This window comes from Paenibacillus taiwanensis DSM 18679 (assembly GCF_000425125.1).
Taxonomy (GTDB): Bacteria; Bacillota; Bacilli; order Paenibacillales; family Paenibacillaceae; genus Paenibacillus_B; species Paenibacillus_B taiwanensis.
Genome location: NZ_KE384306.1, coordinates 549,076 through 664,418, shown reverse-complemented (window position 1 = coordinate 664,418; position 115,343 = coordinate 549,076). Strand labels below are relative to the sequence as shown.

Annotated in this window: 108 protein-coding genes, 1 pseudogene, 2 CRISPR repeat arrays and 1 riboswitch (1 of these 112 running past the window's edge); of the genes and pseudogenes, 16 read left to right on the top strand and 93 right to left on the bottom strand. The window is 45.6% G+C overall.

All coding sequences use genetic code 11. The features are described 5' to 3' along the window. Positions 1–148 precede the first annotated feature (148 nt). Entirely contained in the window at positions 149–1,588 is a 1,440-nt protein-coding gene (locus tag H509_RS0111910) for a hypothetical protein (protein WP_028545287.1), read from the top strand. Positions 1,589–1,659: 71 nt separating this feature from the next. Here H509_RS0111910 and H509_RS0111905 read toward each other — a convergent pair whose 3' ends face one another. The 6 genes from H509_RS0111905 to H509_RS25040 all read right to left on the bottom strand — a co-directional run bounded on the left by H509_RS0111905 (position 1,660) and on the right by H509_RS25040 (position 9,274). Then, on the bottom strand, positions 1,660–2,508 hold the full coding sequence (locus H509_RS0111905; protein ID WP_028545286.1) for a sugar phosphate isomerase/epimerase family protein: 849 nt from the start codon (positions 2,506–2,508) through the stop codon (positions 1,660–1,662). 57 nt (positions 2,509–2,565) lie between these two features. Beyond that, entirely contained in the window at positions 2,566–3,612 is a 1,047-nt protein-coding gene (locus H509_RS25050; RefSeq protein ID WP_281169730.1) for a DUF6005 family protein, read from the bottom strand. Further along, the gene (locus H509_RS0111895) at positions 3,609–3,908 is read right to left on the bottom strand and encodes a phosphopantetheine-binding protein (protein WP_028545285.1); all 300 of its coding nucleotides are present in this window, start codon (positions 3,906–3,908) and stop codon (positions 3,609–3,611) included. Before H509_RS0111895 ends, H509_RS25050 begins: the two co-directional genes overlap by 4 nt. After that, the gene (locus H509_RS0111890; RefSeq protein ID WP_028545284.1) at positions 3,905–5,158 is read right to left on the bottom strand and encodes an AMP-binding protein; all 1,254 of its coding nucleotides are present in this window, start codon (positions 5,156–5,158) and stop codon (positions 3,905–3,907) included. Before H509_RS0111890 ends, H509_RS0111895 begins: the two co-directional genes overlap by 4 nt. 23 nt (positions 5,159–5,181) lie before the next feature. After that, entirely contained in the window at positions 5,182–7,137 is a 1,956-nt protein-coding gene (locus H509_RS25045; protein WP_051286984.1) for an IucA/IucC family protein, read from the bottom strand. Positions 7,138–7,276: 139 nt separating this feature from the next. Then, entirely contained in the window at positions 7,277–9,274 is a 1,998-nt protein-coding gene (locus H509_RS25040; protein ID WP_051286982.1) for an IucA/IucC family protein, read from the bottom strand. A 271-nt stretch (positions 9,275–9,545) separates the two neighbouring features. Here H509_RS25040 and H509_RS0111875 point away from each other — a divergent pair, with 271 nt between their 5' ends. The 3 genes from H509_RS0111875 (at position 9,546) to H509_RS0111865 (ending at position 12,798) form a co-directional block, all read left to right on the top strand. Continuing rightward, entirely contained in the window at positions 9,546–10,556 is a 1,011-nt protein-coding gene (locus H509_RS0111875) for a FecCD family ABC transporter permease (RefSeq protein ID WP_245596030.1), read from the top strand. Continuing rightward, positions 10,549–11,595 (top strand): FecCD family ABC transporter permease, encoded by a 1,047-nt coding sequence (locus tag H509_RS0111870; RefSeq protein WP_028545282.1) that lies wholly within the window; start codon positions 10,549–10,551, stop codon positions 11,593–11,595. The genes H509_RS0111875 and H509_RS0111870 overlap by 8 nt, the downstream gene beginning before the upstream one ends. A 204-nt stretch (positions 11,596–11,799) precedes the next feature. Further along, the gene (locus tag H509_RS0111865) at positions 11,800–12,798 is read left to right on the top strand and encodes an ABC transporter substrate-binding protein (RefSeq protein WP_028545281.1); all 999 of its coding nucleotides are present in this window, start codon (positions 11,800–11,802) and stop codon (positions 12,796–12,798) included. A 101-nt stretch (positions 12,799–12,899) separates the two neighbouring features. Here the strand turns inward: H509_RS0111865 and solA are convergent, their stop codons facing one another. The 5 genes from solA to H509_RS25035 form a co-directional block, all read right to left on the bottom strand. Further along, complete coding sequence (solA, locus tag H509_RS0111860; RefSeq protein ID WP_028545280.1) at positions 12,900–14,078, bottom strand: N-methyl-L-tryptophan oxidase; 1,179 nt, start codon at positions 14,076–14,078, stop codon at positions 12,900–12,902. 125 nt (positions 14,079–14,203) lie between these two features. Continuing rightward, entirely contained in the window at positions 14,204–15,388 is a 1,185-nt protein-coding gene (locus tag H509_RS0111855; protein ID WP_051286980.1) for an amidohydrolase, read from the bottom strand. 61 nt (positions 15,389–15,449) lie between these two features. Beyond that, the gene (locus H509_RS0111850; protein ID WP_028545278.1) at positions 15,450–16,202 is read right to left on the bottom strand and encodes an amino acid ABC transporter ATP-binding protein; all 753 of its coding nucleotides are present in this window, start codon (positions 16,200–16,202) and stop codon (positions 15,450–15,452) included. A 34-nt stretch (positions 16,203–16,236) separates the two neighbouring features. After that, positions 16,237–17,583 (bottom strand): LLM class flavin-dependent oxidoreductase, encoded by a 1,347-nt coding sequence (locus tag H509_RS0111845; RefSeq protein ID WP_028545277.1) that lies wholly within the window; start codon positions 17,581–17,583, stop codon positions 16,237–16,239. 124 nt (positions 17,584–17,707) lie between these two features. Next, entirely contained in the window at positions 17,708–18,637 is a 930-nt protein-coding gene (locus tag H509_RS25035) for a LysR family transcriptional regulator (RefSeq protein WP_051286978.1), read from the bottom strand. Between the two features lie 364 nt (positions 18,638–19,001). On the opposite strand from H509_RS25035, the gene H509_RS0111835 reads away from it, so the two are divergent. Beyond that, positions 19,002–19,634 carry a nitroreductase family protein gene (locus H509_RS0111835; protein ID WP_028545276.1) on the top strand — a complete coding sequence of 211 codons (633 nt, stop codon included), beginning with the start codon at positions 19,002–19,004 and terminating at the stop codon, positions 19,632–19,634. 111 nt (positions 19,635–19,745) lie between these two features. On the opposite strand, the gene H509_RS26760 is transcribed toward H509_RS0111835, so the two are convergent. Further along, on the bottom strand, positions 19,746–20,174 hold the full coding sequence (locus tag H509_RS26760; protein ID WP_051286976.1) for a YuzC family spore coat inner layer protein: 429 nt from the start codon (positions 20,172–20,174) through the stop codon (positions 19,746–19,748). Between the two features lie 247 nt (positions 20,175–20,421). On the opposite strand from H509_RS26760, the gene H509_RS0111825 reads away from it, so the two are divergent. After that, on the top strand, positions 20,422–20,994 hold the full coding sequence (locus H509_RS0111825) for a thymidine kinase (protein WP_028545275.1): 573 nt from the start codon (positions 20,422–20,424) through the stop codon (positions 20,992–20,994). 68 nt (positions 20,995–21,062) lie between these two features. After that, positions 21,063–21,425 (top strand): VOC family protein, encoded by a 363-nt coding sequence (locus tag H509_RS0111820; RefSeq protein ID WP_028545274.1) that lies wholly within the window; start codon positions 21,063–21,065, stop codon positions 21,423–21,425. Between the two features lie 134 nt (positions 21,426–21,559). On the opposite strand, the gene H509_RS0111815 is transcribed toward H509_RS0111820, so the two are convergent. The 8 genes from H509_RS0111815 to H509_RS0111780 form a co-directional block, all read right to left on the bottom strand. Further along, positions 21,560–22,054 (bottom strand): DUF3939 domain-containing protein, encoded by a 495-nt coding sequence (locus tag H509_RS0111815; protein ID WP_028545273.1) that lies wholly within the window; start codon positions 22,052–22,054, stop codon positions 21,560–21,562. 320 nt (positions 22,055–22,374) lie between these two features. Further along, positions 22,375–24,741 carry a 5-methyltetrahydropteroyltriglutamate--homocysteine S-methyltransferase gene (gene metE, locus H509_RS0111810; RefSeq protein ID WP_028545272.1) on the bottom strand — a complete coding sequence of 789 codons (2,367 nt, stop codon included), beginning with the start codon at positions 24,739–24,741 and terminating at the stop codon, positions 22,375–22,377. 391 nt (positions 24,742–25,132) lie between these two features. Further along, a riboswitch (cobalamin riboswitch) is annotated at positions 25,133–25,322 on the bottom strand. A 232-nt stretch (positions 25,323–25,554) separates the two neighbouring features. After that, entirely contained in the window at positions 25,555–25,806 is a 252-nt protein-coding gene (locus H509_RS0111805; protein ID WP_028545271.1) for a YolD-like family protein, read from the bottom strand. A 55-nt stretch (positions 25,807–25,861) separates the two neighbouring features. Beyond that, entirely contained in the window at positions 25,862–26,206 is a 345-nt protein-coding gene (locus tag H509_RS25025; RefSeq protein ID WP_051286974.1) for a macro domain-containing protein, read from the bottom strand. Positions 26,207–26,389: 183 nt separating this feature from the next. Then, on the bottom strand, positions 26,390–26,671 hold the full coding sequence (locus tag H509_RS0111795) for a HesB/YadR/YfhF family protein (RefSeq protein WP_028545270.1): 282 nt from the start codon (positions 26,669–26,671) through the stop codon (positions 26,390–26,392). Positions 26,672–26,868: 197 nt separating this feature from the next. Continuing rightward, positions 26,869–29,271 (bottom strand): heavy metal translocating P-type ATPase, encoded by a 2,403-nt coding sequence (locus H509_RS0111790; protein WP_028545269.1) that lies wholly within the window; start codon positions 29,269–29,271, stop codon positions 26,869–26,871. A gap of 188 nt (positions 29,272–29,459) precedes the next feature. Further along, the gene (locus H509_RS0111785) at positions 29,460–29,660 is read right to left on the bottom strand and encodes a cation transporter (protein WP_028545268.1); all 201 of its coding nucleotides are present in this window, start codon (positions 29,658–29,660) and stop codon (positions 29,460–29,462) included. A 27-nt stretch (positions 29,661–29,687) separates the two neighbouring features. Continuing rightward, positions 29,688–29,972, bottom strand: coding sequence for a metal-sensitive transcriptional regulator (locus tag H509_RS0111780; protein WP_245596062.1), 285 nt, complete (start codon positions 29,970–29,972; stop codon positions 29,688–29,690). 300 nt (positions 29,973–30,272) lie between these two features. Between H509_RS0111780 and H509_RS0111775 the strand changes: the two genes are divergently transcribed. Next, on the top strand, positions 30,273–31,232 hold the full coding sequence (locus H509_RS0111775) for an L-lactate dehydrogenase (RefSeq protein ID WP_028545266.1): 960 nt from the start codon (positions 30,273–30,275) through the stop codon (positions 31,230–31,232). A gap of 178 nt (positions 31,233–31,410) precedes the next feature. Here the strand turns inward: H509_RS0111775 and H509_RS25020 are convergent, their stop codons facing one another. The 11 genes from H509_RS25020 to H509_RS0111735 form a co-directional block, all read right to left on the bottom strand. Further along, positions 31,411–32,175, bottom strand: a complete 765-nt coding sequence (locus H509_RS25020; RefSeq protein WP_051286972.1) for a thioesterase II family protein — start codon at positions 32,173–32,175, stop codon at positions 31,411–31,413. After that, positions 32,172–33,119, bottom strand: a complete 948-nt coding sequence (locus H509_RS26755; RefSeq protein WP_028545265.1) for a 4'-phosphopantetheinyl transferase family protein — start codon at positions 33,117–33,119, stop codon at positions 32,172–32,174. The genes H509_RS25020 and H509_RS26755 overlap by 4 nt, the downstream gene beginning before the upstream one ends. Before the next feature lie 190 nt (positions 33,120–33,309). After that, the gene (locus H509_RS0111760) at positions 33,310–33,597 is read right to left on the bottom strand and encodes a hypothetical protein (protein ID WP_157277635.1); all 288 of its coding nucleotides are present in this window, start codon (positions 33,595–33,597) and stop codon (positions 33,310–33,312) included. Continuing rightward, entirely contained in the window at positions 33,555–34,892 is a 1,338-nt protein-coding gene (gene fabD / locus H509_RS0111755) for an ACP S-malonyltransferase (protein ID WP_028545263.1), read from the bottom strand. Before fabD ends, H509_RS0111760 begins: the two co-directional genes overlap by 43 nt. 29 nt (positions 34,893–34,921) lie before the next feature. Beyond that, positions 34,922–35,065, bottom strand: coding sequence for a hypothetical protein (locus tag H509_RS28185; protein ID WP_211234330.1), 144 nt, complete (start codon positions 35,063–35,065; stop codon positions 34,922–34,924). Positions 35,066–35,177: 112 nt separating this feature from the next. After that, positions 35,178–35,396: an AMP-binding protein gene (locus tag H509_RS28765; protein ID WP_157277709.1), complete on the bottom strand. Its 219-nt coding sequence runs from the start codon at positions 35,394–35,396 to the stop codon at positions 35,178–35,180. Between the two features lie 87 nt (positions 35,397–35,483). Next, entirely contained in the window at positions 35,484–35,708 is a 225-nt protein-coding gene (locus tag H509_RS28760; protein WP_157277632.1) for a condensation domain-containing protein, read from the bottom strand. A gap of 86 nt (positions 35,709–35,794) precedes the next feature. After that, a complete protein-coding gene (locus H509_RS28580) occupies positions 35,795–36,025 on the bottom strand; it encodes a condensation domain-containing protein (protein ID WP_028545262.1) in 231 nt (76 codons plus the stop codon). Beyond that, positions 36,019–36,357, bottom strand: coding sequence for a hypothetical protein (locus tag H509_RS27645; protein WP_157277628.1), 339 nt, complete (start codon positions 36,355–36,357; stop codon positions 36,019–36,021). Before H509_RS27645 ends, H509_RS28580 begins: the two co-directional genes overlap by 7 nt. Positions 36,358–36,858: 501 nt before the next feature. Further along, complete coding sequence (locus H509_RS27640) at positions 36,859–37,059, bottom strand: hypothetical protein (protein WP_211234329.1); 201 nt, start codon at positions 37,057–37,059, stop codon at positions 36,859–36,861. Positions 37,060–37,198: 139 nt separating this feature from the next. Next, complete coding sequence (locus H509_RS0111735; protein WP_028545260.1) at positions 37,199–37,483, bottom strand: hypothetical protein; 285 nt, start codon at positions 37,481–37,483, stop codon at positions 37,199–37,201. A gap of 319 nt (positions 37,484–37,802) precedes the next feature. Here H509_RS0111735 and H509_RS0111730 point away from each other — a divergent pair, with 319 nt between their 5' ends. After that, positions 37,803–39,074, top strand: coding sequence for a hypothetical protein (locus H509_RS0111730; RefSeq protein WP_028545259.1), 1,272 nt, complete (start codon positions 37,803–37,805; stop codon positions 39,072–39,074). Between the two features lie 88 nt (positions 39,075–39,162). On the opposite strand, the gene H509_RS25010 is transcribed toward H509_RS0111730, so the two are convergent. The 5 genes from H509_RS25010 to H509_RS0111705 all read right to left on the bottom strand — a co-directional run bounded on the left by H509_RS25010 (position 39,163) and on the right by H509_RS0111705 (position 42,578). Then, the gene (locus H509_RS25010) at positions 39,163–39,342 is read right to left on the bottom strand and encodes a hypothetical protein (RefSeq protein WP_036696975.1); all 180 of its coding nucleotides are present in this window, start codon (positions 39,340–39,342) and stop codon (positions 39,163–39,165) included. Positions 39,343–39,357: 15 nt separating this feature from the next. Then, entirely contained in the window at positions 39,358–40,008 is a 651-nt protein-coding gene (locus H509_RS0111720) for a hypothetical protein (protein ID WP_028545258.1), read from the bottom strand. Between the two features lie 366 nt (positions 40,009–40,374). Continuing rightward, positions 40,375–40,833: a hypothetical protein gene (locus tag H509_RS0111715; protein ID WP_028545257.1), complete on the bottom strand. Its 459-nt coding sequence runs from the start codon at positions 40,831–40,833 to the stop codon at positions 40,375–40,377. Positions 40,834–40,994: 161 nt separating this feature from the next. Next, entirely contained in the window at positions 40,995–41,480 is a 486-nt protein-coding gene (locus H509_RS0111710; RefSeq protein WP_028545256.1) for a hypothetical protein, read from the bottom strand. 24 nt (positions 41,481–41,504) lie between these two features. Then, positions 41,505–42,578 (bottom strand): hypothetical protein, encoded by a 1,074-nt coding sequence (locus H509_RS0111705; RefSeq protein ID WP_028545255.1) that lies wholly within the window; start codon positions 42,576–42,578, stop codon positions 41,505–41,507. Between the two features lie 240 nt (positions 42,579–42,818). Between H509_RS0111705 and H509_RS0111700 the strand changes: the two genes are divergently transcribed. After that, entirely contained in the window at positions 42,819–43,328 is a 510-nt protein-coding gene (locus tag H509_RS0111700) for a hypothetical protein (RefSeq protein WP_028545254.1), read from the top strand. Positions 43,329–43,407: 79 nt separating this feature from the next. Here H509_RS0111700 and H509_RS28755 read toward each other — a convergent pair whose 3' ends face one another. Next, positions 43,408–43,542 carry a Spo0E family sporulation regulatory protein-aspartic acid phosphatase gene (locus H509_RS28755; protein ID WP_169450897.1) on the bottom strand — a complete coding sequence of 45 codons (135 nt, stop codon included), beginning with the start codon at positions 43,540–43,542 and terminating at the stop codon, positions 43,408–43,410. Between the two features lie 106 nt (positions 43,543–43,648). Between H509_RS28755 and H509_RS0111690 the strand changes: the two genes are divergently transcribed. The 3 genes from H509_RS0111690 to H509_RS0111680 all read left to right on the top strand — a co-directional run bounded on the left by H509_RS0111690 (position 43,649) and on the right by H509_RS0111680 (position 45,150). Then, entirely contained in the window at positions 43,649–43,915 is a 267-nt protein-coding gene (locus H509_RS0111690) for a hypothetical protein (protein ID WP_028545253.1), read from the top strand. A 329-nt stretch (positions 43,916–44,244) separates the two neighbouring features. Continuing rightward, positions 44,245–44,715: a hypothetical protein gene (locus tag H509_RS25005; RefSeq protein WP_051286970.1), complete on the top strand. Its 471-nt coding sequence runs from the start codon at positions 44,245–44,247 to the stop codon at positions 44,713–44,715. 105 nt (positions 44,716–44,820) lie between these two features. Next, positions 44,821–45,150 carry a DUF3139 domain-containing protein gene (locus H509_RS0111680; RefSeq protein ID WP_028545251.1) on the top strand — a complete coding sequence of 110 codons (330 nt, stop codon included), beginning with the start codon at positions 44,821–44,823 and terminating at the stop codon, positions 45,148–45,150. 579 nt (positions 45,151–45,729) lie between these two features. On the opposite strand, the pseudogene H509_RS25000 reads toward H509_RS0111680, so the two are convergent. The 17 genes and pseudogenes from H509_RS25000 to H509_RS0111595 all read right to left on the bottom strand — a co-directional run. Continuing rightward, positions 45,730–45,915: pseudogene (locus H509_RS25000) on the bottom strand (IS200/IS605 family transposase); the annotation flags it as partial. Positions 45,916–45,980: 65 nt separating this feature from the next. Next, a CRISPR array of direct repeats spans positions 45,981–46,690; the repeat unit is 32 nt; unit sequence GTTTCTATCCACGCACTCGTATAGAGTGCGAC. A 189-nt stretch (positions 46,691–46,879) separates the two neighbouring features. Further along, positions 46,880–47,785 carry a DUF6602 domain-containing protein gene (locus H509_RS0111670; protein ID WP_036696971.1) on the bottom strand — a complete coding sequence of 302 codons (906 nt, stop codon included), beginning with the start codon at positions 47,783–47,785 and terminating at the stop codon, positions 46,880–46,882. Beyond that, complete coding sequence (gene cmr6, locus H509_RS24995; RefSeq protein ID WP_051286968.1) at positions 47,782–48,660, bottom strand: type III-B CRISPR module RAMP protein Cmr6; 879 nt, start codon at positions 48,658–48,660, stop codon at positions 47,782–47,784. The genes H509_RS0111670 and cmr6 overlap by 4 nt, the downstream gene beginning before the upstream one ends. Beyond that, positions 48,657–49,040: a type III-B CRISPR module-associated protein Cmr5 gene (gene cmr5, locus H509_RS0111660; protein ID WP_028545249.1), complete on the bottom strand. Its 384-nt coding sequence runs from the start codon at positions 49,038–49,040 to the stop codon at positions 48,657–48,659. The genes cmr6 and cmr5 overlap by 4 nt, the downstream gene beginning before the upstream one ends. Beyond that, entirely contained in the window at positions 49,040–49,987 is a 948-nt protein-coding gene (gene cmr4, locus H509_RS0111655) for a type III-B CRISPR module RAMP protein Cmr4 (RefSeq protein WP_036696969.1), read from the bottom strand. The genes cmr5 and cmr4 overlap by 1 nt, the downstream gene beginning before the upstream one ends. A 35-nt stretch (positions 49,988–50,022) precedes the next feature. After that, complete coding sequence (gene cmr3 / locus H509_RS0111650) at positions 50,023–51,387, bottom strand: type III-B CRISPR module-associated protein Cmr3 (protein WP_028545247.1); 1,365 nt, start codon at positions 51,385–51,387, stop codon at positions 50,023–50,025. After that, positions 51,365–53,182, bottom strand: a complete 1,818-nt coding sequence (gene cas10, locus H509_RS0111645) for a type III-B CRISPR-associated protein Cas10/Cmr2 (protein ID WP_028545246.1) — start codon at positions 53,180–53,182, stop codon at positions 51,365–51,367. Before cas10 ends, cmr3 begins: the two co-directional genes overlap by 23 nt. Beyond that, the gene (gene cmr1 / locus H509_RS0111640) at positions 53,182–54,771 is read right to left on the bottom strand and encodes a type III-B CRISPR module RAMP protein Cmr1 (protein WP_028545245.1); all 1,590 of its coding nucleotides are present in this window, start codon (positions 54,769–54,771) and stop codon (positions 53,182–53,184) included. The genes cas10 and cmr1 overlap by 1 nt, the downstream gene beginning before the upstream one ends. Before the next feature lie 426 nt (positions 54,772–55,197). Beyond that, a CRISPR array of direct repeats spans positions 55,198–55,633; the repeat unit is 32 nt; unit sequence GTTTCTATCCACGCACTCGTATAGAGTGCGAC. Between the two features lie 491 nt (positions 55,634–56,124). Further along, a complete protein-coding gene (locus tag H509_RS24990; RefSeq protein WP_051286967.1) occupies positions 56,125–57,114 on the bottom strand; it encodes a serine/threonine protein kinase in 990 nt (329 codons plus the stop codon). A gap of 146 nt (positions 57,115–57,260) precedes the next feature. Beyond that, entirely contained in the window at positions 57,261–58,766 is a 1,506-nt protein-coding gene (locus tag H509_RS24985; RefSeq protein ID WP_211234328.1) for a nicotinate phosphoribosyltransferase, read from the bottom strand. Between the two features lie 44 nt (positions 58,767–58,810). Further along, entirely contained in the window at positions 58,811–59,365 is a 555-nt protein-coding gene (locus H509_RS0111625) for a cysteine hydrolase family protein (RefSeq protein ID WP_028545244.1), read from the bottom strand. Between the two features lie 110 nt (positions 59,366–59,475). Continuing rightward, positions 59,476–59,979 (bottom strand): PaaI family thioesterase, encoded by a 504-nt coding sequence (locus tag H509_RS0111620; protein WP_245596029.1) that lies wholly within the window; start codon positions 59,977–59,979, stop codon positions 59,476–59,478. 90 nt (positions 59,980–60,069) lie between these two features. Then, the gene (locus tag H509_RS0111615) at positions 60,070–61,776 is read right to left on the bottom strand and encodes a long-chain-fatty-acid--CoA ligase (protein ID WP_028545242.1); all 1,707 of its coding nucleotides are present in this window, start codon (positions 61,774–61,776) and stop codon (positions 60,070–60,072) included. 75 nt (positions 61,777–61,851) lie between these two features. Continuing rightward, positions 61,852–63,651, bottom strand: coding sequence for an acyl-CoA dehydrogenase family protein (locus tag H509_RS0111610; protein ID WP_028545241.1), 1,800 nt, complete (start codon positions 63,649–63,651; stop codon positions 61,852–61,854). Between the two features lies 1 nt (position 63,652). Then, a complete protein-coding gene (locus H509_RS0111605) occupies positions 63,653–64,903 on the bottom strand; it encodes an acetyl-CoA C-acyltransferase (protein WP_051286964.1) in 1,251 nt (416 codons plus the stop codon). An 18-nt stretch (positions 64,904–64,921) separates the two neighbouring features. Continuing rightward, entirely contained in the window at positions 64,922–67,324 is a 2,403-nt protein-coding gene (locus H509_RS0111600; RefSeq protein ID WP_036696965.1) for a 3-hydroxyacyl-CoA dehydrogenase/enoyl-CoA hydratase family protein, read from the bottom strand. Positions 67,325–67,572: 248 nt separating this feature from the next. Further along, the gene (locus H509_RS0111595) at positions 67,573–69,816 is read right to left on the bottom strand and encodes a (Fe-S)-binding protein (protein ID WP_028545238.1); all 2,244 of its coding nucleotides are present in this window, start codon (positions 69,814–69,816) and stop codon (positions 67,573–67,575) included. A 229-nt stretch (positions 69,817–70,045) separates the two neighbouring features. Between H509_RS0111595 and H509_RS0111590 the strand changes: the two genes are divergently transcribed. Together H509_RS0111590 and H509_RS0111585 are read left to right on the top strand one after the other, a co-directional pair. Further along, positions 70,046–70,861, top strand: coding sequence for an electron transfer flavoprotein subunit beta/FixA family protein (locus tag H509_RS0111590; protein WP_051286962.1), 816 nt, complete (start codon positions 70,046–70,048; stop codon positions 70,859–70,861). A 25-nt stretch (positions 70,862–70,886) separates the two neighbouring features. Next, entirely contained in the window at positions 70,887–71,885 is a 999-nt protein-coding gene (locus H509_RS0111585) for an electron transfer flavoprotein subunit alpha/FixB family protein (protein ID WP_028545236.1), read from the top strand. A 107-nt stretch (positions 71,886–71,992) separates the two neighbouring features. Here H509_RS0111585 and H509_RS0111580 read toward each other — a convergent pair whose 3' ends face one another. The 36 genes from H509_RS0111580 to pnp all read right to left on the bottom strand — a co-directional run bounded on the left by H509_RS0111580 (position 71,993) and on the right by pnp (position 112,709). Then, a complete protein-coding gene (locus H509_RS0111580) occupies positions 71,993–72,409 on the bottom strand; it encodes a YlbF/YmcA family competence regulator (RefSeq protein WP_051287118.1) in 417 nt (138 codons plus the stop codon). A gap of 149 nt (positions 72,410–72,558) precedes the next feature. Beyond that, the gene (miaB, locus tag H509_RS0111575) at positions 72,559–74,112 is read right to left on the bottom strand and encodes a tRNA (N6-isopentenyl adenosine(37)-C2)-methylthiotransferase MiaB (protein WP_028545234.1); all 1,554 of its coding nucleotides are present in this window, start codon (positions 74,110–74,112) and stop codon (positions 72,559–72,561) included. A gap of 559 nt (positions 74,113–74,671) precedes the next feature. Next, positions 74,672–75,241 carry a phosphate propanoyltransferase gene (gene pduL / locus H509_RS0111570; protein ID WP_028545233.1) on the bottom strand — a complete coding sequence of 190 codons (570 nt, stop codon included), beginning with the start codon at positions 75,239–75,241 and terminating at the stop codon, positions 74,672–74,674. Between the two features lie 112 nt (positions 75,242–75,353). Next, positions 75,354–76,220, bottom strand: a complete 867-nt coding sequence (locus H509_RS0111565) for a 2-oxoacid:ferredoxin oxidoreductase subunit beta (protein ID WP_028545232.1) — start codon at positions 76,218–76,220, stop codon at positions 75,354–75,356. 1 nt (position 76,221) lies between these two features. Next, entirely contained in the window at positions 76,222–77,955 is a 1,734-nt protein-coding gene (locus tag H509_RS0111560; RefSeq protein WP_028545231.1) for a 2-oxoacid:acceptor oxidoreductase subunit alpha, read from the bottom strand. Positions 77,956–78,161: 206 nt separating this feature from the next. After that, complete coding sequence (locus H509_RS0111555; RefSeq protein WP_028545230.1) at positions 78,162–79,121, bottom strand: dipeptidase; 960 nt, start codon at positions 79,119–79,121, stop codon at positions 78,162–78,164. A 288-nt stretch (positions 79,122–79,409) separates the two neighbouring features. Beyond that, entirely contained in the window at positions 79,410–79,670 is a 261-nt protein-coding gene (locus H509_RS0111550) for a stage V sporulation protein S (protein WP_006286829.1), read from the bottom strand. 294 nt (positions 79,671–79,964) lie between these two features. Further along, positions 79,965–80,759, bottom strand: a complete 795-nt coding sequence (locus tag H509_RS0111545) for a TIGR00282 family metallophosphoesterase (RefSeq protein WP_028545229.1) — start codon at positions 80,757–80,759, stop codon at positions 79,965–79,967. 72 nt (positions 80,760–80,831) lie between these two features. Continuing rightward, positions 80,832–82,376 carry a ribonuclease Y gene (rny, locus tag H509_RS0111540; RefSeq protein ID WP_028545228.1) on the bottom strand — a complete coding sequence of 515 codons (1,545 nt, stop codon included), beginning with the start codon at positions 82,374–82,376 and terminating at the stop codon, positions 80,832–80,834. Between the two features lie 292 nt (positions 82,377–82,668). Further along, complete coding sequence (locus H509_RS0111535; RefSeq protein WP_028545227.1) at positions 82,669–83,343, bottom strand: regulatory protein RecX; 675 nt, start codon at positions 83,341–83,343, stop codon at positions 82,669–82,671. Between the two features lie 108 nt (positions 83,344–83,451). Beyond that, a complete protein-coding gene (recA, locus tag H509_RS0111530; protein ID WP_028545226.1) occupies positions 83,452–84,507 on the bottom strand; it encodes a recombinase RecA in 1,056 nt (351 codons plus the stop codon). A 410-nt stretch (positions 84,508–84,917) separates the two neighbouring features. After that, positions 84,918–86,174, bottom strand: coding sequence for a competence/damage-inducible protein A (locus H509_RS0111520; protein WP_028545225.1), 1,257 nt, complete (start codon positions 86,172–86,174; stop codon positions 84,918–84,920). 79 nt (positions 86,175–86,253) lie between these two features. Continuing rightward, entirely contained in the window at positions 86,254–86,832 is a 579-nt protein-coding gene (pgsA, locus tag H509_RS0111515) for a CDP-diacylglycerol--glycerol-3-phosphate 3-phosphatidyltransferase (RefSeq protein ID WP_028545224.1), read from the bottom strand. Continuing rightward, positions 86,829–88,157: a 30S ribosomal protein S12 methylthiotransferase RimO gene (rimO, locus tag H509_RS0111510; RefSeq protein ID WP_028545223.1), complete on the bottom strand. Its 1,329-nt coding sequence runs from the start codon at positions 88,155–88,157 to the stop codon at positions 86,829–86,831. The genes pgsA and rimO overlap by 4 nt, the downstream gene beginning before the upstream one ends. Positions 88,158–88,337: 180 nt before the next feature. Continuing rightward, a complete protein-coding gene (locus tag H509_RS0111505; protein ID WP_028545222.1) occupies positions 88,338–88,826 on the bottom strand; it encodes a YajQ family cyclic di-GMP-binding protein in 489 nt (162 codons plus the stop codon). Positions 88,827–88,959: 133 nt separating this feature from the next. Continuing rightward, positions 88,960–89,124: a hypothetical protein gene (locus H509_RS27985; RefSeq protein ID WP_211234327.1), complete on the bottom strand. Its 165-nt coding sequence runs from the start codon at positions 89,122–89,124 to the stop codon at positions 88,960–88,962. Between the two features lie 128 nt (positions 89,125–89,252). Beyond that, entirely contained in the window at positions 89,253–90,167 is a 915-nt protein-coding gene (locus H509_RS0111495; RefSeq protein WP_028545221.1) for a helix-turn-helix domain-containing protein, read from the bottom strand. Positions 90,168–90,221: 54 nt separating this feature from the next. Continuing rightward, entirely contained in the window at positions 90,222–90,986 is a 765-nt protein-coding gene (locus H509_RS0111490) for a DUF3388 domain-containing protein (RefSeq protein WP_028545220.1), read from the bottom strand. 226 nt (positions 90,987–91,212) lie between these two features. Further along, the gene (locus H509_RS0111485; RefSeq protein ID WP_028545219.1) at positions 91,213–91,467 is read right to left on the bottom strand and encodes a DUF3243 domain-containing protein; all 255 of its coding nucleotides are present in this window, start codon (positions 91,465–91,467) and stop codon (positions 91,213–91,215) included. A gap of 123 nt (positions 91,468–91,590) precedes the next feature. Then, the gene (gene ymfI / locus H509_RS0111480) at positions 91,591–92,337 is read right to left on the bottom strand and encodes an elongation factor P 5-aminopentanone reductase (RefSeq protein WP_028545218.1); all 747 of its coding nucleotides are present in this window, start codon (positions 92,335–92,337) and stop codon (positions 91,591–91,593) included. A gap of 98 nt (positions 92,338–92,435) precedes the next feature. Next, on the bottom strand, positions 92,436–93,716 hold the full coding sequence (yfmH, locus tag H509_RS0111475) for an EF-P 5-aminopentanol modification-associated protein YfmH (RefSeq protein ID WP_028545217.1): 1,281 nt from the start codon (positions 93,714–93,716) through the stop codon (positions 92,436–92,438). Positions 93,717–93,718: 2 nt separating this feature from the next. Continuing rightward, positions 93,719–95,008, bottom strand: coding sequence for an EF-P 5-aminopentanol modification-associated protein YfmF (gene yfmF, locus H509_RS0111470; RefSeq protein ID WP_028545216.1), 1,290 nt, complete (start codon positions 95,006–95,008; stop codon positions 93,719–93,721). A gap of 184 nt (positions 95,009–95,192) precedes the next feature. Continuing rightward, positions 95,193–95,951, bottom strand: a complete 759-nt coding sequence (sleB, locus tag H509_RS0111465; RefSeq protein ID WP_028545215.1) for a spore cortex-lytic enzyme — start codon at positions 95,949–95,951, stop codon at positions 95,193–95,195. 86 nt (positions 95,952–96,037) lie between these two features. Continuing rightward, positions 96,038–98,827 (bottom strand): FtsK/SpoIIIE family DNA translocase, encoded by a 2,790-nt coding sequence (locus H509_RS0111460; RefSeq protein ID WP_028545214.1) that lies wholly within the window; start codon positions 98,825–98,827, stop codon positions 96,038–96,040. Positions 98,828–99,014: 187 nt separating this feature from the next. Next, the gene (locus tag H509_RS0111455) at positions 99,015–99,230 is read right to left on the bottom strand and encodes a YlzJ-like family protein (RefSeq protein WP_028545213.1); all 216 of its coding nucleotides are present in this window, start codon (positions 99,228–99,230) and stop codon (positions 99,015–99,017) included. Then, a complete protein-coding gene (locus tag H509_RS24980; protein ID WP_157277705.1) occupies positions 99,227–100,078 on the bottom strand; it encodes a ClpP family protease in 852 nt (283 codons plus the stop codon). Before H509_RS24980 ends, H509_RS0111455 begins: the two co-directional genes overlap by 4 nt. A gap of 283 nt (positions 100,079–100,361) precedes the next feature. Continuing rightward, positions 100,362–102,038, bottom strand: coding sequence for a ribonuclease J (locus tag H509_RS0111445; RefSeq protein WP_028545212.1), 1,677 nt, complete (start codon positions 102,036–102,038; stop codon positions 100,362–100,364). A gap of 420 nt (positions 102,039–102,458) precedes the next feature. Further along, complete coding sequence (gene dapA / locus H509_RS0111440) at positions 102,459–103,352, bottom strand: 4-hydroxy-tetrahydrodipicolinate synthase (RefSeq protein ID WP_028545211.1); 894 nt, start codon at positions 103,350–103,352, stop codon at positions 102,459–102,461. 64 nt (positions 103,353–103,416) lie between these two features. Then, positions 103,417–104,634 carry an aspartate kinase gene (dapG, locus tag H509_RS0111435; protein ID WP_028545210.1) on the bottom strand — a complete coding sequence of 406 codons (1,218 nt, stop codon included), beginning with the start codon at positions 104,632–104,634 and terminating at the stop codon, positions 103,417–103,419. Between the two features lie 71 nt (positions 104,635–104,705). Continuing rightward, positions 104,706–105,749, bottom strand: coding sequence for an aspartate-semialdehyde dehydrogenase (locus H509_RS0111430; RefSeq protein WP_028545209.1), 1,044 nt, complete (start codon positions 105,747–105,749; stop codon positions 104,706–104,708). 78 nt (positions 105,750–105,827) lie between these two features. Next, entirely contained in the window at positions 105,828–106,430 is a 603-nt protein-coding gene (locus H509_RS0111425; RefSeq protein ID WP_028545208.1) for a dipicolinate synthase subunit B, read from the bottom strand. Next, a complete protein-coding gene (dpsA, locus tag H509_RS0111420) occupies positions 106,427–107,326 on the bottom strand; it encodes a dipicolinate synthase subunit DpsA (RefSeq protein WP_028545207.1) in 900 nt (299 codons plus the stop codon). Before dpsA ends, H509_RS0111425 begins: the two co-directional genes overlap by 4 nt. A gap of 233 nt (positions 107,327–107,559) precedes the next feature. Next, positions 107,560–108,018: a dUTP diphosphatase gene (dut, locus tag H509_RS0111415; RefSeq protein ID WP_036696949.1), complete on the bottom strand. Its 459-nt coding sequence runs from the start codon at positions 108,016–108,018 to the stop codon at positions 107,560–107,562. Continuing rightward, on the bottom strand, positions 107,987–109,261 hold the full coding sequence (locus tag H509_RS0111410; RefSeq protein ID WP_028545205.1) for a M16 family metallopeptidase: 1,275 nt from the start codon (positions 109,259–109,261) through the stop codon (positions 107,987–107,989). Before H509_RS0111410 ends, dut begins: the two co-directional genes overlap by 32 nt. A gap of 54 nt (positions 109,262–109,315) precedes the next feature. Then, positions 109,316–110,320, bottom strand: coding sequence for a polysaccharide deacetylase family protein (locus H509_RS0111405; protein ID WP_036696946.1), 1,005 nt, complete (start codon positions 110,318–110,320; stop codon positions 109,316–109,318). A gap of 181 nt (positions 110,321–110,501) precedes the next feature. Beyond that, entirely contained in the window at positions 110,502–112,709 is a 2,208-nt protein-coding gene (pnp, locus tag H509_RS24975; RefSeq protein WP_051286960.1) for a polyribonucleotide nucleotidyltransferase, read from the bottom strand. Positions 112,710–112,857: 148 nt separating this feature from the next. Here pnp and H509_RS28575 point away from each other — a divergent pair, with 148 nt between their 5' ends. Then, positions 112,858–112,980 carry a hypothetical protein gene (locus H509_RS28575; protein ID WP_281169727.1) on the top strand — a complete coding sequence of 41 codons (123 nt, stop codon included), beginning with the start codon at positions 112,858–112,860 and terminating at the stop codon, positions 112,978–112,980. Here the strand turns inward: H509_RS28575 and rpsO are convergent. The 3 genes from rpsO to truB all read right to left on the bottom strand — a co-directional run. Beyond that, positions 112,977–113,246 (bottom strand): 30S ribosomal protein S15, encoded by a 270-nt coding sequence (gene rpsO, locus H509_RS0111390; RefSeq protein WP_028545203.1) that lies wholly within the window; start codon positions 113,244–113,246, stop codon positions 112,977–112,979. The genes H509_RS28575 and rpsO overlap by 4 nt on opposite strands. A gap of 143 nt (positions 113,247–113,389) precedes the next feature. After that, positions 113,390–114,337 carry a bifunctional riboflavin kinase/FAD synthetase gene (locus tag H509_RS0111385; protein WP_028545202.1) on the bottom strand — a complete coding sequence of 316 codons (948 nt, stop codon included), beginning with the start codon at positions 114,335–114,337 and terminating at the stop codon, positions 113,390–113,392. Between the two features lie 113 nt (positions 114,338–114,450). Beyond that, on the bottom strand, positions 114,451–115,343 hold the 3' portion of the coding sequence (gene truB / locus H509_RS0111380; RefSeq protein ID WP_028545201.1) for a tRNA pseudouridine(55) synthase TruB. Its footprint extends 31 nt past the window's final position; the window shows 893 of its 924 coding nt (coding positions 32–924); the start codon falls outside the window, past its right edge — the gene reads right to left on this strand; the stop codon is at positions 114,451–114,453.

Here is a 115,343-nt window from a genome sequence, read left to right as displayed (position 1 = left end):
TCTATGAATCTCGTTACAACCATTATATCACCATTTGGAAAATGTTATCCTATTTTCATGTTGATCACTGGAGCCCTCTGTTATTTATATCTGTCTTTGGTTTAAAATATATAATATGCAATTCAGCACAACACTTGGAGGCCAGTCTATGCAGCCAATACCGCTTAAAGAGAAAACAGCCAGCACGGTCTTGCATCAGTTTATATTTCCGTTTTCGATTCGGAAAGCGGCATACGCCGAGATGAAGCACGATTTGCAGCTAAAGGGCTTTTGTCCGTTCCGACTAACCAATACAGAGCTAGAACATGAATATTACGGTACTCACTATCACGTTTCCCACCGAGAAATGGAGCATATGTTTTTACCGTTTACAAATCAATTTTTGTTTCCGCTCAAGGCAGATGAATCGCTAAGCTTTCAACGTTACTCCAAGAAGATCGATTTGGATTGTGAATTTTATATGCCGAATACGATTATTCCGTTTCGAATTCACTCCGTTGACGTTATTTTGTGCCCTTATGAGATCGGAATGTTAACCATTCGAACCGAACTGGAACAGGACGTCTCTTACAGTCAAGGACTTGAATTTGCTAAACGCTTTCGCACACTGGAAAATTTGGAACCAGAAGATGAGGTCACTTATGTAAAGACCAAACATGCCGTTCACAAGGAAATCGTTTCTTTTTGCAATGACGAGCTTTTTCCTGGTCTATTTGACTGGATGGATCAAGAAGAGAATGATGATAATGTATTTGCCAACCTGCCCTTTTTTATAAATGAACGCATGTTTACGATCGCGCTTTATGGGCTTGATGCAGATGAAACGGTAACAAATGCCGACTTGTTCCGTGCCGTGCGGCTGAATGGCCTTGATTCAAGAGGGCAGCCTTATATTGGCTCTAGCAACGCAGATTATATTGCAAATTATGTGCATCAGCGCGTATATGATCGCTGGGCCCCCAGCACTTATCACATTGCAGACGAACATGTATTAAGCTGTGTCACTAACGAAACCAACGCCGTCATTCAATCCTTGGCAAGTAAAATGTTCGGCAGCTACTATTATGCATTTTTACTTAACCTGTTCCACAAGATTGTACTTTTAAAGTTATCGAATCACTACGGGAGACTGCGGCTAGACCGCAATCGAGAGCGCGTAGAAGATCTGATCCGCGGGATCACGCTGTTCTCTTCTCGCTTCTACTATCGTGAGATGGTAGCCGAGTCCCAACTTCACGATATTTTTCATTTGCTGCGGCGCCTGCATGGCAACGATGAGCTGCTCAAAGATGTAAAGCTGACACTGTCTGCGTTGTATGACTATCAGTCCAACGCCACCAGTAAGCGTTCTGATTACATTTTGACGGTGCTGACCATATTTACGGTTATTAGCGGCATATATGGCATGAACCAAGTGATAGAGGACTTAAAGGCTCCCATTGACTGGACAAAAGCAATGCATTATTCCTGGTTTGAATACTTGGCACTTGCCGTTACCTTTACGGGTATAAGTGTCAGTATCGTGCTTGCGATCACAACACTGGCCAGTATAAGCAAAGAGTATTTCCGACGCAAAAAGAGGCAGTAACCTGTATGAGTTACTGCCTCTTTGACTTCTCCTTCTCCAGAATCGTATCTTCCTGAAGAAGGAGCTAGATGTTAAGTAGGAAGGCAGGGATAGGCGTGGAGCTGATGACGTGCCCAAGTTAAATCTTCTGATAACACTTTATAAGGGGAATCACCGAACCACTCTAATGAAGCAAAATGATCCGCATGTTGAATTTCCTTTAATATGTAGTCATAGCGGATCTCTCCATTCCGCAGTGCAACCATGCCTTCGCGATTGCCGCTCGAAGCGTATACATTGTGCGGGTCAAATATTCGAAGCTGGCTGCGGGAATGAATATTTTTGAGATGATAGTGTCTCGTCCACGGCTTTAAGGCTCGATCGGCTACAACGGGATCGGTTCCCGCCTCCCAAATATGAAGAAAGTCTAAGTTAACACCTATTCCTTCATGATTAACTTCCTCCATCAGCTCAATCGTAGAGGATAACGTATCCGCGAGCGTATTCGGATGTGTCTCCACTAATAAACCCTTGCCGTATCTGCCGCACTCATCGGCCAGCAGTCGAAGTTGGGAAGCCATTCTCTTGCGCTCCTCTCGCTCAACAGACGCACTTGGCAGCTGTCCCGCAAACGTGCGAATATAAGGCGCTCCAAACAAATGAGCCGCTTCAAGCAGCTTAAAGCAGCGCGTTACTGTGGATGCTTTAAGCATTGGACCGTTAATATCCAAATAATCGCTAATTAACGGAATGTCAAGATGATGTAAGCGCAAATACGCAATAATTTCGGAGACGTGCTCTTTTCCCTGTTCCAGCTCATTAAGGGCATGTACGCCCCATAGTTCAATTCCATTTGCTTCCTGTTGATGAGCAAAACGTGCGATATCAGACAACCCCACCAGATGGTGACGGAACGATATCGTGCATACGGACAGCTTCATGTAAATTCCACCTCTAGTTTCTCGTTGATCCGATCGTATCTCGCTTGGATAGCCGATTTAGGTTTGTACCTTTGGCCTGTCAGAGATGTTCACATTGATGTCAAACATGTCATTTGAACCCCCAAAGGGCAGCAATCTGCGTTCCGCATCCAAAGTCGTTTCTTTCCAAAGCTCATACTGCATCACAAGTTCTTTTTTAATCGCAAGCTCCATGTGGTCGATTAGATCACAAGTTTGCAGCACAGAGGACAGCAGCTTCGTATGCCCGGACATGGACATTTTTATTGCCAAATATTGAATTTTATTTAAACCTCTTACGATATCTTCCACCCGATCTGTCCAATACTCAAACCTTTCCTCTGAATAATAAAGCCGATCTTTAAAATACATAAACGCATATTCGTAGCTATACTTGCGAATAGCAATCACTTTCATCTGCTTCACGGCAGGTGTCAGCATCGATAACGTAAAGCCATTCTTCTCCTCTGCCATCGACACAATCAGATGACGCAGGGTCGATGTCAATTCATTGTAGGAAGAATGACAATGCGCTTCGAATATGGCTTCCACCTCCTTCGCTGATGGGGCTCGCAATTGCGAAGCATCGACTACAAATCCACCACCTAACGGATTTTGTTCCACCGCTTGAAGGACCCGCTCCTTTTTCATAACCCCTTCCCAACGGAAATCCGGATCAAGTACAAACCATTCATCTTCCGCTTCAGCTTGTTCTACCATTAAATAATGAGGGAAAGGACTTTGATTAAACTTGTTCTCACGTTCAGGCAGCAACGACATATCCAGTTGGACGATAATGTGCTGATGATCTTGCTTGTTTGCAACAAGACCTAGAAGTTCAGCCACATTGTCCTGCTTCAATTTTGCTGGATCGTACCATTTGACTACTTTTGTACCAAATAGCTTCTCGTACCAGCTCATGTAATGAGAGTAATCATCGCCCTCCGAATAATAAGTGATCTCACCACGTTCTGTTTGCTCAAAGTTCGCATCCCAGACGCCAAAATAAAAGGGACGATAATCGATCATACTGCGACGTTTTACAATTTCACATAAGCAGCTAACAATACAATGTACTTTAATCATACTTTATCCCCCATACCAGACTGTGCATGAGCCTGAAGCGGATCTTTTCGTTCCAATGTAGCGATAAAATCTACAAGTCTTTCCACTGTCGTAAAGGTACTCGGTTCAATATCCTCGTCTGGAACTTCATATCCCAGCTCCAGCTCAATGTATACTAGTAACTGGATCAGTGTAACAGAATCGATTCGTAGGTCCTCTTGGAGATGCATCTTCTCCTCCAGCCCTTCGATATGGTGCAAGTTTAGCTTGGTGCGCATCACTTCCAGCAATTGTTGTTTGCATTGATCACGATTCATTTGAATGTGACCTCCTTTTCCAATTGTGTGCGGCTTATTTTGCCGGTGGGAGACTTAGCAATATGGTTCACACAGTTAATGTGCGCTGGCACTTGATACGCAGGAAGCTGCTTGAGGCACCACTCCCGAATCATATCCGGTGTGAGCTGTGGTTTTGCTACAACATGGCACAAAACTTGTTCTCCCATCACAGGGTGTATACCGCGAAATACGACAGCTTCCTCCACACCAAACATTTTCAGAACAACTTGCTCAACTTCTAATGGGAATACTTTAAGCCCTGATACATTAATGACATCATCCATGCGGGAAACGTATCGTAATCGCCCTACTGTTGTCATATAACCAAGATCCGCCGTATGAATAGTCGTTTCGGACTGCTTAACCACAATCTCGTCAGGATGCTCGCTATCTGTTCCGGCACTAACTTGATGACGGTTAAGCGCAAAGCCCAGATCCAAATGGGAGTCCATCTGACTGCTGATGCTAATACATCCTGCCTCCGAGCAACCATACTGCTGCATCATAAATGCAGTTCGCTGCCTCAACTCGTCGAATACACCCGAGGGAATCGGCATTCCCGAAGTCATTAGACGATGGAACAACGCCCGCTTTCCTGTCATCTCATCCAACATACGCAGCTGCGCTGGTACCCCATATACGATATGAGCTGGCAGTTGCCGCATCACACTTAGCGTTAATTTGGGGTTCGCAGCAGTGACAATGATAGGCTCTGCACCTCTTTTAAAAGCTGCCAGCACGCCACACAGCAGACCGTAGGAATGTGTAATCGCGGCGAGTACGATAGGCACCTCCGCCTTATCCAATTGAATAGCTTCATTATAAGAACTTATTTCGTGATCTATGCTCTCCCAAGTTCGTTCGATCAGTTTCGGTTCTCCCGTAGTGCCAGAACTGAATTGCAGCAGCGAAGGAACGTGACGGACTACAGCAGCATCACCCGCTTGTATCCGTTGGAACTGTTGGATCTCATCATAGATTACGATGTGGCAGCCGGCCTTTTCCGCCAGTCTCATAACAGTAGGTAATGGCGTATCTGCTCTCATGAGCATGACAGACGCCCCGCGTTCCTTCAAATACAACACAAGCGCTATCGTATCCAACACCGATTGTATGCAAATCGCATAACTGAATCCGGAAGGATGTTGAAGATAATCAATGGATTGGTACGTTTTGATACGCTCATCATACGTCTTTTTATTCACATACTCTCGATTGATGCTAAACATAACCGTTCCTCCTGCACGTGTAATTACTGAGATTTCATCTTAAACGTGTACGCCGCATGTAACGGGTTCGGTACATGATGAAGCAGCCACTCACTGCCATTGACCAATCTCCGATAAGCCAGCTTTTCGACAGCGCATACTGCTCGATAAAGATCATAAGTTTGAAACTTCTCCTCACACATTTTGTCCCGCTGACGGTGGCATTCAAGTACATCAACAACGATCCGCCAGAACTCCATTTCCGTAATAAAATTAGCATGATGCAGCTTTATAGCCAGTTCGCTCAGATTAAATACAAACAAACAGTCATGTGTTAAGGCGGTCAAATGGTTGACGTCGCTCATTTCATAATGTTCATCATGTGCACAAGTTTGATAAATGGGGTGTAGACTTGCGAAATTTGGACAATATGCTGGCTCTGCCAAGTGAGCATGTACAAACTCGACTCCTTCATGGAAGTCCTTGAGGGCAACACGAACAGGACGCCCCTCACGATGAATCATAATCATGTTCTGACCGTGAGCTTCAAGCGCGATGCCATGCTGTACCAGTAAATGAATCACAGGAAGTATACACGTTTCTACTAACTGTTTGAGCCACGCTGCTGCACCATAAGTGTCTAGCCAGCGCTGTATATACAATTGCCCATCCAGATCTACTGCAAATAAAGCATGAAAAGGTACAGCTTGCTCGCCGTCTTCTAGTTTATCCATGAGACTCTCACGCCAAATACTGCCTGTCTTATAAGCTATCGAATCGTTTCCGGTTGTAGTAGTATAGGCACTTTGAGGCCAATCACAGTAGCATCCAGCATACTCTTGCAGGATGATAACGTTCGCTTCCTCACCTAAATATGAATCCCTCTCTACAATTCCGTGAAGCCACGCAGATATAGCTGGTGCGCTTGCAATCGAATGTGGTGTAATGGAACGAATTGAGGAGGTATTAGTCATATGAAGAGACAATTTAATATAAGGGCGCTTTGTATCTGAGTAATTGGTTAGCGTACGCAAAGATTGTTGCGGTCGATAGCACGTGCCCGTCGTCCCCAGAACAACAACCGCTTGCTGGGCGATAAGAGGTTCAGCCTCTAGGCCTAGCTGGTTATGCCACTGCCAAGGATGGATAGGAACAAATACATACGCTTCCTCTGACTGTCCGGCCGCCCGCAGCTTGTGGGTCAGAATATTCCATTCCTGCTGTCCGATCGCAGTTTGCCACGTCTGTTTATACGAAAGCCCAGCCGACGTTGTAATGTGGACATATTCTATACGCACAGCAAGCCAAGTAAGCGCAACGCTCGGGCTAAACTCAGGGCTGTAAGCCCTATGATCGTGCTCATCCCAGCCCATACGGGATTTGTAGCACGGATGATACAAATGGCCTTCCATTAATGCACTTTCCAGCTCTTCATAACTTTTTCCGGCTAACGTAATACCCTTTTCGATACGCAGTTGCTGACACATGCTGTCATTGATTACGGTTTGCTGCATCTCGTCAATAAATCGGCGTATCAACTGCCCTTCCACCTGGTGATGAGCTAACAATTCGAGCACGCACTGCTTGATATCCAACACTTCTGACTCGACACCATCCTGAACCCGAATAACAGACCCATGAATCAGACTATAACGACCATAAGACATCATCCTGCTCCCCAAGCAACGATATGTAATGTCTGAGGCCTCACAGCTTGTATATTCGCCTGTGTGTTGGTCTGTACGTTTGCTTGTACACTCATCCGTTTCCTGCCTTGCGTTTGCAGCATTCCCTTTTAAAATAAATAACGTGTTATGATCCGGTCGTTCCATAGTTAGAGGCTGCACCTCGACTTGAAACATCCCTTCATATAGTCCTGCTTCTATAAACTGACGAATAACTCTTCGTCGAACGGTGTTTAACACGTCTTGATTCCCTTCATATGTCGTAAAAGGTCGTTGTTGAAGAAAGGGGCTGACTGCTTGATTTGGAGCTCGCATGCTTGTCCTCCTGAACAGTGTTTACACGCAATGACTGATCGGTTATAAACTTTACAAACACGTGCAGTGATTCACTTCGATGTTCCTGTAAGTCGTGTCCACTTTTCATCATTTGGCTAAGTTACACGTTATGATTCGTTTATGGCGCAGCTGATAACGACTCTTCCGCAGGCAGGTGGGCGGTTTGCGCTGTGAGAATGTCACCGTCTTGAGTATGCTCAAGGATCGCGAGCGGGTTGTGAATACGTATGTAAACGGATGGGGTTTCATCAATACCCTCCAGTTCATCAATGTCATAGAAGCGAGTCATCAGGTTCGCTTTGCAAGGAATGGTGTCCTCTTCCAACAATCTTTTCACAATATTTGGCCTCTCGTCGCCAGCAGGCACATAAGCTGTCAGCTCTTCTCGCAACACACGAAGGAGCTCAGGCTCAGCTGCCAAATGATCACGCCCGAAACTGTTAATCAAACCAAAAATGTGGTTAACGATGACATAATACTGGAATCTATCCTCTACCAGTTGATCCGAGTACCAGTTGCGGCTTTTCTCGCCCAACTCGGGAACAAGCTGCTGTAGCTTCCTTTTCCGCGATTCAACGTAATAGAAGCCTTGATTATCCCGATAATAATATTGTGTTGGATATCCATTCTGGATTCTGACTAAACTGTTTTGCTGGTGCGCTTCTAATGCAATCCCATGCTCGACATACAACCAAATCATCGGCCTCAGCGAAATGTTTAAATAACGCACAAACCAGTCCAGACTCACCTCTCTTACCGAACGACACTCTTCTTCTGCTAAACGATGCATAATCCGTGATAGTCGGGATTGCTGATTTGGGAGAGGCTCTTGTACAAGAGAAGCTAGCACCGTTACTTGCTCCGCACCCAGTCCACTAAAAGGGTTCTCCCTTATAACAACTTCAAATCCAGTTTCTCCACATACTTCCACATGTAACTGCTGTGCCTCATCACCAGAACTAGAGCAATTACTGCGGCCCTCTCCAGCTATAGCTTCTTCGAGCCGCGAACTATGACCAGCTTTATGCTGCTGCACATCCTTGGGCTTTAATGTAATAGAAGCGGGATCACTGATCATACAAAATTGTGGAAAATGAGTTTTTAGTGAGGCTCCAATCTCCGTATTCATTAGTTGATTCATCTCTACACCACTAGGTAATTCTTTCACTTTGTTAATACGCATGGAATTAGTTACTTTTACTGGAAATGATAACTTAAACATATAAGCACTATCAGGGTGGTATACCGTTCTCAATGATGAGGTGGCATAATAATGAGGTCCAAGCGGTCCCAAATAAGCGAGCTGCCCGCTGTGGATACGTTCGATTACGTCCTGCTGCTGCATGAGCCAATCGGCTTGCAAAGGATGCACTGGAAGCAGACACTTGGCAGTATCCAACTCCGGCAACTCAGCAAAGCTAGATTCAGCGGCTGCATGGCCTACTAAGCAGTTACGAATCAATTCAGATGCCGATGATGTCGGCAATGAAGATTGATCAACAATGAACTCTTGAGGTGCTGCAAAATAATGAAGTTGAAATTTTCCTCCTAATTCAGGGGAGTAGAGGGGTAATTGCCTATCCGTAATACCTTGACGGCTCTTTGGTGTAGGATGGGCACAATGGCCAAACAGCAAAGACTGCTCCGCATCAATAAAACTAAACCTCTCGCCGTAAAGAAGCTCTGTATCCGAAGTCCTTTCCTCGATAAAACGTTGCATGCACCTGCAACTTTCAATCATACGTAGCATAAGCTCGTCATAGCTGCCTTTCCTGCCGTAAGTCATCGTCAGTTCCTTCACTAATAGCGCTGTGAGCGTCACATAATCAGCTTCCATATAGTGTGACTGCTGCGTAAATCGATAGACAGCTGGAAAATGAAAGCTATGCATCCCTGTTAATGACCGATAGCGAACAGGTATATAACAAGCAGCCCCATGAATCGGTAAATAGCACCTATAAAACGTTGTAGATGACAACAGCACTCCCATATCGTGATAGAACTTCAGCAGGCTGCGGTCTCCATCAACCCAAGTGCCCTCACCCGTCTCACGAATATAGCAGTTCAACAGGCTCTGCATCGACATGTGCTCGGCAACTGATTTCGCATTTACCATAGTATTTGCTCCTTTTGCATCATGCATTAAGCGTCGACGCTAATCCACTAAATTATTGTGAGAACAATTCTCACTATCGCTCGTGCTCATTTTAAGTGATAACAATTATCATTTCAAGCATTAAATGAAGATCTTGAAAAAAAACTTATAATTTAAAACAAATTCACGATTGATTCTCATTTTCATTGACAATAGAGTCGCAATTATTTACAATTCTTCTGTTTACTACGAATTGCCTCATACATAGAAACATACGAAAGGAGCTTCTTACGTGGTAAGTCTGATCCAGAAAAGCAGCCTTAAGCTACTACTCCTCGGATTCGGAATCGTTGCACTTCTCTCTAGTATGCTGGCTAGCATGTTGCTAGGCATACATATATTTGATGTTCATACGTTATGGCTTTCGATCACTCAATTTAATGGATCACAAGAGCACTTAGTGCTGCGGGGCGTCCGCATTCCTGCCGCATGCATAGCGGCAGTAGTTGGTGCTAACCTTGCGATTGCCGGCGCGTTAATGCAAACGTTAACCAAAAATCCGTTGGCTTCTCCGTCTGTATTTGGCATCAATGCCGGAGCGGTCATGTTTATCGTGTTAAGTCTGTCTGTATTTAAAGTGGACCTGCCCTTTGAGCAGATGATTTATATTGCCTTTGCAGGGGCTGCCATTACTGCCGTTATGGTGATTACACTTGGCTCGGCAGGAAAAGAAGGTTTTATGCCCGTAAAGTTAACACTTGCCGGAGCGGCTATCGCGGCTTTTGCCTCCTCTGTCACATCTGGACTTATGCTGCTTAACAACGATTCCTTAACGGAGGCTTTATTTTGGTTAGTAGGTGCAGTTTATGGCCGTGAAATGAGCGAGCTGCTTACCGTGCTGCCTTACATGTTGGTAGGATGGATTATCGTCGCTTTTATGTTCCGTCCGCTAAATGTTATGGCGATCGGTGACGATGTCGCCAAGGGTCTAGGTCAACGTACTATGCTGACCAAGATAGCCATTATGGTCGTCGTTATTTTGTTGGCTGGAAGCTCGGTTGCTCTCGCTGGACCGATTGCGTTTATCGGCATCATTGTCCCTCATATTTGCCGCTATTTAATAGGCAATGACCACAAATGGCTAATCCCATTTTGTGCGGTAGCAGGCGCGCTTCTCCTCGTGTCAGCCGATACCGCAGCCAGATTTCTACTTATGCCAAAGGAAGTACCTGTTGGCGTGACTACTGCTTTGCTTGGCGTGCCTTTCTTGATTGTAATCGCCAGAAGGAGAACGTATGAATAAGCAAATCACTGTTCGAAGCACAAAGTCTGTATTTTCAACACAGCTATCTTCAAAGGGAATTCGTGTTATCGCTTTGCTCATGATGCTCGTAGCTATAACCTCAGTAGTTAGCATTTCGATTGGCAGTATGCAAATACCGCTTCGTGATGTCATCGCTGTCCTTTTTGGAGCTCACCATGATATGTATTCCATCATCATTTTGGACTTGCGATTGCCGCGGACGCTGCTTGCGATTATGATCGGTGCTGCATTAGCCGTATCAGGCACCCTGCTTCAAGGTGTCATCCGCAATCCACTGGCTTCACCGGAATTAACCGGAGTGACTGGTGGTGCCTCCGTAGCCGCCGTCGCATTTATGACGCTGGGCAGCGGTCAATGGAGCATCCATTGGATTCCCTTAATTGCTATTATCGGCGGCATGATCATTGCAATGCTGAACTATATATGTGCCTGGAAAGGCGGCGTATCGCCTTATCGCCTCGTCCTTATCGGCATCGGGTTCTCGACCGCAATGTCTGCATTAACGACGTTTTTGCTAATTAGCGGTCCGGCCTTCCTTGCCTCACAGGTACTAGGCTGGATGACAGGTACGATTTATGGCTTGTCAATGGATTACGTCTGGGTCATACTCCCTTGGTTTTGTATCTTTATGCCCTTATCTTTATTGCTTGCACGGGTACTCAATGTGCATTTGCTAGGAGATTCTGTAGCATGTGGTGTGGGTAATACGGTTCAGCGCCACCGCCTATTGTTATTGTTTATTAGTGTGGCCCTATCAGGAGCTGCTGTTGGTGTGGCAGGAGGGATATCATTTATCGGCTTAATGGCGCCCCATATTGCACGAAAGCTTGTTGGTCCGCTGCATGGCGTACTTATTCCAGTTTCTGCGCTCATTGGTGCCTTGCTGCTGCTAGTCGCCGACATGGCAGGTCGAACCGTATTCTCGCCTACTGAAATTCCGGCGGGTGTATTTACGGCAGCGATTGGCGCACCCTTTTTCCTGCTATTGCTGTATAAAGGACGCAGTTCCACAGCCTAACTATGTCTATCACGTTGGCTTAATTTAGCACTAAAACAATTATATGTTATTAATTAGATATTAACCCTCTTTTAGAAAATTATTGTTGACATACTTGTACGGTTTGTTTCACAATAGAAATAGAAATTGATAATCATTATCATTATAAAAAATATGCGTGTAGGAACATAAACGCATAACAGACCGAAGGGAGATTAACTAAATATGATTCGTCAAAAAGGGTCTCGTTTGTCCGTAACACTCGTTATCTGTACGATTTTTGCTTTACTCGTGTCCGGTTGCGGCAGTAAAGCTGCAACTAGCGAAACAACTGCTTCACAAGGAACATCTACCGAAACACCAGCAGCAACTGCTGATGCCGTACGCGAAGTAAAGCATGCTATGGGTACTGCTAAGATCAAAGGCACTCCTGAGCGGGTCGTGGTTCTAACCAACGAGAGCACTGAAGTAGCACTTGAGCTAGGAGTGAAGCCAGTTGGTGCCGTGAAATCCGGAGTTGGTGACACTTGGTTCCCCCACATCAAAGCTGAAATGGACGGCGTCACAGAGCTTGGTGAAGAGACTGAACCTAACATGGAACTGATCGTTAGCTTGAAGCCTGACCTTATTATCGGCAACAAAGTTCGTCACGAAAAAATTTACTCTCAATTAGATAAAATTGCACCTACCGTTATGTCGGAAGATTTGGCGGGACAATGGAAAGTGAACTTAGCGTTGTACGCAGACGCGTTAAACAAAAAAGCAGAGGGCGATCAAGCAATCGCTAACTATGATAAGCATGTAGCTGAAGTGAAGGACAAAGCAGGCTCCAAGCTCAGCACTAAAGTTTCTGTTGTTCGCTTTACCCCTAAAGCCGTTCGGATTTATCAGAAAGATACATTCTCCGGCGTCATTTTAAAGGATCTTGGATTCGCAAGACCAGCTTCCCAAGATAAAGATAACTTTATGGAGGTTGTTACCAAAGAACAAATGTCTTTGATTGATGGTGACATTATGTTCTACTTTAACGCCGATTATGATGAAAGCAAAGCTGGCACTAAAATGCAAGAGGAATGGATGAATGATCCTCTTTACAAAACACTCGAAGTTGCCAAAAATAATAAAGCGTTCAAAGTGGATGAAATAATCTGGAACCTGTCTGGCAGCATCAAATCTGCTAACTTGTTGCTTGATGAACTCGCTGGCTACGCAGACAAAATGTAACAAACAAACCATCTTGGTGTCATCGCTACATGACGTCAAGATGGTTTTTCTGTTTCCATTCCGTTTGCTGAGAGATGATATTGGAAACCCATATTACATCTTTATAATTGTACGTTATCCACATAATCGTTTTGTTCATGCTCCTGAAATCTGGCTAATTGGAACTGATCAAGCTTCCAGTCTGTATGTCCCTGTTCCACCAGATCTGCCAACGTCTCGCCCACTACACTAGCAAATTTAAATCCATGACCAGAAAATCCGCCTGCTAACCATACCTGCTCATAAGCTGGATGCCGATCTATAATAAAATGTTCATCAGGAGTGCGTTCATACTTGCACACAGTTCCTTTTAGCAGCCTTCCTGCTGCCCTCGGCATATAGGTTTCTAACAATTGACGTATATCCCGCTCATCTTGTGAATGCTCGCCAAATGGCGCTAAAGGAGCATTCGCCTGCCAAGGCGTCCCACCATCATGCCTGCCCATTTTAAGACCCGCACCGTTAATGTCAGGCACACTATAATATTCGCCTGAAGCAGTACGCATGGTGAAGCCTGGGAAGTAATCACTTCCGTAAAGGTAGTTATCGACTTCAAACCAGCCAATGACTTTGCGTACGGGTTGAATGGGCAGCTTCACAAACGGCTCCAGCATCTGATACCACGCACCAGTCGCGATTACGATTTGATCCGCATGAAACCGACCGTTACTCGTTGTCACCGTCACCCCCTGTGCCCGCGCTTTCCCTGCTTGAATATGTTCCACTTTCGTGTAAGGCAGGAGCAGCGCTCCAGCTTCAAGTGCAAGTTGGCGGTAAGCACGAATGCAAGCTTCACTAAACAATACGCCTGCTGTTGGCTCGTATAATCCGCTCATTGTGTCGGAAGCACATATACCTGGCCACCTTCGACTTATAGCCTCAGCCTGAATGACTTCATAGGGTATATGATGCTGCTGGGCACGCTGCGCTTTCTCCACTAACGCAGCCTCTTCTGCTACAGACAAATGGAGCACACCGCATCGAAGCAGCAGCTGCTCCCCTGTTAAAGCTTCAAGCTCCTGCCACAACACGTCAGCCCTCAACGCCCAAGCCGAATACAAAGCATCACCACTATACGCATGTCGGATAAGTCGAGTATCGCCATGATGGCTTCCCTGCTCATGCGGCGGATCAAACGCATCAATCATTAGCGTCTTTAGACCGCGTCTTGCCAAGTAGTACCCAGCACTCATGCCCATCGATCCTGCTCCGACAACAATGACGTCATATCCCGATTGCATGCTGATCCCCTCTCTCCATTGTGTACTGCTTTATAACAACGATCAACCAAGCGAATAAACTACACACCATTGCAATAGAGTAGCTTTTTCATTTGAACGCTGGAGGTTTCTGATCAATTCTGTCTCTAATTTTCTGCTTCTGGGATTGCCACTTTTTGCATTGCCAATTCCGCTAAGCATTCTAAGTAACGTGCGCTTTTCCATATCGCACGTTCATCCACTGTAAATGCAGGATGATGCCACCCATAATGACCTGACGTCCCCATAAATACAAACGCACCAGCCACTTGCTGCTGGTAATAAGCAAAATCTTCACTTGCTGTTGTCGGCTCTGGTAAAATAATGTGCAATCCGGCTTGTTGAGCTGCCAGGCCAGCAATCTCTGCTGCAAGCTGGCTATTGTGAACGGGAGGCGGTCCATCTGTCCACTGCAGCTTGATTTCCGCACGAAACGTCGCCGCGATGCCAGCCGCTATTTCTTCTATCCGCTGGCGAATGAACACCCGGGACTCTGGCTGCAACGTGCGAACAGTTCCCTCTAATAAAGCAAGCTCAGGAATGACGTTCCATGTATTCCCTGCATGAATTTGTGTTATGCTGACTACCGCACTATCTATAGCACTTACATTCCGGCTTACAATCGATTGTAGCGCAGTAATAAGATGAGCAGATACTACAATCGGATCAATCCCTGCGTGAGGTATCGCTGCATGCGTGCTTACCCCTTTGATCTCGATCCGCAAGCCATTAACGCTCGACATTAACGAGCCTGCTCTGATCCCGATCGTGCCAACGGGCAGATCGGGCTTATTGTGCATCCCAAAGACGAGCTGGACACCGTCCAATGCCCCGCATTGAATCATCTTTAGCGCCCCAATTCCCTTTTCTTCAGCAGGCTGGAACAAAAGGCGCACACAGCCCCGCAGTTCCTGTTCTTTACGCTTTAATAACGTGGCTGCTCCGAGCAGCGACGCCGTGTGGAAATCATGACCACACGCGTGCATCTTGCCAGCAACACTTGAGGCGTAAGGCAATCCCGTAGCTTCTTGAATCGGCAGCGCGTCAATGTCAGCGCGCAGTGCCACAACAGGTCCGCGCTCCCGACTGCCTATCTCAGCCACAACCCCTGTCATAAGCGGTACATCAAGCAGCCGAATGTCATCGTTGCGCAGCCAGCTCCGTATCGCTTCTGTTGTTGCATATTCTTCATCCGCAAGCTCTGGATACCGATGAAGCTGTCTGCGTATTGCAATTAATTTTGTTTCCAACTCATCGTCAGCTCCATGCAGCCCCTCTATCGGTTCCCCCATAGTTGACGCTACCACCTCCAAATTAACACCCCACCATTTCCATATACCAAAATATTCCTTATTAAATAGAATAATTCCACTCCGGTGTAATCCGCTTCAGAAATTGCTTCGTACGCTCTTCCTGAGGATGATGAAAAATGTCGTTAGGGCTGCCTGCTTCGACGATAACACCTTCATCCATAAAAATGACTTGGTTAGCGATGTCGCGGGCAAATCCCATCTCGTGGGTAACTACAATCATCGTAATCCCTTCCCTTGCAATCCGTTTAATGACTTGCAGCACCTCACCTACTAGTTCAGGATCAAGTGCTGATGTCGGCTCATCAAACAAAATCACTTCCGGATTCAGCGCAAGCGCCCTCGCAATCCCAACTCGCTGCTGCTGCCCACCTGACAACTGACTGGGATAAGCATCCTGCTTGTGGAGCAGCCCCACTTTTTCAAGCACACTCCTACTCACAGCTTTGGCTTGTTCAACTGGCTGCTTTTGTACAATTACAAGTCCTTCCATTACATTTTGCAGCACCGTCTTATGTTTAAACAAATTGTAATGCTGAAACACCATCGCTGTCTTTCGCCGCAATAACAATACTTCCTGCTTCGTGGCATGATGACAGTTCAAGGTAAGGTCTCCAATCGTTATACTCCCTTCATTAGGTCTCTCCAAATAGTTCACACAACGCAGCAATGTAGTCTTACCTGATCCACTTGGCCCTAATATAACAACAACATCACCGGTTTGTACTGTCATATCGATCCCATTCAGCACCTTTTGCCTGCCAAATGATTTGTGAATATTCGTAAGTTGAATCATGTCCCTGTCCCCCCGTATGTACTCACCACAGTTACTAGCGATGATGCACTTCTACCTGCGCTTTGGCAGCACTGTATCGATTCTCAGGCACGTCTAATCCAAGGTTGCCACGCAGTGTGCCGGCTTCATATTCCGTTCGGAAAATACCCCGTGCTTGTAGTATCGGAACTACGTGAGCAACAAAGTCATTAATTCCTTGTGACAATACTAAGGGAGAAACGATAAATCCATCTGCTGCGCGTGCCTCAAACCAACGCTGGATTTGATCAGCTACTTGAACTGGCGTACCGATAAAGGCGCTTTTGGGTGTTGTTACTTGAAGCGCGAGCTGCCGCAGCGTTAATCCCTGCTCCTTTGCTGTCTTTTTGATTTTGTCAGAAGTGCTCTTAAAACCTTCGGAGCCCAAATCACCCAGATCAGGAATCGGCTCATCAAGCGGAAATTGTGTGAAGTCAAAATGGTTAAAAAAGCGTCCTAAATACTGGAGAGCGACTTCAATATCAACTAAACTTGCGATCTGTTCATATTTAGAAAGCGCTTCGTCCTCCGTGTGGCCAATAATGGGTGATATGCCAGGAAAAATTAAAATGTCGTCCGGAGAGCGACCGTAGGCTGCTGCACGCTGCTTCACATCCTGATAAAAGCTAACTGCTTCCTCTATTGTTTCATGTCCCGTGAATACGGCATCTGCTTCACGTGCGGCCAGTTCCTTGCCTGCCTCAGATGAGCCAGCTTGAAAAACGACTGGCTGTCCCTGTTTGGATCTTGCAATATTTAGCGGACCTTGGACCGCGAAAAATTCGCCTTTATGATGAAGTCGATGCATCTTATCCGGATCGATAAATTGACCTGACACTTTGTTGCGAATAAACGCATCATCTTCCCAGGAATCCCACAAGCCTTTTACCACTTGTATATACTCATTAGCCATACGATAACGAAGCTCATGTGACGCATGCTGCTCCTTGCCGTAATTTAAGGCTGAACCTTCCAACGGGGAGGTGACCGCATTCCATCCCGCACGTCCACCGCTAATTGTATCCAGTGAAGCAAATTGTCTCGCGACTGTGTAAGGTTCACTGTACGAGGTAGACAGCGTTCCAACTAGACCGATGTGTGAAGTGCTATCCGCAAGCGCAGATAATATCGTGATCGGTTCAAATCTATTCAAAAAATTTGGATGTGATATTTCAGTAATGTATAATCCATCCGCAACAAAAGCGAGATCAAACTTGCCTGTTTCCGCTTGCCTTGCCACTTGCTTGTAAAATTCAAAATTGACGCTAGCATCGGCGGGTGATTCAGGGTGGCGCCAAGCTGCAACATGGCTGCCTGCCCCATGAAGCATGACACCAAGCTTTAATTGTCTGTTTGTACCCATAAGCACGCTCCTCATATATAATTCTTATCGGAATTATCGGATATATTGCAGTAAATCTACCATATCCTCATTTATTCGTAAATATTTTTGCGATAGAGCATTTGGATTTGTAAATAGAAGTTATCTATACATCTTCATTTAGGGGATGTGATAAGCTGGATACAGTGTGAAAAGCATTTACCCAGATACGTTTGCGGAGCTCGAGAAGTGTTGAAATAAATGGCGAAGGCTGCTCCTTTAAATAGATTAGGTTGGTCCGCAAGGAGATGTCTTCCAATTCAGGAACCGCAATCGCATGCAGCGCGCCCTGCTTGACCTCCTCTTGCACACATAAGCTTGGTAAAAGGCATATGCCACAACCTTGAAGCACTAGCTTCTTGGCCGTTTCTAAATGATCAACGTGGTACACAATTCGCGGCGGGCTATCCAGAGATTCGAACAAACGATGAATACGAACCCAATCCAATGAGCCACATTCGAAAAATACAAGCTCTTGCCCGGATAGCCTTTCCAAAGAGATGTACCTTTCTCTCACAAAGGGATGATGATCCGGTACAAACAGTTTGATGGGGTCCTCATAAAAAGCTACGGAATGCAAATTCGGATGTGTAATATGGCGCACAAAGCCTACGTCCAGTTCTTTATTAAGAACTTTGAGCACGATCTGATCTGTCAACTCCGTAGTTAGTCGTGCTTGAAAATGTTCATGCTGCTCTCTTACCGCAGGAAGCAGCCAAGGGAGAATATAATTGGACACCGATATCGTACAGCCTATCCGAAGCTCTTGTCGTCCTGGCGCTTGCAGTTGAAGCTTTTGCACGCCCCGCTCATAAACTTGAAGTAGCTGCTTCGCATAGGGCAAAAATATTTTTCCTTGCTCAGACAGCTCTACTCGTCTGCTCTCGCGGCTAAATAGCGTGCAATTCAGCTCCCTTTCCAGCGTCTGGATACGCGCAGATACCGATGGCTGTGACAGAAACAAAGCCTCAGCCGCTTTGTTAAAGCTGCCATAGTGAGAAATGTAAATGAAGGCTTCTATATGATCAATGTTCATATCCATTCTCCCTCCTATTCAAATATGTAAGCACGGTCACATTCTCGACATGCCCCTTCATACAACAGGAGGCCCCTTCTCAAAGTAAGGGGCCTCCTGTTGACAGGTCAGCATGTCATGCCTATATATACTTATAATCTGATAAGTTTACTTTTATTTGTAGTGGAGTTAATTTATCATAGAATTAATTGTAGTGTCAAGGGTGATCCTTACGATGTAGCACAAAAATGGAACCCCCGCTTAAATTAACCTTTGATTTGTTTTGAGCTTCATGTTACTATGTTTTAGTAAGTAAATAACTACGCAACTTAACGTATCATCGACAAATACAAACCATTAAACGTTACGAAAGGATGTATGACACTTGTCCACATCAACTAACCTTACTGTAGCGGAAGCTATGCTCTCCCGCCATTCCGTACGTAAATATGACGCTGCACATCAAATTTCGGAAGCAGATCTGAATGAAATTCTTGAACTTGCTGCTGCTGCTCCTTCTTCATGGAACTTGCAACATTGGCGTTTTCTTGTCGTTCAAGAAGAAGCCAACAAGCAAAAACTGCTCCCAATCGCCTACAATCAGCAGCAAGTCGTGGACAGTTCCGCAGTGATCGTTGTGCTTGGTGACACAGAAGCCAACCTGGTAGCCGAAGAAGTATACGGCCCTGCACTGGCCGGCGGATATATTACCCAAGAAGTACATGATACTTTGGTGGGCAACATTAACCGTGCCTATGCCAATTCCACTACGATTGGCCGCGAGGACGCTATTCGTAACGCCTCTCTTGCTTCCATGCAGCTTATGATTGCTGCCAAGGCAAAAGGCTATGACACTTGTCCAATTGGCGGCTTTAATCCCGCTCAACTTATTGAGACGTATAACATTCCTGACCGTTATGTTCCGGTTATGCTGATCACTCTCGGCAAAGCGCTTTCGCCTGCTCACGGCTCCGGTCGTCTTCCGTTGGAGCGTTCCGTGATCAAAGAAACGTTTTAATTGATAGTAGCACCTACAGGCGGGCCGTTCAGTCATTTCATGACACGGTCCGCCTCTTTTTTCACCTCTACGTGCACTCGCTTTTTAAGCTTGCATTTCCTATCACTTTCGTTATTCATTCCGTTTATTCCAACGCAGTGTCACTTCCGTGTTGCAGCAATAGTTTTCCGCAGGACCGCTTGAAAAACGCATGTGAAGTCCGTCCGGTGTGAACTTGACGCTTATATCTGCGCTTATTTGCACACTTTTTAACAGGCGTATAACTTCCTTCTCGTTTCCACGTTGAGCAGCATCCATAACTTGGGCTGCATATTCTTTTGAATCATGTATACGCTGTAGCACTTTATTCATTTGCTGCACCATTTCCAGAGAGGAACCTGCAGAAGCACTAAAAATAGCGGTATTCACAGAAGGATACAAATCAGGACGTGACATGCTTCGAAAAGTTCCCTTTGGTGACATGGCCTGCTTGTTCGTAAATGGCCGCGATGTCGTTGTGGACCGTACTGGACCTGCGCGACGCTTCGAATTAACGTTCATACTTTTGTCTCCTTTACACCATTCGCTATTACAACAACCTATGACAGCGCCCAAATAATGGTGACGATGCACAGATGAGTGCGTTGATCTATTTATAAATATGAAGTCAGTTCATTGAATTTATCACTACTGTATACTGCAACCTGTCGAGAAAAATAACGGTTCTTCAGCTGATCATGATTCACTTTTGGGATCAATGTGCTATGATATATTTTCGACCATATTGATCAGATCGGAGTGGCTGAGGTTGGCTCAATTATATTTTCGCTACGGCGCAATGAATAGCGGTAAGTCTATTGAAATTTTAAAAGTGGCGCACAACTATGAAGAACAGAACAAATCCGTACTTATATTTACGTCGGCGTTGGACAATCGCGATGAGGTAGGATACGTCAAGTCGCGTATCGGCATACGTGCCAAAGCAACGGCCATTTATTCAGATACAGACGTATACGCCCTTACTGCAAGCTGTCAGGAAAAAATATCTTGTGTGCTTATTGATGAAGTTCAATTTTTGAACCAAGATCAGATTTTGCAGCTTACTAAAATTGTGGATGAGCTTCGCATTCCGGTAATGGGCTTTGGTTTAAAAAATGATTTTCGTAATGAACTGTTTGAAGGCAGTAAATATATGCTTCTTTATGCAGACAAGATTGAGGAAATGAAGACGATTTGCTGGTTTTGTGAACGAAAAGCAACGATGAACTTGCGTGTTAACGAGAACGGGACACCTGTATATAGTGGTGAACAGATCCTGATTGGTGGGAACGATACCTATTATCCAGTCTGTCGCAAATGTCATGCCAATCCTTCTTTATAACTTGCATTTATATATGTTCATGTGTACATTCATGTTAAGCAAACTTTGTTCACTACAGAGGTGTTATCATGATTAATCATATCGCAACAGCGGCCGTATACGTTGCAGATCAGCAACGTGCCAAAGCATTTTGGGTTGAGAAGATCGGATTTAAAGTTGTAGCCGAATATCCGATGGGACCGTACGCTACTTGGCTTGAGGTTGGACCGGAAGGGGCTATGAGCGGCCTTGTGATTTACCCTCGTGCTTTGATGGACGATTGGCACGAGTCGCGACCGTCTATACAGTTTCTATGCGATGACGTTCAAGCAGCCTATCAGACGTTAAAGGCGCGGGGGGTTGTCTTCCAAGGAAAGCCACAGCAAATGCAATGGGGTACGTACGCTACGTTTCAAGATGAGGACGGCAACTCTTTTTTACTCAAGCAGTGACACATTGTTCCTTGTATCATGTCAACCGTTTGAACAAAAAAGCAGGCCATTGTGAGCCGCCTCCCAATTGGTAGACACGATCTAGCAATTGGGAGGCGGCTCACTAACGGCCTGCTATCTGAATTAGCCATAACTCAATTGACATAGCTTTGGTGCCAATCGGAATCATGTGTCAACAGAAACTCTTCAGTTGTGACATATAACGGAATATTTGGCAATTCACTCAAGTAATGTCCTTGAATTAACTTATCGTAATGAACTTGACGATTCCGCGTACCGTTAACGACCGGAAGCTGGGTATTCTCATCCATATAGTCATCAACCGCAGCCTGTACCATGTCCAAATAACGGGGAATATGTTTGTCTTGTTCTTCAAATATTTGATACGTGAAACGGGACATATAGAACTTCTGATTGGAAATCCCGCCCAAATAACGACGCAAACGATATAAATCGATGCTCTGGTCCTCACGTAATAATTGTGTACGAATCATCTGCTCAGGCATATCCTGCTCCCAAGCTAACATAGCGCGCTTTACATCTGTCAAAGTGACCACTACTTCTTCATACTCATAACTTTTATTTTTCGCCTTAACGACGCTGCGGTACCAGTTAGTCAGCCGTTTCATGTCTGAACACTCCTCTCAACACCCATTTCTTTCAAGATGAACCTATTACATATAAAAACAGTTAACAATTAAAACGCTTACTGTATCCGCTTACATTTATATTATACCACAAACTTGCTATTTTGAGAGCATTCTTGTCTAGTTCCACATATTTAAATTATTCATTATTATTCTAAATAGGTCTACAGGCAAAACAAAGCCGTGTCCGCATACGCTGCACAAGGATATACGCACTAATCCTTATGCTAGCATGAGAAGTGTTATCTCACGCAGCGTACACCACAACACGGCACGGCTTTATCTGTTATTTACGTATGAAGTTAAGCGTTCTTAGTCGTTAGATATTCCCGAGCTTGCTGTGCTGCTTTAACCATGTTAGACAATGCAGCAATCGTTTCCTGCTCATTTCTTGTCTTCAAGCCGCAGTCTGGATTAATCCAGAAGGTACGTGCAGGCATCACCTGAAGTACCGATTCGATAAAGGTAGCCATCTCGGCTGTGGCAGGTATACGCGGGCTGTGAATATCATAAACACCAAGTCCGATTCCCAGCTCATATTGGTGCTTAGCAAATACCTCCACGATGTCGCCACCGCTACGGGCTGTTTCAACAGAGATGACATCCGCATCCATTTCCCGAATTAAATCGACCATATCCGAGAAATCACAGTAACACATATGTGTATGCACCTGTGTTTCTGGTTTGACGCCACTTGTCGTCAGACGGAACGCTTTAACCGTCCATTCGCGGTATCCCTGCTTGTCATCTGGATGCAGTGGCATTCCTTCTTTAACCGCTGGCTCATCAACCTGAATCATACCAATACCCGCTTCTTCCAAAGCTTGAATCTCTTGACGAAGCGCCCATGACAATTGATAGGCAGCCTCCTCACGTGAAATATCATCACGCACGAACGACCAATTCAAGATGGTCACCGGTCCTGTCAACATCCCTTTTACCGGCTTGTTCGTAAGAGATTGAGCATATTCGGTCTCGACAACCGTCATCGCCTCCACAAATGCTACATCTCCGTACAATACAGGAGGCTTCACGCAGCGTGAGCCATAGGATTGAACCCAGCCGTTTTTGGTAAATACGAAACCTTCCAGCTTCTCACCAAAATACTCAACCATATCTGTACGCTCAAATTCACCGTGAACAAGCACATCGATACCAATTTGTTCTTGAATGTCAATCCACCGTTTCATTTCGGCTTGCAAATACGCAGTGTAAGCCGCTTCACTCCACTCGCCTTTGCGGAATTTTAAGCGAGCTTTACGAACTTCTGCTGTCTGCGGTAAGCTCCCGATTGAAGTTGTAGGCAATAACGGGAGGTTCGGCCAGCGAGACTGATGTAATGCGAGACGCTCTGCAAATGGGACACGTGTCCATGCTTCCTCAGACGACTGAATTTGTAACAATTGTTCTTTCACTTGTGGACGATTGCGCTCTGGCAAGCTGCGCCAGTTAGCAACGGCTTGCGCGCTGAGTGCGATGCCAGCTTCTGTGTCTGCAGTCGGATTCGCAAGATGCTGTGCCAAAAGTTCGAGTTCAACTAACTTCTCATCAGCTCCCGCCAAAATCGTACGCACGTATTCTGGAAGCTCCGTCTCGCTGCTTAACGTTAATGGTACATGCAGCAAGCTGCAAGACGGCTGCACGATCCAACGATCCGTTGGTACTTGAGGCTTCACATATTGTGTCAGCAGCTCCGTCACTGCGGCAAGGTCCGTCTTCCAAATGTTGCGCCCATCAATAACACCAACCGCAATCCGCTTGTCAGCAGGAAATCCGAACTTTTGAATTGCCTCCAGGTTACGCGCTTTGCCATGCACAAGATCGAGACCAAGTACGTCAACAGGCAGTTTTACAAACGATTCATAATCAGATACGCTTTCAAAGTAAGTTTGCACCCAGATGGAGAGGGATGGCGACTGCGCACGAAGATAGGTGTATATTTCTTGAACCGCTTCCCATTCCGCTTTATTCATCGGTAATACGAATCCAGGCTCATCCAACTGAACTTGGGTAATCCCTTCAGCCGCAAGTGCCACAAGCACTTCGCCATACACTGTAGCAAACTGCTTGGCGACAGTAGCACGATCAGCAGCAGCGATGCCCTTCATTAAGCGAACAAATGTGTATGGCCCGACGAGAACTGGCTTCCATACAGTCACATCCACACTTCCTACAAGCTTCGCACGACGCACCGCTGCTACCGGATGATTATACAACAGTTCAGGTGCATGGCCTTCCCATTCTGGCACGATGTAATGATAGTTCGTATTAAACCACTTGGTCATCTCACATGCCGTCGATTGTGCAGTACCACGCGCCATGCCAAAAGTAACATCTATGATCGCTTGCGGCGTGCCAATCGCTTCACTTGGTGAAGACTTCAGTGTGTCCAATTGATCAGCGAACTCATGCTGGAAACGTGCAGGGATAATACCAAACATCACCGCAGTATCTAATACGTGATCGTACCACGTATAATCTTGCACAGGAACATAAGACAACTTCGCATCAACTAACGTCGTTAGACGTTCAACTTCAATACGGTTTAACTCTGCTTCTAACTGCTCAGAAGAAGTTTTGCCTGTCCAATATTGCTCCAACGCTTTTTTCCATTCACGATTGTACCCGATACGAGGATATCCGATGACACTAGTGTTTAATTGACCCATTATTGCAGCCTCCCCAATTTGAAAGTGATATGATCATTTGTTATTACGTCATTACATCATTACATCATTACATCGTTACGCTGATACGTCCTCAAAAACACAAAAAAGGGCATTGCTATCTTTGCATACAAAGATAGCAATGCCCGTAAACGTCATGTCAAAGAACAACATCAGATGTGCGTATAACGCCTAGTATTCAACGGCCTCTTACATTCTATCTGCTTACGTCAGACGAATGCAGTCTTGCGTATAATACGCATAGGACAGCAGTTAAACACCAAGATTATCCGCAACACATAAAGCGTTCATTGGTCTGGTACTCTACCAGCCATCAAGCTTTATGAAGGAACATCCGTGTTCACGTAACACCTCCCTATCTCCCGTAGGTTATGCAGTGTCGTCAGAACGGGCAGGTCTCCTGGCTTCAACTTCATCGATGTCAACTGCCTTCCCGATCATTCTGACCAGTGGCATAGTTAGCTGCATCTCAGCTGTTACAGTGGCGGGACCGCGTCGGTATTGCACCGACTTCCCTATTAAGCTTTGACGTTACCCAAAGCACCTGTTCTCATCTATTCAATTATGTTGGTCATCGTAACCAATTGTCCTGATTATATCTGCTGCATGCTCAAATGACAAGCTTTTATTATCGAGTGTATTTATCGGAATAGAGGTAAATACATTTAAATGAACCAAACAAACACAAATCCTCAAGTCTCGAATGCTCCGTCTTCCTAAGGCACCGTTCATTTTATTCATCTTGACCAAGCCAGATAACTATAAATATTTACACATGACACACTGGACTCTGAGCTAGTCTCTTGGATAATCCAGCCTCATAATATCCATAAATGGAACCTTAATCGTTGCACCGTCTTGATTTACATGTACTTTACTTGTACGCGAATCCAATTGGACAATCTGCCCTTTCACACCCTCATCCCATCCCCACACGGTAAGGACAACGATAGATTCTTCTTGATAAGCCTCTGTTATTTGATTTCCCAGTTCCTCTAATACAAATTCATCACGCGTAGGACGTTTGGGTACTTTTGCCTTTGCCATGTGTCAGCCTCCTGTGCTTACGCTAATCATTATGTTAATTAATCAGTCATTATCCTCACTTCAATTTATACAAAGTAACCTCATATTCCATAAACACATCACTTAAAATGTGACTTACTACGTTCCAATCTCCATTTGCTAACCCACAACCGATGTTATAAGGCAAGGCTACACTTAAATGATTTAGTGCTGCGTAATCTCTTAATGTTTCTAAAGCAGCTTTAAGGTCTTCATAATTAGTATACACTGTTTTTTGTCTACCATAGTTTAATTGCCCAAATAGATTAGCTACTACTTTTGAGCCAGTATGAACGATCTGACACTGGCCAAGCAGTTGGGACGAGTTCTGGTGTTTGGAATCTCGTAATATGGCTCCGCCTTCTTTTCCACAAAAATGCACCCCCTAGAATGATCGGACAACCTAAAGGGCTGTTCCAATGTATATTCTAAGGGGTGCACTTTATTCATAAAAGCGAAGGTACCCAAGTGTAGTAGCATAATTATATTAGCTATGTTCTGGTTGTATAACCATACATCGCTTTATTAAATATAACAGCCAGCCGCCAAGTGGCAGTAAGATCAACTAGCCTTCCCGAACAAATACAATTTCTTCATTCTGCTCGTCAATCGTCAGTTGTTCATTCTCCAAGAACCAGATATCATTTTGCTCCATATAAAAAGTAATGCCGTCCACCTGCACCGTCACAGCCGGATATCGTGGACTATCCTTCATAATGCCAAATGAGTAAGGTCCTGTCGCACTGAAACCACTGTATCGGACAAAGACTCGTACGCTATCGCCGGTTACAAAATCCCATTCCGATTGAAAACGTTGTACAGCCTCAGAGGTTACTCGCAATTGCATATGAACTTCCTCCTCTATCATCATCTATTGGCTCATCCTGATGTATATGCGATGAACTTCTGTAACCATGATCATAACATGTTAATTGCCAATTGCCTACTATTACTCTATTATTTTTCCCAGATATAAGGAAACCAATAACTCCTATTCGTATCGCATTAATCCTGCTTCAGCGGCATACGCTTGTCATTACGCTGCTACAGCTTCACCCGCTGCAGGCGCAGTGCATTAAGCACAACTGATACCGAACTGAAAGCCATTGCCGCTCCTGCAAGCCAAGGCGCCAATAAGCCAAGTGCCGCAACAGGTATGCCAACCGAGTTATAAAACAACGCCCAAAACAAATTTTGTTTAATATTACGCATCGTACGACGGCTCATATCCATCGCATCAGCAATACCATGTAAATCACCGCGCATCAGCGTTACGCCGGCTGTTTCCATCGCTACGTCTGTACCTGTGCCAATCGCAAATCCGATATCCGCCAAGGCAAGCGCTGGCGCGTCATTAATACCATCGCCAACCATCCCGACGATCCGACCTTCCTGCTGAAATTGACGCACATGTTGTGCTTTTTGCTCTGGCAATACTTCCGCAAACACCTGATCAACACCAATTTCCTTGGCGATCGCTGCTGCTGTGCGCTCGTTGTCACCTGTCAGCATCACAACTTGTAATCCTTGCGCATGCAGCCTAGCGATGGCCGCCTTGGACGTCGGCTTCACGCGATCCGCGGCAGCTACGATGCCTGCAAACTGCCCGTCAACTGCAATTAACATAGCACTCTTACCTTGCTGCTCCATCTTCTGCATATCTGTTTCAACAGAGCGATAATCAATATTATGTTTAGCTAGCAAACGGCGCGTCCCAATCAGCACTTCATGACCTTCGATGAACGCCTCGATGCCATGTCCCGGAATTGCCTGGAACCTCTCAGGCTCCTCAGCCTCAACGTGCGGCTGTAGACCTTCAACGATCGCTTTAGCCAGCGGATGCTCCGAACGACGCTCAGCCGCCAGCACCATCCGTTTTACGAACATCTCATCGAATGATTCCACTGTAACAAAATCGGTGAGGGCAGGCTGTCCTTCTGTCACCGTTCCCGTTTTGTCCAACACAATTGTATTTACACGATAAGCGGTCTCTAAATGCTCCCCACCCCGGAAAAGGATGCCGAATTCCGCCGAACGCCCTGTTCCCGCCATGATCGAGGTTGGAGTAGCTAGCCCTAGCGCACATGGACACGCTATTACAAGAACCGCAATCATTCGTTCTAATGCCGTTCCAAACTGTTCAGGTTCGAGCATGAAATAACTGATAACAAATGTGAGTACAGCAAGGCCGACTACAATCGGCACAAAGATGGCCGATATACGGTCAGCAACACGCTGAATCGGCGCTTTAGAGCCTTGTGCCTCTTCGACGATCCGAACGATCTGTGCCAACGCCGTACCACTACCAACTTGTGTTGCCCGTATAACAAGTGCGCCGTGTGCATTTATTGTAGCGCCGTACACTTGATCGCCCTGCTGTTTGTCTACGGGTATGCTCTCGCCTGTGAGCATCGACTCATCAATCGTGGACGTTCCAGTTACCACTTCACCATCCACTGGAACTTTATCGCCCGGGCGTACCCGCAGCAGTTCTCCAACTTTAACCTGTTCGACAGGCACTTCAAGGTCAACTCCATCACGTATTACGGTAGCCGTCTTTGCCCGCAAGCCCATGAGCGCCCGAATAGCTTGCGAAGAACGTCCCTTGGCGGAAGCCTCGAACCATTTGCCAAGCAAAATTAGCGTAATTAATACGGCACTGGTCTCGAAATACATCTCTGCGTGATGCAATACGCCTGTCTGCCACTGCCAGGCCAGATATACGCTGTATACGTACGCTGACGTTGTGCCAAGAGATACAAGCACATCCATGTTTGCACTGTTATTACGCAGTGCTTTCCAAGCGCCTCGATAGAAGCGCCAACCGATAATAAACTGTACTGGTGCGGCTAACACCATTTGTACCCAAGGGTTCATTAAAAATTCAGGCAGCCATATCCAAGACGTAAAACTAAAATGGGACACCATTGCCCACAATAGCGGAAACGATAACACCGCTGATATTATAAATGTTGTCTTTAACTGCTGTGCGCTCCGATTGATTGGTGACTGCTCTTGATCCGACCCTGCTTGCTTCTTATATGCCTTGTAGCCTAATGAATCTACCTTACCAACGATATCATCCAACGACGCACCACTCGACTCGATATGAGCTGTCTCCGTCGCCAAATTTACCGAAGCATGCTCCACGCCCTTTAACCTCGTCAGCCCCTTCTCAATCCGCGTCGCGCAGGCTGCACAAGTCATCCCCTCGATCTGTAACTCATACGTCATTTTAGGAATCTGATATCCTAATTGTTCGACTTTATGAACGACATCTTCCCATTTGATGGTGTCACTGTTAAATTTCACTGTCGCTTGTTCTATGGCAAGATTGACAGATGCATGCTCCATGCCGTTCATTCGCTTCAAGCCCTTTTCAATTCGTGTTGAACAGGCTGCGCACGTCATGCCTTCAATCTGAAATGTCCGTTCCTCTTGATTCATAGCGGATCAGCTCCTATTCGGTATACCCCCACACCCTATGTAATAGGGTAAAATAATATTCCTATGCCGTCAGCTTAGATGACGTTGCTAGGAATTAGGCGGATGCGTGAATGCTGGTGTCGAACATAATAAAGCTGCTTTAGCGTCAGTTCAGAGCAAACCAGCAATCACGCACACGTTATTTCTGCTTAAACAATATCGTACCCTTGATCTTCAATCGCCTCACGTAATACTTCTGGAGTTACTTTCTGTTCGTCATACGTAATCGTTACTTGCTTATCCGCCAAGCTCACCTCTGCTTGTGCCCCTGCATTGGCTACCGCCTTCTCTACCGCTTGTTTGCAATGTCCACAAGTCATACCTTCTACTTGCCATGTAACGTTAGTCATATTGGACGTCCTCCTTCAAGTTAGGGCTTACTTCATCAGCTTGTTCATCGTCAACAGCAGCTCATCCAGCACTTCATGCTCGCCCGCCTGAATGCGTTCGACCACGCAGCTCTTCATGTGTCCTTCCAGCAGCAAGCGCCCCACAGAATTCAGAGCCGACTGAACTGATGCGATCTGATGCAGAACGTCATCGCAGTACGTATCCCGTTCAATCATTGCCTTAACACCTCTGATCTGACCTTCAATTCGGTTCAAGCGATGAACAAGCTTCTTCTTCGTCTCTTCCGAATGATGGCTTTTACGACCACCCATTCCGCAATGTAATTCTGAATCAGCGGAACAACAGTTGCCGTCGTCAGGTGTATGCTGTGGGACATCGTGTTCATTCATAGCGACAACCTCCTTCTTGCATTCATATTAACATACCCCCCACCCCTATTCAAGTGATTTTTATCTCGGGTATGTATTTTTCTTAAAATGGGTATTTTAACCGATGTAAAGCCCATTTATGATTAGCATTTGCCAAAATGGCTGTTTAATGGTTAAAATTTTACTAGATATATATGTTTTACATCACATGTGATCACATAAACAATTTAAGGAGTGTTAGTTATGAAACCCGCTGGAAAAGTATCCCGAGTAGCCTTGATTGGTTCAGGATTTGTTGGTGCAAGTTATGCCTTTGCGATGCTTAATCAAGGTGTCGCCTCTGAATTTGTCATTATCGACCTCAATCATAAAAAAGCAGAAGGCGACGCGATGGATTTGAACCACGGCATCCCATTTGCTAGTAATATGCGCATTTGGGCAGGCGACTACAGTGATTGTAAAGATGCAGATATTGTGGTGATCACAGCTGGTGCCAATCAAGCACCCGGTGAGACAAGACTTGATCTTGTCGGGAAAAATGCTGCTATTTTCAAGCATATTATCGACGCCGTGATGAAAAGCGGCTTTGATGGCATCTTTATTGTAGCAACAAATCCGGTAGACGTGCTTACATATGCAACCTGGAAATATTCCGGTCTGCCCGCCAACCGAGTGATCGGCTCAGGCACTATACTCGACAGCGCACGGCTACGCTCCCTGCTCAGCAGCGAACTTAAAGTCGATCCAAGCAGCGTCCATGCCGTCATTATGGGTGAGCATGGCGACACCGAATTGCCGATCTGGAGTCATGTGAACGTTGGAGGTATGCCGCTCGAAGATTTCCAAGCTACTCATGGTTATCCTTCACAAGAGAAATTGGATGAAATCTTCGTAAACGTACGTGATGCTGCTTATCATATTATCGAACGAAAAGGGGCTACCTACTACGGTATAGCTATGGGTCTTGCACGCCTGACCAAAGCCGTGCTGCGTAACGAGAACAGCATCTTGTCTGTATCCGCGCGGATGGATGGCCAGTATGGCCTAAACGATCTATATATCGGCGTACCTGCCGTTATTGGACGGGAAGGCATTCGTGACATTATTGAGCTTAAGCTCACACCAAATGAACAGTTAAAGTTCGAACATTCCGCTACCGTTATGAAACAAGCCATTAAAAGTATTTTTCCTGAACATGTTTAACTGCAAGCTGTACTTGCGCAACGTTTAACAACAATCAGCCCTTGTCTTGGCTCGCTCAGCGAAGCTCCATGACAAGGGCTGTTTCACTTCATGTTACACTGCTGCTGCCTTAAACTGTTGTTTCCGTTTTGCCACTCGCTTAAATATCTATTCCTTTAGGTGTACCATAACTCGACTCCTATACCAACTGCTCCTGCATGAACGAGTAGCAGCAGTTCGCCAGTCTACTGACAACCAGTTCCTCATGTTCAGCAATATAAAAATGGTTGCCCGGGAAACATTCCACCTGAAAATCGTGGTGGAACCAGTGCTTCCAGCCTTCCATTTCGCCACGCAAGGAATGATCGTCCTCACCGTACCATATCTGGACAGGTACAGGAATTGGGTCCACTGCGCGTGCGCTTTCACTTTCACTTTCACTGTCGCTGCTTTGTTGCGTATGACGCTCAATGATGGCAAAGTCTGCACGTAATATAGGGACAAAAACATCTCGCATTTCAGGCAAGCTTAACACAGAGGCATCCGCCGCACCGTACTCAGCCACTTTTTCAATAAAGGGGCCGTCCGGCAAATCAATAATTGATTCCTCTATTTCCACAAATTGAGGTGCGGAGCGAGCCGACAAGATCGCACGATCTGGCAGACGTCCCCCGTTCACATGCTGTCGCCGCAACCATTCGTAGCTTAACAATGCTCCCATACTATGACCAAATAGGACGACAGGCTTATCGTCTGACAAAATAGGTTGCATCATAAGGTCGATATCACTGACAGCATCTGCAACAGAAGCGTAAGGCGCTTCTCCGAATCTTCTTCCTCTCGCAGCAAGTTCAAGCGGAATCAATTCGATATAACTGGGCAATTGGCGTTTCCACCGCATATATACAGATGCAGACGCTCCCGCATAGGGAAGACAGCACAGTCTAACTTTCACTTCACTCATAGTCGTCCTCTTTCCTGTGACAAATACTCTTCCCACATCCCGATAAGCATGTCGTCCGTTAACATGCACACGAAAGGGGATGGCGACTTGCTTGACATACAGATCGATGCGCTATAATTCGCAGCAATACTTCCATATTGAAGCTTAACACGCATGTCCTGCTCCAACTGATCACCTTTATAGCAGCCTGCTTCACTCCACAAAAAGGGCTCTACGTCCATACTAGTTCGCGGCTTCATTAGAACAGCTTGTGCTTGCTGCTGCGGCAAAATGGCAAACTGATTCAGTCCGTAAGACAAGCCCCTGCCGTCCCACTTGACGTAGCTTTCTTTAAGTGTCCACCAGTCGCACAGTGCGGCTTGCTGCTCAGCCGCCTGTTGAATTCCCGCGGCCTCAGCCGGATGGAACCATCGTTCTGCAATATCATACGAGATGCGTCCGCGCTCCTCGATGTCGATGCCCACTGGCTCCAGATGACCAATCACACCAATCCAGTCACCTGAATGCGATAAATTGATATGCCAGCTTTGCTTGACCTCGTCAGGATCAAACGTGTCATCCTCAGCATAATTAACGGTAACTGCCTGTTCCCCCGTTTTGTTTAGGCCCCAATTCAATTTGCCATATGGGTTTCTCGTCCAAGGCTGATCGCTTGGCTTCATATCCGTCATCTCAGCCGTTAGCAGCCGTACCGCCAAATACCCTACCAAACATCGAACCCGATCGGCGTGTATCCGATAGGACAACACACGACAGTATTCGGATAAAGGCAGCCTGCTTTTCCATTTATTTGCCTGTTCACCTTGCTGCAGCTCGTAGCGATCAGGCTGAACTCGAATGAACCATACGACCGGCGTCCTCCCAGACACCGGTATATATTTGCCGCGTTGGCGCTCCGTATTAACTTGTTGGATTCCCGCGGTTTGCTCAGAATAAGCTACCATTTGATCTGCCCCATATCTTCAAGTGAAATTTCTCCAACAGCTAACTTATTTAACATATCGTCCAAATCGATCGTCCGTACGGTGTCAAGTATTGTAGGGTCGACGTCTGTGCAGCACTAGGCACCAAACCTTGCTGCGCCTCTATGACAACACGATGGTCTACCGCTTACGCATTAATTCGATGTACTTTCTATACGGTATAATGTTCGACTTCCGCATACAGAATTCCTTGTTTATCCGTTAACACAACCGAACAGGAGATCGTCTCTGCTCCTTGTACAGGCTTGCGTTTCAGCTTGGTATAGCTATGTAAAGAAGTTGGCACAGAACCGTACATACACATATTTTTGTAGGAAAAAGAGCGAGCACGACTTAAGCACTCCCGCCAAGCCCGCTGCATGGTCAAAATATGGCCCATGTTTGTCTTGACTGAATCTACCGCACAAAATGGCTTAAAACTGGCTGTCTCCAATTCCATGCCGCAAATAACGCCTTTGTATCCGTCTCTTCAAATAGCTGCTCGAACCGCTCATCCCGCTCCTGATCCGGTGTTCGTTTCGTTTCAAATACCGAACATAGCATATGCAGCGCCTTGTCCATCTGATCTCGGGTCGGAATGAGACCCGTACGATCTAGTTCCTCTTGAATTTGTTGAACTTGGCGGTAAGGTTCGATGACACCAAGACGATATTCCTCATCATTCCAGTTGCTATTTTTGGTACATACTGCGATCGCTAGCGCACGAATGACAAACTTCTTCGCTTTTTCGTTTACGATGTGAACTGTCTCATCCGGAGCAGTCTCTTCAGATGCAGCTTCAGCAGCATGAACCGGCAAGCAGCTCAGAAGTTCAGCTGGAACTTGCTCCCACTCTTTTGCCTGAATGTACGTGTAGGTTTTGAATGACATACCTCCTCGGGCAGCAAGCTGAGTCAGCACCTGATTAGGCGCCATCTCTACGGCATGCGTAATCCCTTCTGCTTGCATCCACTCCATCATCGCCTGCCATTGCACCGCTGACGTCATCTGCTGAGTCAACAACGAAATGATATCTGCCTCCGAGTTGTAGGGCTTTGCAGTTACGTTCGAAAGTACCGGAATCGCCAGCGATTTAAACGAAATTGCCTGGAGTTCGGACTGGAATTTCAACGCCGCTTGTTCCATATAGGGGCTATGGAAAGGTGCACTTACCTTTAAGGGAATCGCCATCCCACCCAAGGCTTCCAGTTGAGTCATCGCCCGTTCTACAGCTTGAGACTCCCCCGAAATGACGGTTTGGGAACGATTATTATAGTTCGAAACAACTACCGTTCCACTGTTATTGGAACATTGCGCGCACACCTTATCGACCTGCTGCGCCTCCAACCCTTGAATAGCTGCCATTGCACCGCCTTGAACAGCTGCTTCCTGCATAAGCTGACCTCGCCGATTAACGAGACGAACCGCATCTGTAACACTCATCGTGCCTGCGGCTGTAAGTCCAGACAATTCGCCTAGGCTATGTCCAGCCAACACATGAGGTGCGCTAGACAAATAACTTTGAAATACGCGATAGGAGGCGATACTCGTTGTTAAAATAGCCGGCTGTGCATATTCGGTACGTGTAAGCTGATCAAGTGGTCCCTCAAAGCTAAGTTTCGTTAAGTCAAACCCTAATGCGTCATTAGCCTCTTCAAATACTTGTTTAGCCACGGTGTATTTTTCTGTTAATGCCTTGCCCATACCTACCTGCTGTGATCCTTGACCCGGAAACCAAATTGCCCATTTTGTCATTTTCCTTACCTCCATTATGGAATATGTAATTACCATTTTAATTGGGAAAGCAAATCTTGAATGACAGCATTCTCTTCCTGAGTAACAGTCTGTGCGGAGGCACTGGCTGTAGTATATTGTGACCTTTCGATTACAGAGGCTTCGCCAATCTCGTTAACTGTGTATGCCTCCATAATTGTAATGGAATCACCGCCTGCTTAAAAAATGACTATGTCGGTGGATAGGAAGGCAAACGTTGTGCAATGGAGCCTCGTACCCACTCTATGGACCATCCTCTACCAAACATTAATGATAAGTCGTACACACCGTGGCTTCCGTCGGCCCATAGGAGTTAAACACTCTATTCGTCTGAATGAGACGGTCCACATGCTGTGCATGAAGTACATCACCCCCTGATACGAATAAACGTATAGAATGCGGAGCAGGAAAATATCGGATTAATTGCTGTAACAGCAATGGAGTCCACGAAACGATCGTTATTTGTGGATTATGTATAAGAGTCAGGAATCGCTCCGTGTGGACCTATCGGCACGAAGCAGCCGCCAATCTGTAACACTGCGATCATCGTGCCAATTGAATAGCAGGAACTATTCAAAAACTATTAGTCGTTAATATACGCTCAATGTTATAGGGCATTAATGAGAACATCGTATGAAACAGTGGGTTGCGCGATAAATCGCGTTCTAATGAGAGATGGTGTAATAGGCGTTCAAGAGGATAAGCATGATGAGATAACGCCTCTTTGGTAATGCTGGAAGCTTCATTTATAAACTGCTCGACCGTCCATGCTCGGTTTATTTGATGTCGGATCGGCACAGTTTAGACAAACATGCAAATTATGCCATTTAGGTTTGGTTGATCGTGACCCGAAACAGGTACACCAACAACAAGGTCTGATTGCCCTATCCATTTGGCAAGAAAGGATTGATAAGCTCCAAAAGAAGTGTAAACAAAGTTGTATGTAATTGGGGAGCCCACTCCCTTAACTGAAGAGTCACTTCTGGCGAAATGTGCATACAGGCATAGTTATTGTTAAAGCGCTTGTCCTCAGGCTGCTCAAAGTCCGTCGGCAAGTCCAACGGTCCAGAAATGGTTGCGAATGGCGTCCGCCAGAAAGCTTCATGCTCTAGCAATCGCTGCTCATATGCAGCGCTGCGTTGCCATTCCGCACATCAGCTAATGAAGCAGAATGGTCTGCTTTGCAATCCATCCCAATGGCCTCGTCTGTCTCGTCGTATAGTTGGTGCAGTTGCTTTAACAATTGTTCATTGGACTGTCCATCCGTAATGATGTAATGCATATCGATCATTAGCAGGTGCTCCTTGCTCCTGATTATGGAGCGACTGCTCTTCACTTGCAAGCGTGATTTACGGTAAGCTAGCAAATCACTCGTAATACTGTCAGCCTGTTCGTTTGCACGTGGATGAAGCCCTGTGCAAGAGCTAGGCGATTCAATCCGAAACAACTGAGCTTGGCATATAATCGCCCTAGTCCATAAGTGACCGCATAACTCGATAGCTGCTGGTCCTCATATTAATCGTATATTCCATACACAGTGTCAAAATTCAACTGAATTCCACTCCAAGGCCATCCTTCTGTATCTACGTTCCAGTTGACTTGCTCCGCCAATCGATACATCGGATAAACTTGATTGCGCTTCTACCCATCTTGATTTTATGTTGGACAGAGAATACTTAAAGGTCATTTCCTAGTCCATTTGAAGAGAAACAAACATCCATTTATTTAGCCCTCATTTGGACTGGCTGCTGTCCAGAAAGGTAGGCATTCCCAATAAATCGATCGTATGTCCATCATAGCACAATTCCGTTAGTCTACTGACTCGATTTGTCACAGCTCCAAGTAAAACCATGCCGAGCCCTTACGCAGATTGTCGCACAATACGAAGCCACTCCTGTGCTGACGAAACGACATACGTGTACACGATAGGCGTGCCAGTAGGTCGTGCTTACGCACGTGACGCGCTGACCAATTGCGAAGGAGCCGTTGCAAATTTATGATGCCAATAAGCCGCCTCACTCGCAAACTGGCCCTGATTCAACCTACCTAATATACGAATCGTTTCTTCCATAACCGGGCGTCCTGCCACAAACGAACCGACTGACACATCGGATTTTCCTGTCAAGCTATGTGTCCATAAGTGGACCAAGCTTCCATTTAGCTAAATCACCCTTGCGATACATGCGCTCATGTCTCCGCCACGGCTTTTTGGTATTTGGGGGGTCTATGTGCGTAAGCTTCTCCCCCATCAATGCCCTCACGACACCATCATCATCTCGTCCGATCGTTCACAGCAGATAGCGATAAACGAACCATGACAAACACCCTCCTGCATTAATTTGTGCAACAAGCGATTTGCAGCAGTTCAGCATATGTGTAGGCTTAATCACTGCTATCCACAAACAGAGTTGCTGATTAGATGTTAGCAAAACCTGACGTTCCAATATATCCACCAATGTAAGGTGATCGCTGTAAGGCACATCCGTTTGTTGATGTGCTTTGCACCAATGATCATAGTGTTCCAATAACACCAAATCGGTCTCAGTCAACTGTTGTTCGCGATCAAATAACAACTGATTGAGCGTTAACTCTGCAAATCATGTAAATTGAGCACCTTTGACCGATAACAGCCTGTTAAGCCATCTTCTACTAGAGAAGGTTAATTTCATCTACACATAAATCTCGAATATACCTTATTTTCCCGTGTTGAAAATATGAAGATTTCATTCTTTTTGTTCACAAAAATTCATATTGTCCTTTATTACGAGATATTGTAGCGTATTTCGCACGAATGCGGAAGTCATAATATAGATATAGGCGAATACGGTGACGATTGCTGTACATTTACGAATAAATGAACTATGGTGTAATCTTGAGGCGAGGTGGACAACTATGGAAAATAAAATGAAACAAATCGTAGAAGCTACGAAGCTCAAATTCGGATTGGACAACTATTATTTACGACAGCACGAACTTTATCGAGACGTAAACAGGTTTCAGGAGACGATCTATACTCTAAGTATGGAGTGGTATCCGACACACCTGCCGGAGCAGGTAGAGGAAGGCATAAACCCTGCAGGGACAGCCGTCATTCAATATGAATTAAGCACCGGTCAATATAGAAGTGTCATCTTTGTACAAAACACTTCTTATGCAAATGGACCGATTTGCTCACCTATTAGCTTAAATGAACTGGTGAAATGGGTGGAGACGGAATCCGCGCTCGTTTATGGCCAGCAGTTTCACTTATTAAATCAACAAGAGGACCGCTTCCAATTTTACCTGTCTATAGATGGCACTCCCATTGCGCCTTCCGGACAGATCGAGGTTAAATTCAATTATGAGGGAAAACTGGTGCAGTATTCGATATATGGTCAATATCCGCGGGCATCTTTTGTACAAACAGAGTTGTTTTCGCTATCCCTTCATAAAGTAGAATCCCTTGCTAAACGTCAATTAAAGCTGCTGGAATATCCCGCTCAAGAACAGCAGCGACACATCCCGTTGTATGCAATGGAAGAAACGTATGTGACAAGTGATGGACTAGCGACCATTCCAATGCAGCTCGTAGCGGACACACAAGCTCATCTCACGATTGATCATGTTGTGGAGTGGACGGATCAACAAATCGAACCTTTTGAAAGAATAGCCCTAAATGAGCCAGAAATCATTACCTTCGAGCAGGCTGCTGTATGTGAGCCTCATCCTGATACCTATCCCATTACAATAGAGGAACAAGCGAAATGTATGGAGGCGGTAAAAAAAGCAATGGCTCAGCTGTATCCTGACGATTCCGGAAAATGGGTGCTCAAGACGTTGCATCGCGAGCGAGGATATATTCAAGCGGTACTCCGGACTCGGGAAACAACCAAGCATTTGTTTGCACGTAAACTGCTGCTGTTCATCGATACGGACCGTGATGCTGTCGTAAATCATATGGACAACATAACATTGCTTCGTATGTTTGATACATTTGAGAGCGCAGAAGATGTTCAGGTTAGCCACGAGGAAGCTTACTTCAAGCTTACAGACAAGATTGAACTATCACCTGTTTACGTTTACAATGCAGCCCAGAAAAAGTATGTACTGTGCGGCAAATTGGATTGCCATTTCGGTGTACACGCCGTAAGTGGAGAGGTCTTGTCCTTGAATGATTTGCATTAATGGATCAACTACTTTTTTGTTATTAAGAACAATTCGTTTAAGTGAGTTCAAAAGACGGTTGTAAGTAGACACATTGCAATTCACAACATTATGAACCACCTGATATAAATTGAACTACTCCTATTGAAAATAATAACAAAAACAATGCTGTAATAACAAAGAGGAATAACTTCATTAACTTCCATTCTTTGTTTCGCAAGTTTATTTGTTGCTCAACTGTACTTAAACGATTTCCAAAATGATTTGGATCTTTATGATCATTATTCATACGTAACAAGTCCTCCTAATTAGTAGGTTCTAAATGATATACATTAAGGAGAGGTCGAGCAGCCGCCCGACAGTTCCCCCAATTGGACAGGCTACTCACGTTCAATGTAGTTGATCCACTGACCTTCATCAGATGATATCCGATCCAAGCTTTCTTAGCGCAATCCGGAGTATCTGTGGGGCATGTATATTGGTATCCTTTAACCGTTGTGTTTGAGTTAGGATTTTCCGCAATAAAATAGTCTGTTACAGTTGTATAAACATAATTATATAAGGCTTTATCATAGAAAGCCTTCGAGGATGCCAATGTCTCAATTACATCAGATTGCTGAGATTGGAAGGGTAGGGCGTCCAGATTTACGCTTCTTCTAATTACAGTTATGTCATCATTCGAGGCAAGTATTTCAGAAGGTGTTCCTCCGGAGGATAGTGCTTTTGCTGCTGTACTATTCTTATAGCTTGAAGTCTGGACAATAATGTTCTCAATTACAACAAACCACTCTACACCTTTCTTAATAACTGGAAGGTCGTAGGCAGGAAGTTGTCCTTCGTCCTCAAATGTTTGTTTAACAGTTATACTACAGAGGTCATCACTTTTTTCTGATATCTTGATTTCATAATCTGTTAGATCATCATATTTTGATGTTTCTGAAAATGCACCCTTCATAACCTTTTGCCGATCACTTGACGTGAATCTTAAATCTATTGACGATTCAATATATGATGTGTAGTCACTATAGTTTTTTAGGGCTTCAAAAAATTTGAATGATACACTTTTAACCTGTTCATACTCATCATTTTCGTTATTACTTGCTGCTGCACTCCCAACAGCGGAAAAAAAGTGAGAAAGATTGTATATGCTAGTAAGGTGGAAACTAACTTTCTGTACATATATAACCTACAAATTTTGGGTGTAATATCCATTAATCAATGAACGTATCCTAGTTTAATTTCCTTTTAATAACGGTTATATTTTCATTTTTAGCTAAAACGGTCACTCGTGGTGATGAGAGGATTTTATTTTTATTATTTTTCAAATACTCGATGTTAGTAACTGAATTCGTTCAATAACAACTACCCACTTATCACCTTTCTTTACTACAGGAAAAGCATATGCAGGTGCTTCCCCGACATCTTTAAAAGTTTGGCTAACTACTGCGTGGTATTCCGTTTGACTGATGGGGGTATACTTCTGAACCACATAACTAGTAAGCATCTCGTATTTGTCTGGCTCTGAAAATGCGCCCTTCATAACTTTTGCCCTCTCGTCAATACTTTCAAATCTCTCATCTTCGGATAATCTCATGTAGGTGTCATAGTCACTGTAATTTTGCATGGCATTAAAAAATGAGACCGTTACATCTTTTACCTTGTCTAATTCTGAGATGGCCTTCCCCTTATTACTACTTTCCTGGGAACAAGCAGCTAGGAATACAACAATCATTAAACACGAAATGATGAGGCGTGATATTTGAAAAGTTTTCTCCTTCATTCTTTACCTCCTTAGATGTGATCCTCCCCCAGACATATAGTTTCCTTTTCATGGTAACATTATCATACATTAATTAACAGGTACTTAATTACTATTAATGACTATATTTACATTAAGAAGAGGCCAAGCGTCTGTCCTTCGACTGCTTGGCCTCTTTCTTTTCATTCAGGACAATACACCCTTACACTTTCAAAATACATGTATAAAAGGTCGTCCGCTTGCTCTTCTGGTCTTTTAGCTAAAAACCATTCCTTTTGCATATCGGCTTCGGTGAATACGTTCGATCTCCAGAATGAAAGTCCCAACTCAGGATATTCATATAAAAATCCATGCTTAGCCTTTTCTCGATCATACTTTGCCACTTGATCTATTATTAAGCCCACTTCTTCAGCTCTAATTGTAAATATGTTAATCCCAAAGCACATGCAGTTAAGATTATGTCTTAGTTCCCTGTCTATGGTGATCCCTGAAACCTTTTCGTCGGGGCCATATTCGAGTTTAAAAGCTTGATCAAAATAATATTCATTTCCTTCCCCCATAGGGTACTTGGACTTATATTCTTGGATACACTCTAATACTTCCGCTTGCGTCATACCTAATCGTATAGTACCGATTGAATCCGCAGGCTTAATAAGTATATCGTCCATTTAGGGCCTCCTTAAAGCAATAATCTAGTTGTTTCCAAAGTATCTATCTGCGATATCCAACGTGACAAGTAATTCAGGATAATATTTTTGTTCCAGATTGCTGAATCTAGCAGGAACCTCGCCGTCTGGTAGGCTCCTGAAAGAAGCTGCTTCCATAGTTAATAACTCTGTAAACTTCTTAGCCTTTAACAATCTTAATTCCTCAGCCTGATAAACTTTCGAAGCTGCTGAATTTCCCCAGTTCGGAGTTTTTTCATGATCTCTAAAAATCATTCGGAGTGCTGCGGCCGTGTCGGCGTTATAGCCTGCGTCTGTTAAAGCCTTCTTAGAAACGATATGGTGTCTCTCACCGCCAAGTGGCTCCATATTTTTATAGATGCCGCATTGAAAGTTGTATCGTTGGTATTTGCGATCAGCAAGGTTGTACTGGTACATACTTCCATCTTCTTTTAGGGTAATGTTGTATCCAAAATAATCGGATACTTTATTTTTGGGAGTGATCCAGTTGTGTACTATCCCGGAGTTTACAGAAGTTTTGTTAAAGCTAGAAGTTAATGTCTGCGACCATGTGGCTTTACTAATTTCGTACTTTTTAAGTGTACCCGCGATACTGTCGATTGAATCAGTACCTACATTGATCAATGACACAGTAATGCCAGCATCAGAGGTTATATAGTTTAGTGACCACACATTACTAACAAGATTCTGTGAATCGCGTTCTACAAAAAAGTGCTGCTCGTAATTCATTACTACAGGCTGTCTTTCATCAAGGTTATACTTCTGCACCAATTCATTGACTCTATCTGCGCTAAGACCTTCGACAGCCCTTGCTTGGATGTTAAATCTTGCAGCCAGCTCTATATTGGACAAGTTTCCATTTTGAAGTTCTTGCGAGTACCCCTTATCAATTATAAATGCCTTCACGTCTGGATGACTATCAATTTCCTTAGCATCGATTAACTCATGGCTTGTTCCAACTTCGGAAGCAATTACTTCTAGGGTAGGGAAGGATGTTTCCCCGTTCTCTGCAAACGCGGTCGGAACGATTGTGACTAGGGTCAACAACAAAACCAAAAATAGCAAAAACCTTTTCTTCATTGCGATACCACCTCTATCCATATTTTTCAAATCATCAACAATGGTAGCTCACTACTGTATACTATTTATATTATCATTGGTAGTATTTAGGTAACATTTACCCTGTGTTCGCGCAAGGGTTCGCGCAGCGGTCACGCAATGAAATTGCGGTAATACCCGATTTATTTTCGTGCTTGTTCGCGTTCCTGCTTCTGGTAGAATGAGATCATAATTTACAATAAGACTAGGAGAGGTGTACGGATGGACAATATAATTATTAGGCCCGGTCATTCTATTGGTACGATAGAACTTGGAATGACAAAAGAAGAGGTAAACGTATGCATACAAGCGTATTCAGCCAAGTATGATGACTCCATAAATCGAATCTTTGAGGGTCTTTTCAAGACGGAGTATGCTGAGGATGGGACACTAATTTCTTGTGAAATACACAACGGAGCAACACAAGTGAAATTCCTTTGGGACAAATACGATGTGTTTGCCACCAAAGCACCTGAATTAATCGAAAAAATAGATTCCACATCAAAATACTTACGAGATTGCGATTCGGCAACTGGATACTCCTATGTATTTGCCGACATTGGTATCGCTTTTTGGCGACCCAGTGTGTTCAACGAGAACGATATTCATGAGGATTGGTTCAAGGAGCTACTGCCATCTATCCAAGAAGACGAAAAAAAATATCTTTACTTCGAGAGCGTACTCATATGTGGTCCAAATTACTACGACTTTCTCAAAGGAGCCAGCGAATAGCTGGCTTTTTCCCTTTCTACTAACTCGCATAGGCTTAGGGACGTTGTGAGAGGCGCTAGGATAGCCCTAGACGGACGATCTACACAGCCACCCCCAATATTAGAATTTTATCAAGGAGCTGACTTAGCTTTAGCATTCTACCATCGGTCAAGCTAGTGCCTTCTTTATACGACACGTTGAGCAGGGATCGAACGTCCTCGATCTTTTCTTTCACGCGACTGTCCACCTTTCGTTATCCGATGTATAAATGTGGTATAATAATCCAGAGGGGATAATGGGCGATTTGTGATTGGGACTACGAAGTCGGGATGGTGGTATGAATGGCTCTTTTAAAAGATAGTTCAACTTTAGATGAATATAAGGCTAGTTACGCACAACTTTGGGACGAACTCCAACATGTCGAAGAAGAGAAGTTTGAAAAAATGATAGAGAACATGCGTTATGAGTTGCTACCTACTAATAAAAAGTTATTGTATAGACTTCAACCGTTTAAAACACATTTACTATGGCTAATTCCCTTGAGTGTAATTGGAGTGGTTACTTTGGCGTATGTGCTATTCATTTGGATATCACTACTCGTGGAATAGTGATAGGTAAAGAAAGACCCCTATCTTAATTAGGGACTGACCCCCGTCTGTGAGACAGGGATCAAAACACCTTACAAGTTTAAGCAAGCCAGTTGTCGGTATTGTACCGGCGACTGGTTATTTCCACATTTGTCCACGAACTAAGCGAAACTATGGAAGTTCTAGCCCGAGGTTGATAATTTTATACAAACTTTATATAACGTTCGTTGAATGTTATTAATATGAATAATATAGTTATATATGGATGATATAAAATCTCCTGAGTTCAGTAAATTGCAGCTTTAATTCCAGCAGAAATTACTCCTACATATCCGGGCACGAATACTAAAATGGTAGTTGGAGACGTGCTATATTCAAACAAGTCCCTTTATGGTTCAGCAGCTGTTGTCGGGCATGTAGGTATTGTCGGCTCAGATTATCGAATTTATCATGTAACTCCCGTTAGTGACGCAAACGGCGGTGGGATCAATGATACTATTGAAACGTACATGGGAAGACATAACGCAGGTGAGAAGATAGCAGTTTACAGAGCTCGTTACTTTGACTATACAAAAGCAGCAAAGTGGGCTGAGCAAAATTACTGGAGAGCCACCGAATATTCGATTAGTATACTTGATAAGCTAGGCACACTCAATCCGAACTATTGCTCTAAATTTATATGGCAAGCCTTTTATTTTGGGGGCAGCGTAGATGTTACTGGAAAAAACGTAGGCCCAAATACGTACAGTCTTGTGTATCCATTAAACTTTACCTATGACCAATATTTCGCACGCATTACATCTTTCACAGCTACTCATTAATACTACGGCTAACCGCCTTATCTAAGAAAGCAGATAAGGCGGTTTTGTGCTTTAAGATGGTCTTGAACGTTTAATGTATAATGGACATGAGAAGGAGGGGCACAGATGAAAAAAGCATTGATCTGGTCAGCCTGCATTATATTAATACTCGTGGGTGGAATATACTCCTACTACTTAATCAAGGTCAATAGTATGGAACACAGCCTTAAATCTTATCTCATGACTGAAAAAAACTATAAAGAATCTGATATCAATAGTTTAACAGGGAAAATCGCAAAAGCTCCAAAGTATTCCGTCCAAGTTATTTTTAGCGATGAACCAAGTGTCATATACATATATACGGATCATGGCACTGGAAAGTGGAGACAACTGATCCCCGGCGTACCTGAGTCTGAGTCAGGTGTTCCCTTTAAGCACTATGAGCCTTTTAATTAGAACATGGTAAGGCTTATCTTATTCTTTTGTAGCTCGTCTTTTAATATATACCTCATAGATGGAGAGGTATCCACCTCAATCATAGGATAACATATGTCGGACAATTGAACAGGCAAAAGCCTGTCCTTGTCCGAAACCGATTCATCTCATGATTAAAATCACGAGTGTTCTCGGCTAACTCATAAAAAAGCTGCCTAATGATCGGCAGCTTTTCATTTCTTGTTTACTGAATTTAGTCACCTTGAAAATATGAATGATTCAGATCAGTACTTACATTTTGATGTTTTATCACTACATTAAATTAGCCTACCTCCTTCTATAGGCGGGCGATCCTCCCCCTAATCGCCCGCCTTTTTTTCTATCCCTTGTGCCGCTCCTCGCGGCTAGTGTAGCATGTGTTTCTACAAAACCTCGAAAATAAATTTTAACGAGACAAAAATCAGAACCACACGTCAAACGGGTGGTTTGCACTTGGGGTATACCCCCCTGTTGCCAAACTGCGCCTAAAGACGCTAGCCTGACAGCAAATCTGTTCAGGCTCAGTGTTATTTGTCACTTCCACTTACCAGTTAAACTGGTTTATTTCTTTTTGCTACTTTTACCACTGAATGGATCCTCATACTCTTTTACACTCAGCTTATCTATTGCTTGATCATGTGCTTCTTGCTCTCGAATGTACTTTGCTACAGTTGCTTCATTCAAACCCACTGTACTCACGTAATATCCTTCTACCCAAAATTTCCGATTCCCGTACTTATACTTTAATTGGACATCCACTCGTATAGAGTGCGACGGCGTGGGCAGAAGTTAAAGCAGCTTCTGCAACTGTTGTTTCTATCCACGCACTCGTATAGAGTGCGACTCCCTTCTAAAAAGTATTTGGAACGTTTTGGCCGTGTTTATATCCACGCACTCGTATAGAGTGCGACTGTCATGACTTTTGGAGCGGGTGCTGCTCGTAAAGTTTCTATCCACGCACTCGTATAGAGTGCGACACGGAATACATCGGGAATCAGCGCCGAATTATGGAGTTTCTATCCACGCACTCGTATAGAGTGCGACGAAATACGGAGTCATGGGTGCTGAAACGTTAGTAGTTTCTATCCACGCACTCGTATAGAGTGCGACCTACCTCATTCGTTGTGTTCGCCCTATGTGTTGTAATATGTTTCTATCCACGCACTCGTATAGAGTGCGACACGACTAATGCGGGGCTATATGTATTTTTGATACCGTTTCTATCCACGCACTCGTATAGAGTGCGACCCCAAACGTCATTGATACGTTCTCTGGAGTCCACAAAGTTTCTATCCACGCACTCGTATAGAGTGCGACTGCCAAGTATGTTAGAGACGCAACAAAAGAGGATGTTTCTATCCACGCACTCGTATAGAGTGCGACCAAAAAAATAGATCAATTCATGGATATGTGGGATCGAAAGTTTCTATCCACGCACTCGTATAGAGTGCGACCTTGATTTACCCTCTAGTTTACGAGTATCCGCTAAGGTTTCTATCCACGCACTCGTATAGAGTGCGACTGCGGGTACAAAAAGCCCTTGTCCCACTAGGGCTCCCAGCCCCAAAAGTGCGAGTCTCCAAAATATAACGCAAACTTCACTGACAATCAACTGACAAAATGCCGAAATCCCTTATGCAGCAAGAGGTGCGGGTCCCCCAGTGATTTCATGTGCACCTGGGGTCCGCACCATCATCTCCCCACCTCGTCTCTACTCCTTAATGGCTCCCTGAAACAAACCCACATAAGCCAAATGCGGGAACAAGATCGGATTGTTTATCAACATAAGTAGTTGGTTAAGTTGAAACGTTAAGGATAAAAGAGACACCTCACTGTGACAATCCTCTGGTACAGCAACACGATAATCAGATAGTTTGACCTTTGTTAATGCTTCGTCAGCCTTTTTAATGGATATCCCTTTATGTGCTGCCCCGTAATGATTTAATTGCTCATACCACCAATCCAAGCTTTCAGCTTCATTAGGTAATACGATTCGCAGTTGTTCCCCTTTAGGGTGAATAAGGATATCAAATAACCCCTTCACTTGAGTAACAGCCGACGTTGTGCTGCACAATATTTTAATAGGTCGGGTGGCCGTCTGTGTTGAAGGCTTGCCTGTTGTTGCACTGGCCTGACTTTCAACTGCTTCCAGTTTTGCTTCAAACCCTGTACATACTACATCCGAGGCCATTCGGACGATAGACTTGGAAACCGTATTTAGCTTATCGATACTGTCGGTCCATTCCTCTAACTTCTCTTCAACCACATTGGTACTTTTACACTGAACAACCACTGCCACCGCTTCAATGGGAATATATTTCATGCGACCATATCGAAAAATATAAGGCGTATACTGCTCGTCAAAAATAGCAAGATCAACCTCTTTAGAAACTCGTCCCGTAGAATCAATAATAAAAACAGACTGTTCGATAGAAAATTTGCGCGGAATCATCTGTTCAAACATTTCTTTCCAGACATCTTCCCGAAAGCTACCTAAAGTTAATTGGTGTTGCACTCTAAAATTTAACTCTCCTACAAGGTTACGCTCCATCTGCTTGTAATTGTCTACCAACTTAATCAGCACGCCGTTATCGGGTCCTTCTTTCTGCTGACTCATGCTATTCCCTCCTTACATACTTCTAGCACCATTTTTCCATATCCCGCATTCGTTTTTCCACCAACACCCTCGTGCTGTACCGCAGCAGCCAGTATTTCGGCAGCAATTTGCAGCCACTCCATCCCTTCAGCACCTTGTATAGAGCTAGTGAGCAAAAGCTTGAAATCCGCTTGGACACTAACAAAATGAACGGGTACAGGGGTATCATCATCATGCGGTGCCACTTTCTCTACTGCCGTTCGATACGCTTGAAGGGGGTGATCCCGCTCTGCCATATCCACGGATGCCAAATCAGCAGCTTGACGCAGCACAATTTGGTTATAATCCTTATGATGTGGAGTTAACACATCCAGGGAAAGTGCTTTCGAGACTGTAGCAGGGGTCACCCACGCATCATGGTAACAAATACTTCCCATCTGTCCAACTGTACCGTATAGACGCTCATAGTAAGCTCCACCCACACGGAAGTGTTCATCTTCTTCTCCCAAATATCGATGACAATAATGAGCTGAAATGCCTTTTAGCGCTGTCCCCGTAATGTACGGAATACCATAAGTCGGATGTAACGCCAAATGCGTCTCTAACACTGACGGCTGTCCCTGACCGGTCACCAGCGGAGACCGCCCTCTTAAAATGCGATTAGAAAGATGTTCACCCGCCATTTGAGATAATCGACTATAATGCAACTCAAAAAAAGCATCGTACCATTTATGCTGCAACGTTTTGTGTTCATCCTTGTTCAGCCAACTGGCGTAATATGCGTTTAAGTAGTTGGTGTAAAATGTTTGTCGGGATGCAGGTTTAGTTACCGCCTGTTCCAGCTTAGATTTCGGATAACTGGCTAAGTGCTTAGTCAAGGCCAAATAGGCGTTCATAGTCCCGCCTCCGTCTGTTCATCCAACACGTCCTCAGGGCTAATCCCCAACACCGCTTCTGCATACCGCTTGTACCAGACAGAAGCCTCAAGCACTTTGTGCGTCAGTACACGATATTCCTGCGTAGTAGCTGGCAAACTATCAGGCTCGAGGTTGAAATCCTGGATCGCTTCATTGATATGGTCCAAGAAGGTTCTTCTCATCCCTTTTTGAATAGATAAAAAAGCTACCGTTAGACGCAAACCGTTTAATTGCACCATAGCCGGAAAACGATGACATAAGCTGCCGTACTGCTGACGATCGGCTGCACTACATTTTGCTTCGATCATATGGATATGACGTAGCGCAGTTGTTGCATAATCGTGCTGCACTGATTTCATTATTCGCCACCTCCCACAACGCGGAAACGGACTCTGCCTTTCCCCACGCTAGCATTTGCACCCATCTGCACCACCTGCTCCGCTTGAGACAATCGGTTTACAAATTGGCGTGCTGCTCTAGCCTGCTGTGAAGTCCCTGTATGGTCACACCAAGTTAATCCGTATAATACAGCTTCCGAGGGTATATACTCCTCACTCCAAAGTGCTCCACGTACCGTTGTTTTCGTCTCTTCCTGAAGACGAATACGTGGTATAATTTCACAACAGTTTTTCACCATATATTGAAACGCTTCATCAGGAAGCAGCACAAAGCGTTCTCTAAACATTTGTTTTGAAAATTCATCTCCAAAAAGATAAGCCGCCAGTTGATCCACCCACAACCCTAGAGCAGCGTCAACTTCTGCCTGGCATTGAAACTCGTCCAGCTCGACGGTAACTTGCGCTGCTTGACGGGGGTTATGATGGAGGATAACCGCATCCTTAAAGCCGACTAGCGCACGATCCTCTTTTTCAAGTACAGATACGATGTTCACCCAGTCAAGTTCGGGCAGTAGCGACAGGTTAGCCGCCCCCATATCCCGTAACAGTCGCTTTATAGCAAGCGGACAGCTGACATATGCAAAAGTTCCGACGCTGCTGGCAACCGGAAAAGCAAGCATACGCGCATCTGACAGCGCGATCGCCCCAGCCACAGTATCCGCTGCTTCCTTGCTTTGTTGCAGATCGCTCCCAAATAAAGTTTCCAGCCATTCTTGATCTGCTTGCCCAGATGAGTGATGGCGAAAATAATCACGCTGGACCCCCTTTACACTAGAACCAGGCACAAAGGGCCATCCTGTTAATTTTTCTCTTATAATAGGCATATCAATAATTCCTGCGCCTTCACCCGCTCCGATATGTAAAGGTGTAAGGCAATGAATAAAGTACAAATTGCACGTCCCGCTCATGTCCAAACCTCCAATGATTTCATAAAATGGTGTAATTACTTTTCTGCACAATTCGGACGCCACAATCCCCACATGGCAAGTCCAAAACCATCCTCTTTGTCAAATGCTCCTTTGCGACGGTTGGCATCCGATACTGACCGCAGCCATCCCCGCTTAAGCAAATCCGATGGCTCACCTTCCATCACTTGAAAGAAATAGACACTGCCTGCTGGCACCATCCGACGTAACGCCTTACTTTTGTTCTCCGTATAACTCCATCCCGATACAGGTTGCCAGTCTGATAGGCAAGCCCATACTAGTTTCATAGAAACATTTTCGAGCCACCCCGCCCTTTCGGTCAGCAACGTTTCCGTATTCACCCATCTGGGCAACCAGCCTTTCGCAAAATAAGCGGGCGTAGCCAAAACCATACGAACATAACACCCATCGCGCTCCAAGCGTAAAGCGCCTGGGTCTCCCTCTCCGTTCCCCAATTGCTCCGTTCTGTCACATTGTCTATCTGCCGACATTTCTGCCATTTTTTCACTCAGGTCCGCAGGGCAATTCCAGACTTGTGTAGATAACGACTCCTGGATATGAACCAGTCGTTTCTTTCCCCCCATCGAATGAATCGTCGCCAATGAACCTTCTGGCCACTCCTGTCTAACATTTGACAAATCGCACTCCGCCAGCAAGCTTAATCCCTCAGGTAATACTAGCATCTCGGTGCCAAATAAATGCTCGTCCTTTGCACCATAAGTCTGTTCATCTATCGCTGTGTGCGTCCGCAGTTCATGCTCGAATGCTGCCAGAAAGTACGGAGCCGACACCTGTGCTTCATTCCAAGTTTCAAGCGCTGTAGAACGATCCTTGCAGGCTGCGCTCCATTCCTGCAAAGCGGTCTCCCAATCGCTTTCCGTTAACTCATCTGCCAACCAACGGGTCATCCATGATGCGGAGACAAAAGCTGGTTTCTTAGGCCAAGGTTTATCAGTGGCTGCATGCAGCACGGGCAACAACTGACCCGTATAACGACTATTCGTATCCGTGCCAAGAAAGCCCTCATCCTCATTCAGGTGAGTCCGTGGCCGTCTAAAATGAACCTTAATTTTCCTATCTACTTCTGATACATCCACATCCTGTGGAAATGGATAATATACTTCACCATACATGCTGTGCAGCGGTCCACGCACTACGGATTTTGTAATCGATTTTCGAATACACTCGATTTGGTCCTTAGAAACGGATGGCGAACAAGATGACTGTATATGTTTATACATCGCGGTCCGCAATGTTCCAGCCACTACGCTTGGTGCAATGGTAGATGTACTTCTCGCCACTACTCCAGGCGTCCTGTTAAATGGACGTCCGTCTCGTATTAACAAAGGATCAAGCGGCTCAATACGCAACGTCTTCTTCAACTACGCTACCCTCTTTCATCCATGTAATGGCCATAATATACTGCTCTGCAAATTGGCGGAGCTGTTCTAACGCTTCTTTATTCTCACCCTGAATGCGTGCTAGTAATGGCTCTAATGCCGACTCCACCTGTTCCGTGTCCCAGCCTGGAGCCCTTTTTTTACGCGCCAGCCTCAGAACTTCTTGTCGTAATAGGAGATCAAGCTGTCCCCCATAAATCGATTGATCGCGGCTTTGCGCCAGCATAGCTTCATACTCCAGATAAAGTGATCTCAATTCGTAGGCAAAACGGGCTGAAAACATACCCTGCTCGTATAAATCCTGCATCTTTTTCAAACCCGCAATCGGGTTGTGTACAAATGAATCGGTGAATTGCAACTGATCTCCACCACTTCGCTTCTGGAAATGAATCGTCAATGCGTTCCGATTCTGCTTGGACTGTTTCTCTGCGGCGAGTGCAAGACGACGTGCTTCCCCCAGCGGTTCGATCATATGTACTATTGCAATCCCCACCGAGCTAGTGGGCAAATCTCCTGTATCCAGGCTTTGCGGAAAAGCTTGTGCCAACGTATGCTGGAACACCTGCTGCAAATCCGCTACCGCTTCTAAGCAGGATGTCATTGGCAAATAAGCCATAACGTCATCCCCGCCACTATATACAAGTTGCCCTTGATGCTTTCGCACGATATGTTCGACCTGTTTGGCAAAATGGGAAAGACTCTCACTAAAGTGCTGATGCTCTTCAATCGTACGCAAGCTGCTCAAGCGTCTCCCTATACGGTCTCCATCACACATAAGAAAGGCATAATAGGAAGGCGGCCGCAGCTTCACCCTCGTATAAAATTGTTCCAATCCTTGTCGTATACTAGCCGTTATGTGTTCTTTTTGGCTTGCCGCGACTTGCTTTGTAAGATTCTCATCCACCCACTCCGCAATCCGATTGTCATAAAATAAATGACTATCCCAGCCCTTGCGCTTCATCATGCTCAAATCAAGTTCATTCGACCACTGGTTTAATACGGTGCCGTATTCATGAAGTGCATCTTTCCATTTTGGTGTAGAAAGAAGGGGCTGATACGGTTCAAATGCAACGTCACAAACCGACTTGAATTCTCGCTCTTGCATGACGTAACGCGACATTCGCTTCACAAGCGAGATGGCATCCAGTGTTTCGTTTGACTTGATTCCATAACGTGCAACCTGAGCATACTTTTCCTGATGAAGTACAGATTCTCTTCTACTGTCCAGTGTAGATAACTCATCTCCGAATATCCGAATAGGCTCATTCGCACGAAAGTCTCTTAACGTTTTGCGAGCAGCCATCAATTCCTCTGTACGCTTACGTAAAACACTGTAATCAGCACCTTCAGGATATGCCGTCCAAACCGCGTAGAACTCAAGCAGATCCTTTACTTGGCGCTGCCACATTTCCTCATGAACGCTGTCATCTAGCTTTTCGCGTACTTGATGAGCATAGTTCCGCCATTTATCATTAACAGCTTTTCGAACAGTAAGTGCAACCTCACGCGGATCGTTTGTATGAATAACAGCTACTACTTTATTGGAGATGTGGCCTACCTTGGTAGCCGTACTCTGCACGTCATCCTCCAACTGAGCAGCAGCAGGAAATATCAACTCGCTGTTTAAGTTATGCAACGTAAGCGCTGCTTCACGTGCCAATTCAGACAACAAATACGATCCAAACCAAAGGTCCCGTGTCTTTCTCGCCTGCGCAATAAATTGCTGTACAGGTCCAATCGTGCACTGGATGATATACCGTTTTGTCAACTGTTCCATCAACGTTCTCCTTTCGACTTGTTGCTTCTATGGTGCGAATTCGGTTTCATAGAACGATTTTGCTGCTGATTATTGTGTTGGTAGGGTGATGGTGTTCTGCCTTGCTTATTAGAGGGAGATGAATTATAGGTACGCATCTCATGATTGTTCTGTTTACCATCCATCCAATTTTTAATGAAAACACTTGAAAGGAAGGCAGCAATAGCGCATGTAGTAGCCGTTTCATTTTCCGCTTTCATCGGACTTCTGGAATACGTTAAGTTCGGATAAATATGGTGATGTGATATAGAGGTATGTTTCAGCTTGTTTTCCACCTCATGGAGAGCATACTTCTCTCTTGTTTGAAGCTGGAGTGCAGATAATGGTTTATGATTCAACAGCACTATGGCACCAATAGCCTTTTTATTATCTATTGCAATAGGTTTTAAAATAAGAGGTGACGCCAAACGTGTCTTGCCTACTGGTGCAAGCTCTGTGTTGTACGGTTCGCGTAGAGGATATTTCGCTTTACAATCTTCTGACTTAAACTTAAATATAATTGGCAATCCTAATTGCGCTCGTGGAAACGCGTACCTGCCTCTTATTTTATCTCCAGGACAAATTTTACTATGTTTCTCCACCGCCATACCTGTAATTTGACGAATCGAATCAGCCTCTGGCCATAACGAGCGTGCGAATTTACAGGTTTCAGAATCATCTTGTTTCCATTTGTTACGCTGTTGACGGAAAAGCTGATAAACCAAAATAATGTCTTTCCATGCTATTTTCGGTTCCTTGACGTGTGCTGCGCTCGGAACTTGGCTATAAATTTCATTACATAAAGTTGGCCATTGCCGATATTCTCCTCGTGGCAGTAGTTGCAGCTTATGTTTGGTCATCCAAGCCGAATACCAATTTTGTAGCTGTACATGGCCATTGCCCATACGCTTTATCGAAAATTCCTTACAGTATAGACTGCCACAGCCACGTCTCGTTCGGCCCCCTAGCCCACCAAAATGGATCCAGGCAGATAACGCCGCTTCTACTTCTTCTTTTAATTGTACTATGGTTAATTCATGAGAGTTACGTGGTAGGGAATATTGAATGTACAACCGGAATGAGAACGGCTGGAGAAGCTGCGATGATGAAGGTGTATCAGTCTCCCTTAAAGGGAATAATACATACGGAAGTAATCTCTTGGCAGATATTGCATCCAACTTCTCCGCCTTATCGTCCATTTCTATACTTATTTTCACACGGCTAGGCGTAGTTGTATCACCAAAGATAGCCACTTCGCGCTCACGCAAATCATAAACACTCGTATACGCAGCCCCTCGAGTAGCCCTCCACCAAAAACGTAAATGACCGCGGATTGCCGCACTACGGACAGGCACGACCTCTTTCTGATGTTCTATCAGACTCGTATCACCAAACATCGGCGTAATCAGTTCAATCTGATACTCCTGTGTACGTGTATTTTTACACCTTTCGCACTTTTTACAATCATTACACTCTTTATTCGGAATACTAGCATAAGACTGTTGAATCTTACCGATTCTAGCCTGTACCTCTGTCAGGCGAATAATAGGAGCTGATTGTTGCTCTGACATTAGTTTCACCTCTTCATGGACATTATTGGATCAGTCATTAATCGACCTGAATCGAAAAAATAAGGCAATGAACGTACTAGAATGTAAGTCTTTTGAACTATTCACTATACCTATCATATCAGATCATGTATTCAAATAACATATGAATATTTCTATTTAATCAAAATTAATCCATTAAAGTTAAATTTAAATGTAACGACAAAATAGATCATTAATTCCCAATTTGCAAAAGCATCATCTTGATTCTATTTAGGATTTGTTTATCATTTTCCGCTCGCAGACAGACATTTCCAAAGCAAAATAGGCCGGTTCCGTTAAAGGATACGACCTATGTTTGTGGCTAACAGGGTTAATTTGATTCTTTTAAAAGGGAATTCGTGTTGATAAGATGTGATCCATCATTGTTGCTTGCAGTAGCCATTTGAAGTTGCAATTCATGCGCTCGTGTAGAGTGCGACAGGACATTGCATCTGCTCAACTTACAATCAGGAACACGTTTCTATCCACGCACTCGTATAGAGTGCGACCGAACCTTGTATCCAGAGGAAGGCAGCATATGGGGTTTCTATCCACGCACTCGTATAGAGTGCGACTTACGATGTTATAGCGTACTTTGATATTGAAGATAAAGTTTCTATCCACGCACTCGTATAGAGTGCGACCTAACTTCTGTATAACTATATAGGAGGACGAAATGTTTCTATCCACGCACTCGTATAGAGTGCGACCCTGTTAAATCCGGTGGGATTATCCCAGTCAGCTCCAGTTTCTATCCACGCACTCGTATAGAGTGCGACTCTCGATAACTGTTTGATGCATGCTTCAGCTCAGTTTCTATCCACGCACTCGTATAGAGTGCGACTGCGGGTACAAAAAGCCCTTGTCCCACTAGGGCTCCCAGCCCCAAAAGTGCGGGTCTCCAAAATACAGGGCAAACTTCACTGACAATCAACTGACAAAATGCCGGAATCCCTTGTGCAGCAAGAGGTGCGGATCTCCCGGGGATTTCATGTGCACCTGGGGTTCGCACCAAACCCTCCTATCAAGCAACATTAACCTAACCACTTATGTTTAGTATCGCCTATGGAATGCAATGTGACAAGTACAAGACTTATTTTCCTCTACGTCCCCATAACAGCGCTCGAACAAATCTCACAAACGCAAAATACAGATCACTCCACACAAAACAAAAAGAAATCCCCACCTATAATGACAACATATCAAATGGTCCATTACATGTGAGGATAAATAACCGCGCCATAAAGCGTTGATTTACAATCGATAAATATGGGCTACGCCAAGTACATAACTATCCGTTTCAGGTTTGAAATAGAGCCAGCGCCTCTTGCCCGCTCAACTCCTTTTAGGCAATGATCGCTGCCGATCCGATTTCGGGCTGGAATTACCCCCCCTCCCCATTTGAAGCGGAAGCCACCGTGACTTTCCTTTCCATATAAGCCCCTCAACGTACACCGCTTTTTTGAACCAATGCAGCGAAGGGCATCTCTTATTTGTCCTGACGACCAGTCCCCATTGGATCACACTTGACAGCACTGGACTCACGACCCGATTTCTAGTTCGAACAGATTCGAGGCTGTCGTTAAACAGACGCTGCTTTACATCTTTAGGCGCTGCGCCGCTCAAACAAAAATAAAGGGTGGCCGCCAAACTATAAATATCAACGAGACTGCTTGGTTCCGATTTCTGCGAATACAGCTCAAGCGGTGAATAGCTGGTTGACGTAACGATAGCCTGCTCTGGCTTGCCCGCACCTGCGCACGGAATACGTACCGCTGAGCCAAAGTCGATAAGCTTGGCTTGTCCATTCTCTCCAATGACTACATTGCTAGGTTCAACAGCACGGTGAATAATACCTTGTTTATGGATATACGCTAACGCGTCGATGATCGATAACATCGTACCCGACAGAAATTCAGCGGTTAACCCGCCACCATCTGATCCACAATAATGATCCAACGTTACACCGCGACAAAATTCCGTTACTACGTAACTAGTGCCGTTCTCTTCAAAATGGTCCACAAGTTGTACAATATTGGGATGTTTAAGCTCACCTAGCAATGCTGCTTCTTGATCAAACGAACGTTTAAGCGACTCAAATTGTGTAACGACTGCGGAATGCTTGCACTTTACAGAACGACGATCAATCTCCCTGTTCACTAATTCATCTGGAAAAAATTCCTTGATCACATAAGTAAGCTTGCTCTCATTGTGACGAGCCGCATATACGATTGACAGTTGACTTTTCGAAATGACTTTCCTAATGTGATAAGTCTCGTTCAGACAGCTGTTTCTGCCTAAACACATTACCTTATCTGTCTTCATGTCTGATCCCCCGCTTGCTCGCTCTACTGTTAGTCACAAACCACTTATCGATCATAGACCTGATTGCCGTACTAATCGTAACCACAAAACTTAGACAACATTACACAGCCAAATGGTAGCTATTCGTTCTATCTAAGTGGTGACATTTATAAATCGTCGTCGTGCACCTCTTCTGTATCATGCTCTTGGCGCTCCGCCCGCCACTGCGCTTTCTCCTGCACATGCTCTTCAATCAGATCACGCTTTAAATTCCAAGCCTCCATGCTAAAATCGACATGGTAGGGCTCTGGATTTGTTTTCCGCAAATATTCCGGCCAGAATCGTTTTAATTGCTTCTGATGGTAGGTGCGGATGTCTTCCAATGACGGACGTTCATATACAAGTTTGCCTTGTTCATAAATAGGCTGTAGCAGCCGCTCAGACAAATAATGGTCTACATGTTTATGCATATAAGGATGCAGCGGATCAAACAGCTTGAGCCTTGCTTGACGCTCCACATCATCTTCTGTGGCCAAGCAAATGTAATCCGCGATCGCCTTTTTCTTTTTCGGATGAATAATACGGTATACATCTTTTTTGCCCGGATAGGACACCTTCTCTGGATTGGCTGAAATCTTAATTGTTGGCTCCATCTTGCCATCAATTTCTCTCTCCACCAGCTTGTACACACCACCAAGGGCGGGTTGGTCGGAGGCCGTAATCAGCTGCGTCCCTACTCCCCAACTATTAATTTTCGCGCCTTGCATTTTCAGATCTGAAATAGTATTCTCATCCAGATCATTCGAAGCAACGATCTGCACATCCGTTAAGCCAGCCGCATCCAGCATCTTGCGCGCTTCAATGGATAAATAAGCCAAATCCCCGCTGTCAAGGCGGATGCCAAGCAACCGTTTTCCCTTCCGCTCCAGCTCTTGTGCGACACGAATCGCATTCGGAATTCCGCTGTGCAGCGTATCGTAAGTATCCACCAATAAAGTGACCTGATTAGGCAGCGCTTCTGCAAATTTTTCAAACGCATCCAGCTCATTCGTGAAACTTTGCACCCACGCATGCGCATGTGTACCTTTCGTCGGGATGCCAAAGCGCTTGCCAGCCAACATATTGGAAGTGGCGTGGAAGCCCGCAATATAAGCGGCACGTGCTCCCCATAAGGAAGCATCCGCTTCTTGGGCACGCCGAGTTCCAAATTCCATCAAAATGTCGTCCTTGGCCACCTGCTTGATACGGGACGCTTTGGTCGCAATCAACGTCTGGAAGTTCATAAAATTAAGCAAAGCCGTCTCGATAAGCTGCGTCTCGAACACTCTGCCTTCAACACGAATAAGCGGCTCGTTCGCAAATACGAGTGTGCCCTCCTGAACTGCGTCCAAGTGACCGGTAAACCGAAATGCTCGTAGTTCCTCCAGGAACGCAGCATCATACTGCTCTTCCTGCAAACTTAAATAGTCAATATCGTCTGCTGTAAAGTGGAGATTCTCCATATATTCAATGATACGCTCCAGACCGGCAAATACAGCGTAGCCGTTGCCAAACGGCATTTTGCGAAAGAATGCCTCAAACACCGTCCGTTGGTTATGCGTGCCGTTTTTCCAATGTGCGTACATCATATTAATTTGATATTTATCCGTATGTAAGGCCATTGATGTATTCATGATCATAATCCTCTTTTCCTCTAGTTGAACATCGATATGATGGATTAAACTGTTGCTACACCTTGTCTCACAATCGATGCTCCGAGTGAGTTGCGGAAATGCTGAAGCGCCCATTCGTGAGCTTGTCCGTTAAATGTAGCTACAGCGTCTTCGTGCACAACGATTTTATAACCTAAATTGTACGCTTCTACTGCCGTGTGAAGTACGCAAATGTCAGTGCATACCCCCACGAGGTGAACTTCTGTTATCCCTCGGCTGCGAAGTCGAAGATCCAGATCCGTACCACAAAAAGCGCTATAACGTGTCTTATCCATCCAATATATTTGCGCTTTAGATGTCTCGTACACATGCATCACTTTACCATACAAGTCTCTGCCTGAAGTGCCTCGAATATTGTGCGGTGGGAACAGATTCGTCTCTGGATGATAAGGGTCATGTTCATCATGCACATCCACGACCATGACGACCTCATCCCCACGCTGAACAAATTCCGTCACAAGTGCAGCCACCCTGTTCTCAATCGCGATGGCTGGATCACCGCACGGCAGCTTGCCATTTACAAAGTCAACCGTGTAATCAATAACAATAAGTGCTTTCATGGCACGCGCTCCTTTTATATGTCTCAGTCAGTTCAAATGCTATAGATTAACGTCATTATGACAAATTAAACCGAAAAGTCAACTTCCAACGTAGTAAAATGCTATTGCATCTATTTGCGCTTCGCTCGAAATGTTCCCGTCCCAATCGAGCCGACCTGACCGCACTCATCGGTTACTGTTGCATAACAAGTAAGCGAGCGGGGCGTTTCATGTATAATATGAGCCCTCACCTCCAGCACTTCTCCCGTTAAGGGCGCTACAAAATGTAAATTTAAATTACTCGTCACCATTGGTGAATCTGGACGCACTGCGTTTGTGATCAAACCCATCGCATTGTCGATCAAAGAGGAAGTGACCCCACCGTGAACGATTCCCATCATATTGAGATGATGCGGCTTTAGCGCTAACCGTATAATCGCTTCTTCATCCGTCAAACTAACGATTTCACAGCCCAAGTACCCCCAAAATGTTGCTTGTGCCTGCTTTTCCATCGCCTTTAAATCATCCTGCGTATATCCCATGCTGACACCTCGCTTGTATACGTTAAGGGTTAGACTCTCACCGATCATGCTGTACATAAACCGGCCGTTGCCACAACGACCGGCTTTAGTCATCACCTATGAATGAATCTTCAATCCTTCTAATTCACATGCTATCTACTGCTACATTACCCCATTCCAACACGTCCAATCAAGCTCTTCTGTCTAATCATTCCCTTTTTCAGCTGCCATGTCCTGCTTGAGCTGCTCTTGTGTAACCTCTTCAAGCAGTTTGCGCCTAAGCACCTTGCCAATCATCGTCTTTGGCAGCTCAGTCCTAAATTCGACCTGGCGTGGTACTTTAAAAGCTGCAAGATGTTTCCTGCACCACGCAATAATTTGCTCAGCCGTCACATCTGAGCCATCCTTGACAATAACGTAGGCTTTCACCGTTTCTCCCCTGTAAGCATCGGGAACACCAATGACGACGGCCTCTTTAATGTCTGGATGCTCAAACAACACCTCTTCCACGTCACGTGGATACACTTTGAACCCACTCGCATTGATCATATCTTTTTTCCGGTCTACGATATAAAAGAAGCCCTCCGCGTCCATTTTCCCCATATCGCCTGTATACAGCCACCCATCACGAAGTACTGATGCCGTCTCAGCATCCCGCTGCCAATACCCCACCATCACTTGCGGACCGCGAACGATCAGCTCACCAATTTCGCCAACGGCCAGTTGTTCACCTGTTTCGGCATTTACGATTTTGGCCTCTGTATCTGGAAACGGTATTCCGATTGAACCCAACTTCCGGTACCCCCACACATTGTTTGCATGGGTGACAGGGGAAGCTTCCGTTAAACCGTATCCTTCAATTAGCCTGCCTCCGGTTAACGCCTCAAATTGCTCCTGCACTTCCTGCGGCAGCGGCGCTGAACCGCTTACACATGCACGTATAGAGCTAATATTAAATGATTTCACCTCAGGGTGATGGTTAATGGCAATATACATCGTCGGTGCCCCTGGAAAAATAGACACTTGTTTCTTTTCGATAACCGCAAGCACTTGCTTCGGATCAAATCGCGGCAGCAGCACAATTTGTCCTGCCAAGTATACGGCCTGATTCAACAGCACCGTCAAGCCAAAGACGTGAAAGCAGGGCAGCGCCGCCAAAAATACTTCTTCACCTTTTCTAGCTTTATAAAACCAGTTCGCTGTCTGAATCGTATTTGCGAGCAAATTATAATGGGTTAACATGACACCTTTGGCGATGCCAGTTGTGCCTCCTGTATATTGCAAAATGGCTATATCACGCTCAGCATCTACCTCTCTACATATCGGATGAGGGGCGCCTCGTTTTAGCCAAGCTTTAAATTTATAAACAGACGGAAGGTTTGGTACTTGCAAATCCTGACCGTCCTTTTTTGCTTTCAGGGGGTACATCCAATTTTTAGGAAATCGTAAATATTCAGCAATTGATGCCACGATTATGTGCTGGACTTGTGTATGCGGCTTAACTCGGAGGACACGCTGAACTAGCAGATCCAGTGTAACGATAACAACTGCTCCTGAGTCTGACAATTGCTGTGTCAGTTCCCCCTCCATATAGAGCGGATTCGTCATTACCGCAATGCCTCCATACAGCAGCGTCCCAAAATAGGAAATCACTACCTGCGGGCAATTCGGAAGCATGATGGCAACACGCTCGCCTGACTTGACACCTAGGCTGTGCAGTCCGTCTGCAAAGCGGTAAGCCGCTTCCAGTAACTCCTGGTACGTTAGCTTACTCCCCATAAACTCTACTGCTGTATGTGTGGGAAATTGAGAGGCTGCATCAATTAGCAGCCTCCCCACGTTGTGCTTCGGATAGTCGAAGGTCGGTGCGACTTCTGCGGGATAATGGACAAGCCACGGTTGATCCCCCATCATGACTATCCACTCCTTCCTGCCGCGAACGAGCGGCCATTGTCATTCTTTGCTGTACAGTACAGTCGCGATAGACTACGTAGCGACAGTGACATATCCTTCTTGCGTAACGACTTGGCTGGCAATAGCTCTCTTTAGTGGAATTAAGGAGGTGGATGAGGTGCGAACTAATTTTTTCAAAATGGAGAGCTGTGTCTTTAACGTATCCCCCGTCGAAATATAGGCGAGCAATTCTTTCGCAATACCTTCCGCGGCAGTGACACTGTTGCGCAAATAAATTAACGTCATTGCAGCAGCTAACGCGGACTTTTCTTCCCCGCCGCGTTCAGCGAGCTTCGCAGCACGCAGCAAGGCACTCTCAGCAGCATAAATCGATATAATCAAATCCGATAAATGTGCCAGCACCTCCTGCTCTTCATCTATACTTTGACCAAATTTCTGAACAGCACTTCCGCCAACAAATAAAAATAACGTTTTTAACCGTGACAGCAATTCACTCTGCTCGGACAAGGAATCATGAATTGGCGTTGTTGGCGGGAGTGGGGCAAGCAATTCCTGCTGCAACGATTCCAAGCGTGCTATGAGAGGCAGCTCACCTTTCATCGCTTTTTTGAGCAGTGTCCCAGGTATGAGTAAGCGATTGATCTCGTTAGTCCCTTCAAATATGCGGTTAATACGTGCGTCACGATATATACGTTCGACCTTGTACTCCTGCGTATACCCATACCCCCCGTGAATTTGCACCGCTTCATCTGCGACGAATTGGAGCGCCTCGCTAGCAAATATTTTATTGATGGAGCACTCGAGCGCATATTCTGCAATCGCCTTGGCGGATGCTTTGCCTGCGTCTGCGCTTTGATGATCCATACCACTTAACATCCCGTCGATGTAACCGGAAGTACGGTAAACCATACTTTCCAGTACATACGTAATCGTATTCATATCCGCCAGCTTTTGGCGAATAAGCGAAAAATGGCTAATTGGCTTTCCGAATTGGGTCCGCACATTGGCGTACGACGACGCCAACCGAATCGACTCCTTTGCAGCTCCAAGACAACCTGCCCCCAACTTAAATCTGCCGATATTTAAAATGTTAAAAGCAATTAAATGACCTTTGCCGATCTCACCAAGCACATTCTCAACTGGGACAGGCATGTTATCAAAATATAACGGGCATGTGGAGGAGCCTTTAATCCCCATCTTTTTCTCTTCGGGACCAATCGTAAAGCCAGCAAACTCTCTTTCCACAATAAAGGCCGTGAATTGAGTGCCGTCTACTTTGGCATAGACGATAAACAAGTCCGCAAAGCCTGCATTCGTAATATAAATTTTGGAGCCGTTCAGCACATAGTGCTTGCCGTCCTTCGACAATTTCGCCGTCGTGCGCGCGCCTAGTGCATCTGATCCGGATGCTGGCTCTGTGAGGCAGTAAGCGGCGATTTTGGCGCCTGATGCCAGTTCAGGTAAATACCTTTTCTTTTGTACCTCCGAGCCAAAAAATACGATAGGCAGCGTGCCAATGCCTACATGCGCACCGATCGAAAGCGCAAATGAGGAGGATTGCGCCAGCGTCTCATTAATAATCGTAGAGCTAACTTTATCAAGACCTAAACCACCGTAAGCCTCTGGCACATCTGCTGCCAGCAGCCCCAATTCACCTGCCTTGCGCATCAACTCAACTGTCAGCTCATAATCCAGCTTTTCTAATCGCTCGTCGTTCGGAAGAACATCCCCTTCCACAAAGGCTTGGGTTGTATCCGCAAACATGCGCTGCTCCTCGGTAAAATCTTCTGGTGTCATAATTTGATCAGGTACAGAATCCGACAGCAAGAAACCGCCGCCCACAGGTTTTGAAATTTCTTGTTTTGCTTCCATTTCATTCTCTCTCCTCTGCTGATGCTTTTGGCGCATGAACCTCGAACAGACCCGCCGCGCCCATACCCCCGCCGATGCACATCGATACAATACCGAATCCGCCTCCTTTTCGACGTAAATCCTGCACCAAGCTCGTCGTCAGCTTAGCTCCTGTACAACCAAGTGGGTGTCCCAGTGCGATTGCACCGCCATTTACATTAATTTGCGCCTCATCCAGCTCTAGCTGCTTTATAATGGCCAGACATTGCGCCGCGAACGCTTCGTTTATTTCATATTGCTGAATATCTTTCTTGTCGAGACCTACTTGTCGCAGCAGCTTCGGGATCGCTTCCACGGGGCCGATTCCCATTACTTCAGGAGCCACTCCCGCTACCGTGAAGCCTCGATACGTCGCAAGCGGCTCCAAGCCAAGCGCCTCGGCGCGTTCACGGCTCATGACCAGCACAGCTGCGGCACCATCGCTTACTGGTGATGAATTGCCTGCTGTCACCGTTCCCTTGGCTGCAAACGAAGGCTTCAGCCGCGAAAGAGCTTCCATGCTCGTATCTGAGCGAACACATTCGTCATGCTCGAAAGGCTTATAATGAAGCGTGTAATGGCCACTCGGCGATTCCTTAGAATGAAGGGACTGAACAGGCACGATCTCATCGTTGAACAGACCAGCGGCTTGCGCTGCTGCTGCTTTGCGATGGCTGTTCAAGGCGAAGGCGTCCTGCTGCTCGCGGCTAATGCCATATAGAGCGGCAACTCGCTCCGCCGTATGGCCCATGCCGATGTATACTTCCGGCATCTCATCTGCAATTCGCGGATGCGGCGCAAGTTTGAAGCCGGTCATAGGCACGTGCGACATGCTCTCTACCCCACCGGCAATAACAATATCTGAACTTCCGGATTGAATTTGTTCAGCTGCGTAAGCGATCGCCTGCAGCCCTGATGAACAAAAGCGGTTTACCGTCACCGCAGGCACGGATGAAGGCAGGCCGGCATACAACGCAATAATGCGTGCAACGTTGAGCCCCTGCTCGCCCTCAGGCATTGCACAGCCAAGGATGACGTCGTCAATATCTTCGCGACTTACTCCAGACGCCCGCTCCAGTACAGCTTCAATCACAGCTCGCCCCATATCCTCTGCGCGTGTTTCAGCGAGCGCTCCACGCTTTGCTTTGCCAACAGCTGTTCGTGCCACAGCTACGATCACCGCTTCACGATGCGTCGGTATCGATGTTCTTGTGCCTGAAGATGGCTTCCTCATCTTTTCTTTCTCCTTCCATCAATTGCGTAATGGCTTACCGGTACGCAGCATATGCTCCATTCGCTGCTGTGTCTTCTGTTCACCGCATAACGACAAAAATGCTTCCCGCTCCAAATCGAGCACATATTGCTCCGACACAAGTGCACCGCTCGGCACGTCGCCACCTGCCAGTATATGAGCAAGTTTATTCGCGATCAGCGCATCATGCTCACTTATGTATCCACCTTCACGCATGCCTTGGATAGCCAGCTTCATTGCAGCTTTGGCTTCTCTGCCAGCCACTCGAATAACGGATGAAGGCTCACTGCTAAATCCAGCGGCATCCAAGGCAAGCACCATTTGTTTAGCTTCATAAATACGGCGCTTACTGTCGATTAACACCTCATCTTTTGGTCTTCTATAGCCAAGCCTTTCTGTGTCAAAGCCGCTTGTGGACACTTTAGCCATTGCTATCGTCTCAAATATTCGCAGCACATGCGGCGTCAGATCATCATCCGCATGAGAAAACTTGGCCGAGAGCTGCTGTAGCAACTCTTTACAGCCGCCGCCTGCCGGAATTAAACCGACCCCTGTCTCCACTAGGCCATAGTAGGTTTCCGCGCTAAATAGAATAACGTCAGCCGGCAAGCACGCTTCGACACCACCGCCAAGCGTCATCTGGTGTGGGGCAGCTACGACTGGCTTCTGCAATCGTTTCAGCCGCAGCATCGACTGCTGAAAATGCTTAATAATGTCGTCAATTTCTTCCCATTCTTCCGCTTGGGCCTCAGCTAGCAGCTGCATAATGTTAGCGCCGACACAAAAATGCTTGCCTTCGTTCGCCACCACTAAGCCTCGATATTGCTGCTCCACAAGCGCTACGCTGCGTTGAATCATCGATAAAATATCTCCACCGATTGCATTGTTCGGTGAATGAAATTCTAAGCAAGCTACGCCGTCACCAAGGTCGATCAGACTAGCGCCCGCATTGCTTTCAATGGTTGCGCCAGCTTCTTTAAGCTCACGCAGCGAAATATGTTGAGGGGAAGTTACGACGTCGCGATAAGTACCAAGATGGGCATATGATATCCCCCCATTCGCTTGCTTCCTGTAAAAGGTGTCGTGCCCTGCCGCCAACCACTCCAGCACCCAAGCAGGTACGTCTATCCCCTCGGCCTGCATCCGAGCCGTTGATTCCTTGACACCAATCGCATCCCACATTTCAAATGGACCCAGCTGCCAATTAAAGCCCCAGCGCATCGCTTGATCAATATCTTGAATATCATCTGCGATAACACCAACTAGCGAAGCCGAATAAGCCAACATCTGTTTGGTCGTATCCCAGGCAAAAGTGCCGTGTTTATCTTTGGCATTTAGCAGGGCGTGCAGCTTGTTCCCTGTTCCTTTAGCCCGCTTTACAGCTTCAAGCGAAGCCGCTTGAACAGGCTGTCTGTCTACATACTGCATCGTATCGAAGCGAAGTGCTGTAATGCGGCCCTTGCCTTCTTTTTTATAAAAGCCTTGACCTGCCTTCTCTCCGATATGACCTTGTTCTACCAGCTTGTGGTACCAGTTCGGCAGCCTGAACAATTGACGTTCAGCTTCAGTTGGCGCATGTTCTGTCAAGTTACCAACTACGTGCATAAACGTATCCAGTCCGACAAGGTCGAGCGTGCGGAAGGTTGCACTTTTGGGCCTGCCCATCGCTGGTCCCGTTATCGCATCAACTTCCTCGATCGTTAAGCCTGCACGTTCCATTTCTTGAAGTGTAGTTACAAGGCTGTAGGTCCCAATACGGTTGGCGATAAAGTTAGGCGTGTCTTTAGCGATAACGACTCCCTTGCCGAGTCTGCGCTCGCACCATTCACGTGCCTGCTCCACTGTGTCATGAGCACTATCCACTGTCGGTATGACTTCAACCAAGTGCATATATCGTGGTGGATTAAAAAAATGAGTGCCTACAAACGATTCCTTAAACGCCTGAGCGCGACCCTGAGCAATTGCAGTCAACGAAATACCAGAAGTATTTGAGCTGACAAGTGTGCCCGGCGTCCAATGCGCCTCGATTTCATCCCATACGACACGTTTAATATCCAGACGTTCCGTTACCGCTTCGATAATCCAGTCTACGCTTCGTAAACGAGTCATATCATCCTCGGTGTTGCCTGCTGTAATCCGATCCGCAAACGCTTCCATATACAAAGGTGATGGCTTCGTTTGCTTCAGTCGCCGTATCCCCTGTGCGGCTAAGCGATTACGTACAGCCTTATCTGTTAGAGTGAGTCCTTTTAATTCTTCTTCGACGGTTATGGAGTTTGGCACGACATCAAGCAGTAAACATCGTATGCCTGCATTCGCCAAATGTGCGGCGATCGCAGCCCCCATAACTCCTGATCCGATTACCGCGGCGGTACGCACCTCATTCCATCGTTTTAACGCCACATCGTTCACTCCTTTACGTTCTAAAAATCAATCGTTCGTTGAGCTGGCTGCTCTTGCTTGATTCATTCGTTAGTTATCCCTGACCACGTTTAAAGCCTTATTACTGCTATATTGGAAAACAACTTGTGTTATGCTTATCATGGTGGAGCTTCATGTCGAGTGTGATCGTATCGTACAGCCTTACAGGCTAGCGTAATAAGAATGGAACTGTAATAACCAACTCTATCTAGTCGTAGTCGTGTCAAACGTTACTCACGTTCGCCAAGGACAGACATCGCTACCAGTTCCGCTATGTCATAAGATCGTATCTCATCACGCTCTAGGCTTTTTGTACCGTCCTCCATCATCGTCAAACAATACGGGCATGCGCTGCCAATTACAGTCGGCTCCGTAAGTAATGCCTGCTCCACACGGGTCACGTTCACCCGTTTGCCCTCCGTTTCTTCCATCCACATCCGTCCGCCGCCCGCTCCACAGCACATCGCATCTTTGCCGTGCCGCTCCATCTCCACAAGTGTTAGCTCGGGAATAGCGCTTACCAATTCGCGTGGTGCAGCAACGATGTTGTTGTACCGAGCCAGATAACAGGAATCGTGCCAGACCACTTTTTCTTTCACCGCATGTGTAAGCTGAATTCGCCCTGTACGCCACATTTTCCATAACCATTCGGTATGGTGGTACACTTCGATCTCCGCGCTTAACCCGAAATCAACGTATTCCTTCTTTATCGTGTGATAGGTATGAGGACAAGCGGTCACAATTTGCTTGACGTCATATTTCTGGAACAAGGCAATATTGTCGCGCGCCAGTTCCTGATACAGAAATTCATTGCCTAGTCGCCGTACGGTATCTCCCGAGCTGCGTTCTTCATTGCCAAGCACTGCGTACCGAATATCAGCAGCCTCCATGAGCCGAATTAGCGAGCGGATGACACGTTGGGTGCGACGATCATACGCCCCCATTGAGCCGACAAACAACAGTAAATCGTAAGCCGCTGCTTCCTTTACTACGGGTACATGACGACCACTGCTGCGCTCCCATTCCAGTGCCCATTGATGTCGATCGTTCCGATTGATGCCCCAAGGGTTGCCTTGACGTTCAATGTTCGTCATGGCCCGTTGGGCATCCGTTGGCAGCTCGCCACGTGTCAGCACAAGGTAACGCCGCATGTCGATAATCTTATCCACGTGCTCATTTCCGACAGGACATTGATCTTCGCAATTTCGGCACGTTGTGCAAGCCCACAGTTCTTGTTCAGACATTACATCACTAATTAATTCCAATGATCGTGCGTCATGAGCCGGTTCCACTGAAGTAATTGGTGAGCGCTCACCAACCCATTGCTGTTTCTGAATCGATAAAGTATAGGCGATAGACGCCGCGGACTTCCCGGCCCCACCTTGTAATTCAACAGCACCTGCTTGCCCCAACCCAGCCTGTGCATATTCATCCGATAACTGGCCACGCGTTACACTTTCATTCGAGCCCCTATTTACCCATCGATGTGTCATAACACCAGCATGTAAAGCAGGAACCCAAGGTGTAGTTGAAGTGACGGCAGCACCCTTTTCTGTTAAGTGATCGCGTAACTTTGTAATTAAATGCATTGGTGACAGCCACTTTCCTGTACTGGCAGCGGGACATACGTTCGTACAACGGCCACATTCTACACAGGCATACAAATCAACAAGCTGATCCTGCCTAAACTGCTCAATAGCACCAACACCAAAGCTTTCCGCTTCCTCCTGCTCCAGATCAAGCGGCTCCAACTTTCCAATATTAGGCAACGAACGTTGGAGACCCAGATTAATTGGAGCTACGATTAGATGAAAGTGCTTGGACTGCGGCACATATACCAAAAAAACAAGCAGCACCACGAGATGAAGCCACCATGAAATTTCATAACCAATGGTCAATACAACCAGTGATGAATGTACGATTACGGAAGCTATCCAAGCTGTCAACGACCCTGTCACATCTGTTGCACCCTCCAACGCGCGCTCAAACACCATCGTTCCAATTACACTTGCCATCAGCAAGACGATAAAGATCAGGACCCAGGCAGGCTTCAGGCCCCGTTTTAGTCGCGCCAGCCGCTCCACATAACGGCGGTACCCTGCGTACAAAATTGCGGCAAGCACAAGGAGAACCGTGTACTCCTGTGCCACAACAAACGCCTCATATTGTGGCAGTGGCAGATGATGACCTGTTAATCCCTTCCATATAATATCAACCGCTCCGATCTGTAGATGAAGGAATCCATAGAACAAAAACAGATGCATCAGACCGCTTCGCCAATCTTTCCATAACTTCCCTTGAGACAATGTTTTTATTAAGGCTTGCCATACCCTGCCGCTCACGTTTCCCTTAACAGCAGAAGGCATACCCAGTCGTACGTATTGCCAGCGCAACCTTATTACGTGTACAAACATGGCGATTCCGACTGACATCAATAACAGACCTAACATCCATTTGACCAGCAGAAGCATCATCATCTCCCCCTTCTTCTCTTCTGCCAATCTATGATCATCATAGTGCTAATAGGACAACTTACGGCGCTACACGTTCTGAGCTCGTAATCGCCCTTATGGTTGATGGATATGAACTTATTACGTAAAAAATGCTTGATGAAGAAATGTTCGTTGCCTTTCCACATATATATAGACAAGTAATGAATGAAGTGAAGGTACTAAGACCAATGATGCAGAATCGAGGTGTGTTATGACTTTTTTAAGTAATGAATCAGCTCATTCACCGCTTGATATTGTTGTTTTGATGAAGCAAACATTTGATACGGAGGAAAGAGTGAGCATAGTTAACGGACAAGTACGTCAAGACGGTGTAAAATGGGTCATAAATCCTTATGATGAATATGCCGTTGAAGAAGCACTGCGTTGGAAGGAAGCTTATGGGGGAAAAGTAACCGTCATTTCTGTCGGGCCTGAACGTTGTGCGGAGGCGTTACGGACAGCTTTGGCTATGGGGGCAGATGAAGCGATACTCATTTATGTTGAAAATAGTGCTGCCGAGCAGCTTGACGAGCATGTCGTATCAAGCCTGCTACACGCGGTGCTTAAAGATCAATCACCGCAGTTGCTGTTAGCAGGCCATTTTAGCGTGGATCAAGGCAGCGCTCAAGTTGCGATTCGTTTGTCCGTACTGTTGGACATTCCGCACGTCTCCGCTATTACGAAGCTTGTACGAATGGAAGGACAACGTGTAAAAGCCGATCGAGACGCCGAAGGAGATACGGAACGTCTTGAAGTGAAACTGCCTGCGTTGTTTACAGCACAGCAAGGATTAAATGAGCCGCGTTATCCTTCACTCCCAGGCATTATAAAAGCTAAAAAGAAGCCGCTTACCCAAATTGATGCACTGACGTTGTACCCTGACTTCTCCCAAGCAGTCGGTACGCTGCGGACCTCCATCGAGCTCCCGCCTCCCCGTCTGTCTGGCAAGCTGTTCGCAGGGAGTCCTGCTGAGCAGGTTGAACAGTTAATTCGAAGTTTGCGTGATGAAGCCAAATGTATCGGATAACGATAGATGAAAGGAGTGCGATCACATGGGACGCACGATAGCAGTCATTGCAGAAATGAGAGGTAATCAATTGCGGCAAGTAACCTTCGAAGCACTTCATGCTGCGGAATTACTCTACTCGCCTGGGGATCGAATTGTAGCTTTACTTATCGGTTATCAATTGGATGCCGTCAGCAACACACTCATGCAGACAGGAATTCAAGAGCTGATCATCGCAGATGATGAATCGTATAAATATTATGAGCCTGAAGTTTATTTTGCGGCAGTTCGTACGTTTAATGATATCGCGTCACCGGATATTATTTTGCTTGGCCATACAGCGATGGGCAGAGATTTAGCGCCTATGCTGGCGGCCCATACAAAAAGCGGGCAATTGTCTGACGTCGTTTCCTTTGAAGCTTCTGAGGCTGGCTGGACCTTCCGTCGACCTGTGTATGCGGGCAAAGCGTTCGAATCGCGGCGGTTTGTTGACCGGGCAACTCCTTGGATTATTACGATTCGTCCTAACAACTTTAAAGCAATTGACCATCTGGAGGACAGGGTGTCTACGGATATCGCCAATGTGAAGCAAACATTTCTCCCTACTCCCTCCCCATCATTACGCTCTGTCGTGCATGAAGTGGTCCAGCGCATGTCTGGCGCGATCGACTTGACTGAAGCCAAAATCATTATATCAGGCGGGCGTGGCGTCAAAAGCTCAGACGGCTTTAAACCTTTGGAGCAGTTGGCTTCTGTATTAAACGGTGCTGTCGGGGCGTCACGGGGGGCTTGTGACGCTGGGTATTGTGACTACTCTCTTCAGGTAGGCCAGACAGGGAAAGTAGTCACCCCTGAAATTTATTTTGCATGTGGGATTAGCGGTGCGATTCAACATCTCGCAGGCATGAGCCAATCGCGTGTAATTGTAGCCATTAACATCGATCCCGAGGCTCCTATTTTTCAAGTGGCTGATTATGGCATCGTTGGTGACTTGTTTGAAATCATCCCGCTGTTAACATCCGAGTTTCGTAAAATGTTAACGTGATGCAGCAAAACACCCCCGATACTAATTGTACCGGGGGCGTCCTATTATTCGTATATACGGGGCACTTGTGCTATCAATCTCAAGCCAACCCCATCATAAGCGGCCTGTTAATCACTGCACGTGTCCGGGTCGGATTCTTTGCCCGCTTCCACATTGATCCTTTCGGATACAGTGTCTCTTACAACAGACATCACAAGTTGCAGCAAGTAGTTTACATCGGATTGACTTTGTTGGAATTCCACCACAAGCGGCACATTATCCAGTTCATCTTGCAGTTCGTTGATCTCGCCTTCAATCTTCTCAACCATTTGATCATTTTTGAAAGATTGGAATGCAACAATCTCTTTCTGCTTCTTCTTTAACTTGGCAATCACTTCTTGAATGTGCGTGTGGTTCTGAATCTGCTTCTCTGCTTGCTGATACTGCTTTACTTCTTCCGTCGTGCAGATCATATCGGCCAATTGCTTGGCCTTTTCCATAATATCTTCGCGCACGAGCAGGTCACGCGTATTAAAGGAAGGCATGCCACAACCGGTATGGTTGTGCGTATGTTCCTGATGCGAATCCTGTATATGTTCAGCCAACGAGAACCTCTCCCATCTCTAACGTCAATCTCCTCACATGAGGTTTTAAACTTTTGCTGAGTCTATTGTAACTGATTACTTTAATAATATTAAGAACTCATTTTTATCGGTTCTGTGACAAGGTCGCCTTTAATATAAAATGTCTTGCTGTCTGTCACTTTAACCTGCACAAATTGACCGACTAACTCTTTGCCACCCGCAAAGTGAACCAGTTTATTCGTCCGCGTACGGCCGGATAGAATCTCATTGTTGTTCTTTGATTCGCCTTCTACCAACACCTCAACCGTCTTGCCGATCATCTGTTCATTACTGCTGCGACTTAATTCCGCCAACACTTCGTTTAGCCTCTTTAGACGAGCCTTCTTAATCTCCATTGGCACATCGTCAACCATATTTACGGCTGGAGTCCCCTCACGCGGAGAATAAATAAACGTATACGCCATATCAAACCCGACTTCCTGAAGTAATGACACAGTCTCTTCAAATTGCTCATCTGTCTCGCCTGGGAAACCAACAATAATGTCTGTCGTAAACCCAACGTCAGGAATAGCGTGCTTAATCTTACGCGCCAAATTCAAAAACAGCTCACGATCATATTTGCGGCTCATCTTCTTTAGCACTTCACTGCTGCCTGATTGGACAGGTAAATGAATGTGCTCAACCAGATTGCCCCGCTTTGCCAGCACCTCAATGAGATGATCATCGAAATCCCGCGGATGGGATGTCGTAAATCGAATGCGGGGAATATCAATTTTGCGCATATCATCCATCAAATCACCGAAGCGATAATGAATATCCTCGAAATCCTTGCCATAAGCATTGACGTTTTGTCCAAGCAGCGTAATTTCTTTGTACCCTTGGCGGGCTAGCTCACGGACTTCCGCGATCACATCTTCTGGACGTCTGCTGCGCTCTTTACCCCGCGTATAAGGAACGATGCAATAGGTGCAAAACTTATCACATCCGTACATAATATTCACCCATCCACGCATACCCGAACGCTTCTTAGGCAAATTCTCGATAATATCGCCTTCCTTGGACCATACATCTACGACCATTTCTTTATTAAAGAGGGCATCCTGTACCAAGTACGGTAAACGGTGAATGTTGTGAGTGCCAAACACCATATCTACAAACTGATGCTTTTGCATAATACGATTAACTACGTTCTCTTCTTGAGACATACAGCCACACACACCTAAGATCAAACCCGGTCTTTCCAACTTCAACGTCTTTAAATGGCCAAGTTCGCCAAACACTTTATCTTCCGCATTTTCACGGACGGCACATGTGTTCAGCAAAATAAGGTCAGCCTGCTTACGGTCCTCTGTCTTCTCGTAACCCATTTCCTCCAGCAGACCACTCATCGTCTCCGTGTCATGCTCATTCATCTGGCAGCCGAACGTATAAATAAGATAGCGCTTACCTTGACCTAACTGACGAAGCGACTCGGGAACAGCTTCTTCATAGTGTACTTGAATGCTCTGCTTGCCACGCTGCTTCTCTTGGTGATGCTTCGGTTCGGACATAATATGTATCTCACGTCCGTTGATTCTAATCTTCTTGCCGTGCTCATCCTCTTTAATGACTTTAGCTTGAGAAAAATCAAAATATTTGGAATAATCCTTCTTCTCCTGACCCATCCTCAATAGTCACTCCTTTTATCTATGTCTGTCGACTATTCTCAAACATTGTAGTCATATGCTCAATCAACCAATACCTTTAATTATAACATTCTCGTTCTATGTTTCCAAGACACACAGAAGCATCTCCCGACATGAGCATGTCGGGAGATGCGAGGGCGGGATGAACTTAAGTCGATCAATTGTTAGTCCTTGCCGAGGAACTTCTCCAATTGAGGGGGTTATCGTTCAGACTCCGAATATATATAGGCAGGTAATGATGTCATAGTTAGTAATTGCTTGATGTATATTTATTATAACCGTTCCGCTGTTCGAAAAAATCCGTCATAAGCATCAATCCTAAGACAGGTTATGACTGCCCATGTTACAAATACTTCATCAATAATAAGAGCAAGGCACTATAGCTTTCACCCTTACGTTACTAGAGTCCTGCTTACTTAGACTTACCCTTTAAATTCCTCGATCAACGACCATACCTCCGAATTTTATCGATAACAACAAACAAAAAACGGCCCATTCAGGACCGCCTTCTGTTTGTGATTGCCACGTAAAATGTGGACTATTCGACGATCTCGGCAGTGTCGCCATTCTTGACGCCAGCAGCGTTAGCTTCGTCTGTATCGATATGCATGTCCAGTGCAAAGTTCTCATGAACACGTGCAACAACATTCTCAAACACAACGCCACGTTCCCCACCAACACGAACACGCAGCTTCTGTTTATCTTCAATGTTCCATTTGGCAGCATCTGAAGTGTGGAAATGAATGTGACGAGCCGCCACAATAACGCCTTCTTCCAACTCCACTTCGCCATGTGGACCTACAAGCTTCACGCCTGGTGTTCCGGCAATGTCGCCAGACTCACGTACAGGAGGTTTCAAGCCGAGCGAAAAAGCGTCCGTACGGGACACTTCCAATTGGGATGCAGGACGAGCGGGTCCAAGAATACGAACCGATTTAAATGAGCCTTTAGGTCCGTGTACTTCTACCGTTTCATTCGCTGCATACTGGCCAGGTTGGGAAAGTGCTTTAAATTCAGTCAATTGGTGTCCTGGGCCAAACAAAGCCTCAATATGTTCTTGAGTCAAATGAATATGACGTCCAGATACGCCGACAGGTACAGTTTTCATGTTTCTTCCACCTCTCGATTTCTCTCTAGTTCAAGTACCAAAGTGTATTATACTACGAAATGAAACAAGGCATACGTCTATGACGCATGCCTTTTCAACAATTTTGCGAAAATTATTTGAATTCTTTCAGCAATTTATCAAAATCTTCCACTGATAATTGCAAATTCTGATTCGTTAACGGTTCTGGTCGGAAACCGGTAATTAAATTCTCATATGAACGCTTTTCCTTATTCTGATAAATAAGTCCTGTTATCATACCATTCGTTTCCATTAGTTTAGTCATCGCCATCACTCGATTGGAAGCATCGTAACCTTCCACTGTTTCCAAATTAACGATGTTTTCTTTAAACCAATCATACGTGTTGATCTTATTAAAAGTGACACATGGACTAAATACATTAATAAGGGAGAAGCCTTCATGATTGATGCCTTGCTCTATTAGTGACGTCAACTGCTTCAAATCACTTGAGAACGATTGAGCTACAAAAGTAGCGCCTGCGGCAAGAGCGATCTCCAATGGAGACAAGGTAGATTCGATCGACCCCTCCGGTGTGCTCTTGGTCTTAAAGCCAACAGCGCTCCGTGGCGATGTCTGTCCTTTGGTCAAGCCATATATTTGATTGTCCATCACAATGTAGGTCATGTTGATGTTACGTCGGATCGCATGGACAGTATGCCCCATCCCGATAGCAAATCCGTCGCCGTCGCCCCCTGAAGCGATAACAGTCAAATCCCGATTAGCAAGCTTCACACCTTGGGCAATCGGCAGCGCGCGTCCATGAATACTGTGGAAGCCATAAGCGTTGATATATCCTGAGATGCGGCCAGAGCAGCCGATTCCGGAAATGACAGCAAGCTTTTCAGGTTCTAGGCCAGCGTTTGCCGCAGCACGCTGAATAGCAGCCTGTACCGAAAAATCACCGCAACCTGGGCACCAGTTAGGCTTGACATTGTTGCGGAACTCTTTAAAAGTTGCCATGCTAGACCAACTCCTTGCTTTGTTTATATACTTCGCTAGGCAAGAAAGGGGTACCGTCATATTTCGTAAGGTTACGAACTTTGTCGCCCACTCCTACGTTCAGCTTAATCTGATTGGCCAGTTGTCCTGTTGCATTGTTCTCCAATACGACAATTTGCTTGGCACGATCGGCATAAGCCTTGAACTGCGCAGTTGGGAACGGATAAATTTGACGGACGGTAACGTGATTGGTCTTAATGCCATCTTGTTCAAGCTGCACCCGCGCCTGGTCAATAGTTCCACCTGTTGATCCCATACCTACAATAAGCAAATCTGCGTCTTCGTGTGGTGCATCCACTCGAATAGCGTTAGTTACTTGCAAGTTATCCAGCTTGTGAAGCCGCTTATCCATCATCTTCTTGCGGTTAATCGCGCTTTCCGATGGACGTCCTGTCTCATCATGCTCGACGCCTGTCACATGATGCAGCCCCCCCTTTTCGCCTGGGAGAACACGTGGGGATACGCCTCCTTCAACGAATTCATAACGTTTAAACAAGACGTTATCTTCGGAAGGCGGTACGTTTGTTACAAGATTGCCGCGATCAATAACAATCCGTTCATAGTCTAACGGCTCACACGACTGCTTGCCAAGCGACAATTGCAAGTCTGTAAGTACGATAACTGGACACTGATAACGCTCCGCCAGATTAAAGGCTTCAACCATGTCATAAAAACATTCTTCGATAGAGCTTGGTGCGATGACGATCTTCGGAATTTCCCCGTGCGTACCGTAGATCATAGCGTTCACATCGCTTTGCTCCTGCTTCGTCGGCAAACCTGTACTTGGACCGCCACGCTGTGTATTAACGATGACTAGCGGCGTTTCTGTCATTCCCGCCAGCCCGATAGCCTCCATCATCAAAGACAAACCAGGTCCGGCAGAAGCCGTCATAGAACGAACACCAGCATAGTTCGAACCGATTGACATCGTAACGGCTGCGATCTCGTCTTCAGTCTGCACGACCGTACCACCAAACTTTGGAAGCTGCTTAATTAAATATTCCATAATCTCCGAAGCTGGCGTAATGGGATACGCTGCCATAATTCGGCAACCCGCCGCCAATGCACCCAGCGCCATCGCGTCGTTGCCAATCATAAACAACTTCTGCTCGCCATCAGCTGGTTCCAGTTGGAAATCACCAAGCGGTCCGCCCGCTTGCTCCAACACGAAGTCCGCTCCACGACGCACCGCCTCCACATTTTTCTCAACGACGGCTGGACCTTTACGTCCGAACTCTTCTTCAACAGCTTTATTAAATACTTCAAGCGGCAGCCCGAGCAGCGCCCAAGATGCGCCAGAAGCAACCATATTCTTCATTAAAGACGTTCCCAGTTCTTCGGCAATAGCCGTTATCGGCACGGCAAATAACCGTGCTTCTACCCCTTCTGGCACCACGGGATTAAACTTGGCATCAGCAACAATTACGCCCCCCTGGCGTAGTTCATGTGCGTTCAAGTCAATCGTTTCTTGGTCAAATGCAACTAAAATATCCAAATCATCTGAGATTGCACGAATTGGCTTCGTACTAATACGAATCTTGTTGTTTGTATGGCCCCCCTTAATCCGCGAAGAAAAGTGACGATAGCCGTACAAATAGTACCCTAAACGATTCAAGGCTGTCGAGAAAATACGATCCGTACTTTCTACGCCTTCCCCTTGTTGTCCCCCGATTTTCCATGACAATTGACTTATCAAGCTCGCCCACTCCTTTAAAGTGACTCGCATTGGCCTCTCCCACTTCAGAGACGCATTATGATTTGACAAATGTAAGAAGTAAAATTTTACTAATGCGTGAGTCACCATCATTGTATGTCCGGCATTCTTAAAAAGCAAGCGTTTTCGCCGCACCTCTTAATAGCAACTTTAGATAGATTTGATACCGTTGTGAGATGAATGAGAACTTATTGTTCGCGTCTTGGCAAGTGAGTTGCCAAAAATCGTTTTGCATTGCCAGAAGCGATCTCGTTTGTAAATGCCGTACCGTATTTCTTGTCCAGCACAGATAACAACTCGCCATGTTTCCCAGCGTGTTCCAACCCAACGATCTTCTTATCAATTCCGTCAAAGTCAGAACCTAACATAATATAGTCGCGTCCTCCCAATTCACAGATCCGATCAATATGGCGTACGAGATCTGCAATTTCAACCTGCGCTTTTCCCGCTACAAAATACGGTACATATGTAACCCCTATTCGACCATCTCGCGCAATAATCGCCCGAATCTGCTCATCTGTTAAATTACGTACGTGCGGCATAATGTGAGCGCTGTTAGAATGTGACGCGATAATCGGCTTGTCCGTCAATTCAAGCAATTGCCAGAACGCCTTCTCATTGAGATGACTGACATCAAGTGTGATTCCTAAACGATCACATTCCTGTATTAAAGTAATTCCTTCTCTACTAAATCCAGCTTTGCGCGGCTCCTGCGCCCCGTCTACGGCCCAGTTCGCATTATTCCATGCAAGCCCTAGGAATCGTACTCCAAGCTCGTATATCGTACGTAGATACACCATATCGCCTTCCAGTGCATCAACACCTTCCAAGGACAAAATCATTCCAAGCTTATCCGGCTGTTCCTCCCATCGTGCCAAATCTTCCTGCCAGCGAACGTCAATCACATCCTTGTGTGACTGAATGTGTTCTCGGTAAAGATCAATGGCACGCAGTACTTGCGAGAACCGTGGCGGGCCTGTCAGCAAATGAGGCTCAAGAAATAATGCAAGTACCTGAATGCCTACATTTCCTTGTTGAAGTCTTGGAAGCGTGACGTCCATAAGATCTTCTTGCAGCATGTTCAACTTGCCCTCGTACAGCATCTTATATAGTACATCACAATGAAAATCAATAATTCGACGATTCATAGTTGTATCCTTCCTTTCTAATACTCTGTATTCGATATTCGTATGAGCTTGGACCTTACACGGTGTGATCTTTGTGATCTCAACAGCTCAACAGACTCTCATCGTGATGAGCCGTGCAGCTTTCATTTCGTTTACAGCTTGTCCGGTCCAAGTATACATTCTCTTCTATTAGATTAACACACTGCGCACCTGAAATCGTCATCCTTAGCCTGCTCTCATGACAGCAAAAAACCTGCTTACAACGTAAACAGGTTAAGACATAGGTACAACGTTTGCTGCATTTCGAGCTTACCGCGGCTCCACGATAAGCTTAATAGCCGTGCGGTCTTCTCCATCGATGACAATATCGGTGAAGGCGGGAATACAAATTAAATCTACTCCGCTTGGCGCTACGAACCCCCGTGCGATGGCAACTGCTTTAATAGCCTGATTTAAAGCACCGGCTCCAATCGCTTGTAATTCGGCAGCTCCCCGTTCGCGCAACACTCCTGCTAGAGCACCAGCTACCGAATTAGGATTGGATTTTGCTGAAACCTTTAATACTTCCATGGAAAGTACCTCCTCGGGAATGTGGGTGAGATTCCATTAATACAGCATATTCGTGAACATCGTAAACATTCCTGTCCTGATGTGCCGTTTACGGACAACACTTGCACAACGGTCATGCACGTTTATCGTTATGTATCACTACTATGCGCGTGCTTGGCATCTCATTCCCGAAGTTTTCAAAATACGTTCTTTTGTTAGACATTCCGTTGAAAATAAAAACGTGTAATCCAACCCTCACAGGTTGAATTACACGTCGGACTTACATTATGCATTTGATGGAATATCATCTATTTGTTAGCTCATGATCCATTCGTCTTCACGTAAGCGAATCTTCTCTATTTTTTTGGCTGCTCCCGTCTCATCGTCTATTTCGACAATGATCGCATGGAACTGCCATTTTCCTTCACATACCGTAAATCGAACGGGTAATTGAGACTTAAATTTGCGTAGAACAGCTTCCCGCTCCATCCCTAACACGCCATCTTTTGAGCCAACCATGCCGCAATCTGTTAAATAAGCGGTGCCACCTGGCAATATCGTCTCATCGTTTGTTTGAACATGTGTGTGAGTACCAACTACGATTGAAGCTCGGCCATCTAAATGCCAGCCCATTGCAATCTTTTCCGAAGTCGCTTCCGCATGGAAATCAACAAGCACAGGCTTGCGCTTTTTCCCTAAAGAAGCGATCAAATCATCTGCCTCGCGGAATGGACAATCTATAGCTGGCAAGAACGTACGGCCTTGCAAATTGATGATGACAAGCTCTTTGCCGTTCGCTTTAATAGTTGCCATTCCATGCCCAGGTGTTCCTGGTGGGAAATTGGCTGGACGGATGACACGTTTCTCATCGTCAATCCATTCAAATATATCTTTGTTGTCCCATGTGTGATTGCCCATCGTAAAGCCATGCACACCAAGTTCCATAAATTCCCTTATAATAGCCGCAGTGACCCCGCGCCCCGCGGCGGCATTTTCCGCATTTGCAATAATGATATGCGGATTGTACTTCTGCTTCAGGTCTGGCAGCAGAAGCTTCAGAGCCTTGCGGCCTGTATTCCCGACGATATCGCCGATAAACATGACTTTCATCGGACCGAGTCCCCCTTACAAATGAGAGAAGTGGCCGCCACCGGCCACTTCTCCATTTTCCCGTTATTCAACTTACTTTGCGTATTCCACTGCACGTGTCTCACGGATAACCGTGACTTTAATATGCCCCGGATAATCGAGTTCACCCTCGATCTTCTTCGTAATTTCACGCGCAAGACGATAAGCCTCGCTGTCATCAATCTTATCTGGCTGTACCATAACACGCACTTCACGCCCCGCTTGAATCGCATACGATTTCTCGACACCTTCAAACGATTCGGAAATATCCTCAAGTTTCTCCAGACGTTTAATGTACGTCTCAAGAGTCTCTCGGCGTGCGCCTGGACGTGCTGCGGACAAGGCGTCTGCTGCACCAACCAGCATAGCTATAACAGAAGTCGCTTCGCAATCCCCGTGGTGGGACGCAATACTGTTAATAACAACAGGATGTTCTTTATATTTCTTCGCCAACTCTACGCCGATTTCGACGTGAGATCCTTCCACCTCATGATCCAAGGCTTTGCCGATATCATGCAACAAACCGGCACGTTTTGCCAATGTTACATCCTCGCCTAGCTCTCCTGCCATCAAGCCTGCAAGATAAGCTACTTCCATTGAGTGCTTGAGTACATTCTGTCCGTAACTTGTACGGAACTTCAAGCGGCCAAGAATCTTAATAAGATCAGGGTGCAATCCATGCACACCAACTTCAAAGGTTGCTTGCTCACCGTACTCACGGATGCGCTCATCCACTTCCTTACGTGATTTCTCGACCATCTCTTCAATGCGTGCAGGGTGAATTCGTCCATCTGCAACCAGCTTCTCAAGTGATGTGCGAGCAATCTCACGACGAATCGGGTCAAACCCTGACAATATAACCGCTTCCGGTGTATCGTCAATAATCAAGTCAATACCAGTAAGCGTCTCAAGCGCACGAATGTTTCGACCTTCACGGCCAATGATGCGGCCTTTCATCTCTTCATTAGGCAGCGCGACAACAGAAACGGTTGTTTCTGCTACATGATCGGCTGCACAACGTTGAATCGCAAGCGTGATAATGTCACGCGAGCGCTTGTCCGCTTCTTCGCGAGCTTGCTGCTCGATTTCCTTGATCATTTGGGCTGTTTCATGTCGTACTTCCTGTTCCACATTGGTCAGAATAATCTGTCTTGCATCCTCCATGGACAGGTTCGAAATGCGTTCCAATTCGGTAATCTGCTGCTGATGAATACGATCAGCCTGTTCTTGTGTTTCTTCAATACGTTTCTCTTTGAGAACCAGTTGTTCTTCTTTACGTTCTAGCGAATCTAACTTCTTGTCCAGCGACTCTTCCTTCTGAAGTACACGTCGTTCAAGTCGTTGAATCTCGTTCCGGCGTTCACGGGTATCCTTCTCCGCTTCGGTGCGAAGTTTATGGATCTCGTCTTTAGCTTCGAGCACTGTTTCTTTCTTCAATGCCTCCGCTTCTTTACGCGCGCTTTCCACTATTTGTTCCGCGGCGTGCTCGGCACTCGTTATTTTCGCTTCCGCAAGCGATTTGCGAATCAGATAACCGATTCCAAACCCTAAGAACAATGCGGCCACAACGAGAACGATATCGAGCCAAATTGGCATCATTTCCACCTCCCCGTTGGTTCCTCCAAGCACTGCTTGGGTTAGGTTGTTTTTCGGTTGTTCATGCGTTTCATTCCAATTCAATTGAAGGACCGACATCCTATGTCGGCGAAAGTGCACGCGCTTGCATACACGTGTATCGCCCTGCGGCGATATTCGGAAACCATTCATTGGCGAAATGAATCATTTAGAAATCAATATCTGGAAGGAGAGATTGATTTCGTGAAAATAAAGATACATGTTCATTTTAGTATTCAGTTAAAGATATTGTCAAGCAATCGTGAACTATACCTTGTCATTCATCGCTACTTTCATCGTCTACTATTTCCATATGTTGAGATGCTTCATATGCTGCCTTTCTTGCCATGTCCGTCGGGAACCCTCTACGAGCCAGATAAGCAGCTACCTTCTGCCGCCTCAGATGCGTCTCTCCGCTTGTTTGACGCCACTTCTTGCGTGCTGCATGCAAAGCACTTTCCAGCTCCTGTTCGGGGTCCAGAGAGGCCATTGCGTTTGCAATGTGACGTTCATGAACCCCTTTCTGCTTCAGTTCATGCTGCACCCATCTTCTACCCTTTAGATGTCTCGTTACACGCTGTTCCGTCCACTGTTCTGCGTATGCGCCGTCATCCACCAACCACTCCCGCTCCAATTGTTGCACAACGATTTGGATAATTTCCTCATCGTACCCTTTTTGAATAAGATTTCGAGCAATTTCGGTGCTTGTCCGCGGTTTACGCTGTAAATATTTAAGCGCCTGTACATAAGCCCTTGTTTTCTCATCAGCTCGCACAATCTCTTCCATAAAATCAAGTGATACTTCGGCCCCTTTTAACAAGCGGTATTTAATCATAACATCTTCATGCACATTTAATGGTGCCGCCTGCTCGAAGTGGATCGTATACCTTCCTTTTTGTGCCTCATCTGGCTCTACTCGTATAATAACAGTTGTCTGTCCCTGCTCACTCACAACGTGCCCCCTCTATTACTCCCTTTACGTGCCTATATGCAACAGGACAAGCACCCCCCTCTCATAAGATGAAGGTGCTTGTCCCAAGTTACAGCTATGGCAAAGCTATTATTCCTTTTCCAATTCCAACAATTCCTCTTCGTCCTCGTCATCCACTGAAGCATCACTAGAGATTACCGTAGTCAAGTTACTTGCTTCACGGATTTTGTTCTCAATAATAAGAGAAATGTCCGTATGCTCCTTCAGGAACTGCTTGGCATTCTCACGCCCTTGTCCAAGCCGCTCTCCTTCATAGGAATACCATGCGCCGCTCTTCTGCACGATATCCATCTCGGTACCGATGTCTACAATACTGCCTTCTTTCGAAATACCTTCGCCATACATTATATCAACATCCGCTTGCTTAAACGGAGGTGCAACTTTATTCTTCACGACTTTAATTCGAGTTCTGTTACCTACCATATCATTGCCTTGCTTGATCGATTCCACACGACGTACATCAAGACGAACACTAGAATAGAACTTTAAGGCACGTCCACCAGGTGTTGTTTCTGGATTACCGAACATTACGCCGACTTTCTCACGTAGCTGGTTAATAAAGATTGCAATAGTCTTGGACTTGCTAATAGCTCCAGACAACTTACGAAGCGCCTGCGACATCAGTCGCGCCTGAAGACCTACGTGGGAATCTCCCATCTCGCCTTCAATCTCCGCCTTAGGTACCAAAGCAGCTACGGAGTCGATAACGATAATATCAACTGCTCCGCTTCGTACAAGCGCCTCAGCGATCTCCAAAGCTTGCTCCCCAGTGTCTGGCTGAGACAAGAGCAACTCGTCAATGTTGACTCCTAGCTTGCTTGCATATTGAGGGTCCAACGCATGCTCCGCGTCAATAAACGCAGCCTGTCCACCTGTCTTCTGTACTTCCGCAATCGCGTGAAGGGATACCGTTGTCTTACCGGATGATTCAGGTCCATACACCTCGATGACACGGCCACGAGGCAATCCACCAATACCAAGTGCGATATCAAGTGCTAACGATCCGCTTGGTACAACTTCCACTTGCATGTGGTTGGATTCTCCAAGCTTCATAATGGAACCTTTACCGAATTGCTTCTCTATTTGACGCAATGCCATTTCTAATGCAGCACGACGATCTGACACATACTCACTTCCTTCATTAACGTTGTATATTCATAATACCGTGTTTTTGTACCTTTGCCAAGCATTTTTTCGAACATACATTCGATTTTTCGAACAATACCACCTTTCAAATGGATTAAAACCCTCTTTTTAGCAATATATCCACACTAAAAAACCGCAACAAGGCTAACAACGCCTCATTACGGTTCTTCCGCAACTAAACTCATGCAAAATATACCATATTCTCATACGAATCACAACACTTTATAGGCTACATCGAGAACAAGATGCACAAACTAGTAGCACATGTACAACTGGAATTGGCATCTGCTTGCTAGGATGCATAGAACGATGAAGTGTTCCCCCGAACAGCCCAACTTGTACTACAATGTACTACAATGTGCAAAAGGAATTAGCCACTCCAATGCCAACTACTTCCGCTCCTGCAATAAGCGCCAAATACGATGCAGCACTATTTTGACTGCACGCAGTCGTATCATATCCCGATTCCCACTAAGCCGTAGCTCCTCCGTCAACGTTTCCTGTCCAGCTCGTGCGATCCCGATAAATACCAAGCCTGCCGGCTTGCGCTCCGACTGACCTGGCCCTGCAACCCCCGTGATAGATATCGCAATATCAGTGCCTGTTAACTGTAACAGCCCCTCCGCCATCGCTCGCGCCGTTTCATGGCTAACCGCACCTGGGGCATTCTCTCCTTCTAACAGATCAACAGGTACGTTAAGCAGCTGCTGCTTGAGAGTGTTCGCATACGAGACGACTCCCCCGTGGAACATAGCCGAGCTGCCTGGAATCGATGTAACCAATTCGGAAAACAGCCCTCCCGTACAACTTTCAGCAGCAGACAAGGTTAAACCTAGTTTGGTCATCTGTTCCACGATAACATGCTCTAAGGAGACATCTTCTGTTGCAAATATATGCTGTCCCAACCTTCCCCGGATGATGGATTCCAATTCATCCAGCTTGCGTCCAGCTTCTAGTTCCGAGTCGCTTTTGGTTGCGAGCCTAATTAGAACTTCCCCTTCTTTGGCATAAGGCGCAATTGTAGGATCGGATTGAGACTCAATCAAATCAAGCAGCTGTGCTTCCAGACTCGACTCCCCGATGCCCGCAAACTTTAACATGCGCGTATACAATGACGTCCGTTCATCAAATAAATACTTCTCCAGCCAAGGGACAACCTCCTGTTGGAACATAGGCTTCATCTCTTTAGGCGGGCCAGGCAATAAGAGATATGCCACGCCTTCATGCAGGACTGCGTTCCCTACCGCTAAGCCAGCCTCATTAGCTAGCGCATCTGAGCCTTCGATCCAATTAGCCTGGCGGCGGTTGCTGTCTACCATATGTAGGCCTCTGTCCTTAAACATCTCCTCCATCTTACGCATGGATGGCTCATGAACGAGCATACTTCTCCCTAGCAGCTCTGCAACAACATCTTTTGTAATATCATCCAACGTAGGGCCTAGACCACCAGTCAGCAGCACTATATCAGCTCTCTCGCTAGCCGTCTTAATTACATCTCTAAGGCGCTGCGGATTGTCCCCGACTACCGTTTGGTAATAGACATCCACACCGAGCAAAGCGAGCTGTTGGGATAAGTATTGTGCGTTTGTGTTCACGATTTGGCCTAGCAGCAGTTCAGTTCCTACAGCAATCATTTCTGCTTTCATAACTATCGTCTCCCCTGAAAACAGCAATAGGCCCCGCCCTTTCGCGCCGCGAAGGATTGAACCTATTACTGACCGTCTATTATGACATGTGTAATACACTTTTGTTTTTTACAAAATAATCGATGCCTGAATAAACTGTAATTAAAGCTGCAAGCCATGTCGCAATGATATCAAATGGAATATCAAACAACACAAATGGGAAATTGTTCAACAGCATCGCAATAATAGCTGTGATCTGCGTTGCTGTCTTCCACTTGCCCCATTTGCTTGCCGCTACAACTGTTCCCTCCAGCAAAGCTACTTGTCGTAAGCCTGTCACGGCAAATTCACGGCTAATAATGACAATCGCTATCCATGCATCACATTTGCCCATCTCCACTAGCGAGATAAGAACAGCAGCAACAAGCAACTTGTCCGCAAGCGGATCAAGCAGTTTGCCCAGATTTGTGACCATCTTCCGACTTCTGGCGATGTAACCGTCCAATCCATCCGTACTAGCCGCAATAATAAAAATAAGCGCGGCAATGATTTGATTGTACGTTATCGAGAAATCGTTAATTTGGATAGGCTTGAAATAATCAAAGTTTACTAGCAAAAAAAACATCATAATAGGCACTAAAAAGATACGAACTAATGTAATCTTATTAGGCAAATTCACTGGATACCCTCCCCAGCCAAATCAAACTCCAACGCATGCGTAATCCGAACCTGTGTGAGTTCCCCGATGCTGAGCTTGCTGTTGGAAATAAATACTTCGCCGTCAATTTCAGGCGCATCAAACTGTGAACGACCAATAAACACGTCATTTCGCCCGTCGTAACGTTCAACAAGCACATCAATAACTTGTCCGATTCGCTTCTCGCTTACTTGCTTCGACACCTCACGTTGAATTTCCATCAACGTATTGGCCCGCCACTCCTTCACTTCTTCATCCAAATGCCCGTCCAGTCGTGTAGCAGGTGTATCTTCTTCGCGTGAGTACGTAAATACGCCAAGCTTGTCAAACTGCATGTCACGGACAAAATCACATAGACGGTTAAAATCTGCTTCCGTCTCCCCAGGGAACCCCACAATAATGGATGTTCGCATAGCCACGTTTGGTATTCGTGCACGAATCTTCTGTACTAATTCACGTGCATCACGTTGTCGACCTGGCCGACGCATCCGCTTTAATACATTGTCTTCACTATGTTGCAGCGGCATATCAATGTATTTGCAAATCTTAGGGTTGCTTGCTATCGTCTCAATGAGCTCATCCGAGAAAAATCCAGGATATGCGTAATGAAGCCGTACCCATTCTACACCTTGAACCTGACTCACCTGGTTCATCAGTTCAGGCAGCTTAAAACCATCGTAAATATCCGTACCATAGTTCGTTGAGTCTTGAGCAATGAGACTGATTTCTTTAACGCCCTGAGCTGCAAGCTGTGTAACTTCAGCTAGAATGGACTCCATCGTGCGACTACGGAAGTTGCCACGCATAATGGGAATGCTGCAAAACGTACAATTGTTATCGCAGCCCTCTGCAATCTTCACGTAAGCCGTATATCTTGGTGTTGCTACTTTGCGCGGGAGCGCCTGATCATAGTTAAATACGGGATTGCCAACCTGTATTGGCTTACTACCAGCAAGCGCTTCATCAACGATAGTAGCAATCTTATCAAAGTCGCCCGTCCCTACAATTCCATCTATCTCAGGCATCTCGTCCAGAAGTTGTTCTTTGTAACGCTGTGTTAAGCAGCCCGATACAATCAATGCCTTGAGTTGTGCCGTTTCTTTAAGGTCTGCGAGTTCGAGAATAGTGTTAACGGATTCTTCCTTGGCAGCATCAATAAATCCGCATGTATTGACAATAATAACAGTAGCTTCTAGTTCATTAGTGACCAATTCATATCCACGCTCATGAATTAGACCCGACATAATCTCGGAATCAACCAAGTTCTTGTCGCAGCCTAAAGTCACGATCTTAATTTTCTCTGTCATGAATGCATCCCCCAATTAGGTATTGCAGTTCTTCTTCCGCCGCGCAAATGAAGCTTTCCTGAACGGCCCTCTTTATCTAGTCAAGTATAATACAGGCATGACCTCTTAGTCAAAATGGTAATCAAACTATACCTATTTCCCTTATTACGCAGCAATTCTCTTGAAAGGATATGCTTTCGTCTAGCGATAATTGGTGAATTGCAAGTCAAGCGGCAAATCAGCTTCGATCAACAATTTCATGACTGCCTGTAAATCATCCTTGCTCTTACCCGTTACACGAATTTGATCCCCTTGGATTTGACTTTTTACTTTTAGCTTTGAATCACGGATTAAAATATTAATCTTTTTGGAAATATCCTGTTCAATTCCTTGTTTCATCTTTACACGCTGACGCACAGAACCACCAGATGCACCTTCTAATTTACCAAACTCCATGTTTTTAATGGAAATGCCACGCTTAATAAGTTTGGATTGTAAAATATCGATGACACTTTTTAGCTTGTATTCGTCATCTGATGCAATGATCAACTCTTCTTTTTCCAGCTTGATGGAACTTTTGCTGCCTTTAAAATCAAATCGAGTTTCGATCTCACGCTCCGCCTGTGTAACCGCATTACTAACCTCTTGCAAATCTGTCTTAGAAACAATATCAAATGAACTGTCTGCCATTACGATATCCTCCTTCATAAATAGGTTTATATATTCCTTATATGTATGTAAGAAAATGCACAAGGGCATTCCCTTGCAATCGAAATCGCAAAAGAATGCCCAAGTGCTGCTGTTCATCGTGTTTGAACTGGGCTTAGTAGCGGCCTCGTACTGGTGTACGGAACATATCCAGCACTCCAAGCACAATGTGCGCCAAGCCGAAACCAAGAATCCCATAGCCCCATGCACTAGGCGTCAAATAATAACCTAACAAGCTGACAATGACACCGAGACCTGTAACGACCCAACTTGCTGCCATCATAACGACCCCTCTCTAAAGTGAGAATAAATCGCCGCATCCCTATTATTACCCAAAAAGATCTGTTTATGCGGTAAGGGCAAACAAGTAAAATGATCCATCTCTTTCGAACAGCTATAATTAGGACGTTATCCGTTATTTGTATCCGCAGCGGTTCCTGTATCATCACTTACAGACGAACCTTGTTTGAGTTGCAATGCCTCTTCATAAGCCTTCCACTCGAACCGAACCTTCTTGTTCATCCCTTGTCCGATGTCAATCGCCTGGCCATTAATTAGCACTTTGCAACGTGCTGCATTACCAAACGTAATATCCAGCCCGTCTTTTCCTAAGTCAAATGATTGATCTTGCCCTTTGTCGAATACGTCTTTAGCCAGTTGATTGGCATTCGTAATCGTACGAACTCCAAGCCATACGCCATCTTCAATCTTAATTTCAAGCTTAAACGGCTTCTCGTCGGCTGCCGAGACGACAACAAGTGCAGGATTCACCTGAGCAACTATCGGTTCTTTTGTTTCTTCTGGTTCAGGTGTTGGCTCTGGTGTTGTTGTCTGGCCATTACCTTGTGTGTTGTTACCGCTGTCTGGCTTTTCATTCTGATTAATACCATTCGTAATATTGTTTGAATCTGCACTATTCGGATTATTGCCAGTATCAGACGCCTTCACCCAGAAATAGTACACGATAACGAAAATTAAAATAACGAAAGACCACATAAGCAGTGTCGTCGCCCATTTCCCAAACTTATCGCTATGTTGAACGGAACGTTTTTTCCGAATCATAGGCTCAATAGTTGGCTCTGGCTCCGCAGCAGGTATATCCTGACGATAATATTGAGCAACCTCATCCGGATCCAGCCCGACAGTTTCCGCATATGTCTTCACAAAGGCACGTACATAAAACGATCCAGGGAGAATCTTATAGTCCCCTTCTTCGATAGCTTCCAGATACCGTTTCCGAATCTTAGTAGCTTCCTGTACATCATCTAGTGACAGACCTTTCTCTAATCGAGCCTTTTTTAGTAATTGACCTAATTCTGACACAATTTCACCTCCTGTCTAAAATGTATGTCCCAACTTTTATAGATGATATATCTATTATAAATCGTTGTAATTGACGGTAAACGTTTCGTATGTAATTTCCTCATCAGGCGCGTTACGCAGCTCGATAATATAATCAAAGAAATCATAATCATAATGGGTCTCACGCACAAAAATGTCTGGATGTTCAATCACTTTAGTAGAAGGCATACTCATTATTTCCTGAAGCAGCATTTCATGCTTCTCATTCGAACGAATCGTTGACACGATGCCATCAATGATAAATATGTTATGCGGGTTCATCTCTTCCTCAGACATCTGACTCCGTACAGTCTGGCGAAGCAGCGTTGAGGACACAAATGTCCACCGCTTCATTGCACATACACTACCGGCAATAATAGACTCTGTCTTGCCGACTCTTGGCATCCCACGCAAACCGATTACTTGATGACCATCACGCTTAAAAATTTCACCTAAAAAGTCAACCAACAGCCCTAGCTCGTCCCGTGTAAACCGAAACGTTTTGCGATCATCAGAATCTCGTTCGATATAACGACCGTGACGAACAGCAAGAATATCAACTAACTTGGGCTGTCTTAGCGCAGATACTGTAATGTTATCCACCTTTTTTAACATTTGTCCCATTATTTTAATTTTCTCATCGTCATCAGTCTGAAGAAGCATCCCTCTAGTCTTACCCTCGACGCCGTTGATCGTTATTATATTAACCTCTAACATCCCGAGCAGCGAAGCAATATCACCCAACAATCCAGGACGGTTCTTATGTATTTTATATTCCATATACCACTGTTTATATTCCATGACACACCCCAATCTGCGATTGTCCGATTCCATTCTACAATACATACCATCTGAATTCCACTATCAGCCTAAAAATAAAAATTAAAGCGCTTATCAAATTGAAACCCATAGGTGAAGTTGGAGCCGCTATTCATTATAGCAGATAGTGAGCATGTATTCATGTGTCATTTGAAAAAAAGAAGCGGAATAAGGACTTTTGTCAAGTCCTCTCCGCAAAAATTCACAATTACCCGTTTTTTTCGGCCAGCTTTACCATCAAACGAGCGATCGTTTTGCGATCATCATCGCTGCCTACATCCCACAGTTCCTTAATAGCACGTTCCTGAAGGTTCTGTGGATCCACTTTCTCGTCTAGGAAAGAACCGATTTCATACGCCAGCTTAGCGATTGTTTCTTCGTTCATTCCTAACGTTTTGGCCGTTTTGACACGGTCTCCAAGAAAGTTTTTCCATGAATCGTAGTTTTTTAATACAGATGACATAAGTAAGCCTCCTTTAAGCGCATTGTAACTACCCCTGTATGTGACACAGCAACTTACAGTCGTAATATGTGCGAAAGACAGCTTGCTTATTCGTAACCTCATCGAATGTTAACGACTGAAGTGTTAAGCCTGCCAGCCCCCATTCGGGCTAATAATCTGACCGGTTATGTAGCTCGATTCGGGCAGTGCCAAAAAATAAATGAGAGATGCGATCTCATCGGGATTGGCTAATCTACCTGCTGGAATCTCTGCTTGCAAGGAGATGCGTTCTTCTTCATCCAAATGTTTCATCATATCCGTATCTACTGCTCCGGGTGCTACCGCATTTACCGTAACACCTGATGGAGCTAATTCCTTTGCTAATGCTTTAGTGAAGGCATTAATCCCCCCTTTTGCAGCGGAGTACATCACCTCGCAAGAGGCACCTGTAATTCCCCAAACTGAAGATACGTTAATAATTCTGCCGTACCGCTGACGAACCATGTGGGGCACAAATAGCTGCGTGCACATAAACGTGCCTTTTAAATTAATCGCCATGCATGCATCCCACTCTTGCTCCGTTACGTCTGTAAATAAACCATAGTAGGACACACCCGCATTGTTGACCACAATATCCGGAATGAAGCCCTCAGCATCCAGCTTTTCCTTCATTCTGCGCAGTTGTTCTTTGGAACGGAGGTCGGCACTAATCGTCATCACTTCGCTCCCTAGCGTAATACAACGACGCGCAACTTCATTTGCCGCTTCATGCGCCTCTAAATAATGAATGACAATCCGCATCCCTACTGTAGCAAAGCGCTCCGCTATAGCCGCCCCAATTCCGCGGCTGCCTCCTGTTATAAGCACCGTCGTTTCAGATAATAATTTCATCGTCATCCTCTCCCCCATATAAGAATGTGTTAGATGCTACAAAATAAAAAGCGTACCTTCGGTAATGAAGGTACGCCTGAAATCGTTACATTCCATGCTTAAGGCTGCTCTACGATCGACACCGCTAAGCGGTCCCATTGGAAATGACTGCGCAGCCTGTCGTTAACTTCATCCAACTGTAAGGATTCGTATACCGACAGTATATCAAACAAATCCGTTTCACGGAACTTGTATTTAGTAAACTCATTAGCAATAGATTCAGGGGAATTCAGCATTCTTAAGTAGGTTCCAATTCGTTTGTTTCGAATCCGTTCAAACTCTGCCTCCTGAAAGCAGTCCTTCTTCTTTTCTTCAATCGCAGCTTGCACCCGCTTCACCAATTCGTCAGGGTCTTTTGTCTCGCCACCCATAATCGAAAATGCATATTCGGTCTCACAGTTATATTCATGACCGATATTATCGGATGTTAATCCAGATTCATACAACGATTGTGATAAGGGCGAGCTGCTGCCAAGCATTAAATCCATCATAACACGTGTTGCAAGCTCAAAGCGCAGCAGCTCTATTCCAGTTAAGCCAGGACGTGGCTCTTTGCAGCCAAATAAACATTTCGGACTAGATACCGGCAGCTTTGTAACAAAACGAGGTGTACGTACCGTTTCGGGTTCATTTTCAAAAATCCGCTTAATCTCTCCCTGTGGTTTAAATGGTTTGGCTGCTTGATTATTACGCACCAGCTTCATCATCGCCTCAGGATCTACACCACCTACTACAAATAACATCATATTCGTAGGGTGGTAGAACGTATGGTAACAAGTAAACAGCGTTTCTTTTGTTATCGTATTAATAGATTCTACCGTTCCCGCAATGTCGATATAAATGGGATATTGATGATACATCGCTTCAATTAATCCGAAATATACGCGCCAATCCGCATTGTCGCGGTACATGTTAATTTCCTGGGCAATTATCCCTTTTTCTTTGTTGACGTTTTCGTCTGTAAAATAAGGACGCTGCACAAAATCAATCAGCGTACTTAAGTTCTGCTCAATATGATTGGTTGCCGAGAACAAATAAACAGTGCGATCAAATGTAGTAAATGCATTCGCAGAGGCCCCTTGTTGGGCAAAAGTTGCAAAGATATCTCCCTCTGGCTCCTCGAACATTTTGTGCTCCAAAAAATGTGCAATTCCGTCTGGAACCTGAATCGGCGCCTGCCCTTCCACTTGAAAGTGATTGTCCACCGAGCCATAGCGAGTTGAGAACGTCGCGTACGTCTTTTGAAAGCCTTGCTTAGGTAAGATGTATACGTCTAAACCGTTATCCATCCTTTCATAGTACAACGTCTCCTGTACCTGTTTAAACTGTCGTTGTTCCATTGCTATACCTCCTCTCGATTGCGCAGCACATATATCGTATCGAGGTGGAACGTCGATGCCGCTGTTTGAATTTGGTCTGCTGTCGTGTGAAGCAGCTGGTCGATTAAGCTGCTGGTCGTACGTTCCTTACCGGACAGTACACGGTTAAAGTCAAAGCCAATCATTTCAAAGGCCGAGTCGTCAATTTCACGAAGCTGGTTAGCGAGCATAGCCTTAGTCTGATCCAGTTCTAACGCCTCAATCTGCCCCTGCTGCATCGCATCCAATTGCTGCTTAATTATAGTAGTTGCCTTCTCAATCAGATCAAATTCTACACCGGATTGGATGGCGCAAATGCCCTTGTGACCGTCATATCGAGCAGAGGCGTAATAGGCCAAACTATGTTTCTCACGAACATTAATAAACAATTTTGAATGAGGATAACCGCCCAGTACGCCGTTATATAACAAAGCAGCGGGGTACGTATCGTCATGGTACGTAATTGTCGAGCGCAGCCCCATGTTTAATTTTCCTTGTGTGACGTCAAGCCGCTCAACAACTTGCTGCGCCTCACCTACACGAGGCACAGGCACTGTTCTTGCATACTTTGGTGCTTCCTCTTGACGATTGACATGAAAATGATCACTTACACATTGTGTAATCTCATTTAAGTTGGTGTCACCTATAACGTATACATCGATACACGCTTGCTCAAGCCACCATTTATATCGCTCATGCACTTGTTCGGCTTCCAAAGGAGGAAGGTCAGCCCGATTGCCGAGGGGATGAAGTCGGTACGGCTCATCCTTGCACATTTCTTCCAAGCACCGTTCCTGCGCATAGCGTATTTTGTCATTCACGATCGCTTCGAGACGTTTTCTTACCGTCTCTTTTTCTTCTTGAACGTATTTTGAACGAAAAATACCGTTCTCCAATGCTGGTGATGTAATGACGTCTCCGAGAAATTGAAAGCCTCGCTTTAACAGAGAGTCTTTCGTTTGCACAAATGCATCGTTTATAATGTCCATACGAAATTGGACGATATGGTAATCACCACGTTTATATACATCAAAACCAAAACCAGCACCGTACAACTCATCAAGACGTTCTCTAAATTGAATGGTTTCAGGAAGCTCCGAAGTTCCACGTCGTAATACAAATGGTGTCAGCGCGACAGGTGTTACAGTCTCTTCTTGCAGTGGAATTCCAATATATACAGCAATTGCAAACGTCTTAAATCGTGTTGTAGGCATTACATGCAATCGTATGCCACTAACAGTACCTCTCTCAAAAGCAGGCGTCCGATTTGTCATCATAGCAGGCTCTCCTTTTCCCGCAGCAAGCAAACTACGGTTAATCATTATTTATATTCGATATATATGCGGCTATATTGTATGGCTATCTCTGTTAGCCTACATATACGTTACGAGCAGTCTTGAATACAAAACGAAGAAGCAGATGGTGCTGCCATCGCTTCTCCCGCTTTCTGCGCACACATTACATACAGAATATGTGCTTGCCTATTGTTTTTACTTGAGGTCTCGACCAAATCCACTTGGAAGTCGCGGTGACGGGATTAAAGTAATACAAACAACCGCCAGACGGGTCCCAACCGTTAATTGCATCCTGAACCGCTTGGCGCGCTTTTTCATTAGGCGTAAGCCATATCTGACCATCGGCTACGGCTGTAAAGGCTCCCGGTTGAAAAATGACACCTGAGACCGAATTGGGGAAACTTGGCGATTTCACACGATTCAATATAACTGCTGCTACAGCTACTTGCCCTTCATAGGGCTCGCCCCTCGCTTCGCCATATACTGCGTTTGCCATCAACTTCAGGTCATTTTCCGAATATCCCATGTTGTTTGAGTTGCTAACGTTGGAATCCGATGGTTTTGAGCTTGGCGGTTTATTTCCTCCTGATGAGGAGGAGGACGGCTTCCAGTTTTTTGTGGCCTTGACGAGCTTGTCTTTTGTCTTTGCGCCAACGACTCCATCGGCTTTAATACCAAACTCCGATTGGAACCATTTAACTGACTTCTGAGTAGCCGTCCCATATACGCCATCTATTTTTCCATAGTAATAACCAAGAAATTTGAGACGTCCTTGAAGCTCATTCACATCTTGGCCTTTAGAGCCGTATTTCAACGTGGCGCCGCTGAACGTAGCAACCGTATCGGATACATGCTTCAACTGATATGCACCAAACAGAACGAGCACGATACAAGCTGTAATCCAAATCATCCGTTTTCTCATATCTAATGTCTACCTCTCTCTTGATGTATTGACAGGATTGGCAACATTATTATGAGAAAATGGTAATCGTTCTATACATGAAAGCCTTAAGAGGATATCTTCGCCTGCTGGTATTGCTCCAATGTTACAAGCACTTCCCGTGGACGACTGCCGTCAGGTGGACCGATAATGCCTTGCATTTGCATAAATTCGATGAGTCGGCTCGCCCGGTTATATCCGACTCTTAATCTGCGCTGCAACAACGAGGCTGAAGCTTGTTGCCCCTCAAGGACGATTTGAACCGCTTGTTCATACAAATCATCGACTGGTTCGTCAGCAGTCATCCCATTCTCGTCGACTTCAGGTACAAGTCCTTCCTCGTAATTAGCAGCAGCTTGATCGCTGCAATAGGATACGACAGCTTCTACTTCCTCATCGGACAAAAATGCTCCCTGCACACGAATAGGCTTGGAAGAGCCCATCGGCAAATAAAGCATGTCTCCGCGACCTAACAGTTTCTCTGCCCCAGCCATATCCAATATCGTACGCGAATCGACCTGCGACGATACGCCAAAAGCAATCCGGGATGGGATATTCGCTTTAATAACACCTGTTATTACATCCACAGATGGTCGCTGCGTTGCAATAATAAGATGGATGCCTGCCGCACGTGCCATCTGCGCCAATCGGCAAATCGCATCCTCGACATCGTTCGCTGCTACCATCATAAGATCAGCCAATTCATCCACAATAACAACAATATAAGGCAGCACTTTATCCTTATCTGCTTCAACATGCTTATTATATCCTTCTATATTACGTGTGCCCGACTTAGAGAACAGCTCATATCGTTTCTCCATCTCCACCACAATCTTCTTCAATGCAAGTGAAGCTCGCTTAGGATCTGTTACAACTGGTGCCAGCAAATGCGGAATACCGTTATATACATTAAGCTCGACCATTTTCGGGTCCACCATTAGAAATTTCACTTCATCTGGCTTGGCCTTATACAAAATGCTAGTTATAATCCCGTTAATACAGACAGACTTGCCTGAACCTGTTGCGCCTGCAACGAGCAAATGGGGCATTCTTGCCAAATTGCCAATGATCGGTGTGCCTGCAATATCTCTGCCAAGTGAAATCGTAATCTTGGAAGCTGCATCAATAAAAGTTGGCGTTTCCATCACTTCTCGCATCGTCACGATTGACACGTCGTTGTTAGGCACTTCTATACCAATTGCTGACTTTCCTGGTATCGGGGCCTCCATCCGAATGTCTTTGGCAGCAAGCGCCAGTGCAATATCGTCAGTCAAACTAACGATACGACTCACCTTCACTCCAATGTCAGGTTGAATCTCATAACGTGTAACTGCTGGACCACGAACAACTTGCAGCACCTTTGCGCGTACCCCGAAACTCTCCAGCGTAGCTTCAAGTTTCCGTGCCGTTTGCATAAAGTCAGCCTGGTCACCGCCTTTGCCACTGCCCTGCGGTTTGGACAACAATTGAAAGCTTGGCAGTTTATACGGCTTCACAGGCGGCTTGGGCGGCTCAACAGGGATAGCCTCCACTTGATCTGTTCCCTCTGCGCCAAGTGTTAAATCAGTGCCTGCTAGCGCTTGCTGCGCCAACGATAGGGCATTGTCAGGGTCTAACCCCATATCTGCTATGGCCTCTTCCATCACAACTGGAATATCGTCACGGTCTTGTACACTGTGGGGTGATATGACCGGTAGTGCTGACCAATCGTCATCAATGTCATCCTGGCTAGCTGTCATATGATGCTGCTGAACCCACGAAGATTGTTGTGCTTCAGCCGTAAAATCATGAAACACAGGCCCTTCACGCTGCTCATCAGATGGAATTGAGGTCAGATGAAGCCCATCAGCAGCCAACGATGTTGCTCGTTCAGCATGGACATTGGCTGTCGCTGAATTTGATCCATTTGCGGCAGTGACCTGCTCTTCTTGGAATTCATGCCAGTCGGCATCTTGACTATCGTCGCGTCTCGACCTTCTGCTCGGTTTAGCGAACGTTTCCGGCACCTCCCAATCATCATCGGCATCTTCCATATCTTGACCAGGCTTTAACGGTCGTTTCATATTAAACAATTGGAAAAAGACAGGTGTCTTATACCTTTTGTTAGGAGGGCCATATTCGTCATCATCCTCAGAAAAATCAGGAATCGGTTCTTTGTCGGACTTTCTGGCAGGTCGCGCCCCTTCTTCCAATCGACGTTCATTCAGACGCGCCTTACGTTTTTTCATAAAGGCCGAATAAATCTTCTTGATCTGTGTGCGGATGAGTCGAACCAATTCCACATACGATAACTGAGTTGACAGCATAAATCCTATAAATAATAGTACAATTGTAACTAACTTCGTACCAAGTGAGCCAAACAACGCATACAGGAAGCAATACGCCAACAGCCCTATGTATCCACCACTAATATTTTTGTGCAGCATATCACTAACTGTGCCTGTATGAACAGGTGTCCATAGCTCAGCAAGCATATCTTTGTTCACTTCGCTAAATATTTTGCCAGCACTAAGCTCCACTTGCATAACTGGCGCGTGACGCACGATGACCTCATTAACCGCCGCACTTGTGCTAATTAAAGTAAGCGCAACAAGAATACATACGATGCCTGAGACGCGAGGATTCCAGCTTAATTGCCAATTACGCCTGATCATTACACTAAGTCCTGAATAGATCAAAGTTAAAGGTATGAAAAAATAAAATTTTCCGAGTATAAAACCAAACAGCATGGACAACACACGTCCAAACGGTCCTACGCCAGACAAGGCGAGAATTGAGCTTGTAATAAGCAAAATGCCGTATATTTCATATTTCAAATTTTTGCTAAACGACTGCTTCTTGCGTTTTCTTCGGGCCAAATGTTGCCACCTCCAACGGACATTATATCATAGAACAGCCGTTCTTCCTATGTGCCGTTAGCGCTGTCATTACAGCATTCCGCACAAAGAACCGTACGCGCTGTGTACGGTTCTTGTTATGCTATTGTCAGTCGCCGACATTTTTTGTGGTCTGACTGCACAAGGTGTCGTTTATGTTTAGCTTAGACTATGACAAGCGAATAATATTTCCAGGTTGCAAAGCTGCTGCTAAGTAATCGTTCACCGTCACCCCTTGCAGCAAACGTTCTATTTTGACCTCATGCATAGAAATCCGTTCTACCAGAAGCATTCTGCCCTGCCAGTTCATTTCTTCAAATACAGGTTTATGACTGTCCATACCTTGTGTCACCACTTCAAGCGGCATTATTGTATACATCGTCATATCTGATTTCCTCGTCCAGAAGCATTTGATTGGGACGGTATCGATGACTGCTCCTGCTCTGTATACAACGTTGTTGAAGGCTGCTGACCCTCTGGGGAATTTTGTTGTATGTTTCCATTTTCGACAAAACCTTTTTTATTTACGATGCTATCTGTAGTGCCTGTTGCCCGCTTCACTTCAATAAGGCGATTTAGATGCTGCAACGCAGTCTGGATACCACCAATCTCATCTATAAGACCGGCACGCACAGCGTCTGTACCAATGACAGTTGTCCCTATATCTCTTGTCAACTCACCTGTCTTAAACATTAGCTCTTTAAACGCTACGTCTGTAATGTTTGAATGGCTTACTACGAACCTGACGACCCGCTCCTGCATTTTATCCAAATATTCAAACGTCTGCGGCACACCGATAACTAATCCAGTAAGTCGAATCGGATGGATTGTCATCGTTGCTGTTTCTGCAATAATCGAGATGTTGGAGGCTACCGCAATAGGTACACCAATACTATGTCCTCCGCCCAATACCAAAGTAACCGTAGGCTTAGACAAAGAGGATATCATCTCCGCAATCGCCAAACCCGCTTCCACATCCCCGCCAACTGTATTCAGAATAACTAGAACACCCTCAATCTTTGAGTTCTGTTCCGCCGCAACTAATTGGGGAATAATATGTTCGTATTTTGTTGTTTTATTTTGTGGCGGCAAAATAATATGCCCCTCCACCTGCCCAATAATATTAAGACAATAAATATTGGATTCCCCAGGACTAGGTATAGATGCAGTCCCTAGCTGTTGTATGTTCTGTACGGTGGGTGGCGCTTTATCAGCCATCGGCTCTTGTGGCATCGCAGGCACCTGGGGAGGCTGATCACTGGTAAACCCATTTGCATGAGGCACCTTATTCATTTGCAGTTGGGGTGTTCCGTTATCTATCTCTATTTCGTATTGTGACACATCGTTCCCTCCATTCTATACCGATGCTGTTCTAGGTTGCGCTATCCGGTATAGACTTATGCGGAAACCAAAAAAGCTCTTGGAAATATCCCTGCGGTAAAGGGATATCACCAAGAGCTGTTGACATGCAGTGACTTGAGTGCGACCAAAGGTCACACTACTGGTATTAATAACATTAAACTTCCATAATAATCGGCAGAATCATTGGACGACGTCGAGTCTGCTCGTATAAGAACCGACCGAGTGCATCCTTAACATGAGTCTTTAAGGACGCCCATTCGTTAACGTTCTCACTCATTAAGCGTTGAAGCGTAGATGTAACGATACGGTTCGCCTCATCAAGCAGCCCTTCCGATTCGCGTACATAAACGAATCCGCGAGAAATGATGTCAGGCCCTGACAAAATCGTGCCATCCTGCTTGCTCAAAGTGACCACGACGACCAAGATGCCATCTTGCGACAACAGCTTACGGTCGCGTAACACGATGTTACCCACATCACCTACACCAAGTCCGTCAATGAGTACATATCCGGATGGAACTTTGGATCCGCGGCGTGCAACGCCATTCTGAATCTCTACCGTGTCACCGATATCTGTAATAAATATGTTCTCACGCTCTATACCGACAGCTTCAGCCAGTTGTGCGTGATGGCGCAGCATCCGATATTCACCGTGAATCGGAATGAAGTACTTCGGCTGCATCAGATTCAACATAAGCTTTAGCTCTTCTTGACTGCCATGTCCTGATACATGAACACCTGTGGAAGATCCGCCATAGATGACGTTAGCCCCTAAGCGGTACAATTCATCAACAGTTCGTCCAACATACTTCTCGTTACCTGGGATAGGTGTAGCAGCGATTACGACGGTATCGCCTGGCAAAATATCAACTTTGCGGTGTGTCGAGCGAGCCATACGAGTCAATGCTGACATCGGTTCGCCTTGACTGCCAGTTGATAATATAACAACACGATCAGCAGCCATCTTGTTTACTTCTTCCGGCTCGATCAACATCCCGTCCGGAATGTTAAGGTATCCGAGTTCCGAAGCGATAGTGACGACGTTCACCATGCTTCTACCTACTACGGTTAACTTGCGATTAGTAGCATGCGCAGCTTCAATAACTTGCTGTACGCGATGAATATTGGAAGCAAACGTCGCTACTACTACTCGCTGCTGAGACTTTCTAAAAATCTCTTCGAGCTTTACGCCTACGCTGCTCTCAGATGGTGTAAAGCCTGGACGCTCTGCATTCGTACTGTCAGACAGTAATGCTAACACCCCGCGTTTACCAATCTCAGCCATTCGGTTAAGATCTGCATACTGCGCATTCACAGGCGTATGGTCAAACTTAAAGTCTCCCGTATGTACGACCGCACCTTCAGGTGTGTCCAAACATACGCCGACTGAATCTGGAATCGAGTGATTCGTCTTAAAGAAGCTCGCTGTAATCGTTCCAAGCGGCACTTCTGAATCCGCAGTTATCAAGATACGCTTTGTGTCACCAAGCAAATTCGCTTCACGCAGCTTGCTTTCGATCAAACCGAGCGTCAAACGTGTACCGTAAACCGGAACGTTTAAATGACGTAATACATACGGCAAGCCACCTATATGGTCTTCATGTCCGTGCGTAATGATAATTCCTCTAACTTTGTCACGATTCTCAGTCAAGTATGAAATATCAGGTATGACGATATCAATCCCGAGCATATCCTCTTCAGGAAACTTTAATCCGGCATCAATTACTACGATATCGTTACCGTACTGAACGACGTACATGTTTTTTCCGATTTCACCTACGCCGCCCAAAGCAAAAATTGACAATTTATCTGTATTGGTCTTCTTCGACAATGTAATCTTAAACCTCCTATATATTCAGTTGGCCGTCGCACCAACGAACACTCTTTGTTATGAAAAATATACCGCACCCAGTCACTTGATAATCATTATACATGAACGTTAGGAAAAAACACAAGTCAGCGTTTTGATACGATTATGTTCCCCGAAAAATGAAAAACAGATGCTGATATTATCAATTTGGACTAAACTTCTTATAATATCACTCCTAAAATCGTAAAAAATGACTGTATATCCCGCTCTTTTAGACATTACAAAATGCAAAAATGTTCTCATACAAAAGGAGCGGCCCTAGGCCGCTCCTTCTAGCTGAATCCATAATCAGCAGTAAGTTCGTATTATATATAGCTGACGAATTGCTGACCTATAATGACGGAAGCGTTGATGATATCCTTTAAAGTCAGCAGCTTAAAACTAATCCAGAACGGATTGCTGAACCAATTGTTGAATAAAGGCCTGCTCATCAATCGATGCTGGCACAAGAGGAAGCCTTACACTGCCTACCTCGTGCCCTATTAGCTGTAACGCATACTTAACTGCTACCGGATTCGGTATAGGATGCGGCGCCTCAAACAACCCTTTAAAAACAGGATGCAGCTTGTGGTTAAGGTCTACAGCCTCTTGCACATGACCAGCTACATACGATTCCATCATCTGCTTCATGTGAGCACCGACCAGATGAGCCGCTACGCTAACGATACCATACCCGCCTACACTTAAACATGGCAAGGTAGCAGCGTCATCTCCACTGTACACACGGAATGATGCAGGCGCTCCCGCAGCAATTAATGACATTTGTTCAATAGATACACATTCCTTCGTAGCAACGATATTGGATACGTCTCGTGCCAATCGAAGTGTTGTATCTACACTAATGCTTGCACCTGTCCGGCCTGGCACATTGTACAGCATAACAGGAAGTCGTGTAGACTCTGCAATCGCTTTGAAATGCTGGTACATGCCTTCCTGATTCGGTTTGTTGTAATAGGGAACAACAAGCAGCACCCCGTCTACCCCTGACAGCTCCGCAATGCGGGTCAGATGGATGGAATGTGCTGTATTGTTGCTGCCTGTTCCCGCAATAATACGCGCTCTACCGCGAGCCTTCTCTACTGCAAAACGAAACATAGCTTCTTTCTCTTCGTCTGATAACGTAGGAGATTCGCCAGTAGTGCCACAAATGACAAGACTGTCATTTCGTTGCACGTCAATTAAGTAATCAATTAATTGTTCTGCTTGCTGCCAATTAATTGTCAGGTCCTCATGAAACGGCGTAACCATCGCCGTAATTAATCTTCCGAATTCCATTCGTGGTCTCCTCTCTTGCGCATTCACGCTGCAAGCCAAGAAAGCCAATTACTAACCAATGACTTTAGCGATGAAGTTCGAACTTGGCATGCAATGCGCGTAATGCACGTACCATGTCTTCTTTACGAACAAGTACCCAGATCGTTGTGTTGGAATCTGCCGATTGTAAAATCTGAATTTCCTGCTTCGTAAGTGCTTCTACAATGTGGGCCATTATACCAGGCACTCCATTGATGCCGCCCCCTATTACAGACACTTTAGCGCATGCAGGCAATGACTTCGGCTCATATCCCAATTGATGAAGCACATCAAGTGCCCGTTCCGCATCACTATCAAACACCGTATATACGGCGCCAGATGGGGTAACATTAATAAAGTCAACACTAATCTGGTTATGCGCCATCGCTTTAAATACGTTTAACTGGAGGTCATCAGCACCATCGTGTGCCTCAACCGTAATCTGTGTAACATTACTAACGTACGCGATTCCTGTTACGAAGCGATCAACAATACCAGGATGCAAATCACTGAAGCCTTCAGGATGCGTCACAAGCGTCCCTTCATCATCTGAGAACGTTGATCGTACACGAACAGGAACTTGTGCCTGCATCGCAATTTCAACCGCACGAGGATGAATAACTTTAGCCCCGTGATGGGCCATATTGCATATCTCAGCATAGCTGACTATCGTTAAAGGCTTCGCATCCTCTACGAGGCGCGGATCTGCTGTTAGTATTCCGTTCACATCGGTATAAATATCAACGATTTCGGCACGCAATGCCGCACCAAGTGCTGTTGCCGAAGTATCGCTGCCACCGCGTCCCAAAGTCGTAAAGTCACCTTGTTCAGTTTGTCCCTGAAACCCAGTCACGATAACAACCTGATTTTCTTTTAACGCCGTTAGTACACGATCAGGACGAATATCGAGAATGCGAGCATTACCAAAATGCTGATCTGTCTTAAATCCTGCCTGTGCACCTGTAAATACCGTTGCAGGTATGCCTTCGCTCAACAATAAACTGCATAAGGTGGTAGCTGATATAATTTCACCGCAGCACAGTAATAAATCCTGTTCGCGAGCAGGTAGTTGATTGCCATTGTGACCAATCCAATCCAACAACGTATCAGTTGCATAAGGCTCGCCTTTACGTCCCATAGCCGAAACGACAACAGCAATATGATACCCTTGTGCCAATTCACGGCGAATATGGTGGATAACCCGCTCTCTGGCTTCAGATGTAGATAAGGAAGTTCCACCGAACTTCTGTACAAGTATACGCATGAGTGATTCCTCCAACAGTGAAGACTGACTACCAGAACGTAGCTCTGGACAAAAAAGCAGGAGCGGTCTTGCTACTCCTGCCGCTCCGATGCAATGTACTCTGCAATTTGTACCGCGTTCCAAGCAGCGCCTTTTAACAAGTTGTCGGAAACGACCCACATATTGAGTGCTCGAGGATGGTACAAGTCACGACGCAAGCGGCCCACAAATACATCAGGCTTGCCCGCTGCTTCTGTAGCCAACGGATAAGATTGGGAGGCGATATCGTCTTGCAGCGTAATGCCTGGAGCATCTTGCAGCAATTGGCGCACTTCTGACAAGTCAAAATCATCTTTCAACTCTACGTATACGGATTCCGAGTGGCCATAAACAACTGGAATTCGTACGCAAGTTGCAGTAACTTGCAGATTATCATCATCCATAATCTTCTTCGTTTCGCGAATCATCTTCATCTCTTCCAACGTAAAGCCGTTATCTTGGAACTTATCAATTTGCGGAACTGCGTTAAATGCGATCTGATGCTTTACCGGTAAAGAAGATACTGGCAAAATGTCAGGCTCAACGACATTCCCCTCCAGCACTTCCTTGGACTGCCGAAGCAGTTCGTCAATTGCACGACTACCTGCGCCAGACACTGCTTGATAAGTAGAAACGATAATACGATCAATGCCATAACGGTCATACAGCGGCTTGAGAGCTGCTACCATTTGAATCGTCGAACAGTTCGGATTTGCAATAATTCCCTTATGCTCTTTAATCTTATCCTCATTCACTTCTGGAACAATAAGCGGAGTGTTCGGGTCCATACGATAAGCATTCGTATTATCGATACAAACCGCACCACGCTCGACAGCCGCTGGAGCAAGAGCTTTAGTTACATCCCCACCTGCACTGAATAACGCGATATCAATTCCATTAAAGCTGTCTGGATGAGCTTCTTCAACCGTATGCTCCACACCTTTAAACGTGATCTTGGTGCCGGCGGAACGGGCAGAAGACAAGAGCTTGAGCTCCTGAATAGGAAAATTGCGTTCTGCAAGCAGCTTTAAAATCTGCTCCCCAACTGCCCCTGTTGCGCCTACTACTGCTACATTAAACCGCTTTTGATTCGTCATTTGTCGTTTCTCCCCTCTACCCCGCATAAGTGCGTAAAGAGCGTGATATCATCGATCATCACGCTCGGTCAAGCCATGTCATTTATACTGAAAGCGTTCTATGATGAGCGGCTGCAACTGTTTGCCTTCAAGAGCCGCTGCACACGCTTCAGGAATCAATTCCATTCTAGCAACTAATGAATTCGGCTTCTGTGCCGGATTATCCTGACCATACGGGACAAAGTATATGTTCTTCGTAACAAGCAACTTCGCTATGTTAGCTGCATTCAGCCCCAGCCCATCATTAGTGGAAATAGCAAGCACAAGTGGTCTTAAATTGCGCATCTGTGCTTTAGCTGCCATTAACACCGGACTGTCTGTAACAGCATTGGCTAGCTTGCTTGTCGTATTCCCTGTGCATGGTGCGATAACAAGGACATCCAACAGCTTGGAAGGCCCTAATGGTTCAGCCTCAACAATTGAAGAAATCATATCATTACCTGTAATATCTTTCAACTGCTGCTGCCAATGTTGCGACTTTCCGAAGCGGGTATCCGTCGTCATAATCGTATTGGATACGATAGGCACAACACGTGCACCCAAATCAACAAATCGCTGAATTTGCGGCATTACTTCTTCGAACGTACAATGAGACCCCGTCAAAGCATAACCGACGGTAATCCCCCTATAATCAAGGCTCATGCCTCATTCCCCCGCTTCTGCGTAATCTCCGACAGCAGTTGGCTGATGATGTGAGCAAGAATGCGGCCCGCGGTCTTCGGTGCTACGATTCCTGGCAATCCAGGGGCTAACATGGCTTTAATTCCGCGCTTCTCAGCGAAACGAAAATCAATGCCTCCTGGCTTAGAAGCCAAATCGATAAGCACCGCACGGTTCGGCATCTGAGCGATGACCTGTGCTGTGACTATCATAGTCGGTATCGTATTAAAAAGCAAGTCGATATTTGTCACCTGAGTTGACAATTCGCTAACATAAAACGGCTTAAAACCCATCTCCGTAGCCCGTGCAAAATGTTCATCTCGGCGCACCCCGATACGCACATTAGCGCCCAGACCTAAGAGGCTGCGAGCCATTGTAAAACCTGTTCTTCCCATGCCAAGAACTACGGTCTCAGAGCCATGAAGCGTAATATCCGTATGCTGGATCGCCATCATTATGGCACCCTCTGCTGTCGGAATTGAGTTGTAGATCGCAACATCATCACGCTCAAACAATTCCACTAACTGGATATTGTGTGTTCCGCAAAGATTACTTAAGTAAGGTTTAGCCATACCTGTAAATATAACTGCGTGCTTCGGAAGCGCAGCCACTAGCTCTTCGGTCAGCGTTAATTCTTCGGAAGTGAATATCGCATGTACACGACCGTTATCATCCGTTCCTACTGCCGGCAACACAAGTGCATCAGCGGTCTGCAACAGCTCGGGAGACAACGGTTGACGCTGTACACCATGATATGGATTCGACAATTGGTCAAATCCGATTAAGGTGACGCTGGCATCCAGCTCCGCTAGTTTCTGAAACATTTCGAGCTGTCTGGCATCTCCGCCTATGAACACGACATGAACTCCGGTCAACATGTTCGCCCCTCACTCCTTTCTAATTGCCCTACTCCACATATAGCACATTTTATGCAGTAGCCTAGAAAGGGTGCAGCAGTTGTTGTACTTAAATGAATACCAAACTAAAGTATGAAGAAAGGACATCTTACTTAGAAGTAATACTAGAAAAGTAACACTAAAATAAGTAGTTAAAAAATAAATGATAAAAAAACAGCACGACCCCTTAGCGGAGACGTGCTGTTGTTATGACATTATTTAGTGCCTGTGTGGCCGAATCCACCTTCACCGCGTACCGTCTCTGTTAATTCATCAACCTGAACAAGCTGAACGGTCGGAACTTCTTGAATTACCATTTGAGCGATACGTTCATTTCGCTCAATCGTAAATGCTACCTGACCGTGGTTAATTAATAACACTTTGACTTCGCCGCGATAATCCGCATCAATCGTGCCTGGTGAGTTTAGACAAGTAACGCCGTGTTTATACGCTAATCCACTTCGTGGTCGAACCTGCGCTTCTAATTGAGGCGGAAGTGCCATCGCAAATCCAGTAGGTACAAGTGCACGATGTCCTGGGGCGAGAGTTAAAGGCTGTTCAACTGCTGCATATAAATCAAATCCTGCTGCCAATTCAGACATTTGCTGTGGCATCGGAACGTCTTCGTTACCTGGTAATTTCTTAATTTGAACCTCGTAAGTCGCTTGCGACAAGATAATCCCTCCTAAAAGCCGAAATCGCCTGATCATTGGCGCCTACCATGGACACAGCAAAAGGCTTGGACACCATTTGCTTAATAATGTGATCCACATCATCCATCGTCACAGCCTCAATACGAGCGATAATTTCATCTAATGTATAATGTCTGCCTACCATCAATTCGTTCTTGCCTAGACGATTCATTCTACTGCCTGTGCTTTCCAGACTTAGTATGAGACTGCCTTTGAGCTGCTCTTTGCCCTTCTTCAGCTCGTCACTGGTTAATCCTTTTGCTGTCATTCCTTCAAGCACTTCCAGCGTCAGATTAAGCACGTCAGTCGTCTGCTTTGGCGCAGTACCTGCATACACCGTAAATAAACCACTGTCGGCATGAGAAGAATGGTACGAATATACCGAATAAGCAAGGCCGCGCTTTTCACGTATTTCCTGGAATAAACGAGAGCTCATTCCCCCGCCAATCACATTATTCAAAATAATCATCGCGTACAAGCGTGGATCTGTCATAGAACAACCAGGAAGACTTAAACAAATATGATTCTGCTCCGTCTTCTTCTCGTGATACAACAAATCGCTGTGAAATGCGGGTGCATCATATTGCTGTTCTTCATGATCGTTATGATAATGACCAAAATGATGTTCTAACAGCTCTATGATCGAGTCATCAAAGTTACCAGCAACTGCAACAACCGTGTTTGCTACACTGTAATGCTGATTCATGTACTGACGCAAATGTTCGGCCTTCATCGGTTGCAGCCGCTCTTCTGTTCCCAGTATCGGGTAAGCCAGCGGATGAGTTCCATAAGCTGCACGTGTCACCAGATCATGAACCGTATCGTCCGGTGTATCATCATACATCGCGATTTCTTCCAAAATAACGTTCTTCTCTTTATCCAATTCTGCCGGGTCAAAATTAGACCTGAAAAACATATCAGACAGCACATCTACCGCAATCGGAAGATGCTCGTCTAACACCTTAGCATAGTAACACGTATATTCCTTCGATGTAAAAGCATTAACGTTTCCGCCAATGGCATCGAATGATTCCGCGATTGCTTGGGCATCGTATCTCTCTGTCCCCTTGAACAGCATATGTTCAATAAAGTGGGAAATTCCGTTCGTTGTCTCATTCTCGTTACGGGATCCAGTCTTGACCCAGATACCAAACGAGACCGAACGGCATGTAGGTATTTTCTCTAATACGACTCTCAAGCCGTTACGTAATTGCAATTTCTTCAACGGAGGTCCTCCTCAACCGTGATCAATGCCTATCTAATCCTATCAAAAAAAAGGTCACGGCTCAACTTTTAACTCCCCAAGCCGCTTCTCCGACAATATTTCACTTACCGTTCCGAGCGTCAGCTTCTTCTGTTTAATCACCTGAATCATACTTTGAAGTGCTGAACTTGAAGACGAAGTCGGATGCATAAGAATTAAGGTACCTGCCTCGAGCTTTGTCCGCAGCCGTTGCACGATCGTCGCCGGGCTTGGATGACGCCAATCCAGCGTATCAAATGTCCACATTACGGTTCGCATCCCAAGTGAAGCGGCCGTGCGGACGGTAAGCGCATTAAAGTCACCAGACGGTGGGGCAAACCATTTACTGTTTACTCCAAAGGTTGCTTTAACTACCTTCTCGGTCTTGGCGATTTCTTGATGCTGTAATCCTTCACTAAGCGTGCTCATATTAGGATGTGAATAAGCGTGGTTTCCAACTTCGTGTCCCGCCTTATAAATCGTTTTAGCCAATTCTGGATTCTTCGTCAGCCATGAGCCGTCAAAGAAAAAAGTCGCTTTTACCTGCTCACTCCGTAATGTCTCTAATATCGGCTCGATAAATTCGTTACCCCACGCCACATTGATCATTAGAGCAGCCATCGGCTTATTCGGATTTCCCTTAAACACGGGACTTGGAGGCAACTGCGACAAGGTGACAGCCGGCTCTGTCTCGCGATAAACAAGCTGAAGCGCCGAATTTGTACCATCCGCACGCCTATTTAGTGCGTAGCTTTGTTCCACATCAACTTCCAGCCCGTTGTAGCCTGGAATGGCTTTCCACACCCGATCTATCATAGCGTCTACGGGTTGAATCGTTCGAGATTTTGCTATATCCATAATACGTTCCATTAAAGGATCAGCTACCATAACCGACTGTTCATTACTGTCAAACGCATACATCCATGAAGCAGTCGTTTTTTGCTCTTTTACAAAAGAGCCTACCTCCGTTAAACGTACAATCGCTAACACAAAGATGCAGCTCATTATAACCGTTATTACTTTCCGTATATTTGGCCCCATCTTGTCCATCCCTTCTCATACCATTGTCCTTTTCCATTCTATGCTAAAAAGGACAACGTTATGCGGACAAGTCAGACAACATAATCGGACAAGTGCAAAAAAAGAGCCAGAATGGGATCTGCCTCTTTCCTTAACGGTATAAACAACCTCTTAGTACATATTGTAATAAGAGGTTGGGCAATTAGGATTGTGTCGGACGATCGTTACGCGGCGGACGTGGTCCGCTGTTAGGTCTGCGATCACGATCTGGACGATCAGAGCGTTGTGGTCTTGATTGTGGGGCTGGTGCTGCCGTTCCTTCTGCTCCAGCAGGCTCCAGCAAGACACGACGTGACAAATTGATGCGACCCTGTTGATCAATCTCGGTCACTTTAACTTCAATCTTATCGCCAATCGCTACAACATCCTCAACTTTAGCCACACGTTCTGTTGACAGTTGGGATACGTGAACCAAGCCCTCTTTGTTCGGTAATACTTCAACAAAGCAGCCGAATTTCTCAATCCGCTTAACAGTTCCTGTGTACACCTCACCAACAGCCACTTCACGAACGATGCCTTCGATAATTTCGCGGGCACGCTCATTGGATTCTTGGCTCGGTGACGCAATAAAGATACGGCCATCTTGCTCGATATCGATCTTGACACCCGTTTCTTCAATAATCTTGTTAACGACTTTACCACCTGCACCGATAACGTCACGGATTTTGTCAGGATTAATGTTCATTGTCAAGATCTTAGGCGCATATGGAGACAACGTTTTACGTGGCTCTTGAATAGCTTCCATCATTTTGCTCAGGATATGAAGTCTGCCTTCACGTGCTTGTGCCAACGCTTGCGTCAAGATATCACGGTCAATACCATTAATCTTAATATCCATCTGGATAGCAGTCACGCCTTCAGCTGTACCTGCTACTTTAAAGTCCATATCACCAAGGTGATCTTCCATACCTTGAATGTCGGACAGGATTGAGAAATGTTCGCCATCTTTGATCAAGCCCATCGCAATACCTGCTACAGGAGCTTTAATAGGTACGCCAGCATCCATCATCGCCAATGTACTTGCACAAATACTCGCTTGTGAAGTAGAACCGTTAGATTCTAACACCTCGGAAACGAGACGGATTGTGTACGGGAATTCCACTTCAGATGGAATAACTTTGGATAATGCACGTTCACCCAATGCACCATGCCCGATCTCACGACGACCTGGCGCACGCAATGGACGAGCTTCACCAACGGAGAACGGAGGGAAGTTGTAATGGTGCATAAAACGTTTAGATTCTTCTAAGCCAATACCATCCAGAATCTGCACATCACCAAGCGCGCCAAGCGTACAAATCGACAAAGCTTGTGTCTGACCACGTGTAAACAGACCAGAACCGTGCGTACGTGGCAATTGCTTCACATCACACTCGATAGCGCGAATTTCCGCCAATTGACGACCATCAGGACGCACTTTGTCATGTGTAATTAAACGACGAACTTCTTCCTTCACGATGTCATAAAGTGTCTCTTTGACGTCATCTAGCTTGTCCAGTTGTTCAGCGTACTTCACAGTAAAATGTTCAACTGTTTCTTGATTAATAACATCAATCGCATCTTGACGAGCATGCTTCTCCTGAATACGGATTGCTTCAACTAGACGCTCTTGTGCAAATGCACGAACCTCTGTATTCACTTCTGTATCAACTGCATGCAGCTTAACAGCCATCTTTTCTTTACCAGCTTCAGCCACAAATTTCTCAATCGTATCTACGATTGTTTTAATTACATCGTGACCAAACATGATCGCTTCTAGCATCGTTTCTTCGGATACTTCATTTGCCTCGGCTTCCACCATCATAATGGCATCCTTAGTACCTGATACAACGACGTGAAGATCACTCTTCTCTTCTTGCTCCACCGTTGGATTAATAATAAATTGTCCGTCAACACGGCCAACGATAACGCCACCAATCGGGCCGTTAAATGGCACGTCTGATATCGAGAGTGCTGCGGAAGTACCGATCATCGCAGCTATCTCTGGTGGACAATCTTGATCCACACTCATAACGATATCCATAATCTGAACATCATTGCGGAATCCTTCTGGGAACAAAGGGCGAATTGGACGGTCTATGAGACGGCTTGCCAAAATCGCTTTCTCACTTGGACGTCCTTCGCGTTTAATAAATCCACCTGGAATTTTACCTACGGCGTACAAACGCTCTTCATAGTTAACTGTGAGCGGGAAAAAGTCTAAATCTTTAGGTTCTTTAGATGCGGTTACGGTACACAACACAACTGTATCTCCGTAGATCACCTTAACCGCTGCGTTTGCTTGTTTAGCCAAATGGCCATACTCCAAGGCAAACGGTCTGCCGCCGAGATCCATCTCGATGCGATGCATGGGAAATCCCTCCTTAATGTAACGTTACTATTTTCTATGCTAATCCCATTATTTCCTGCTATAAGCTGCAAAAACCGTGCCCTTCTCAACTTTATTGCGATAAGGACAATCAGCACTAATGCCATCTATAGGACAACAACGATTCGTTATGTATAAAGCACCCGAAGGTGCCTCAGTGAATAACATCCGCTTTACGATAAAAAGCAACCCGGTTGCAGGCCGCGTTGTCGGCGGCGTGTCACAACCAGGCTGCTTGGGTTCAAGCTATTAACGGCGCAGACCGAGTTTGGCGATCAAAGCGCTGTAACGGGTAACATCTTTGTTTTTCAAGTAAGCCAACAGCTTACGACGTTGACCGACCATTTTCAACAATCCACGACGGGAATGATGGTCTTTCTTATGCGTACGCAAGTGATCTGTTAAGTTTACAATGTTTTCCGTGAGGATAGCGATCTGTACTTCCGGAGAACCCGTGTCGGAAGCATGAGTCTTGTGCTCTTCGATAAGCTGTTGCTTACGTTCTTGAGTCAAAGCCATCCTGTTCACCTCCCAAAATAAATAATATAGTATATCCGAAAGCCTCGTCACCGTCGGTGAGATCGAGTAACCAAGCTATGGACAAGCCGCGAATAACGCGACAATGTTATCAGTATATCATCAATTCCGCGCAATGTAAAACATTATGACGGAAACGACTGTAGACGCTGCCGTGCTGCCTCTGCATCTCGTTGAATCTGATCAATCAGCTCGTGTACAGAAGAAAATTTCTTCTCGGAGCGTAAATACTCAACTAAGTGTACAGTCATCGTCTCGCCGTAAATATCTTCATCGAAATCAAACAAATGCGCCTCGATGACGGGCTCCATCATATCGCTGCGGAATGTCGGCTTTAATCCAATACTCATTACGCTGTCATACATCTTGTCACGTACAAAAGCCCGCACCGCGTAGACACCAAGCCGCGGAATAAAGTAAGGCTCCTCCGGATGAACGTTAGCCGTCGGATACCCGATTGTACGACCACGCTTCTCGCCATGCACTACTTCGCCGCGTATAGCATAAGTACGACCAAGCAAATGATTAGCTTGCCTCATATCACCTTCGAGCAAGCAGCCCCGAATCCGTGTACTGCTAACTTTCACACCCTCGTCATCGCAAGGTTCTACAATATCAACTGTAAAGCAATTGTGGCCTGCCGACTTCAAGTTCTCGGCAGTTCCTGCCCCACGGTGACCATAACGATAATCAAAACCACACACGACATGCTTAGCCCCAAGTCTGCACACAGCATGTACGAATTGTTCTGGCGTAATAAGTGCAAAGTCTGTGTCAAAATCGACTACGTATAGTCGATCCAGCCCCATCTCAGCCAAAATACGTTCCTTCTCACGAAGTGGCGTTAAATAACGGTCGTAACCTGTTCTGCCAAATACATGCTTCGGATGTGGATGAAAAGTCATCATACCTACAGAAAGACCATGTTCTCTACCATGCTGCAAAGCACGCTTAATCACATGCGCATGGCCTTGATGTATGCCGTCAAAGTGACCGAGAACGAGCACTTGTTCCGCTTGGTTCAGCTCCCAAGTGGCATCCTCTAATGAATTTTGAAGTACGATTGTCTGCATTGTTCTCTAAACTCCTACATCCACTCCGGGATTAGTATGTTCTTCCATTCACAATATCTGCTGCGAAAAGGGCGCAAGCTTAAATAATGGATTAATGCTTGCGCCATTCAAATTTAAGTTGTTGATGGTAAAAACACTTTAACTGGTCGCAAGCACGTATCTTCCTCAGGAACGTGAAATAACCCGTAAAATGCTTCTTGTTCATCATACAACCGATACAACTGATTCGTCAAAGGTTGGAATGAACAGGCTCGAAATGGAATGCCTCGACCTTGAACAGCATAATGAGCAAAAGCGTCTAGCATGTGTATAGCGGGTACATATGACATCGCTTTGTCAACGGGCTGTAAAAGCGCCTCGACGGTCCCCTCATTAGCCGCTTGCTGAATCTGCTCTATCGTATAACATTGCTCAGCATTGTACTGAGCAGACATCGTGCGAATTAACGATTCCATCGTAGACGGGACCTCTAATGCTCGACCAATATCCACGCATAAGGTACGAATATAGGTCCCTTTAGAACAAGTGACCCGAAAACGAACTGTCGGTTCACTCACACCTAGATTCATATCCAACACTTCTATATCATGGATTGTGACAGTACGCGATTTGCGTTCTACTGTCTTGCCTTCACGAGCTAATTCATAAAGTCGCTGTCCGTTAACTTTTACGGCCGAATACATCGGTGGAACCTGATCAATTTGACCTGAAAATGATGCCATAACTTCTCGTATGCGTTCTTCTGTCAGATGAGCAGCGTCCATTCGATCCGTAACATTTCCGCTGCTATCTTCCGTGTCTGTAGCAATACCGAAACGAAGTACGGCTTCATACTGTTTCGGCAGTTCTTGCAAATATTCCACAACTCGTGTTGCCTTGCCTACACATAGCGGAAGCACCCCGGTTACTTGCGGATCAAGCGTCCCCGTGTGGCCGATTCGTTTCTCTCTAACGATGCCGCGCACTTTGGCGACAACATCGTGTGATGTCCACCCTTCTGGTTTCC

What these genes read in the sequence shown, in the direction of transcription:
- H509_RS0111910 (WP_028545287.1), top strand. Translation starts at nt 149, where the DNA reads ATGCAGCCAATACCGCTTAAAGAGAAAACAGCCAGCACGGTCTTGCAT.
- H509_RS0111905 (WP_028545286.1), bottom strand. Translation starts at nt 2,508, where the DNA reads ATGAAGCTGTCCGTATGCACGATATCGTTCCGTCACCATCTGGTGGGG.
- H509_RS25050 (WP_281169730.1), bottom strand. Translation starts at nt 3,612, where the DNA reads ATGATTAAAGTACATTGTATTGTTAGCTGCTTATGTGAAATTGTAAAA.
- H509_RS0111895 (WP_028545285.1), bottom strand. Translation starts at nt 3,908, where the DNA reads ATGAATCGTGATCAATGCAAACAACAATTGCTGGAAGTGATGCGCACC.
- H509_RS0111890 (WP_028545284.1), bottom strand. Translation starts at nt 5,158, where the DNA reads ATGTTTAGCATCAATCGAGAGTATGTGAATAAAAAGACGTATGATGAG.
- H509_RS25045 (WP_051286984.1), bottom strand. Translation starts at nt 7,137, where the DNA reads ATGCGAGCTCCAAATCAAGCAGTCAGCCCCTTTCTTCAACAACGACCT.
- H509_RS25040 (WP_051286982.1), bottom strand. Translation starts at nt 9,274, where the DNA reads ATGGTAAATGCGAAATCAGTTGCCGAGCACATGTCGATGCAGAGCCTG.
- H509_RS0111870 (WP_028545282.1), top strand. Translation starts at nt 10,549, where the DNA reads ATGAATAAGCAAATCACTGTTCGAAGCACAAAGTCTGTATTTTCAACA.
- H509_RS0111865 (WP_028545281.1), top strand. Translation starts at nt 11,800, where the DNA reads ATGATTCGTCAAAAAGGGTCTCGTTTGTCCGTAACACTCGTTATCTGT.
- solA (WP_028545280.1), bottom strand. Translation starts at nt 14,078, where the DNA reads ATGCAATCGGGATATGACGTCATTGTTGTCGGAGCAGGATCGATGGGC.
- H509_RS0111855 (WP_051286980.1), bottom strand. Translation starts at nt 15,388, where the DNA reads ATGGGGGAACCGATAGAGGGGCTGCATGGAGCTGACGATGAGTTGGAA.
- H509_RS0111850 (WP_028545278.1), bottom strand. Translation starts at nt 16,202, where the DNA reads ATGATTCAACTTACGAATATTCACAAATCATTTGGCAGGCAAAAGGTG.
- H509_RS0111845 (WP_028545277.1), bottom strand. Translation starts at nt 17,583, where the DNA reads ATGGGTACAAACAGACAATTAAAGCTTGGTGTCATGCTTCATGGGGCA.
- H509_RS25035 (WP_051286978.1), bottom strand. Translation starts at nt 18,637, where the DNA reads ATGAACATTGATCATATAGAAGCCTTCATTTACATTTCTCACTATGGC.
- H509_RS26760 (WP_051286976.1), bottom strand. Translation starts at nt 20,174, where the DNA reads ATGAACGTTAATTCGAAGCGTCGCGCAGGTCCAGTACGGTCCACAACG.
- H509_RS0111820 (WP_028545274.1), top strand. Translation starts at nt 21,063, where the DNA reads ATGATTAATCATATCGCAACAGCGGCCGTATACGTTGCAGATCAGCAA.
- H509_RS0111815 (WP_028545273.1), bottom strand. Translation starts at nt 22,054, where the DNA reads ATGAAACGGCTGACTAACTGGTACCGCAGCGTCGTTAAGGCGAAAAAT.
- metE (WP_028545272.1), bottom strand. Translation starts at nt 24,741, where the DNA reads ATGGGTCAATTAAACACTAGTGTCATCGGATATCCTCGTATCGGGTAC.
- H509_RS0111805 (WP_028545271.1), bottom strand. Translation starts at nt 25,806, where the DNA reads ATGGCAAAGGCAAAAGTACCCAAACGTCCTACGCGTGATGAATTTGTA.
- H509_RS0111795 (WP_028545270.1), bottom strand. Translation starts at nt 26,671, where the DNA reads ATGCAATTGCGAGTAACCTCTGAGGCTGTACAACGTTTTCAATCGGAA.
- H509_RS0111790 (WP_028545269.1), bottom strand. Translation starts at nt 29,271, where the DNA reads ATGAATCAAGAGGAACGGACATTTCAGATTGAAGGCATGACGTGCGCA.
- H509_RS0111785 (WP_028545268.1), bottom strand. Translation starts at nt 29,660, where the DNA reads ATGACTAACGTTACATGGCAAGTAGAAGGTATGACTTGTGGACATTGC.
- H509_RS0111780 (WP_245596062.1), bottom strand. Translation starts at nt 29,972, where the DNA reads ATGGGTGGTCGTAAAAGCCATCATTCGGAAGAGACGAAGAAGAAGCTT.
- H509_RS0111775 (WP_028545266.1), top strand. Translation starts at nt 30,273, where the DNA reads ATGAAACCCGCTGGAAAAGTATCCCGAGTAGCCTTGATTGGTTCAGGA.
- H509_RS25020 (WP_051286972.1), bottom strand. Translation starts at nt 32,175, where the DNA reads ATGAGTGAAGTGAAAGTTAGACTGTGCTGTCTTCCCTATGCGGGAGCG.
- H509_RS26755 (WP_028545265.1), bottom strand. Translation starts at nt 33,119, where the DNA reads ATGGTAGCTTATTCTGAGCAAACCGCGGGAATCCAACAAGTTAATACG.
- H509_RS0111760 (WP_157277635.1), bottom strand. Translation starts at nt 33,597, where the DNA reads ATGGAATTGGAGACAGCCAGTTTTAAGCCATTTTGTGCGGTAGATTCA.
- fabD (WP_028545263.1), bottom strand. Translation starts at nt 34,892, where the DNA reads ATGACAAAATGGGCAATTTGGTTTCCGGGTCAAGGATCACAGCAGGTA.
- H509_RS28185 (WP_211234330.1), bottom strand. Translation starts at nt 35,065, where the DNA reads ATGGAGGCATACACAGTTAACGAGATTGGCGAAGCCTCTGTAATCGAA.
- H509_RS0111730 (WP_028545259.1), top strand. Translation starts at nt 37,803, where the DNA reads ATGGAAAATAAAATGAAACAAATCGTAGAAGCTACGAAGCTCAAATTC.
- H509_RS25010 (WP_036696975.1), bottom strand. Translation starts at nt 39,342, where the DNA reads ATGAATAATGATCATAAAGATCCAAATCATTTTGGAAATCGTTTAAGT.
- H509_RS0111720 (WP_028545258.1), bottom strand. Translation starts at nt 40,008, where the DNA reads ATGAAGGGTGCATTTTCAGAAACATCAAAATATGATGATCTAACAGAT.
- H509_RS0111715 (WP_028545257.1), bottom strand. Translation starts at nt 40,833, where the DNA reads ATGAAGGAGAAAACTTTTCAAATATCACGCCTCATCATTTCGTGTTTA.
- H509_RS0111710 (WP_028545256.1), bottom strand. Translation starts at nt 41,480, where the DNA reads ATGGACGATATACTTATTAAGCCTGCGGATTCAATCGGTACTATACGA.
- H509_RS0111705 (WP_028545255.1), bottom strand. Translation starts at nt 42,578, where the DNA reads ATGAAGAAAAGGTTTTTGCTATTTTTGGTTTTGTTGTTGACCCTAGTC.
- H509_RS0111700 (WP_028545254.1), top strand. Translation starts at nt 42,819, where the DNA reads ATGGACAATATAATTATTAGGCCCGGTCATTCTATTGGTACGATAGAA.
- H509_RS0111690 (WP_028545253.1), top strand. Translation starts at nt 43,649, where the DNA reads ATGGCTCTTTTAAAAGATAGTTCAACTTTAGATGAATATAAGGCTAGT.
- H509_RS25005 (WP_051286970.1), top strand. Translation starts at nt 44,245, where the DNA reads ATGGTAGTTGGAGACGTGCTATATTCAAACAAGTCCCTTTATGGTTCA.
- H509_RS0111680 (WP_028545251.1), top strand. Translation starts at nt 44,821, where the DNA reads ATGAAAAAAGCATTGATCTGGTCAGCCTGCATTATATTAATACTCGTG.
- H509_RS0111670 (WP_036696971.1), bottom strand. Translation starts at nt 47,785, where the DNA reads ATGAGTCAGCAGAAAGAAGGACCCGATAACGGCGTGCTGATTAAGTTG.
- cmr6 (WP_051286968.1), bottom strand. Translation starts at nt 48,660, where the DNA reads ATGAACGCCTATTTGGCCTTGACTAAGCACTTAGCCAGTTATCCGAAA.
- cmr5 (WP_028545249.1), bottom strand. Translation starts at nt 49,040, where the DNA reads ATGAAATCAGTGCAGCACGATTATGCAACAACTGCGCTACGTCATATC.
- cmr4 (WP_036696969.1), bottom strand. Translation starts at nt 49,987, where the DNA reads ATGAGCGGGACGTGCAATTTGTACTTTATTCATTGCCTTACACCTTTA.
- cas10 (WP_028545246.1), bottom strand. Translation starts at nt 53,182, where the DNA reads ATGGAACAGTTGACAAAACGGTATATCATCCAGTGCACGATTGGACCT.
- cmr1 (WP_028545245.1), bottom strand. Translation starts at nt 54,771, where the DNA reads ATGTCAGAGCAACAATCAGCTCCTATTATTCGCCTGACAGAGGTACAG.
- H509_RS24990 (WP_051286967.1), bottom strand. Translation starts at nt 57,114, where the DNA reads ATGAAGACAGATAAGGTAATGTGTTTAGGCAGAAACAGCTGTCTGAAC.
- H509_RS24985 (WP_211234328.1), bottom strand. Translation starts at nt 58,766, where the DNA reads ATGAATACATCAATGGCCTTACATACGGATAAATATCAAATTAATATG.
- H509_RS0111625 (WP_028545244.1), bottom strand. Translation starts at nt 59,365, where the DNA reads ATGAAAGCACTTATTGTTATTGATTACACGGTTGACTTTGTAAATGGC.
- H509_RS0111620 (WP_245596029.1), bottom strand. Translation starts at nt 59,979, where the DNA reads ATGACTAAAGCCGGTCGTTGTGGCAACGGCCGGTTTATGTACAGCATG.
- H509_RS0111615 (WP_028545242.1), bottom strand. Translation starts at nt 61,776, where the DNA reads ATGGGGGATCAACCGTGGCTTGTCCATTATCCCGCAGAAGTCGCACCG.
- H509_RS0111610 (WP_028545241.1), bottom strand. Translation starts at nt 63,651, where the DNA reads ATGGAAGCAAAACAAGAAATTTCAAAACCTGTGGGCGGCGGTTTCTTG.
- H509_RS0111605 (WP_051286964.1), bottom strand. Translation starts at nt 64,903, where the DNA reads ATGAGGAAGCCATCTTCAGGCACAAGAACATCGATACCGACGCATCGT.
- H509_RS0111595 (WP_028545238.1), bottom strand. Translation starts at nt 69,816, where the DNA reads ATGATGCTTCTGCTGGTCAAATGGATGTTAGGTCTGTTATTGATGTCA.
- H509_RS0111590 (WP_051286962.1), top strand. Translation starts at nt 70,046, where the DNA reads ATGACTTTTTTAAGTAATGAATCAGCTCATTCACCGCTTGATATTGTT.
- H509_RS0111585 (WP_028545236.1), top strand. Translation starts at nt 70,887, where the DNA reads ATGGGACGCACGATAGCAGTCATTGCAGAAATGAGAGGTAATCAATTG.
- H509_RS0111580 (WP_051287118.1), bottom strand. Translation starts at nt 72,409, where the DNA reads ATGCCTTCCTTTAATACGCGTGACCTGCTCGTGCGCGAAGATATTATG.
- miaB (WP_028545234.1), bottom strand. Translation starts at nt 74,112, where the DNA reads ATGGGTCAGGAGAAGAAGGATTATTCCAAATATTTTGATTTTTCTCAA.
- pduL (WP_028545233.1), bottom strand. Translation starts at nt 75,241, where the DNA reads ATGAAAACTGTACCTGTCGGCGTATCTGGACGTCATATTCATTTGACT.
- H509_RS0111565 (WP_028545232.1), bottom strand. Translation starts at nt 76,220, where the DNA reads ATGGCAACTTTTAAAGAGTTCCGCAACAATGTCAAGCCTAACTGGTGC.
- H509_RS0111555 (WP_028545230.1), bottom strand. Translation starts at nt 79,121, where the DNA reads ATGAATCGTCGAATTATTGATTTTCATTGTGATGTACTATATAAGATG.
- H509_RS0111550 (WP_006286829.1), bottom strand. Translation starts at nt 79,670, where the DNA reads ATGGAAGTATTAAAGGTTTCAGCAAAATCCAATCCTAATTCGGTAGCT.
- H509_RS0111545 (WP_028545229.1), bottom strand. Translation starts at nt 80,759, where the DNA reads ATGAAAGTCATGTTTATCGGCGATATCGTCGGGAATACAGGCCGCAAG.
- rny (WP_028545228.1), bottom strand. Translation starts at nt 82,376, where the DNA reads ATGATGCCAATTTGGCTCGATATCGTTCTCGTTGTGGCCGCATTGTTC.
- H509_RS0111520 (WP_028545225.1), bottom strand. Translation starts at nt 86,174, where the DNA reads ATGAAAGCAGAAATGATTGCTGTAGGAACTGAACTGCTGCTAGGCCAA.
- rimO (WP_028545223.1), bottom strand. Translation starts at nt 88,157, where the DNA reads ATGACAGAGAAAATTAAGATCGTGACTTTAGGCTGCGACAAGAACTTG.
- H509_RS0111505 (WP_028545222.1), bottom strand. Translation starts at nt 88,826, where the DNA reads ATGGCAGACAGTTCATTTGATATTGTTTCTAAGACAGATTTGCAAGAG.
- H509_RS27985 (WP_211234327.1), bottom strand. Translation starts at nt 89,124, where the DNA reads ATGGCAGCAAGTTGGGTCGTTACAGGTCTCGGTGTCATTGTCAGCTTG.
- H509_RS0111490 (WP_028545220.1), bottom strand. Translation starts at nt 90,986, where the DNA reads ATGGAATATAAACAGTGGTATATGGAATATAAAATACATAAGAACCGT.
- H509_RS0111485 (WP_028545219.1), bottom strand. Translation starts at nt 91,467, where the DNA reads ATGTCATCTGTATTAAAAAACTACGATTCATGGAAAAACTTTCTTGGA.
- ymfI (WP_028545218.1), bottom strand. Translation starts at nt 92,337, where the DNA reads ATGAAATTATTATCTGAAACGACGGTGCTTATAACAGGAGGCAGCCGC.
- yfmH (WP_028545217.1), bottom strand. Translation starts at nt 93,716, where the DNA reads ATGGAACAACGACAGTTTAAACAGGTACAGGAGACGTTGTACTATGAA.
- yfmF (WP_028545216.1), bottom strand. Translation starts at nt 95,008, where the DNA reads ATGACAAATCGGACGCCTGCTTTTGAGAGAGGTACTGTTAGTGGCATA.
- sleB (WP_028545215.1), bottom strand. Translation starts at nt 95,951, where the DNA reads ATGAGAAAACGGATGATTTGGATTACAGCTTGTATCGTGCTCGTTCTG.
- H509_RS0111455 (WP_028545213.1), bottom strand. Translation starts at nt 99,230, where the DNA reads ATGACGATGTATACAATAATGCCGCTTGAAGTGGTGACACAAGGTATG.
- H509_RS24980 (WP_157277705.1), bottom strand. Translation starts at nt 100,078, where the DNA reads ATGCCACAAGAGCCGATGGCTGATAAAGCGCCACCCACCGTACAGAAC.
- dapA (WP_028545211.1), bottom strand. Translation starts at nt 103,352, where the DNA reads ATGGAATTCGGAAGATTAATTACGGCGATGGTTACGCCGTTTCATGAG.
- dapG (WP_028545210.1), bottom strand. Translation starts at nt 104,634, where the DNA reads ATGCGTATACTTGTACAGAAGTTCGGTGGAACTTCCTTATCTACATCT.
- H509_RS0111430 (WP_028545209.1), bottom strand. Translation starts at nt 105,749, where the DNA reads ATGACGAATCAAAAGCGGTTTAATGTAGCAGTAGTAGGCGCAACAGGG.
- H509_RS0111425 (WP_028545208.1), bottom strand. Translation starts at nt 106,430, where the DNA reads ATGAGCCTTGATTATAGGGGGATTACCGTCGGTTATGCTTTGACGGGG.
- dpsA (WP_028545207.1), bottom strand. Translation starts at nt 107,326, where the DNA reads ATGTTGACCGGAGTTCATGTCGTGTTCATAGGCGGAGATGCCAGACAG.
- H509_RS0111405 (WP_036696946.1), bottom strand. Translation starts at nt 110,320, where the DNA reads ATGGGGCCAAATATACGGAAAGTAATAACGGTTATAATGAGCTGCATC.
- pnp (WP_051286960.1), bottom strand. Translation starts at nt 112,709, where the DNA reads ATGCATCGCATCGAGATGGATCTCGGCGGCAGACCGTTTGCCTTGGAG.
- H509_RS28575 (WP_281169727.1), top strand. Translation starts at nt 112,858, where the DNA reads ATGTATAAAGCACCCGAAGGTGCCTCAGTGAATAACATCCGCTTTACG.
- rpsO (WP_028545203.1), bottom strand. Translation starts at nt 113,246, where the DNA reads ATGGCTTTGACTCAAGAACGTAAGCAACAGCTTATCGAAGAGCACAAG.
- H509_RS0111385 (WP_028545202.1), bottom strand. Translation starts at nt 114,337, where the DNA reads ATGCAGACAATCGTACTTCAAAATTCATTAGAGGATGCCACTTGGGAG.